The 114,541-nt window shown below is 61.9% G+C and carries 109 protein-coding genes, 1 tRNA gene, 1 rRNA gene and 2 pseudogenes (1 of these 113 only partly in view); 56 read left to right on the top strand and 57 right to left on the bottom strand.

The genetic code is table 11. From position 1 onward, the window contains the following. Positions 1-774 carry the beginning of a glycoside hydrolase family 43 protein gene (locus AR689_RS13685; RefSeq protein ID WP_231745517.1) on the bottom strand. The gene continues 816 nt to the left of window position 1, outside the view, so the window shows 774 of its 1,590 coding nt (coding positions 1-774); it begins with the start codon at positions 772-774; the stop codon falls past the left edge of the window. Continuing rightward, positions 771-1,631, bottom strand: coding sequence for a DUF6807 domain-containing protein (locus AR689_RS13680; protein ID WP_062070988.1), 861 nt, complete (start codon positions 1,629-1,631; stop codon positions 771-773). Before AR689_RS13680 ends, AR689_RS13685 begins: the two co-directional genes overlap by 4 nt. Positions 1,632-1,946: 315 nt before the next feature. On the opposite strand from AR689_RS13680, the gene AR689_RS13675 reads away from it, so the two are divergent. The 5 genes from AR689_RS13675 to AR689_RS13655 all read left to right on the top strand — a co-directional run bounded on the left by AR689_RS13675 (position 1,947) and on the right by AR689_RS13655 (position 8,669). Then, a complete protein-coding gene (locus tag AR689_RS13675; RefSeq protein WP_062070985.1) occupies positions 1,947-3,260 on the top strand; it encodes an ABC transporter substrate-binding protein in 1,314 nt (437 codons plus the stop codon). 33 nt (positions 3,261-3,293) lie between these two features. After that, a complete protein-coding gene (locus tag AR689_RS13670; RefSeq protein WP_062070983.1) occupies positions 3,294-4,241 on the top strand; it encodes a carbohydrate ABC transporter permease in 948 nt (315 codons plus the stop codon). A gap of 9 nt (positions 4,242-4,250) precedes the next feature. After that, a complete protein-coding gene (locus AR689_RS13665; RefSeq protein WP_062070981.1) occupies positions 4,251-5,147 on the top strand; it encodes a carbohydrate ABC transporter permease in 897 nt (298 codons plus the stop codon). Positions 5,148-5,221: 74 nt separating this feature from the next. Continuing rightward, positions 5,222-7,204 carry a pectinesterase family protein gene (locus AR689_RS13660; RefSeq protein ID WP_062070978.1) on the top strand — a complete coding sequence of 661 codons (1,983 nt, stop codon included), beginning with the start codon at positions 5,222-5,224 and terminating at the stop codon, positions 7,202-7,204. Position 7,205: 1 nt separating this feature from the next. Then, positions 7,206-8,669 (top strand): pectate lyase family protein, encoded by a 1,464-nt coding sequence (locus tag AR689_RS13655; protein WP_062073790.1) that lies wholly within the window; start codon positions 7,206-7,208, stop codon positions 8,667-8,669. 70 nt (positions 8,670-8,739) lie between these two features. Here the strand turns inward: AR689_RS13655 and AR689_RS13650 are convergent, their stop codons facing one another. Continuing rightward, entirely contained in the window at positions 8,740-9,171 is a 432-nt protein-coding gene (locus tag AR689_RS13650) for a universal stress protein (protein WP_062070977.1), read from the bottom strand. 160 nt (positions 9,172-9,331) lie between these two features. Between AR689_RS13650 and AR689_RS13645 the strand changes: the two genes are divergently transcribed. Both AR689_RS13645 and AR689_RS13640 read left to right on the top strand, forming a co-directional pair. Then, positions 9,332-10,138 (top strand): SDR family oxidoreductase, encoded by an 807-nt coding sequence (locus tag AR689_RS13645; protein WP_062070975.1) that lies wholly within the window; start codon positions 9,332-9,334, stop codon positions 10,136-10,138. A 113-nt stretch (positions 10,139-10,251) separates the two neighbouring features. Continuing rightward, a complete protein-coding gene (locus AR689_RS13640) occupies positions 10,252-10,461 on the top strand; it encodes a dodecin (RefSeq protein WP_062070973.1) in 210 nt (69 codons plus the stop codon). Between the two features lie 55 nt (positions 10,462-10,516). Here AR689_RS13640 and AR689_RS13635 read toward each other — a convergent pair whose 3' ends face one another. Continuing rightward, positions 10,517-11,407: a helix-turn-helix transcriptional regulator gene (locus AR689_RS13635; RefSeq protein ID WP_062070971.1), complete on the bottom strand. Its 891-nt coding sequence runs from the start codon at positions 11,405-11,407 to the stop codon at positions 10,517-10,519. Between the two features lie 201 nt (positions 11,408-11,608). Between AR689_RS13635 and AR689_RS13630 the strand changes: the two genes are divergently transcribed. The 5 genes from AR689_RS13630 to AR689_RS13610 are packed head-to-tail and all read left to right on the top strand — an operon-like array spanning position 11,609 to position 16,334. Continuing rightward, positions 11,609-12,430, top strand: coding sequence for an aldo/keto reductase (locus AR689_RS13630; RefSeq protein ID WP_062070969.1), 822 nt, complete (start codon positions 11,609-11,611; stop codon positions 12,428-12,430). Positions 12,431-12,461: 31 nt separating this feature from the next. Continuing rightward, positions 12,462-13,433, top strand: a complete 972-nt coding sequence (locus tag AR689_RS13625; RefSeq protein ID WP_062070967.1) for an aldo/keto reductase — start codon at positions 12,462-12,464, stop codon at positions 13,431-13,433. Then, a complete protein-coding gene (locus tag AR689_RS13620) occupies positions 13,430-14,470 on the top strand; it encodes an NAD-dependent epimerase/dehydratase family protein (protein ID WP_062070965.1) in 1,041 nt (346 codons plus the stop codon). The genes AR689_RS13625 and AR689_RS13620 overlap by 4 nt, the downstream gene beginning before the upstream one ends. Then, complete coding sequence (locus AR689_RS13615) at positions 14,467-15,297, top strand: aldo/keto reductase (protein ID WP_062070963.1); 831 nt, start codon at positions 14,467-14,469, stop codon at positions 15,295-15,297. The genes AR689_RS13620 and AR689_RS13615 overlap by 4 nt, the downstream gene beginning before the upstream one ends. Positions 15,298-15,311: 14 nt before the next feature. Continuing rightward, positions 15,312-16,334: a lactonase family protein gene (locus AR689_RS13610; protein WP_062073789.1), complete on the top strand. Its 1,023-nt coding sequence runs from the start codon at positions 15,312-15,314 to the stop codon at positions 16,332-16,334. A gap of 74 nt (positions 16,335-16,408) precedes the next feature. Here the strand turns inward: AR689_RS13610 and AR689_RS13605 are convergent, their stop codons facing one another. The 6 genes from AR689_RS13605 to AR689_RS13580 all read right to left on the bottom strand — a co-directional run bounded on the left by AR689_RS13605 (position 16,409) and on the right by AR689_RS13580 (position 21,795). Continuing rightward, positions 16,409-16,639 (bottom strand): hypothetical protein, encoded by a 231-nt coding sequence (locus AR689_RS13605; RefSeq protein WP_024819059.1) that lies wholly within the window; start codon positions 16,637-16,639, stop codon positions 16,409-16,411. Next, entirely contained in the window at positions 16,636-16,833 is a 198-nt protein-coding gene (locus AR689_RS13600) for a hypothetical protein (protein WP_062070961.1), read from the bottom strand. The genes AR689_RS13605 and AR689_RS13600 overlap by 4 nt, the downstream gene beginning before the upstream one ends. Before the next feature lie 214 nt (positions 16,834-17,047). Continuing rightward, positions 17,048-18,052 (bottom strand): hypothetical protein, encoded by a 1,005-nt coding sequence (locus AR689_RS13595; RefSeq protein WP_062070959.1) that lies wholly within the window; start codon positions 18,050-18,052, stop codon positions 17,048-17,050. 5 nt (positions 18,053-18,057) lie between these two features. After that, a complete protein-coding gene (locus AR689_RS13590) occupies positions 18,058-18,567 on the bottom strand; it encodes an RNA polymerase sigma factor (protein WP_062070957.1) in 510 nt (169 codons plus the stop codon). Positions 18,568-18,672: 105 nt separating this feature from the next. Then, positions 18,673-21,147: an Ig-like domain-containing protein gene (locus tag AR689_RS13585; protein WP_062070955.1), complete on the bottom strand. Its 2,475-nt coding sequence runs from the start codon at positions 21,145-21,147 to the stop codon at positions 18,673-18,675. A gap of 24 nt (positions 21,148-21,171) precedes the next feature. Then, entirely contained in the window at positions 21,172-21,795 is a 624-nt protein-coding gene (locus tag AR689_RS13580) for a hypothetical protein (RefSeq protein WP_062070953.1), read from the bottom strand. Between the two features lie 263 nt (positions 21,796-22,058). Here AR689_RS13580 and AR689_RS13575 point away from each other — a divergent pair, with 263 nt between their 5' ends. Then, positions 22,059-23,036 carry a serine hydrolase domain-containing protein gene (locus AR689_RS13575; protein WP_062070951.1) on the top strand — a complete coding sequence of 326 codons (978 nt, stop codon included), beginning with the start codon at positions 22,059-22,061 and terminating at the stop codon, positions 23,034-23,036. On the opposite strand, the gene AR689_RS13570 is transcribed toward AR689_RS13575, so the two are convergent. The 8 genes from AR689_RS13570 to AR689_RS13535 form a co-directional block, all read right to left on the bottom strand. Further along, the gene (locus AR689_RS13570) at positions 23,033-24,088 is read right to left on the bottom strand and encodes a HoxN/HupN/NixA family nickel/cobalt transporter (protein ID WP_062070949.1); all 1,056 of its coding nucleotides are present in this window, start codon (positions 24,086-24,088) and stop codon (positions 23,033-23,035) included. The two genes, AR689_RS13575 and AR689_RS13570, sit on opposite strands and share 4 nt — an antisense overlap. Beyond that, positions 24,088-24,960, bottom strand: a complete 873-nt coding sequence (locus tag AR689_RS13565) for an urease accessory protein UreD (RefSeq protein ID WP_197412956.1) — start codon at positions 24,958-24,960, stop codon at positions 24,088-24,090. Before AR689_RS13565 ends, AR689_RS13570 begins: the two co-directional genes overlap by 1 nt. 161 nt (positions 24,961-25,121) lie before the next feature. Continuing rightward, positions 25,122-25,739 carry an urease accessory protein UreG gene (ureG, locus tag AR689_RS13560; RefSeq protein WP_062070947.1) on the bottom strand — a complete coding sequence of 206 codons (618 nt, stop codon included), beginning with the start codon at positions 25,737-25,739 and terminating at the stop codon, positions 25,122-25,124. A 21-nt stretch (positions 25,740-25,760) separates the two neighbouring features. Then, positions 25,761-26,429 carry an urease accessory protein UreF gene (locus AR689_RS13555; protein WP_062070945.1) on the bottom strand — a complete coding sequence of 223 codons (669 nt, stop codon included), beginning with the start codon at positions 26,427-26,429 and terminating at the stop codon, positions 25,761-25,763. Positions 26,430-26,546: 117 nt separating this feature from the next. Beyond that, the gene (gene ureE / locus AR689_RS13550; RefSeq protein WP_062070943.1) at positions 26,547-27,020 is read right to left on the bottom strand and encodes an urease accessory protein UreE; all 474 of its coding nucleotides are present in this window, start codon (positions 27,018-27,020) and stop codon (positions 26,547-26,549) included. 8 nt (positions 27,021-27,028) lie between these two features. Further along, positions 27,029-28,759, bottom strand: a complete 1,731-nt coding sequence (gene ureC / locus AR689_RS13545; protein ID WP_062070941.1) for an urease subunit alpha — start codon at positions 28,757-28,759, stop codon at positions 27,029-27,031. Beyond that, positions 28,756-29,124, bottom strand: coding sequence for an urease subunit beta (locus tag AR689_RS13540; protein WP_062070939.1), 369 nt, complete (start codon positions 29,122-29,124; stop codon positions 28,756-28,758). Before AR689_RS13540 ends, ureC begins: the two co-directional genes overlap by 4 nt. An 8-nt stretch (positions 29,125-29,132) precedes the next feature. Next, complete coding sequence (locus tag AR689_RS13535; RefSeq protein ID WP_024819047.1) at positions 29,133-29,435, bottom strand: urease subunit gamma; 303 nt, start codon at positions 29,433-29,435, stop codon at positions 29,133-29,135. Between the two features lie 197 nt (positions 29,436-29,632). On the opposite strand from AR689_RS13535, the gene AR689_RS13530 reads away from it, so the two are divergent. Continuing rightward, positions 29,633-30,154, top strand: coding sequence for a flavin reductase family protein (locus AR689_RS13530; protein ID WP_062070937.1), 522 nt, complete (start codon positions 29,633-29,635; stop codon positions 30,152-30,154). Between the two features lie 490 nt (positions 30,155-30,644). Continuing rightward, a complete protein-coding gene (locus AR689_RS13525; RefSeq protein WP_062070935.1) occupies positions 30,645-31,400 on the top strand; it encodes an AfsR/SARP family transcriptional regulator in 756 nt (251 codons plus the stop codon). Positions 31,401-31,416: 16 nt separating this feature from the next. Here AR689_RS13525 and AR689_RS23340 read toward each other — a convergent pair whose 3' ends face one another. From AR689_RS23340 to AR689_RS13495, 5 genes are all read right to left on the bottom strand, one after another. Next, positions 31,417-32,784 (bottom strand): caspase family protein, encoded by a 1,368-nt coding sequence (locus AR689_RS23340; RefSeq protein WP_197412880.1) that lies wholly within the window; start codon positions 32,782-32,784, stop codon positions 31,417-31,419. 1 nt (position 32,785) lies between these two features. Next, positions 32,786-34,075: a hypothetical protein gene (locus tag AR689_RS13510; protein ID WP_156424602.1), complete on the bottom strand. Its 1,290-nt coding sequence runs from the start codon at positions 34,073-34,075 to the stop codon at positions 32,786-32,788. Positions 34,076-34,279: 204 nt separating this feature from the next. Next, entirely contained in the window at positions 34,280-35,380 is a 1,101-nt protein-coding gene (locus tag AR689_RS13505) for a D-TA family PLP-dependent enzyme (protein WP_062070927.1), read from the bottom strand. A 34-nt stretch (positions 35,381-35,414) separates the two neighbouring features. After that, entirely contained in the window at positions 35,415-36,419 is a 1,005-nt protein-coding gene (locus AR689_RS13500; protein WP_062070926.1) for a LacI family DNA-binding transcriptional regulator, read from the bottom strand. A 61-nt stretch (positions 36,420-36,480) separates the two neighbouring features. Beyond that, positions 36,481-36,894 carry a RidA family protein gene (locus tag AR689_RS13495; protein ID WP_062070924.1) on the bottom strand — a complete coding sequence of 138 codons (414 nt, stop codon included), beginning with the start codon at positions 36,892-36,894 and terminating at the stop codon, positions 36,481-36,483. Positions 36,895-37,046: 152 nt separating this feature from the next. Here AR689_RS13495 and AR689_RS13490 point away from each other — a divergent pair, with 152 nt between their 5' ends. After that, positions 37,047-37,424 carry a hypothetical protein gene (locus AR689_RS13490; protein WP_062070922.1) on the top strand — a complete coding sequence of 126 codons (378 nt, stop codon included), beginning with the start codon at positions 37,047-37,049 and terminating at the stop codon, positions 37,422-37,424. On the opposite strand, the gene arfA is transcribed toward AR689_RS13490, so the two are convergent. Then, complete coding sequence (gene arfA / locus AR689_RS13485) at positions 37,421-38,947, bottom strand: arabinosylfuranosidase ArfA (protein ID WP_062070919.1); 1,527 nt, start codon at positions 38,945-38,947, stop codon at positions 37,421-37,423. The genes AR689_RS13490 and arfA overlap by 4 nt on opposite strands. Positions 38,948-39,068: 121 nt before the next feature. On the opposite strand from arfA, the gene AR689_RS13480 reads away from it, so the two are divergent. Further along, entirely contained in the window at positions 39,069-39,668 is a 600-nt protein-coding gene (locus AR689_RS13480; RefSeq protein WP_062070917.1) for a class I SAM-dependent methyltransferase, read from the top strand. Between the two features lie 540 nt (positions 39,669-40,208). Here the strand turns inward: AR689_RS13480 and AR689_RS13475 are convergent. Next, positions 40,209-41,471: a choice-of-anchor P family protein gene (locus tag AR689_RS13475; protein WP_156424601.1), complete on the bottom strand. Its 1,263-nt coding sequence runs from the start codon at positions 41,469-41,471 to the stop codon at positions 40,209-40,211. Positions 41,472-42,414: 943 nt separating this feature from the next. Here AR689_RS13475 and AR689_RS23765 point away from each other — a divergent pair. Next, a pseudogene (locus AR689_RS23765) lies at positions 42,415-42,471 on the top strand (hypothetical protein); the annotation flags it as partial. Positions 42,472-42,502: 31 nt separating this feature from the next. Here the strand turns inward: AR689_RS23765 and AR689_RS23545 are convergent. After that, positions 42,503-42,685 (bottom strand): hypothetical protein, encoded by a 183-nt coding sequence (locus AR689_RS23545; protein WP_231745516.1) that lies wholly within the window; start codon positions 42,683-42,685, stop codon positions 42,503-42,505. Between the two features lie 398 nt (positions 42,686-43,083). Between AR689_RS23545 and AR689_RS13465 the strand changes: the two genes are divergently transcribed. Continuing rightward, a complete protein-coding gene (locus AR689_RS13465; protein WP_156424600.1) occupies positions 43,084-44,202 on the top strand; it encodes a hypothetical protein in 1,119 nt (372 codons plus the stop codon). A gap of 1,202 nt (positions 44,203-45,404) precedes the next feature. Here AR689_RS13465 and AR689_RS13455 read toward each other — a convergent pair. Beyond that, positions 45,405-45,477: transfer RNA gene (locus AR689_RS13455), tRNA-Lys, on the bottom strand. Between the two features lie 240 nt (positions 45,478-45,717). Here AR689_RS13455 and AR689_RS13450 point away from each other — a divergent pair. Further along, positions 45,718-46,377 (top strand): hypothetical protein, encoded by a 660-nt coding sequence (locus AR689_RS13450; RefSeq protein WP_062070907.1) that lies wholly within the window; start codon positions 45,718-45,720, stop codon positions 46,375-46,377. Positions 46,378-46,612: 235 nt separating this feature from the next. Here the strand turns inward: AR689_RS13450 and AR689_RS13445 are convergent, their stop codons facing one another. Continuing rightward, on the bottom strand, positions 46,613-47,341 hold the full coding sequence (locus AR689_RS13445) for a hypothetical protein (protein ID WP_062070905.1): 729 nt from the start codon (positions 47,339-47,341) through the stop codon (positions 46,613-46,615). A gap of 195 nt (positions 47,342-47,536) precedes the next feature. Here AR689_RS13445 and AR689_RS13440 point away from each other — a divergent pair, with 195 nt between their 5' ends. Beyond that, entirely contained in the window at positions 47,537-48,154 is a 618-nt protein-coding gene (locus AR689_RS13440) for a DUF47 domain-containing protein (protein ID WP_062070903.1), read from the top strand. Position 48,155: 1 nt separating this feature from the next. Beyond that, positions 48,156-49,172, top strand: a complete 1,017-nt coding sequence (locus AR689_RS13435) for an inorganic phosphate transporter (RefSeq protein ID WP_062070901.1) — start codon at positions 48,156-48,158, stop codon at positions 49,170-49,172. Between the two features lie 173 nt (positions 49,173-49,345). On the opposite strand, the gene pstB is transcribed toward AR689_RS13435, so the two are convergent. From pstB to pstS, 4 genes are all read right to left on the bottom strand, one after another. Continuing rightward, complete coding sequence (gene pstB, locus AR689_RS13430) at positions 49,346-50,125, bottom strand: phosphate ABC transporter ATP-binding protein PstB (RefSeq protein WP_017197024.1); 780 nt, start codon at positions 50,123-50,125, stop codon at positions 49,346-49,348. 69 nt (positions 50,126-50,194) lie between these two features. Further along, positions 50,195-51,298 (bottom strand): phosphate ABC transporter permease PstA, encoded by a 1,104-nt coding sequence (pstA, locus tag AR689_RS13425; RefSeq protein WP_062070899.1) that lies wholly within the window; start codon positions 51,296-51,298, stop codon positions 50,195-50,197. Beyond that, the gene (gene pstC / locus AR689_RS13420) at positions 51,299-52,231 is read right to left on the bottom strand and encodes a phosphate ABC transporter permease subunit PstC (protein ID WP_062070897.1); all 933 of its coding nucleotides are present in this window, start codon (positions 52,229-52,231) and stop codon (positions 51,299-51,301) included. A 137-nt stretch (positions 52,232-52,368) separates the two neighbouring features. Further along, entirely contained in the window at positions 52,369-53,490 is a 1,122-nt protein-coding gene (gene pstS / locus AR689_RS13415; RefSeq protein WP_062070895.1) for a phosphate ABC transporter substrate-binding protein PstS, read from the bottom strand. A 237-nt stretch (positions 53,491-53,727) separates the two neighbouring features. Between pstS and AR689_RS13410 the strand changes: the two genes are divergently transcribed. From AR689_RS13410 to AR689_RS13390, 5 genes are all read left to right on the top strand, one after another. Beyond that, positions 53,728-54,855 carry an FUSC family protein gene (locus AR689_RS13410; RefSeq protein WP_062070893.1) on the top strand — a complete coding sequence of 376 codons (1,128 nt, stop codon included), beginning with the start codon at positions 53,728-53,730 and terminating at the stop codon, positions 54,853-54,855. Positions 54,856-54,894: 39 nt separating this feature from the next. After that, complete coding sequence (gene radA, locus AR689_RS13405; RefSeq protein ID WP_062070891.1) at positions 54,895-56,268, top strand: DNA repair protein RadA; 1,374 nt, start codon at positions 54,895-54,897, stop codon at positions 56,266-56,268. A gap of 53 nt (positions 56,269-56,321) precedes the next feature. Beyond that, positions 56,322-56,945, top strand: coding sequence for a Pr6Pr family membrane protein (locus AR689_RS13400; protein ID WP_062070889.1), 624 nt, complete (start codon positions 56,322-56,324; stop codon positions 56,943-56,945). 132 nt (positions 56,946-57,077) lie between these two features. Then, positions 57,078-57,605, top strand: a complete 528-nt coding sequence (locus AR689_RS23335; protein WP_062070888.1) for a sigma-70 family RNA polymerase sigma factor — start codon at positions 57,078-57,080, stop codon at positions 57,603-57,605. Continuing rightward, the gene (locus AR689_RS13390) at positions 57,529-58,437 is read left to right on the top strand and encodes a zeta toxin family protein (RefSeq protein ID WP_197412879.1); all 909 of its coding nucleotides are present in this window, start codon (positions 57,529-57,531) and stop codon (positions 58,435-58,437) included. The genes AR689_RS23335 and AR689_RS13390 overlap by 77 nt, the downstream gene beginning before the upstream one ends. Here AR689_RS13390 and AR689_RS13385 read toward each other — a convergent pair. Further along, entirely contained in the window at positions 58,434-59,129 is a 696-nt protein-coding gene (locus tag AR689_RS13385; protein WP_062070884.1) for a TetR/AcrR family transcriptional regulator, read from the bottom strand. The two genes, AR689_RS13390 and AR689_RS13385, sit on opposite strands and share 4 nt — an antisense overlap. Before the next feature lie 227 nt (positions 59,130-59,356). Between AR689_RS13385 and AR689_RS13380 the strand changes: the two genes are divergently transcribed. The 7 genes from AR689_RS13380 (at position 59,357) to AR689_RS13350 (ending at position 70,516) form a co-directional block, all read left to right on the top strand. Further along, positions 59,357-60,889 (top strand): amino acid permease, encoded by a 1,533-nt coding sequence (locus AR689_RS13380; RefSeq protein ID WP_062070882.1) that lies wholly within the window; start codon positions 59,357-59,359, stop codon positions 60,887-60,889. A 66-nt stretch (positions 60,890-60,955) separates the two neighbouring features. Then, positions 60,956-61,843 (top strand): urea amidolyase associated protein UAAP1, encoded by an 888-nt coding sequence (locus tag AR689_RS13375; protein WP_062070881.1) that lies wholly within the window; start codon positions 60,956-60,958, stop codon positions 61,841-61,843. Next, positions 61,840-62,496, top strand: coding sequence for an urea amidolyase associated protein UAAP2 (locus AR689_RS13370; RefSeq protein ID WP_062070879.1), 657 nt, complete (start codon positions 61,840-61,842; stop codon positions 62,494-62,496). Before AR689_RS13375 ends, AR689_RS13370 begins: the two co-directional genes overlap by 4 nt. Continuing rightward, positions 62,493-66,191, top strand: coding sequence for an urea carboxylase (gene uca, locus AR689_RS13365; protein WP_062070877.1), 3,699 nt, complete (start codon positions 62,493-62,495; stop codon positions 66,189-66,191). Before AR689_RS13370 ends, uca begins: the two co-directional genes overlap by 4 nt. After that, the gene (gene atzF / locus AR689_RS13360; protein WP_062070875.1) at positions 66,188-68,074 is read left to right on the top strand and encodes an allophanate hydrolase; all 1,887 of its coding nucleotides are present in this window, start codon (positions 66,188-66,190) and stop codon (positions 68,072-68,074) included. The genes uca and atzF overlap by 4 nt, the downstream gene beginning before the upstream one ends. A 235-nt stretch (positions 68,075-68,309) precedes the next feature. Further along, on the top strand, positions 68,310-69,386 hold the full coding sequence (gene disA / locus AR689_RS13355; protein ID WP_011772955.1) for a DNA integrity scanning diadenylate cyclase DisA: 1,077 nt from the start codon (positions 68,310-68,312) through the stop codon (positions 69,384-69,386). A gap of 125 nt (positions 69,387-69,511) precedes the next feature. Then, a complete protein-coding gene (locus AR689_RS13350) occupies positions 69,512-70,516 on the top strand; it encodes a GNAT family N-acetyltransferase (protein ID WP_062070873.1) in 1,005 nt (334 codons plus the stop codon). Here the strand turns inward: AR689_RS13350 and AR689_RS13345 are convergent. Then, positions 70,513-71,196, bottom strand: coding sequence for a hypothetical protein (locus tag AR689_RS13345; RefSeq protein ID WP_062070871.1), 684 nt, complete (start codon positions 71,194-71,196; stop codon positions 70,513-70,515). The genes AR689_RS13350 and AR689_RS13345 overlap by 4 nt on opposite strands. A gap of 222 nt (positions 71,197-71,418) precedes the next feature. Here AR689_RS13345 and AR689_RS13340 point away from each other — a divergent pair, with 222 nt between their 5' ends. The 4 genes from AR689_RS13340 (at position 71,419) to AR689_RS13325 (ending at position 75,076) form a co-directional block, all read left to right on the top strand. After that, positions 71,419-73,026, top strand: coding sequence for a sensor histidine kinase (locus tag AR689_RS13340; protein WP_156424599.1), 1,608 nt, complete (start codon positions 71,419-71,421; stop codon positions 73,024-73,026). 78 nt (positions 73,027-73,104) lie between these two features. Beyond that, the gene (locus tag AR689_RS13335) at positions 73,105-74,055 is read left to right on the top strand and encodes an iron-sulfur binding domain-containing protein (protein ID WP_062070869.1); all 951 of its coding nucleotides are present in this window, start codon (positions 73,105-73,107) and stop codon (positions 74,053-74,055) included. A 23-nt stretch (positions 74,056-74,078) separates the two neighbouring features. Further along, positions 74,079-74,651 (top strand): site-specific integrase, encoded by a 573-nt coding sequence (locus tag AR689_RS13330; protein ID WP_197412878.1) that lies wholly within the window; start codon positions 74,079-74,081, stop codon positions 74,649-74,651. Further along, positions 74,648-75,076, top strand: coding sequence for a DUF6228 family protein (locus AR689_RS13325; RefSeq protein WP_156424598.1), 429 nt, complete (start codon positions 74,648-74,650; stop codon positions 75,074-75,076). The genes AR689_RS13330 and AR689_RS13325 overlap by 4 nt, the downstream gene beginning before the upstream one ends. Before the next feature lie 234 nt (positions 75,077-75,310). Here AR689_RS13325 and AR689_RS13320 read toward each other — a convergent pair whose 3' ends face one another. Both AR689_RS13320 and AR689_RS13315 read right to left on the bottom strand, forming a co-directional pair. Continuing rightward, positions 75,311-75,952, bottom strand: coding sequence for a hypothetical protein (locus AR689_RS13320; RefSeq protein WP_062070863.1), 642 nt, complete (start codon positions 75,950-75,952; stop codon positions 75,311-75,313). 244 nt (positions 75,953-76,196) lie between these two features. After that, positions 76,197-76,376, bottom strand: coding sequence for a hypothetical protein (locus tag AR689_RS13315; RefSeq protein ID WP_062070861.1), 180 nt, complete (start codon positions 76,374-76,376; stop codon positions 76,197-76,199). A gap of 298 nt (positions 76,377-76,674) precedes the next feature. Here AR689_RS13315 and AR689_RS23660 point away from each other — a divergent pair, with 298 nt between their 5' ends. Further along, positions 76,675-76,806, top strand: a complete 132-nt coding sequence (locus tag AR689_RS23660; RefSeq protein WP_286158883.1) for a hypothetical protein — start codon at positions 76,675-76,677, stop codon at positions 76,804-76,806. A 57-nt stretch (positions 76,807-76,863) separates the two neighbouring features. Here AR689_RS23660 and AR689_RS13305 read toward each other — a convergent pair whose 3' ends face one another. The 3 genes and pseudogenes from AR689_RS13305 to AR689_RS13295 all read right to left on the bottom strand — a co-directional run bounded on the left by AR689_RS13305 (position 76,864) and on the right by AR689_RS13295 (position 79,701). Further along, positions 76,864-77,310 carry an RHS repeat-associated core domain-containing protein gene (locus AR689_RS13305; RefSeq protein WP_062070857.1) on the bottom strand — a complete coding sequence of 149 codons (447 nt, stop codon included), beginning with the start codon at positions 77,308-77,310 and terminating at the stop codon, positions 76,864-76,866. Positions 77,311-77,537: 227 nt separating this feature from the next. After that, positions 77,538-78,125, bottom strand: a pseudogene (locus tag AR689_RS13300) (PDDEXK nuclease domain-containing protein); the annotation flags it as partial. A 142-nt stretch (positions 78,126-78,267) separates the two neighbouring features. After that, positions 78,268-79,701: an amidase gene (locus tag AR689_RS13295; RefSeq protein WP_062070855.1), complete on the bottom strand. Its 1,434-nt coding sequence runs from the start codon at positions 79,699-79,701 to the stop codon at positions 78,268-78,270. Positions 79,702-80,090: 389 nt separating this feature from the next. On the opposite strand from AR689_RS13295, the gene AR689_RS13290 reads away from it, so the two are divergent. Then, positions 80,091-80,726 (top strand): TetR/AcrR family transcriptional regulator, encoded by a 636-nt coding sequence (locus AR689_RS13290; protein ID WP_062070853.1) that lies wholly within the window; start codon positions 80,091-80,093, stop codon positions 80,724-80,726. Positions 80,727-80,742: 16 nt separating this feature from the next. Here AR689_RS13290 and AR689_RS13285 read toward each other — a convergent pair whose 3' ends face one another. Then, on the bottom strand, positions 80,743-81,429 hold the full coding sequence (locus tag AR689_RS13285) for a TetR/AcrR family transcriptional regulator (RefSeq protein WP_231745646.1): 687 nt from the start codon (positions 81,427-81,429) through the stop codon (positions 80,743-80,745). Positions 81,430-81,715: 286 nt separating this feature from the next. Between AR689_RS13285 and AR689_RS13280 the strand changes: the two genes are divergently transcribed. The 10 genes from AR689_RS13280 (at position 81,716) to AR689_RS13230 (ending at position 93,434) form a co-directional block, all read left to right on the top strand. After that, positions 81,716-82,912 (top strand): MFS transporter, encoded by a 1,197-nt coding sequence (locus AR689_RS13280; RefSeq protein ID WP_062070849.1) that lies wholly within the window; start codon positions 81,716-81,718, stop codon positions 82,910-82,912. A gap of 64 nt (positions 82,913-82,976) precedes the next feature. Then, positions 82,977-84,131 (top strand): serine hydrolase domain-containing protein, encoded by a 1,155-nt coding sequence (locus AR689_RS13275; RefSeq protein WP_197412875.1) that lies wholly within the window; start codon positions 82,977-82,979, stop codon positions 84,129-84,131. Positions 84,132-84,198: 67 nt separating this feature from the next. Further along, positions 84,199-84,684: a DUF3237 family protein gene (locus tag AR689_RS13270; RefSeq protein WP_062070847.1), complete on the top strand. Its 486-nt coding sequence runs from the start codon at positions 84,199-84,201 to the stop codon at positions 84,682-84,684. A 249-nt stretch (positions 84,685-84,933) separates the two neighbouring features. Next, positions 84,934-86,421, top strand: a complete 1,488-nt coding sequence (locus tag AR689_RS13265) for a Na+/H+ antiporter NhaC family protein (RefSeq protein WP_062070845.1) — start codon at positions 84,934-84,936, stop codon at positions 86,419-86,421. 300 nt (positions 86,422-86,721) lie between these two features. Beyond that, positions 86,722-87,438, top strand: a complete 717-nt coding sequence (locus AR689_RS13260) for an N-acyl homoserine lactonase family protein (protein WP_197412874.1) — start codon at positions 86,722-86,724, stop codon at positions 87,436-87,438. Positions 87,439-87,595: 157 nt separating this feature from the next. Beyond that, the gene (locus AR689_RS13255) at positions 87,596-88,381 is read left to right on the top strand and encodes an SDR family NAD(P)-dependent oxidoreductase (RefSeq protein ID WP_062070841.1); all 786 of its coding nucleotides are present in this window, start codon (positions 87,596-87,598) and stop codon (positions 88,379-88,381) included. Positions 88,382-88,502: 121 nt separating this feature from the next. Continuing rightward, positions 88,503-91,457 (top strand): aminotransferase, encoded by a 2,955-nt coding sequence (locus AR689_RS13250; protein ID WP_062070839.1) that lies wholly within the window; start codon positions 88,503-88,505, stop codon positions 91,455-91,457. Positions 91,458-91,910: 453 nt separating this feature from the next. Next, positions 91,911-92,270 carry a hypothetical protein gene (locus AR689_RS13240; protein ID WP_156424597.1) on the top strand — a complete coding sequence of 120 codons (360 nt, stop codon included), beginning with the start codon at positions 91,911-91,913 and terminating at the stop codon, positions 92,268-92,270. Positions 92,271-92,452: 182 nt separating this feature from the next. Further along, a complete protein-coding gene (locus tag AR689_RS13235) occupies positions 92,453-92,935 on the top strand; it encodes a hypothetical protein (protein ID WP_062070833.1) in 483 nt (160 codons plus the stop codon). A gap of 28 nt (positions 92,936-92,963) precedes the next feature. Beyond that, positions 92,964-93,434, top strand: a complete 471-nt coding sequence (locus AR689_RS13230) for a MepB family protein (protein ID WP_062070831.1) — start codon at positions 92,964-92,966, stop codon at positions 93,432-93,434. A gap of 6 nt (positions 93,435-93,440) precedes the next feature. Here AR689_RS13230 and AR689_RS13225 read toward each other — a convergent pair whose 3' ends face one another. Continuing rightward, a complete protein-coding gene (locus AR689_RS13225) occupies positions 93,441-94,253 on the bottom strand; it encodes a helix-turn-helix transcriptional regulator (protein ID WP_062070830.1) in 813 nt (270 codons plus the stop codon). A gap of 76 nt (positions 94,254-94,329) precedes the next feature. Between AR689_RS13225 and AR689_RS13220 the strand changes: the two genes are divergently transcribed. Further along, positions 94,330-94,842, top strand: a complete 513-nt coding sequence (locus AR689_RS13220; RefSeq protein ID WP_062070828.1) for a VOC family protein — start codon at positions 94,330-94,332, stop codon at positions 94,840-94,842. A 33-nt stretch (positions 94,843-94,875) separates the two neighbouring features. Here AR689_RS13220 and AR689_RS13215 read toward each other — a convergent pair whose 3' ends face one another. The 9 genes from AR689_RS13215 to AR689_RS13175 all read right to left on the bottom strand — a co-directional run bounded on the left by AR689_RS13215 (position 94,876) and on the right by AR689_RS13175 (position 100,738). Further along, complete coding sequence (locus AR689_RS13215) at positions 94,876-95,235, bottom strand: VOC family protein (RefSeq protein ID WP_062070826.1); 360 nt, start codon at positions 95,233-95,235, stop codon at positions 94,876-94,878. A gap of 3 nt (positions 95,236-95,238) precedes the next feature. Next, on the bottom strand, positions 95,239-95,499 hold the full coding sequence (locus AR689_RS13210) for a DUF4235 domain-containing protein (protein WP_024818999.1): 261 nt from the start codon (positions 95,497-95,499) through the stop codon (positions 95,239-95,241). A 108-nt stretch (positions 95,500-95,607) separates the two neighbouring features. Further along, a complete protein-coding gene (locus tag AR689_RS13205; protein ID WP_062070824.1) occupies positions 95,608-95,784 on the bottom strand; it encodes a CsbD family protein in 177 nt (58 codons plus the stop codon). A 90-nt stretch (positions 95,785-95,874) separates the two neighbouring features. Beyond that, complete coding sequence (gene dhaM, locus AR689_RS13200) at positions 95,875-96,567, bottom strand: dihydroxyacetone kinase phosphoryl donor subunit DhaM (RefSeq protein WP_062070822.1); 693 nt, start codon at positions 96,565-96,567, stop codon at positions 95,875-95,877. Next, positions 96,564-97,226 carry a dihydroxyacetone kinase subunit DhaL gene (gene dhaL, locus AR689_RS13195; protein ID WP_062070821.1) on the bottom strand — a complete coding sequence of 221 codons (663 nt, stop codon included), beginning with the start codon at positions 97,224-97,226 and terminating at the stop codon, positions 96,564-96,566. The genes dhaM and dhaL overlap by 4 nt, the downstream gene beginning before the upstream one ends. Before the next feature lie 2 nt (positions 97,227-97,228). Beyond that, positions 97,229-98,230 (bottom strand): dihydroxyacetone kinase subunit DhaK, encoded by a 1,002-nt coding sequence (gene dhaK / locus AR689_RS13190; protein ID WP_062070819.1) that lies wholly within the window; start codon positions 98,228-98,230, stop codon positions 97,229-97,231. A 174-nt stretch (positions 98,231-98,404) separates the two neighbouring features. Continuing rightward, the gene (locus AR689_RS13185) at positions 98,405-98,593 is read right to left on the bottom strand and encodes a hypothetical protein (RefSeq protein ID WP_062073785.1); all 189 of its coding nucleotides are present in this window, start codon (positions 98,591-98,593) and stop codon (positions 98,405-98,407) included. 14 nt (positions 98,594-98,607) lie between these two features. Next, entirely contained in the window at positions 98,608-100,056 is a 1,449-nt protein-coding gene (locus AR689_RS13180; protein WP_062070816.1) for an FAD-binding oxidoreductase, read from the bottom strand. Between the two features lie 172 nt (positions 100,057-100,228). Continuing rightward, on the bottom strand, positions 100,229-100,738 hold the full coding sequence (locus tag AR689_RS13175) for an amino-acid N-acetyltransferase (RefSeq protein WP_062070814.1): 510 nt from the start codon (positions 100,736-100,738) through the stop codon (positions 100,229-100,231). A gap of 147 nt (positions 100,739-100,885) precedes the next feature. Here AR689_RS13175 and AR689_RS13170 point away from each other — a divergent pair, with 147 nt between their 5' ends. Then, the gene (locus tag AR689_RS13170; protein ID WP_062070812.1) at positions 100,886-101,752 is read left to right on the top strand and encodes a hypothetical protein; all 867 of its coding nucleotides are present in this window, start codon (positions 100,886-100,888) and stop codon (positions 101,750-101,752) included. Positions 101,753-101,804: 52 nt separating this feature from the next. Here AR689_RS13170 and AR689_RS13165 read toward each other — a convergent pair whose 3' ends face one another. From AR689_RS13165 to lysS, 6 genes are all read right to left on the bottom strand, one after another. Further along, positions 101,805-103,907 carry a S9 family peptidase gene (locus AR689_RS13165; protein WP_197412873.1) on the bottom strand — a complete coding sequence of 701 codons (2,103 nt, stop codon included), beginning with the start codon at positions 103,905-103,907 and terminating at the stop codon, positions 101,805-101,807. Between the two features lie 87 nt (positions 103,908-103,994). Continuing rightward, on the bottom strand, positions 103,995-105,212 hold the full coding sequence (locus AR689_RS13160; protein ID WP_062070807.1) for a glycosyltransferase: 1,218 nt from the start codon (positions 105,210-105,212) through the stop codon (positions 103,995-103,997). 156 nt (positions 105,213-105,368) lie between these two features. Further along, the gene (locus AR689_RS13155) at positions 105,369-107,861 is read right to left on the bottom strand and encodes an ATP-dependent Clp protease ATP-binding subunit (RefSeq protein ID WP_018780101.1); all 2,493 of its coding nucleotides are present in this window, start codon (positions 107,859-107,861) and stop codon (positions 105,369-105,371) included. Positions 107,862-108,222: 361 nt separating this feature from the next. Next, a complete protein-coding gene (locus AR689_RS13150; RefSeq protein WP_062070805.1) occupies positions 108,223-108,549 on the bottom strand; it encodes a histone-like nucleoid-structuring protein Lsr2 in 327 nt (108 codons plus the stop codon). A 128-nt stretch (positions 108,550-108,677) separates the two neighbouring features. Beyond that, a complete protein-coding gene (locus tag AR689_RS23325) occupies positions 108,678-108,851 on the bottom strand; it encodes a hypothetical protein (RefSeq protein WP_011772935.1) in 174 nt (57 codons plus the stop codon). Between the two features lie 2 nt (positions 108,852-108,853). Then, positions 108,854-110,383, bottom strand: coding sequence for a lysine--tRNA ligase (gene lysS / locus AR689_RS13145; RefSeq protein WP_062070803.1), 1,530 nt, complete (start codon positions 110,381-110,383; stop codon positions 108,854-108,856). A 76-nt stretch (positions 110,384-110,459) separates the two neighbouring features. Between lysS and AR689_RS13140 the strand changes: the two genes are divergently transcribed. From AR689_RS13140 to AR689_RS13125, 4 genes are all read left to right on the top strand, one after another. Then, positions 110,460-111,362 carry an alpha/beta fold hydrolase gene (locus AR689_RS13140; RefSeq protein WP_062070801.1) on the top strand — a complete coding sequence of 301 codons (903 nt, stop codon included), beginning with the start codon at positions 110,460-110,462 and terminating at the stop codon, positions 111,360-111,362. Between the two features lie 9 nt (positions 111,363-111,371). Beyond that, positions 111,372-112,226, top strand: a complete 855-nt coding sequence (locus AR689_RS13135; RefSeq protein WP_062070799.1) for an alpha/beta fold hydrolase — start codon at positions 111,372-111,374, stop codon at positions 112,224-112,226. Between the two features lie 106 nt (positions 112,227-112,332). Next, positions 112,333-113,166 (top strand): alpha/beta fold hydrolase, encoded by an 834-nt coding sequence (locus tag AR689_RS13130; protein ID WP_062070796.1) that lies wholly within the window; start codon positions 112,333-112,335, stop codon positions 113,164-113,166. A gap of 214 nt (positions 113,167-113,380) precedes the next feature. Beyond that, positions 113,381-114,274: a glucose 1-dehydrogenase gene (locus AR689_RS13125; protein WP_062070794.1), complete on the top strand. Its 894-nt coding sequence runs from the start codon at positions 113,381-113,383 to the stop codon at positions 114,272-114,274. Between the two features lie 176 nt (positions 114,275-114,450). On the opposite strand, the gene rrf is transcribed toward AR689_RS13125, so the two are convergent. Further along, positions 114,451-114,541 (bottom strand): 5S ribosomal RNA (gene rrf, locus AR689_RS13120).

Genomic DNA, 114,541 nt, shown 5'->3' with positions numbered 1-114,541 from the left:
GTCTTCGCCGTCGGGAGTGGTGACCCAGGCGCCTTGATGCGGGCCGTTCACCGGCGAATCGCCCTGCCCCAGGACGCGCCGTTCTTCGTAGGGTCCAAAAGGCGAGCGCGAGCGGAACACCGACTGCCATCCGGTGGCAACACCGCCTGCCGGAGCAAAGATCCAGTACCAGCCGTCGCGCTTGTAGAACTTGGGACCCTCCAGGGTGGTGAACCCCGGAAGCTCCTCGCCGTTGATGACGTGGGTGCCGTGATCCAGGAGCCGGGAGGCGTCCGGGCTCATCCGATGTACCGTGAGCCGGTTCTTGACCCCGATCCTGCTCTTGGCCCAACCGTGGACCAAATATGCGGTGCCGTCCTCATCCCACAGGGGGCAGGGGTCAATGAGGCCTCGGCCGGCATAGAGGAGGTGGGGCGCGCTCCACGGTCCTTCCGCCTGCTCTGCGCTGAGCACAAAAATGCCGTGGTCCGGGTCCGGATAGAAGATCCAGAACTTGCCATCGTGGTGACGCAGCGCCGGAGCCCACACGCCACTTCCGTGCCTCACCAGCGAATAGTGGTTCGTTTGAGGCAGTTCCGGGAGTGCGTGGCCGGCGTGCTCCCAATCCACCAGGTTGCTGGAGCGAAGCACCGGGAGCCCGGGCACCCGGTTGAAGCTGGAGGCGATGAGGTAGTAGATGCCCTCAACCTGGACTGCATCCGGGTCCGGCCAGTCGCCGTTGAGGATGGGGTTGTTGTAGACGGGGATGCGGTGTCGATTTCCCATATTTGTCATGGTGTCCTGTCCGGAGAGCTGCTGAAGTGCTGGAGAAGGAGTTCTTCCACGTGGTGGCTGCTGGATATGTGGCCGTCGTGGATGACGGCGTGGAGGCTGAGTTTGAGTGGCCTGTCCCGGTCCACCAGGGCGGCCTCGCTCCACGCAACCGCGGGTCCGGCACCGACGTATCCCTCAGTGCGGACAAACCAAGGATGAAGTTCGGCGGGGTTTTGCGCGAGGACGACGCTAACGTGGCGGCCTTGCTGCCGGGTGGTCACCACGAGCCACGGGGAGAGCGAGCCGTGGGCCGTTTCCGTTCCGGTGCCCTGCGAGCACAGCACGCCCGCCGGGCCGTCCCCGGCGGGGAAGCGCCAGAAGATTCCGCCGTAACCGGCGCCTTCGCGTCCCTTGACCGCCGACGACGAGACCCACAATTGCTCCACGTCACCTGCGGGCTCAATCAAGGAGTCAAAGGCCAGGCTCCAGGAATTGGGGTCCGGGTGGTCCTGGCAGGTGTAGCTCCGCTGTTCCCTGGCCAGTTCCTGCCCACCCATGTCCATCCACGTGACAGTCCCGCTCGCCTGCCCGGGTTGGTGGCTCCACCCGGAGGTGACTTGACGGCCGTGATTGGCCAGAAGGGCAGGGCCGTGCCCGGTGTAGGTGGATCCGCCCCAGAAGTTGCTTCCGTTCACGTCCGAGAACGCGAGCGAGAGGCCCAAGTGGTGCGGGTGGTCGTCTGGACCGGCTTCCGTAAGGGGCGCGCCGGCCAAAGTGTGGACGGGGTGCAGGTAGGGCCTGGGAGCCAGCACCGTTGCCAGGTCAACGCCACTGTTGACCCGCGCCACGGTTGCGCCGTGGAGCTGGAAACTGCCCATTGGGCCTCCTTGCGGTGAGTGCGCTGGTGATGGCAGCGCGGTTGCGTGGGTTCAGCATAAACAGAACAGAAAGAACTCGGCAACTCTTTGCGAAAGTTTCTCGATAAAACTTTCCGCATAACGGCGATGATGTGTTGACAGTCACAGTGAATTATTGCTAGAAATCGTTTACTCAGTATTTTTTCTCCTCGTTTTGGCCTCAGTGGGGGCCGTTGCCTCGCCAAAAACTCGTAGAACTTCAGAAAGTTTCTGCCGGGAATGCTTGAAAACCCTGTATTTACGTCCCTAGATCGGGCACCAGAAAGGCGTCATTCAATGAAGAAGACAGCAAACACTCCCATATCGCGCAGGCTTGTCCTGGGAGCCGCGATGGTGGCGGCAGGACTGACGATCAGCGCCTGTGGAGGTGGAGGCGCAACGTCCTCCGGCAGCGGCGGCGGCAACGTGGAACTGAACTTCGTCTTCTGGGGCGACGCCAACCGGGCCAAAATGACCGAAGCTGCCCTGCGGATCTTTGAGAAGAAGAACCCGGGCATCACCGTCAAGACCGAGTACCAGGACAGCGCACCCTACGCCGATAAGCTCGCAACCCGCTTTGCCGGCGGCAACCCGCCGGACGTCCTGGCCATGGCCAACCGCAGTCTCCTTGAGTACGCACAGCGTGGCACCCTCGCGGACCTCAAGTCATTCCCGGAGCTGAACTTGGACAAGGTCCCGGAAACCACCCTCAGCCGTGGTGAGGTTGACGGCAAGCTCTACGGCCTCGCTACCGGCGTGACCACCATCGGCATGGTGGTCAACAAGACCATCACGGACCAGGCTGGCGTCACCATCCCTGACGACAAGACCTGGAGCTGGGAGGACTACGCCAAGTTCGCCACCGAAGTCACGCAGAAAACCGGCGGGAAAGTCTACGGAGCTGGCTACGACGTCGCCACGGAAACGGGACCCATCATGCTCGCGCGCCAACGCGGTGAGGATTTCTACACCAAGGACAACAAGCTCGGCGTCAGCGAGAAGACCATCGAGGACTGGTTCCAGTACAGCGTGGACCTCCGCAAAGCCGGCGGCTATCCGCCCGCAGGGTTCTTTGAGCAAATTGGCGGTTCTCCGGCGCAGTCCTACCTCGCGAAGGGCACGGTCGCTTCGCAGATCATCCCCATCAACAACTTCCGTGGGTACAACGAGGCCGTTGAGGGTGAGGTTGTCCTGCTACGCATCCCGGGGGAAACCAGCGGCGAGCGCCGTGGCTACTCCGCCGACCCCACCATGCTGTGGTCCATCGCGGCCAAGTCCAAGCACCCCAAGGAAGCGGCCAAACTGGTGGACTTCCTGACGAACGACGCTGAAGGGGCCGCGGAGGTCCTCACCCAGCGCGGCGTCCCCATCAACCCGGCGGTGGCCGATTCCATCACCCCCAAGCTGAGCGCGGATGACAAGACGTTCGTGGACCTGATGGCCGCCATCCAGGAAGACGACTTGCCGCCCGCCTACGTATATCCGAAAGGCGCAAGCGTTGTAGCCGATACCCTCAAGCAGCTCACCACTGAAGTGGAGTTCGGCCGGATCAGCCCCGCGGATGCGGCGAAGACCTTCATGGAGAAGAGCAATGCAGCAATCAACAAGTAGGCCCGCAGCTACTTCCGAGGGGGTCTTGGCGCCATGACAGTTCTGACCAAGCAGCCGCCCGGAGCTCCGGCGCCAGCCGCGGCAGGCGGCACGCCGCGCATCCGCCCGTCCCGGCGCAGGAAGCAGCGCTCTGGATACCTTTTCCTTCTCCCGTGGTTCCTGGGGATGTTGTTCACCGTCATCCCGTTCTTTGCCTCGCTGTACCTGGCCTTTACGGACTACAACCTCTTCACTGAGCCCAACTTTGTGGGTCTTGCCAACTTTCAGGCCATGTTCGAGGACCCACGGCTCATTCAGTCGCTGAAGGTCACCTTCATTTACACCTTCGTGTCAGTGCCGATCTCCCTGGCTGTTGCCCTGCTGGTTGCACTGGTTCTGAACCGGGGACTTCAGGGCCTCTCGATCTACCGCTCTGTTTACTACCTGCCCTCCCTGCTGGGTGGCAGCGTGGCAATCGTGATGCTGTGGCGCTACATCTTCGGCAACGACGGAATCGTCAACGGCTTCCTGGGCATCTTCGGAATCCAAGGCCCCGCATGGGTCACTGACCCCCAGTTCTCCCTCAGCACACTCATTGTGCTGAACGTTTGGACGTTCGGCTCCCCCATGGTGATCTTCCTTGCCGGACTGCGGCAGGTCCCCGGGATGTACTACGAAGCTGCCTCGATTGACGGGGCGTCCAGGTGGCGGCAGTTCCGCAGCATCACGCTGCCCCTCATCAGCCCCATTATTTTCTTCAACCTCATCATGCAGCTCATCGGCTCGTTTCAGACGTTCACCCAGGGCTATGTGATGAGCGGAGGTACCGGGGGCCCGGCGGATTCCACGCTGTTTTACAACCTGTACCTGTACCAGAAGGGCTTCACCGAGTTCGAGATGGGGTATGCCTCGGCCATGGCCTGGCTGCTGTTGATGATCATCGCGATTTTCACGGCCATCAATTTCATCGCATCCAAGTTCTGGGTCTTCTACGACAATTAAGGCAACCCCATGGCACTCCTTGATTTACCTCTCAAGCGCAAGCTGGCCAAGCAGGATCAACCCGAAGACGCCCTGACGGGAACCCCGGTGTCCCGCTTCTCACGGCATCTGATTCTCTGCCTGGTGGGGCTGGTGATGCTCTACCCGTTGATGTGGCTGATCTCCAGCTCAATGAAGCCCAGCAACGATATTTTCAGGCAGCTGGGGCTCTGGCCCGAAAACTGGGACTTCTCCAACTACGCCCAGGGCTGGACCGCGCTGGACCAGCCGTTCCACGTTTACCTGATCAACTCCATGATCGTGGTGATTTTCTCCATCGTCGGCAACATCTTCTCCTGTGCCCTGGCCGCGTACGCCTTCGCGCGGATGGAGTTCACCGGGCGGAAGCTGTTCTTCGCCCTCATGCTGGGAACACTCATGCTGCCGGGCCACGTTCTTCTGGTTCCGCAGTACATCATCTTCTCCCAGCTCGGCTGGCTGGACACCTACCTGCCGCTGATCGTCCCCAACTTCATGGCCACCAATGCCTTCTTTATCTTCCTCATGGTGCAATTCATGAAGTCGCTGCCCAAGGAATTGGACGACGCCGCCCAGATTGACGGCTGTGGCCCGTTCCGTACTTTCATCCGGGTCATTCTGCCCCTCTGCGTGCCGGCCATGGCCACCACGGCTATTTTCACGTTCATCTCCACATGGAACGAGTTCTTCGGTCCGCTGCTCTACATCCAGAACCAGGACCTCTACACCGTTCCCTTGGCCCTTCGCGCCTTCATGGACTCGGAAGGACAAAGCATGTGGGGGCCCATGTTCGCCATGTCAGTGGTGTCCATCGCCCCCATCATCGGCTTCTTCATTGCAGGGCAGAAGTACCTGATCAACGGCATTGCCACCACCGGACTCAAGTAGCCCCTTAACCCCAGAGCAACACCAACCAGACAAGACAAGACAAGACAAGACAAGACAAGACAAAGGAGTTTTGCATGCGCCTGCGACGCCTGCTCGGCGCGGCCACCGCCGTCGTCATTCTTGGAAGCCTTACCGCTGTGCCCGCCAGGGCGGAACCCATCCACAGCGGCACAGAATCAACGGCGGAAGCGGCGGCCCTGTGGAAACAGCGGCCGGACGGTTTCGCGTCCCTTCCCGGCAACGGGCTTGAGGGCACCACCGGAGGCCAGGCGGGGAGGCACGTGAGCGTGTCCTCGCTGGAGGAACTCACAGCCTATGCCGCGGCCGAGGAGCCGCTGGTGATCTTCCTCAAGGGCAGCATCACGGCCCAGGACTACGTCAAGATTCCGGTCGCATCGAACAAGAGCTTCATCGGCACGGGCGCGGGAGTGGAACTGGTCAACGCCGGCTTCAAACTCATCAACGTGTCCAACGTGATCTTCCGGAACTTCACCGTCCGTGATTCCTACATTCCCGGCGACTGGGACGGCAAACGCCCGGACAACGATCGTGATGGCATCCAACTCGATACCTCGCACCATGTCTGGGTGGACCACATGAAGTTCGAGCGCATGGGCGACGGCATGATCGATACCCGCAAGGACTCGGACTACCTGACCTACTCGTGGAACGTGTTCGCGGACAACAACAAAGCCCTGGGCGTTGGCTGGACCAGCAACGCAGTCACCAAAATGACCATCCATCACAACTGGATCCGCAACACCGTCCAACGAAACTTCAGCCTGGACAACACTGCTGCCGCGCACATCTACAACAACTACCTGCAGGACGTTGGCCAGTACGGAATGATGGGCCGCAACGCCGCCAAGGTGGTCCTGGAGGGCAACTACTTCACCGCGGTTGCCGATCCCGTGGTGGCCAAGGACCCTGCCACGGAAATCGTCAACCGTGACAACATTTTCGATTCCACCCGCGGCCGCAAGGACAACGTCGGCAGCGCCTTCGACCCCACACAGTTCTACGCCTATTCCAAGGACAACGCCGCCACGGTCCCTGGCGTGGTCTCCACCAGCGCCGGGCCTCGCGAAAACAAAGCACCGAACACGACGGCGGAGGTCACGGTCGCGCTGGACGGCACCGGCGAATTCGGCAGCGTACAGGCGGCCATCGGCTCGATTCCCGTGGGCAACACACAACCCCGGACCATCACCATCAAGCCCGGTTTCTACCGGGAAGCGGTGAATGTCTGGGCCGACCGGCCCAACGTGACGCTGCAGGGAGCAACAGCCAACCCGGCCGACGTCGTCATTTCCTACGACACCCCGGCCAACGGCGCCAAGTTCTTCGGCGGAACCTGGGGTGCGGCCGGAAGTGCCACCCTTAACGTCCTGGCGGAAAACACCACGGTCCGGAACCTCACAGTGGAAAACGCGTATGACGAGGCCGTTAACGGCGGTAGCCAGGCCCTCGCCGTGCGGACGGTGGCGGACAAGGTCACCTTCGACAACACCAGGTTCCTCGGCAACCAGGACACCTACCTCGCGGACACCACCGGCCGTGACGCGACCGCCCGCACCTACTTGAAAAACTGCTACATCGAAGGTGACGTGGACTTCCTCTACGGCCGCGGCACAGCGGTGTTTGACGGCTGCACCATCCATTCGCTGGACCGCGGCAGCGACACGAACAACGGTTACATCGTGGCACCCAGCACCAAGGACTCCAACCCTTACGGCTTCCTGATCGTGAACAGCACCCTGACCTCTGACGCTGCACCCGGGACCGTCAGTTTGGGACGCCCATGGTTTGCCAGCAGCGACCCCAACGCGCACCCCATGGCCGTCATCCGGGACTCGAACCTGGGCAACCACATCGCCAAGCAGGGCTGGTCAGACATGAGTGGGCATGCTTGGACGGAAGGCCGCTTCGCTGAGTACAACAACACCGGGCCCGGCGCATACATCAACGAGTTCCACCCCCAGCTCACTCCGGAAGAGGCCCTGAAATTTACCAAGGACACGTTCCTCGGTGACTGGACCCCGGCGGCAGGTGCTTGAGATGGCGGACTCACAAAAAGGTAACATCCGACGCCGGACCCTCCTGACCGCTGGACTCGCAGCTGGCACCCTGGCCTCCACCGGCCTCTTCACCCCGGCCATGGCGGCGCCGGCCACTGATGGTTCCCCATCCGGCGTCGATCCCCACGGTTGGGACGAAGCGAGGCTGCCGGTGAACCGCGGGAGCGGTGGTTCCTGGACGTCGGCACCCGAGGGTTTCGCCGGCGTCGCATCCCACGGCCGCGACGGTACCACTGGTGGAGCGGGCGGCACACTGGTCCACGCCAGAACGCCGGAACAACTCCGGGCTTTCGCGAAAAGTGCCGAGCCGCTGGTGGTGATCGTGCACGGCGAACTGGTGTTCGCGGAGTACCAGAAATTGACGGTGACCTCCAACAAGTCCTTCCTCGGCGCAGGCACAGGGGCCGCGGTAGTCAATGCGGGTTTCAAACTGGTCAATGTCGCCAACGTCGTGTTCCGAAACTTCACGCTCCGGGACTCCTATATTCCCGGGGACTTTGTGGGGAAACGGCCTGACAATGACAGGGACGGGATCCAGATGGACACCTCCACACACGTCTGGGTGGACCATATGCATTTCACCCGGCTGGGCGACGGCCTGGTGGATATCCGCAAGGACTGCGACAACGTCACGCTGTCCTGGAACGTCTTTTCAGATCACAACAAGGCCCTTGGAGAGGGCTGGACGCAGAACGTGGTCACCCGGGTGACGCTGCATCACAACTGGATCCGGAACACGCACCAGCGCAACGCCAGCCTGGACAACACAGCGGCTTCGCACGTCTACAGCAATTACCTCGAGAACGTCTCCAGTTACGGCATGCTCGGGCGGAACGCTGCCTTGCTGCTGGTGGAAGGAAACTACTTCCGGGATGTCCGGAACCCCCTTCACCACCAGGGGCCCGGCGGTGCGCTGGTGGCCCGCAATAACGTATTTGAGGAGTGCACCGGGAACACCGGCCAGGAACGGGGCATCGCGTTCGACGTCCCCTACTCCTATGACCTGACGCCCGCCAAGGCAGTTCCGGCGCTGGTACGTGCTTTCGGAGGACCGTTGGGCGGGACCGAGCCGGCGCTTCGGGACGTCATCACCGTGGCATTGGACGGAACAGGCGATTTTGCCAGCATCCGGGCGGCCATTGGCGCAATCCCTGCGAATAACCCACGTGCTGTCACAGTGCTGCTGCAACCAGGGATTTACCACGAGCCCTCGGTTATCTGGGGTGACCGCCGGAACATCACCCTGGCCGGGGCAACGGGAAATGCGGAGGATGTGATCCTGAGCAACAGCGAAGGCGTTACCTTGCTGGTGGCTGCGGACGGTTCCACCGTGCGGGACCTCACCGTCACGTCCGATGCCCCTCAGTCCGGGCATGTCCTGCTGGTCACGGGCAGCGGAGTGAGCCGTTCCAACGTGGTGGTGCTGAACGGCACGTCGGGGTAACCCAACTGAGTAGCAGCACAGGCCGTTCTGAGCCCTCATAACGGCCTGTGCTGCTACCTACATGGGTTGGTTATGCGTCCACGTCCGTGTTCACGATGTACACGTCGCACGGAGCGCCGTGCGCCACGCTGTTGGCGATGCTGCCCAGGACGCGCCCGAGGCCCTTCATGCGCTTGTTGCCCACAACGATCAGCGAGGCGTTGTTGGTCTCGGCGTAGTTGATCAGGGCGTTGGCCGGAGTACCGCGGGCGGCGAAGTACTTGATGTTGCCGGCCGGGACGTCCAGTTCTTCGGAGACCTTGCGGGCCACGTATTCAGCGGAGTCCGCCGAGGAGACGGTGATGCGGTCGCTGCCGCTGCCGAATTCCTCGACGCGGTCATCGGAGAAGCCGCTGATCACGTGCAGTTCGGCGCCGAGTGCGGTGGCAAGCTTCGCTGCTGCCACTGCTGCGCGCTTGGCCGTCTCGCTGCTGTCAACGCCGACCACAATAACTTCTGACATGTGTACTCCTGGTTGTGGGGATTCACTGGGTGCTGCTGCTAGAAATCTACACTCCATCACCATCCGCCGGGTTGATCCTTTTGGATCGGGAGTGTTTACGGCTGGATTCACTGGGTAGGGGTAAAGCATCGGAACGATCACACGACCGAAAGGCGAGACCATGAGCGACGCATCATTTTCCCCGCAGACCGCTATCGTCACAGGATCGGATTCAGGCATCGGGCGGGCTACAGCGGTGGCCTTGGCCGCAGCAGGCATGGACGTTGGCATCACGTGGCACTCGGATGAGGAGGGCGCCGGGAAAACTGCGGAGGAAGTCCGCGGGCTGGGGCGAAAGGCCGTAGTTCGCCACCTCGACACCACAGATGCGCGGGGTACGGCGTCGGCCGTGGACCGGCTCGCTGAAGAACTCGGCGGCGTGGATGTGTTCGTCAACAACTCCGGAACCGGCGACGGCACCAAATTCCTGGAACTCGACTACGACACGTGGATGTCCACCGTGAACACCAATCTCAACGGTGCTTTCGTGGCAATGCAGGCCGCTGCCAAACACATGGTGAAGGCCGGCCGTGGTGGCCGCATCATCGCCGTCACCAGTGTCCACGAATTCCAGCCCAGGGTGGGGGCGTCGGCATACGACGCATCGAAGCATGGCCTGGGTGGCCTCATCAAGACCATGGCCTTGGAACTCGCTGAGTACGGCATCACGGCCAACAGCGTGGCACCGGGCGAAATAGCCACTCCCATGACAGGCCAGGAAGACCAGGACCCCAGGCAGAAGGATCGGCCCGGCATTCCGGTGGGGCGACCCGGCGATGCCCGTGAAGTCGCAGCTGTCATCGCCTTTCTGGCATCACCGGAATCCAGCTACGTCAACGGCGCTTCATGGGCGGTTGACGGCGGAATGCTGCAGATGGGGCCGCAGGCGGGCTCACACATCACCAGTAACCACTGGCGCGAGAGCTAGGCCCGCGCAGCCTCTGGCCGCACGGTGATCCGTGGGCTAGTCTGCATGGACGGCCTGCCTGGCGGGCCTGATTTTCTTGTCCAGAGATTCGTATGACGTTGATGAGGAGCACCATGGCCGGCCACACATATAGCGTTTCCGAAATTGTAGGAACTTCCACCGTAGGCGTTGACGACGCAATCAAGAACGGCATCGCAACGGCCTCCGAGACCCTGCGGAACCTGGACTGGTTTGAGGTCAAGGAAATCCGCGGCCACCTTGAGGACGGCGCAGTAGCCGACTGGCAGGTCACCATCAAACTCGGGTTCCGCTTGGAGCGCTGATCGACCCTCTACGCGAGTTGCCAGTTAATGCCAGTGTTCCCGCGGAACATTGGCATTAACTGTCCTCTCGGCTGGCGGGTTCGGGTTCGGGGACTTGGGCGCTGACGTCGCCGAAGTTCAACAGCGTCAAAGCGTCCGACGACGGCGAGCCGGCCTTCGCGGAATAGATCCTCAGCAGCTGGTCGGGGTCGTCCGGGAGACTGAGGGTTTCAAAGTTCAGTTCAAGGTCCCCCACTACCGGATGGTGCAACCGGACGGTGCCCGCGGATCGGGTGGCAACCCTATGGCCGGCCCACCATTGACGGAAGTGTTCGCTGTGGACGGCGAGTTCACCCACCAGTTGATTGGTCTGGGGATCGTTGGGGTGGCGGCCCACGTCCATGCGCAGGGCACCCACAGCTTCCGCAGCCACGGTCTTCCAATCCCTGAACAGAGCCCCGGCCAGGGGGTCCAGGATGATCCATCGCGTCAGGTTGCGCTCCGGGGCGGGAAGCGATGCGAAATCGGTGAACAGCAGGTGGGCCATTCGGTTTCCGGCCAGCACATCCGCACGCCGCCCCAACACCATGGCCGGAACATCACCCACGGCGTCGAGCAACTGCCGGAGTGCTGGCCTCACCTTTTGAACCGCGTTTTGTGCCAGGCCGGCACTGCCTGCGGAACTGGCGCAGTGCTCCAGCAGGTCCATCATGTGTGCCTGTTCCCCCGCGTCCAGGCGTAGTGCCCGGGCCACGGAGTCGAGGACAGCCTTGGACGGGTGGATGTTGCGGCCCTGCTCCAATCGTGTGTAGTAGTCGGTGCTCACTCCGGAGAGCCGGGCTACCTCTTCGCGGCGGAGTCCGGGTACCCTGCGGGCACCACTGTTCTCCTGCGCTCCGGCGTCCTCGGGTGAGAGGCGGGCACGCATGATTTTGAGGAATTTACCGAACTCGGCGCTTTGACCCATCTGCCCATTCTGCCGTTCGAGGCGTGTGAAAGGCCACCGTTGTGGGTAGGACTACCAGACCTAGGAAAAACAGGATCACGCTGGGTTGCTGACTCTGCCGCCAAAAGTGAATAGGCTCGGTACAGAGCCTCCGAAAACGCTTTCTGAGTCACGAAAGCGTGGAGCGCCCCGGACAAAGCCATCCCGTCGAAGGAGACCGTCATGCCAGAGCTGACATTGAATAACGGTGTCACCATCCCCCAGCTTGGATTCGGTGTCTTCCAAGTACCTGCCGAGGAAACGCAGAAGGTGGTGGAAGATGCCTTGGAAGCCGGCTACCGCCACATCGATACCGCGGCTGCGTACCGCAACGAGGCCGGGGTCGGCGCTGCAATCGCGGCCTCAGGCATTCCGCGGGAAGAACTCTTCATCACCACCAAGCTCCGCAACGGTGAGCAGGGCGAGGCCCATGACGCTTTCCAGCGCAGCAGGGACGCCTTGGGCCTGGAGGTCATTGACTTGTACCTCATCCACTGGCCCGTCCCGTCACAGGGCCTTTTCACCCAGGCGTGGAAGGAGATGGAGAAGCTGCACCAGGACAAGCAGATCCGAGCCATCGGCATCTCCAACTTCCTTCAGGACCACGTGGACACGCTGCTCAAGGAAGCGGAGGTGGTGCCGGCCGTCAACCAGATCGAAGTCCACCCGACGTTCCAGCAGGCCGAGCTGGCCAACAAGTGCCGTGACCTGGGCATCGCCGTGGAGGCTTACAGCCCGTTGGGGCAGGGTAAGGATCTGAACGCGGAGCAAGTGGCCCTGGTGGCCGCCGCCCACGGCACTACTCCTGCACAAGTGATCCTGGCCTGGCACCTCGCTCAGGGGACCATCGTGATCCCCAAGTCCGCGGACTCGAAGAGGATGCGCGAGAACTTCGGCGCAGCTGACCTCACTCTCACCGAATCCGAACTGGCGGCCATCACGGCGCTCGAGGCCGGCGCCCGCATCGGTTCCGATCCCGCCGTCGCAGCTTTTACCCAGCTCTAAAGCCCCACGAACAAGCAAAGGACTCAACCACATGCAGTACACCCACCTGGGCCGTTCCGGCCTGAAAGTTTCCCGTCTTTGCCTGGGCACCATGAACTTCGGCCCGCAAACCGACGAGGCAACTGCACACTCCATCATGGATTCCGCACTGGAATCCGGCATTAATTTCTTTGACACCGCCAACGTCTATGGTGGCACCGAGCACCGCGGCTGGACCGAGGAAATCATCGGCCGCTGGTTCGCGAAGGGCGGCGAGCGCCGCGAGCGGACCGTCCTGGCCACCAAGCTGTACGGCACCATGACGGACCGTCCCAACGAGTCCAAATTGTCGGCACTGAATATCCGACGGGCACTGGATGCAAGCCTGAAGCGGCTGCAGACGGATTACATCGACATCTACCAGTTCCACCACATCGATCGCGATACGCCGTGGGATGAGATTTGGCAGGCAATCGAGGTTGGCGTCCAGCAGGGCAAGATCCTGTACTCGGGCAGCAGCAACTTTGCCGGCTGGCACATTGCCCAAGCGCAGGATGCCGCCCGCAAACGCAACTACACCGGGCTGGTCAGCGAGCAGTCCATCTACAACCTGTTCCGGCGTGAAGTGGAGCTCGAGGTCATCCCGGCCGCGCAGAACTACGGATTGGGCCTCATTCCGTGGTCTCCGCTTCAGGGCGGGCTGTTGGGTGGCGTGCTGAAGAAGGAAGAGCAGGGAGTCCGGCGCGCTGAGGGCCGCGCCTTGGAGACGCTCCGCAAGCACGAGGACCAGATCCGTCAGTATGAGGATTTCGCGGACGAACTTGGCCACAAGCCCGGCGACGTGGCACTTGCCTGGTTGCTCCACCAGCCTGCAGTGACTGCTCCGATTGTTGGGCCGCGTACCCAGGAGCAGTTGGACGCTGCCATCCGCGCACTGGACGTGTCCCTTAATGAGGATGCCCTCAAGCGGCTCGACGACATCTTCCCGGGCCACCGCCCGGCTCCCGAAGACTACGCCTGGTGAGCACCCTCCTCTCCGGCAGCTTTGGAAAAGCAGCGGACACCGTCTCGCCACGGACCATCCTGTTCATCGGCGGGACCGGGGTCATCAGTGCGGCGGCGGCTGAACGCGCCGTCGCACTGGGCCACCGGCTGACCATCCTCACCAGGGGACGGTCAGCCGGGCGGCCTGTCCCGGATGGCGCCGAGGTCCTCCATGCGGACATCCGCGACGCCGCAGCCGCGCAGGAGGTACTTCAAGGAAGAGAGTTCGACGCCGTTGCGGACTTTATCTCCTACACCCCGGATCAGGCGCGGGCCGGCGTGGAATTGTTCCGCGGGCGCACAGGTCAGTACGTCTTCATCAGTTCAGCTTCGGCGTACCAGAAGCCGCCCACAACACTGCCGATCCGGGAATCGACCCCGTTGAAGAACCCGTTCTGGCAGTACTCGCGGGACAAGATCGCCTGCGAGGAGCTTTTGTTCGGGGCTTACCGTGAGCTGGACTTCCCGGTGACCGTGGTCCGGCCGTCCCACACCTATGATCGGACCAAGATTGCGATGGTGGGCGGGTGGACGGACATCCACCGGATGCGTGCCGGGATGCCGATCATGGTGCACGGCGACGGTACCTCGTTGTGGACGTTGACTCACAGCCGGGACTTTGCCAAAGCCTTCGTTGCTCTGCTGGGCCGGCCGCAGGCTGTGGGTGAGAGCTACACCATCACCTCTGACGAGTTCCTTCCTTGGAATCAGATCTACCGCCTGTTTGCCCGGGCGGCCGGGGTGGACGAGCCTGAGTTGTTCCACGTTTCCTCGGAGACCATCGCAGCCCACAGTCCTGAGCTCGGCCCCAATCTGCTGGGCGACCGCTCGCACTCCGTGGTGTTCGACAACTCCAAAATCAAGGCGCTGGTCCCTGACTACGTGGCCACGATTCCGTTCGCGGACGGTGCGCGGGAGATCGTGGCATGGCATGATCAGCATCCTGAGCTCCAGGTGGTTAAAGAGGACTATATGGAGCTATGCGATCGGCTTTACGAAAGGAATGTGCGCCCATGACATTTGCCCCGCTCATTGAACTCAACGACGGCCATAAGATCCCGCAACTGGGACTAGGTACGTGGCCGTTGAATGATGCCCAGGTTGCCGATGCCGTGGTGGAGGCTGTGTCGCATGGTTACCGGCACGTGGACACCGCAAAGAAGTACGGCAATGAGTCGGGCGTGGGCAACGGCATCCGTACCTGCGGGGTGAATCGCGAAGAGCTCTTCATCACCACCAAGCTGGACGGCGAATTCCAGGGTTCAGGCAAGGCCGTTGCCGGACTGGATGGGTCCTTGGAGCGCTTGGGGCTGGAGTATGTTGACCTGTTGCTGATCCACTGGCCCCTCCCCCGCCGCGGTGAGTTTGTGTCCACGTGGAAGACTTTCGAGGAATTGCAGGCCTCGGGCAGGGCGCGCTCCATCGGGGTTTCCAACTTCAAGCCGGCCCACCTGGACCAACTGTTGCGCGAAACGGATGTGGTTCCGGCCATCAACCAGATTCAGGTCAGCCCGTCCATCCCGCGGTCTGCTGCCAGGGCTTTCAACGAAGCGAATGGCATCGTCACGGAGTCCTACAGTCCACTGGGTGCCAGCAGCGATCTGTTGAACGCTCCGGTACTTGCCGGCATTGGCGAGAAGTACGGAAAGACGCCGGGCCAAGTGGTGCTCCGATGGCACATCCAGCAAGGCTTGGTGGCCATACCCAAAACCGCGAATCCGCAGCGCATGAAGGAGAACCTGAATGTCTTCGACTTCGAACTGGACCAGGAGGATCTCGCCAAACTGCAAACGCTCGACGGCGGGCCTGACGCAGGCGTTGACTCCGACGTTCAGGGGCACTGACTGTGGCGGCACTGATCTGGGTTGGCTGCTACACCGCTGACAGGGATGGGAACGGCGAGGGCATCACGGCCCTTGCCGCGGACGACGACGGTCAACTGAGCTCCCTCGGCTTGGCCGTCCATGCCAATTCGCCGTCGTTCCTTGCACTGCACCCAACGCTCCCGGTGGTCTACGCCGTTGCAGAAGAAGGCAAGACCGTGCGTGCGTATCGCCAGACGGGCGACGCTGAACTGGAGGCCTTCGGCGATCCGTGGCCGGCGGGTGAGGCGACCTGCCACGTGGCCGCCGATCCGCTGGGACGATTTATTGTTGCCACGTGTTGGGGCGATGGTCAGGTCATCCTGTACGAACTGGACCACGACGGCGCCATCACCTCGCGCACCAGTGCGGCAGCCGCCGTCGATCCCCACAGTGCGACGTCTCCGGACGAGCCGCGGCCAAGCCGTGCGCACTCAAGCCTGATGCTGCCCGATGGCCGCGTCATGACCACGGACCTGGGGCATGACCTGGTCCGTGTGTGGCAGTACGCGCCGGGTGAAGGGCTGAAGCCGGATCACCACGTGATCCTCCCCGAGGGTTCCGGGCCACGGCACATGGCATGGCATCACAGCGGAACTGTCTTGGTGAACACCGAATACTCGGTGGAAGTAGCCGCGGTCCGGATGGAACCGGACGGCGCTTATGTGCTGGCATCCTTGGTTGCGGCGAGTGCCACAGGGGCCAAGGACGGCGACTCCGGTGCGGAGATTGCGTTGTCTGCGGACGGCGGTTTCGCGTATGTAGGTGTGCGTGGATCCGACCGCATCTGCGTGCTGAAGGTGTCCGCTGGCGGGACTGACGTGCAACCCGTCGGGGAGGTGCCGTGCGGCGGCGAGTGGCCGCGCCACCACTTGGTCCGCGAAGGCTGGCTGTACGTGGCGCATGAGCGGTCCAACGACGTCGTGAGTTTCAGGATTGACCCCACAACCGGTCTGCCGGAGGGCCCCGTCAGCCGGGTGGAAACGGGCTCGCCCAGCGTGCTGATTCCCGCCGTTTAATTACCGCCGAGATGGCATTTAATACGTATGATCCGCTCAGACATTGGTATTAAATGCCACCTCGGCGAGTCTTTTCAGGCGGTCCAGACCTCGACGTCGTCGGTTCCGCAGATCAGTCGGCGGCCTGTTGGTTCCAGGACCACCCAGAGCAACTCCTGGTGCTTCGACACATCATCAACGCGGCCAGTGCCGGCGCCCCATGCGACGTCGTAAATCCACACTGGATCGCCGGAGTTGAGCTCGGTCCACTCAGCAGCCGGAACGTGGCGGTAATCGGCGGGCCTGTTGAGGATGGTGCTGGTCATGCCGACACGTCAGCGGCAGTGCGGCGCCGCCATACGGTGGGCACGCCCTCGTGGGCCGGCAGGACGTGGCCTTCCGCGAAAACCTGGACGGCATCAGGATCGGTGTCCGGGCTCCACAGGCCCGATGCCGGGCAGTGGGAACCGGTAGGCATGACGCGGGTGGCTCGTTCGCGCAGGAGGGCGATGCTCTTCATCGTTGAAACTCATCCTTGGGTAGATCGGGGGCGCTATGTGAAGCAGATCTCCTCAACCCTATGAAACTCCCGCCTCAATCGTTATGGACAAGTGCATAGCGTTCACGAATTTTCCCATGCAAAAGCACAGTGAGTTCCGCCCCCCATCCCAACTAGGTAGCAGTTGAGGTCGTTCTCAGCTCTCAGAACGACCTCAACTGCTACCTAGATGGGGTTATTTGTAGCTCACGCTGAGGAGCATGGACTTCAGCTGGGCGTACTGCGTGGTGCTCATCCAGGCCTTGGCCGCTTCCGGGGTTGCGAAGGCTGGCTGCTTGTTGAGGTCAAAGATGACGCGCGCGGACATGTACCCGTTGGGCATCTTGACTTGGTTGGACCCCGAGCCCGTCTCTCCGGATTGGAGCTGGGAGGGAATCCGCAGATCCATGAAGTAGCTGGGCGGATCCAGCACGGGTGCGGTGCCTGCAGGCGCTCCGTAAGGCACATAAGTGGCTTGGTTGGCAGCGAAGCCGAACTCCACGGAGTTGCCGGACGTGTCCGTGAGACCAGGAACCACTGCGCGATCGTAGACGGTCCTGGTCACGGGCCCTCCGGTGCCGTCGCCATAGAAGCCACTGGATACGAAGGCGACCTCGGCACCGGTGCTGTCCAAAACGGTGGCTCCGTCGGAAGCCCCTTGTTCCGGGCGAACGGTCCAGCCCAAGGGGTAGGTGAAGGAGATGTGTCCGTCCGGGAACGTGAATGTCTGCGCTGTAGCCACCGGAGCAGGCGGCGGTGTTGGAGCAGTTGTTGGTGCCACAGCCGGCACTGTAGGAGCAGCGGGCGGGGTGGTGACCGGCGCAGCCACGGTGGGCGTTGCCGACGGACTGGCCGAGGGGGTCGCAGTGGGCGTGGGCGTTGGAGTGACCGAACCGCTGGGCGTGGGCGTTGAGGTTGGGAGTGTCACAGCGGGCATTGGATTGGAACTGACCGTCTCGAAGCTCGAGGCAACAAGGACGCCTGCCGTGACGGCCGCAGCGCCGAGCAACAGTCCTCCCGCAATCCGGGCTTTGCGGCGCCTCCGCTGCTCCAAGGATGTCACCGCGGCGAGCGGGCGGTTATCGCTGAACACCGTGGTGCCCGAAAGAATTTTGTGGAGCGCTTCCTCACCGTTGGGTTCCGCCACTGGTTCGATAGCGAGCGGGTCAATCGCTGATATCTGGTTCTTGATCGGATCCATTGTCTTCAGACCCCCATCTTCTGTGTAGTCGAGTTGGCCCCTGCAGGCAGATGTTTGCGGAACGCCGTGCGGGCCCGGTGAAGGCGGACTTTGGCCGCCGATTCGCTGCACTGCAGCACCTTGGCGATATCGGCGGTCCCCAACCCGTCCCAGTACGCCATCTGCAAAATGTCGCGGTCCTTCTCCCGCAAACGCTCCATCGCATCCTGAACCGCCACGTTCTCGGAGTCGCCACCAAAGCGCTGCACCGCCGTCGCCCGCAGCTTTTCCTGCAGCGCCAGCCGCCTGTCGCGGCTCCGGTATGCGTTTCCCACAAGGTTCCTTGCAACGGTCAGGAGGTACGGCAGGTCCGGGTGGGAATCGTCGGACCATTTTTGCCACACGATGCGGTAGACGTCGGCGGCGATCTCCTCAGCTACATCAACGGATTCAACACGTCGGCAAACGAACTTGAACACGGATGGGTAGCTGTCTTTGTGAATGGCGATGAACGCCAATTCGCGCTCTGAAAGCACGATTGTTCCCCCTGATGGATAGAGCCCTGAACTGCAGGATACTTGTATAGTTTCCGGCCGGGCGGCCAGGGTTACACGCGGCACAATGTTTTAGGAACCGGCCCGCTAGAAGTCGCGATCCAGCGCCCCTGGTTCACTGAGGGGTGCCAGGGAGCAGGCAACTCCAGCGGTGGAAATAACCGCCGACGTCGGTGTCCAGACCATGGTGGCCGCCGCACCTGACGTCCTTACACCGGCACCGCCACTGGCCGCTGCACCCAGGACGACGGTAACCACCGTGCGGGGCACTCCGCCCACTGTTTCGGTGGTGGCGGTCATGGTGGCGTTGAACACCACCGTCTTGCGGTTCTTGGCGTAGTTCTGCTTCAGGTTCACTGATCCAAGGTTGACGCTGCTTCCGGTGCGCTGCACATCCAGGACATCCTGGCCGTTGCCCAGGCCCAACAGGTTGCCGTCACGCAATCGAACCGTCACAGGGAGCGCCGCCCCGGCCCAACCGGGCGTAACCGTGGCCGGATTAACCTGCTGGCTGTAGACGAAACTCATGGAATCACCCGTTTCGAGTTTTCCTTGGATGGCCCCGCCATTGGTGGTCCGGATGTCCGCGGCCCGCAGTGGGCTGTTATCCACCCTTCTGGCAGCCACCGTCGCGGAGATGGTTTCCTTGCCATTCCGGTCCGTGAGTATCGCCCGGAGATCGTACGTTCCGTCCGTGTAAGCGGTGGTGTTCCAACTGCAGCTGTAGGGAGCCGTGGCAAGGGTGCAAAGCGTGCTCCACGTTGAGGTCCCGGCGGGTGCCACCTGGATCCGAACAGAAGCCACCCCCGCGGTGGAGTTCGCCGCGGCCGTCAGCGGCACAGTACCCGTGACGTAGGCGCCGGGATCGTCCACGGACACCGATGCCACCGTGTTGTCCACGGTTCTGCTGAGCGCCGCGGAGGTGGTGGTGTTTCCCGCGGCATCCACGCTGATGGACCTGAACGAGTAGCTGGCGTCAGCCACCGTAGTGGTATCGAAGCGGCAAGAATAGGGGCTCTCGGTCACTGTGCACACAGTGACCCACGTGCTGGTGCCTGTCCGGGCGTACTGGAGGCTGACCTGAGCCACACCGGAATGGGCATCCGTGGATGTCGCGGCCAGTGTGCGCACCCCGCTGAGCGGTGTCCCCGGATCCGTCATTGTCACTGCAGGAGCCTGGTTGTCCACGGTAATGTCCGTGACCACCGCCGAATACGTGGTGGTGAGGCCGGCTACGGCAACAGCCCGGAGATCGTAGGTTTCATTGGCGGTGAGCGCCGTGTTCCACGTGCAGTTATAGGGCGCAGTGACATAGAGGCACAGGGTGCTCCACTTGTTCGCCCCGGCCAAGGAGTATTCAACCCGCACGCTGTAGAGCGTGTTGCCCGCGCCCAACAAGCTGGTGGACAGGGGAATGCTGCCGCGGACTGCTTCGGCCGGACTGGCGAGGACCACCACGAGGTTGTTGGCCACGGTAGTTGTCCGAGGAGCCGTGACAGAGGCGAGCCCGGCGTTATCCGTAGCCCGCGCGCGGAGGCTGTAGCCGCCGTCGGGCACTGCTTTGGTGTTCCACTGGCAGGTGACCGTAGCGGTTGCGGCGGAACAGAGGGCGGTCCAGGTTGTTGCGCCGTCGCGGAGGTACTCGACGTCGATGCTTCGGATGCCTGACTCGGCGTCCTGCGCTGTGGCCGAGATGGCAACGGTGTCTTTGACCGAGGCTCCGGGGTCCGCGAGCGTTACGGTGGGCGGATTCCAATCCGGGGAAGCAGCCCAACTGTTCGCGGGGGTGGACGTGACTGAAGTAAAGGCAGCGGCGGACGTACCAGCCGTGGCGCCGAGGATCACCAGCACCGCGATAACCGCGGCGAGGAGAAACGCCGCGATGCCCTTGATACGTGGGTTGGCCCAGAGCGCCGGGGCGGCCGCTGACCCACGCCCGGCGGCCGGTGCCGGTTCCCGCTGTCGCTGCTCGTGGCCTTCCCGCCGGGAACGGCGTACTTGGGGTTGATCCGCTGAGCCGCCCACATAGATGGCACAGACCACAGCCAGAAGCGTTCCCACAGACCAGATGGCGATCTGCGGGAACGTCTCGTGCGTCATCCATAGACCTGGCAGGCCGATCATTGGCACCAGGACACGGGCCTTGCCGCTGATTTGTTCACGTCTCATGGGCGTGCTGTCCACGTCCACGTTGGCGTCGCCGGCGGTGACGTACGTGCCGTCATCGTTGGCGCCGACAATCCGGTGGAGCCGTGTTTTTTCTGTTCCGTCCGGCTCAGCCTCGGCTGGGCTCAGGTAAGCCACTACCCCGCCTACCGGAACAGGTTCGGCGTCGGAAAGCTTGGAGGTGAGAACAACATCGCCCGGGCTGATGTGCGGTTCCATGGAACCGCTTTGCACCACACTTCCGCTCCAACCCAACAGGGCAGGAAAGAGAGCGATGACCGCCAGGCTCAGGGAAATACCCAGATATACCCTGGCGACAATGCCCACGACGAAGGGAACCCATCCATCAGCGGAGAACAGGGCCGATCCGGCGCTGTCCTTGGTTTCCAAGCTCACGACGCAGCAGAGAGTCCAATCAGCCTACGGAGTAGGCGCGGTGTCCGACTGCAGTTCCCACACCAGGTCAATGCCCACGCGGGCGCCCTGCAATGCGTTGATCTGGTCCTGGGTCATACCGGTGGTGTTGAACCGCCATGTTCCGCGGTAGCTCTGGGTCTCTCCGGGTGTGCCAGCGGTATCCCAGGAGGAGCCGCCCGTGGCGAAGTCGCGGTTTTGAACTGCCAGCGTGGAGATGGGAAGCTCCGGAACCGTGTTTGCTATGGGTGTAAAGCCTGTGCAGTCATTGAACGAACCACCCGTACCCTGCTCCAGATCAAAGAAGATGCGGTCCTCGAGGCCGCGGTCCGAAATCAAATTCTGAGTGTAAGCACGCACTTCACCGGCAACATTTGAATTCGATGTCACCACAATGCATTTCTGGCCGGTCTGGCCCGGGACAATGTTTTCCACGGTGAATGCAGCAGCACCAAGGTCATCGTCCGTCAAGGTGACGCTGCCAGTGCTCCACGCGCTTCCTGAGTTGCGGGTTGTTGCGGTGAATGCGGCCTGCGACCCCTGCCAGACCATCGCTCCGGCAATAAGGATGGCTAACGGTCCAGCCGTAAAGGCCGCGATGGCCCTGGTCCGTGATGAGGGTGTTTTCATAATGCGAATCCTTTGCTTGAGACCGGTCCGGGGCCGCACGCAGGAAAGCAATCGAAACCAGACACCCCATTCACTGCGTCACGACAACATCAGCGTACGGTAATTACGGGCTTCTATCTACAAGACAGTCATGTAATTAACTTACTTGTCATTGACTTGTCATATCTGCGTATCAACTCTATGACTATTGCAGTTTTGCCCCTTCTTCCCGGAGCTCGCGATAGATTTGACGAAGAATCCCCGAGCGAAGGCGTGAACAAACCATGGTTGAAACAGGACCCGCTGCAGACTGGGCCCGCAAGCAGGTAGACCTCGGACGCGTGCCAGTGGGGGTGCTGGGCATCGCTTCGAGCCAAGGCATTGAGGACATTGTGGCGTTCGGGTCCGACGACGGCAGGCAAGCCACAGCCGACGATCACTTTGCGCTGTTCTCAGTCACCAAACCCATCAGCTCCCTGACCGTGATGCGGCAGGTTGAACTGGGGAAGCTCTCCTTGGGAGCCGCTCTCACTGACGCCCTCCCTGATTTTGGTGCCGGCCGCACTGACACTGTGACTCTGGAACACTTGCTCAGCCACCGCTCGGGAATTTCCGATCCAGCACTCGACGGCGGCACTCCCCTCCGCGAAGCGCTCACCGCCGCGGGTCACGCCTTCTACGCCGGCTCCCTGGTTCAGTACTGCAACATAGCTTTTGAAGGTGCCGCGGCGATGGCCGAGTGGGCTGGCGGGGCACCGTTCGAAGACCAGCTTCTGGCGTTGGCAGCTGACACCGGAGCCCACGGCCTCACCTTCGACACGGGGTCCAACCCGCACATCGTCCACGGCACGGACGCAGCGGGCCTCGACGTCCAGGCAATGTACAAGAACAGGCATCCCGGGGCTGGACTTTTCGGCACGGCCGCAGATTTGCTCAGTCTTGGCTCCGAGCTCCTACGGGGTTCCGGGAAAGCCGTCCATCCCGCAACTCTTGCCGCGATGCGCCGTCCCCGGACCACCGGGGTTTCCCACATCACCACCCGGCCCCAGCCACTACGCCACACCGGGCTCGGCTTCCAGATGCCCGCCAACGAGTCCGAGCTTTTTGCGCGGGGGATCTACGGGCACCCGGGCTGGTCCGGAACGGAGTGGTGGATGTTCCCGGAGCAGGACCGCTGCGTGGTGTTCCTGACTAATGTGCTGAACGCCCCGGATCTCGGCGTGGACACCGCTGAGCTGTTCAACGCGGTGGCGGTTTCCTAGCTGCTCCCAGCTACCCTGCCGCGTGCCCTGCCGCGCACCGCGGATACGCCCCACACGATCACGAACAGGCCAACCAGGATCAGGCCGGCATCGCCAAGGTCAATCTCGCCGAGCCAGGTGGTGATGGGGTCCTCAAGGTCAAATGCGGAATTCATGAAACCACCCAGCGTGATCACGGCGATGAACAACGCCGAGACGGCCGAAATGCCGGTGATGACGGCGTTGAAACCGAGCTTGCGCTTCGGGTTGTGGATGGCCGATTTGTACATTTTCATCATGGCGACGCCGTTGACTGAATCGCACAGGGTCATGGCGGCCGTGAACGCGAGCGGCAGGGCCATCAAGGCGAGCGGCGAGACCCCGGCGAGTGACGCCGTCGTGGTGATGACCAGCAGCCCGATGGTGGTGGCGGTATCGAACCCCAGCCCGAACAGGAAACCGATCACGTAAATGTTCCGCGGCCGCTCCACCTTGCTTAGCGGTTTGGCGAGCAGCCGGGCCACAAAGCCCTTCGCTTCAAGGTCTTCGGTACGCACTTCACCGCCGCGCTGCACCTGACGGTAAACGTTGGTGGCGCGGACGAACGCCGAGCCGTTGAACAAGCCCATGGCCAGCAGGAACACCCCGGACACTCCGCTGCCGATCAGGCCCAGCACTTTGTTTTCCGTGGTGCCGTCCTCCATGAACTGCCCAATCAACGTGGCACCGGCCACCACCAGCAGCCCGGCCAGGATCACCACGGAGCTGTGGCCCAGGCTGAAGGCAAAGCCGACGCTCACGGGGTCTTTGTGTTGCGCCACGAATTTGCGGGTGGAGTTGTCGATCGCCGCGATGTGATCCCAGTCGTAGCTGTGCTTAATCCCGGCCACGTAGGCGGTGATCACCAGCCCCAGCGCCAGCGGCTGCGCGCCACCGGCTGTACCACCAAGCAACAGCACGACGGCGGCGAGATGCAACGCGGCAACGGCACCGAAGGTGAACAGCAGCCGGGTCCGCAGGGACAACTGCTCCCGCTCCCGGTACATGGTGGCGAACTCGGTCAGCGCAGTCATCAATACTTCCTCAGGTTCAAAGGCGCCTGCCCAAACCAGCGTTCCCTCAGAACACTGGCGCAGACACCCAGTAATGTGTTGAGTTCCTCAGTGCTGTTCGACAACGATCGCAGCACAAGCCCGGTGCTCCCGGCAATCGTCCTGGTCAAAGAAACTCCGGTGTACGCGTCAAAATCACGGGTCATGTGGTGCATCTCGTCAGCGAGCGCTTGATCCACCCGCGGGTCCACCACCACCAAAGACCCCAGGTGGCTGAAGCCTTCCATGAACCCCATCCCGGTGACGTCGTTGAGGGGTGGCCGGATCAGGAGGTTGTCCAGCGCCAACAGCTTCGCACCGTCCGCGTCCTCGATCCAGATCTCGTTGCGCAGCCGCACCTCTTCGTACTTGAAGGATGCGCCGTCCGGCGACCACCCCGGCGTGATGACCTCCGCCATGACAAGGCTCGACGTCGGGTGGAGACTGATGTGCGAATTCTGCCGATAGCTCGCTTCCCGGTAGGCGATCAACTGGTCGGGCATCAGCTCCAACCGCGATCCCTCCCCCAGCCGGACGCGCATCCGCTGCTCAGCAAACGAGCCCGGAGTCCGGTACACCTTGGTGGCCGATTGCGTGGTCAACAGCAACGCGGCATTGCTTTCAACCTCCACATCAATGAGGAACAAGTCCGCCCCAAGATAGGCCCCGCCAGGATTGACCATGACGTAGCAAACCTGCCCGCTCTCATCCAGGTAATGCGGCCTGAGCACCCGCAAGGCGCCCTCATGGAACTGCCGCGAAGCAACGGACCGCCCCCCTCGCACAGAAACCCCAAGCTCCAACCGCCCCCGAACCGCCCCGTCACCGAGGGCCAACGTGGAGTCAGGCCCCAGCTTTCCCAAAGGGCTCGGTGCGGCCTGCAACGTCCGCTGCTCGCTACCGCGACGTGAGCCGACCGCTGCGGCGGCGGAGCCGGATTTTCGGGCCGCGGCGTGGCGGGCATCGCGAAGCGGGCACGGCCCAAAATCCGGCGTAGCCGCCGCAGCCCCGCCGATCACGACGCCAAGTCGAGCATTAGGACGTCGCGGCGGATCCAGTTGAGGACCTCGTCCAGGCCTTCGTCCGTCTTCAGGTTCGTGAAGCAGAACGGCTTGTTTCCGCGGAATTCTTTGGAGTCCCGTTCCATGACTGCGAGGTCCGCTCCGACGTGGGGTGCGAGGTCTGTTTTGTTGATGATGAAGAGGTCGGATTTGATCATGCCTTGGCCGGCTTTGCGGGGGATTTTTTCGCCTTGGGCGACGTCGATGATGTAGATGGAGAAGTCGACGAGTTCGGGGCTGAAGGTGGCGGAGAGGTTGTCACCGCCGGATTCGACGAAGATGACTTGCAGGTCGGGGTGCCTGGTCTTGAGTTCTTCGATGGCTGCGGTGTTCATGGAGGTGTCTTCGCGGATGGCGGTGTGGGGGCATCCGCCGGTTTCGACGCCGATGATCCGGTTTTCGGGAAGGATGCCGTTGGCGGCGAGGATTTTGGCGTCTTCGATGGTGTAGATGTCGTTGGTGATGGCGGCCATGGAGATGTCGCGGCTCATGTGCCGGGTGATGCGTTCCACGAGCTGCGTTTTGCCGGCTCCGACGGGTCCGCCGACACCGATTTTGATGGGTTCTGTCATGTTTTTTGTCCTTTGCACTTGTTAGCTCATGAACATGCGGGCGCGTTGCCGTTCGTGCCGCATTTGTGAAATTTCGAGGCCGGGGCTGACGGCCCCAAAGTCGTCCCAGCACAGCTGTGCTACATCCTTGGTGGCGGCAGCGACGGCGTCGTGCGCGTCCCGAAGTACCCGCTGCCCGGCGTTCTGCCCTAATGGAATGGCTCGCACGGCGTTCTGCGTCAGCGAAGTGACTGTGGCAAAAAGATAGGCAGAAAGCGCCTCCTCAAAAGGAACCCCCAAAGACCGGGCAATAACCCCAAAAGCCAAGGGTTGATGCCCAGCGGCACTCCCCGCCCGGACAAGTCCCCGATACGCTTCCAATTCAGCCGACGGAAACACCTCCCCACCAATCTCCAGAAGCCGTCCCCCCATTTTGAGCGAAGCCTCCCGAACCTCCCGAGCCAACAACTGCGAAGACAACACCCCATCCAACAAACCGACATCCACCCCCTCATAAAGAAAGCGAACGGCCAACCCATCAGAATAAGTCAGTTGCTGCCCCACAAACGCCCACAGCCAACCCCCAAAAGACCCCTCATCCCGGACAAGCCCCCGCTCGATGTAGCTCTCAAACCCCAGAGAATGAGCAAAAGCCCCCGTAGGCAACGCGGAGTCGGTCAACTGTTGAAGAGCAAGCTGATAGGAGGTCATGCTGCCTCACTGGTGGGCTCAACCGCGAAGCGGGCACGGCCCCTATCACCCGCCGCAGGCTCGCCGAACGCGGCGCCCCAGCCACGGTCACCCACGGTACGCGACCTTGCCGCGGTATTAGTGCGAATGCTCTGCATGGCGGAAGGGCACCGGCATGACCCGCTCTTGCCTGTCGTAGGGGACGCCGACGCTCTTCAGATAGTCCTCGACAGTGTGGTCGTACTGACAGACCATGACTTCGGCCCCGTATTCGGATGATGCGTCGAAGAATTGTGCTTGCAGGTGCCGGTTGCCGAGTGAGTGTGCCACGACGCCCATTTCGTGGATGCTCCGCGGCCCTATGACCAGGACGTCGGTGGGCAGTACGGAGATGATGATGACGTTGGTGGCATCGACGGCGAGGATGTCGCCGTCGCGGAGGTCTCCGGTGCCGGTGGGGAGTCGGATGCCGAGTTCTTTGCCGTGGTCGGTGGTGACGCGTTGGATGCGTTTGACGAGCAGGGCGCTGGGGAGGATGACTTTTTCTTTGTGGTGGCCTGTGTAGTCGGCGGGTTGTTCGTGGAGGTTGCCCAGTATTTTTTCGATGATCATGGTGGCTCCTAGAAGAGGAAGTAGCGCTGGGCCATGGGCAGCACGTCGGAGGGCTGGGAGGTGACTTCGACGCCGTCGACTGTCACTTTGTATGTTTCGGGGTCGACGGCGATGTCGGGGGTTTCGCCGTTGTATTTGAGGTCCGCTTTGCTGAGGTTGCGGATGCCGGTGACGGGTTTGATGATGCGTTCGAGGCCGAGCTCGGCGGGTACTCCGGCGTCGATGGCGGCTTGGGACAGGAAGGTGATGGACGTCTGCTGGAGTGCCTTGCCGTAGGTTGCGAACATGGGCCGCATGGTGCGGGGCTGGGGGGTGGGGATGGAGGCGTTGGAGTCTCCCATGAGCGCGTAGGCGATTTGCCCGCCTTTGATGACGAGCTCGGGTTTCACACCGAAGAAGGCGGGGTCCCAGAGGACGAGGTCAGCGAATTTTCCTTCTTCCACGGAGCCGATGACGTCTGCCATGCCTTGGGCGATGGCGGGGTTGATGGTGTATTTGGCTACGTAGCGCTTGAGCCGGAAGTTGTCGGATTCGGCGGATCCGTGGGTGGTTCCGGATGGATCCTTCAGGACGCCTCGCTGCCGTTTCATGGCGTCGGCTACCTGCCAGGTGCGGGTGACCACTTCGCCTACCCTGCCCATGGCCTGGGAGTCGGAGGAGGTGATGGCGAAGATTCCGAGGTCGTGCAGCACGTCTTCGGCGGCGATGGTTTCGGCGCGGATGCGGGAGTCGGCGAAGGCCACGTCTTCGGGGATGTCCGGGTTGAGGTGGTGGCAGACCATGAGCATGTCCAGGTGCTCTTCGATGGTGTTTTTGGTGTAGGGCAGCGTGGGGTTGGTGGATGCGGGGAGTACGTTGGGCAGCCCGGCGATTTTGATGATGTCCGGGGCGTGGCCTCCGCCTGCGCCTTCGGTGTGGAACGTGTGGATGACGCGGCCGTCGATCGCGCGGATGGTGTCTTCCACGAAGCCGCACTCGTTGAGGGTGTCCGTGTGGATGGCTACTTGGATGTCGTATTCGTCGGCAACGCGCAGGGACATGTCAATGGAGGACGTGGTGGAGCCCCAGTCCTCATGGACTTTGAGTCCGACGGCACCGGCGCGGATCTGTTCTGCGAGGGGTTCGACGGCGGATGCGTGTCCTTTGCCGAACAGTCCGATGTTGATGGGGAGCCCTTCGGCAGCTTGGAGCATCCGTGAGATGTGCCAGGCGCCGGGCGTGATGGTGGTGGCTTTGGTGCCTTCGGCTGGGCCGGTGCCGCCGCCAACCATCGTGGTGATGCCATTGCAGAGCGCCGCCGGGACCTGCTCCGGGGAGATGAAGTGGATGTGGGTATCGATGCCGCCGGCTGTGAGGATTTTCCGTTCACCCGCGATGATTTCCGTGCTGGCGCCGATCACGATGTCCACGCCGTCGGTGATCTGCGGGTTGCCTGCCTTGCCGATCTTGAAGATGTGGCCGTTCCTGAGGGCAACGTCCGCTTTGTAGATACCCGTGTAGTCCAGGACCACCACGTTGGTGATCACGGTGTCCGGGATGTCTTCCGCGCGGGTGAGTTGACCGTTTTGCCCCATGCCGTCGCGGATGACTTTGCCGCCGCCGAACACCACTTCTTCGCCGTACACCGTGTAGTCCTTCTCGATTTCGAGGAACAGCTCGGTGTCGGCAAGGCGGATGGCGTCACCGGTGGTCGGCCCGTACAGTTCGGCGTACTGCTTGCGGGGAATTTCGAAGCTCACTGGTGGTCCCTTTCCGCTGCGACGCCCGGGCGGGGTTCCCCGTCTACGGACGTTCCGCCGTCGAGCTTTCCGTTCACTGCGTTACTGAGCCCAAAGACTTCGCGCGCACCGGCAATCGCAATCAGCTGGACCGTTTTGCGGTCTCCGGGTTCGAAGCGGGCAGCTGTGCCCGCGGGAATGTCCAGGCGGCGGCCGAAGGCAGCTTCGCGATCGAATTCCAAGGCCCGGTTGGCCTCGGCAAAGTGGTAGTGCGAACCAACCTGCACGGGCCGGTCACCGCGGTTCACTACCTCGACGGCGGTTGCCTCACGGCCGCTGTTGCACGCGACGGATCCTGGCTGGAGCATGTATTCACCGGGGATCATGGGGGCTCCTATCGGATGGGGTTGTGGACGGTGACGAGCTTGGTGCCGTCAGGAAAAGTGGCCTCGATCTGGACGTCGTGGATCATCTCAGGAACGCCTTCCATCACATCTTCGCGGCGGAGGAGGGTGGTTCCGTAGCTCATGAGTTCGGCAACGGAACGGCCGTCGCGGGCACCTTCGATGAGCTCGTAGCTGATGATCGCCACAGCTTCGGGGTAGTTCAGTTTGAGCCCTCGCCCTTGACGGCGCCGGGCGAGGTCCGCGGCCACCACGATCATGAGTTTCTCCTGCTCACGGGGCAAAAGATGCATGGTTACTCCTTGGACGCCGGCACCTGGACAGATTGTGTTCAGCGTAGGGAGCGGAAGTTTCGGCTACGTTTCCAAATCATCTCAACGAGGGGTCAATTTCTCAGGAATTGACCTCAACCATTGTTGAGGTTCTAACATCGATGAGGTGTGCCCTGCCCAGGGCCGCCGTCCCTCCCCAGTCCCATGAAAGTGCGTTGATGACCTACCCCAAGCCCCTGCCACCCGAACCAGTCGGCGAGCTTTTCAGAGCCGCGTTTCGCGCCCATCCGGCAGGAGTCTCCATTGTCACCGCAGCAGGACCGGAGGGCGCGGTGGGGCTGACGGCCTCCTCAGTGGCATCGGTGGCAGTGGATCCGCCCACTCTGGCGTTCTCTGTGACCAGCGGCCGCTCGGCTTCCCACATCGCGGCCGCGCAAACAATTGTGGTCCACCTCGTCGGCGCCGATCAGCTGGATCTCGCGCGGACCTTCGCGGACCCAACAGCCGAGCGCTTCACCGCCGCCATGGACTGGGAAGTGCTGCCCACAGGCGAGCCCCTGCTGAGGGAAGCCGCTTGGGCGCTGCGCTGCGAGATCATCCACCGGGCACCGTTGGGCGGCTCAGTGCTACTGGCAGCGAGGGTATTGGACATCCGGGCCAACCCGTCCGGTTCAGCTCCGCTGGTTTACCACAACCGGGAATTTCATACGCTGCTGGAGGGCGCTCCTTTGCTGGGGTAAGCGTTGTACCGAGAGCATCGAATCGATTAATTAACTCTTGATTTTCGGTCATTCGACGGACAATATGCACTTACGAACTGTAAAGAGTCGGCCTTGAAAGCAGTTCCAATGCGGGGCTAAGCGCCATTGGAACTGCTGCAGATACCGACTTAACCGTGGATGACCTGGGGGGCCTCCGCTCCAAAGGAATGCTTCTTCGCCAATCTGGGAGGCCATTTCATAGAGGCAACCGAGCATTGGTTTCTTGGGTATCCAGGACCCTGTCATCGTTGACTTTGGCTGATCGGCGCCGGGATTGGGAGCGCGTTCAATCACAAAGGAACCGAATTAATGCTGTTCCTGGCTCCCCAGCAATGTTGAGAGTACTCACCGCTGCCCACTGAAGCCGCGGCGTGCGCAGAATCCATGACACGGTCATGGCGACGACGGTGCCAGGTTTCCGCTTCTGAAGCGATTCCGCCGGCCATGATTCAGAGGGGGCTGAACGGTTTTGGCGTTTGACGTACGCGCAAGGCTCAAACTGCGGCTTCTCGGTCACTGGGATCTGAAGGACAATAACCAATCCATCGAGTTTCCTCATCGCGTGCAACGAGTGATTGCCTTGGCGGCGATTACGGATCGGGCGCCGAGGAACTATATCGCAGAGTTACTTTGGCCCGAGGGCGGTCCGGGGCAGGCTCTAACGAACCTGCGGGTCAACATCTGCCACATCAGGAGACGCGCTCCCGATCTTTTACGTCCATCCATGGACGCAGTCATTCTTAATCCCAATCTGATCGTCGATGCAACGTTTATGGACGACGTTCTGAGGTCAGTCGAATGCAGTAACGATCTTGCTACTCTTACGGCCAATCTGGAATTCCTGACACATGCCGACTTGCTTCCGACCTGGTGCGAGACGTGGTTGGTCCGGGAGCAGGAGTCATTTCGACAAAGTAAGCTACGGGGCCTGGAAAAGCTTGCCGGAAGATTTATTGAAATCGGCGACGCGGACTTGGCTGTTGATGCGGCGCAAGCTGCAGTAGATACTGAGCCCCTCAGTGAGCGGGGCTATTGCTTGCTCATGCGTGCCCATGTGCTGGCCGGCAATCGGGCGCTGGCACTCCAGGCCTACGAGCGGGCCTACGAAACGCTCCGGCAGTCCCTGGATGTGGAACCGTCAATCCCTCTTCAGCAGATCATGCTCGATGTGCGGTCCCGCGGACCAGCAGCGCCACCCAACCGGCGCGTAGCTGGTCTCGCGTAAACCCGTCATAATCGCGTCAGGAAAACGGTGTCTTGCTCGGAAGGGTGGTTTGATCCGCGCCAAAAGCAAGGAGTTCCGGGGTTTGGGTGGGTCCCATTCGTCCACGGATTTGACGGTGAAAATCAATATACGAGCCTGTGAACAGTCCGTTGTTCCATACGGATTTCAGAGTGGTTGTGAACACTCCGTTGCCACCCACTTCCTGCGAAAGCTGGGAGTCTTGACACCCCGACATCAGTAGTCCATTTGCCTTGACTGGACCGGCACGGCCCGACCGTGCCGACGATTGAAGGCGTGAGTACAAGGCGGAGTGCTTGACCACCACAAGTTGGTTTACGGCCAACGGCATTTCCCGGGTCGTGACTATGCGGTTTTTGGCGGAGAGTGAGTCCCTCGAGTTCCCTCGTGTCCCTTGGCCTGGAAACCTGCGGGCACTCACGGATACCGGCCCGGAAACACGGTTCAGGGAGATATCCCGGCGTAGGGAAGAGCGGTTTGGGGTCCCATTCCAACCGTAGCCATACCGGAGCATCTTGGACCACGCTGCCATGGCGTTTGCAGACTTCGCTTGGTCCTTGGCGACTGCCACCGATCGTGCACCGGCAACAGCGACGGGGGTTGGGAACTCCGCGTCTCTGGCATCGCCGGAAGCAGCAACCTCGGAATAGAACAGTTGCTTTCTTTCAGCATGATCAACTTGGGATTGCGCATATAGGCCTCGAGTTACTGTCCCGCTGTGGCAACTGTCCGAGAAAACAATGATGTCGACGCCCGGGCTAAAGCCTGCAAAGGCAACCTCCAACTCATCGTCAATCAGCATCCGATCCCAAAGAACCCACGTCTCATCCTGCTGATCCTCCTCGACATCGCCGTTGACGTTGGGAACTTGTCCCCCATGCCCGGCGTAGGTTAAGAGGAAAGCATCCCCGGCCGTCAACCTTCCGGCCACTGAGGCGATCGCCGACAGAACATTGTCCGCCGTCGCGTTCCGGGTAAACAACTGCGAAGACTCGAATCCCTGCGCGTCGGCGATGTGGTTCATTGTGTTGGCGTCGTTCTCGCAGCCGTTGAGTTTCCCGTCCCATCCTTCGTATTGGTTCGGGTCCACGCCGTTGAGCCCCAAGTGGAGAGAAACCAGCCGTCGTTTCCCCGTTCCTTCTTGGCCTGGCTGGGACGCGCCATCATCAATGCCCAAAGCCGCCCGAGTCTTAGGACCGACTATTCCATCCGCTGCCAAACCGTGGTCTTGTTGAAAGCGGATGACGGCTGCACGAGTACGAGAACCAAAAATGCCATCGACCTGCACCACATAGCCGAGGGCTACGAGTCGTCGCTGCAAATCCTGGACATCCTCGCCCTTTGAGCCCCACTGTAAATCACGCATGTCAGCCCGCGAACCAATAGAAGTGCAAACGCTGGCCGGCGAACTGAGCCAATTCGCTTCCAGAGATCTTGTAAGCCCCATCAGCTTTGGAAAGAACCACGTTTCCGGCCGCCGCCAATTGCTGGGACGACAGCCTTATTGTTGCCGTGCGGTTGTCTCCGCCGACCTCAATGCTGCTGACCAAACTGTCGTCTCCGGCGCGTACTTCCAGCCCTTTCCACCAACTCTTGTGCGGAGGAATCTCCAGGACGAGCTCGAAGCTATTCGAATCCTCAATAGCTGTCGGTTCGAGCAAGGCGATGCAATCACCACCTGGCAGCCGTTGGGAACTCAGGAAATCGTCCAGAGGAATGGCGCCGTCCGGTGACGGATCACCCCGTTTCGATCCGGCATCCAGAGCCGCAAAAATCTCTGGCAGGGCAGATTGCACGGAGGTAACTACCGCAGCAATTGCTGGTCCCCAGAATCGCCGTGAGGTCTCCGGATCGACCATGATGGGGTTGATGGTGCCAGAGTCGGCGTCACGGTCGAAAGTATCCAGATATTGAGTTGCCTTCTTGATCGCCCACGGAAGCTCGTTGGCCGCAACGCTGACGACCTTGCCGATCACGTTTCCCCAGAAACGTTCCATTGCTTCATCGTCAGCTGGTCCTGAGATCCCGCGCCCTTGGCGCTCCTGGATATCGGTAGCGAGAGCGTCCACCAGGACAGGCACACTTTCATTGAGAACGTGGGCGACGATTTCTTCCAGTTGGGCCTGATCGGTTTCAATCTGCTGGGCCAATTGCACTGCTCCGAGGTAGCCACTCTCAGTATCGACTTCGCGTATCTGCCCGCCCACGAAAGACCCGGCTTTAGCACCAAGTGCTCCACCGACGGGTCCGCCCAGCCAACCGCCCAGAGCGCCCCCAGCCGCAGGCAACGCCACCTGCGCACCTGCTTTGAGCACCGAAGTGGCCTTCTGCGTCACGAACTTTTTGACTGAAGAGAACCAACTCCGGTACTGCTCCTCTGAGAGTTCAACGAACGAACCCTCTGCACCGGCGCCTTCATCCTGATCGTCCCCTTGTCCGGCTGAGTCCTCGGCCTCCATCGTGGGTTCTGCGGGCACAGGTTCGGCCGGCTTGGCTTCGGCGGGGCCGCGGGTACCCTGACCGCCGGTTTTGGGAGAGTTCGATCTCTCCCCTCCAGGACGGGCTTCAACAGCTTCCGCTGTCATCTCGTCGCTCGCTTCGGCAGGAACCGACTCGGCCCCTCCCCGGGTCGCGTCTTCTGTTCGACTTGCAGTCATGCGCGGTGGCGTTCGCCGCGGAGCATTGGCATTGAGAACCACGATAACTCCTAGATTCATGACGAATATGCCGGTCCAGAGCCGGCTATTCGTGCCCTTCTGGTCTGCCACCTCGGCAGAGGCGGTCCACCCAATAGACACCTCGAAGGGTTAAAGCACCGCTAAGCAATCGCTAAGAAATCGTTCATCCCCGGCTGCCCACGGTCAGCTATTCCGGCCCCGAGCCGCAACGCTCCACTGCTCCACCACTGCCCCGCCACGCACCGCAGTGACTTCGTCCACGAGGTTCATAGTGAGGCACACATGGTTGGGTATGACCCGGAGTCGGGTGCCCAAGGGCGGCAACTCCGAGGCTTCCGGCCAAACAACAGTGGCGTGGTGTTCGGACAGCGCAGTCACCGTGGCTTCGGGGTACTCGGGAAGCCTTCCGTATCCGGTGGCCCAGTCAGGGCGGTCGCTGCCCAGGATCTTGCTGCCGGCGTCCACAACTACCCGGCGCACGTTACCACCACGGGCTTCGTGCCTGCTGACCACTGTGGCTGCCACGCTTAATGCGATGTCGTCCCAGCTGCAGCGTTCGAGTTCCAGTTGCTGGGCGTCGCCGAACACGTAGACGCCGGGACGCAGCTCGGTTGCCACCGTTTCGCCGTCAATCAGTGCCGTCGGCGTGGAGCCTCCGCTGATGGTGGTGACTTCGAAGCCTGCCGATGTCAGCGCCGTGGCAGCGAGGCCAAGTGCCTCATTCTCGTTGCTCGCCGCGCCAGTGGGCATGCCGGGCTTGTAGCTGTGGCCGGGGAACGTGAAGACACCCTGCACGCTCAGTCCGGCGGCAGCCGCTGCTTCGGCAACATCCACCACCTCGTCCGGCAGCACGCCACTACGGTGGTGTCCGCTGTCCACTTCGATCAGTACCTCAATACTTCCGGCATCCGCACCGAGTTGGCCACCCATCGCCGTCGCACTTTCCACCGAGTCCACTCCGACCGCGAGCCGGCACTGTGCCGCCAAGGCGCGAAGACGTTTCGCGTGCGGCGCTTCCACCCAGAGCGGGTAGGCGACAAATATGTCTTTCACGCCGTCCGCGGCGAACACCTCGGCCTCGCCGATGGTGGCCACAGTGATGCCCACGGCCCCCGCCGCGAGCTGTTTGCGCGCAATCTCCAGCGTCTTGTGGGTCTTCACATGCGGTCGGATCCGAAGCCCTCGCCCCTGCATGCTGGACGCCATCCGTTCGATGTTCCCATCCAGGACATCGACGTCGATCAGGACGGCAGGGGTGATGACTTCAGCGGGGATCACGTTCATTCATAGAAGACTAACGTCCAGGACACTGAAGGCCCTATGGCGCTGACTGCCTGACCCGCAGTTCGAACGCCGCCTCGGGCCGCTGGACAGTAGGCACCGCGTCTTTGCTTTCAATCCGTTGGATCAGAAGTTCGACGGCGCGCTCCGCAATTTCCGCCCGTCCCGGTGCCACCGTGGTCAACGACGGCGAAGCAAACCGCGACTCATCAAGGTCGTCGAATCCGGCAACGGCGATCTCCTCCGGCACTTTCCGGCCACGGAGCAGGAGTTCGTGCATCGCCCCCAACGCCAGGGCATCATTGAGCCCGAAAACAGCGTCGAACTCCACGCCGCTGTCCAGCAACCTCGCGGTTGCGTCAGCACCGCCGTCGCGCCGCCAATCGCACGGAATCACCAACGCGGGGTCATACGCCATGCCAGCGGCAGCGAGCGCAGCCTTGTACCCCTCAAGGCGCAGTCCGTTGCTGCCTGTAGTGTCGCCGTCGTGCGCGCCCAAAACTGCTATTCGACGGCGGCCGCCAGCCAGCAAGTGCGCGGTAACGGCTGCGGCGGCTTCCTTGTTTTGGATGAGGACCATGTCCAGGCGGGGGTCCTGCACAAACTCGCCGAGGAGGACCAGCGGTTTCCTCCCGGCAGCGGCGATGATCTGCTCGGCGTCGATCGCCAGCGGGATGAACAAGAGGCCGTCGGTGAGGCTGCGGAACTGTCCCTGGAGTACAGCCTTCTCGTGCTCGGCCTCGTTGCCGGACTGCTCCACCAGGACCCTGTAACCGCGGGACAACGCTGCCTTCATGATGTCCGACGCCAGCTCGGCGTAATAGGGGATGGAGAGATCGGCCAGGACCAACCCGAGCATGCTGGTCTTCCCGGACCGGAGGCTGCGGGCCGTCAGGTTGGTTTCGTAGCCCAGCTCGTCAATGGCATCAAGAACGCGCTGCTTGGTGGCTGGCCGAATGAACTCGTAATTGTTGATGACGTTGGAGACTGTCTTCAAGGACACTCCTGCCGCGCGTGCGACGTCGTTCATGGTCACGGCCATGCAGATGCTCCTTTACCTTGTAATGCGTCCGGGCTGGGTACATCGTTGCAGATGTGGCCGTTTATGCCGGGTCCATCACGGCGGCGACGGCCTCGATTTCCACCAGCTGGTGGTCGTAACCGAGGACGGTGACGCCCATGAGGGTACTCGGCACATCGTGCTCCCCAAATGCGGCACGGACCACCTCCCACGCTGTGACCAGGTCTGCCTGCCGGGCCGAGGCCACAAGAACGCGCGTGGAAACCACGTCCCCAATGCCAGCTCCGGCGGCGTCCAGGGCAAGCAGCATGTTTTCAACGGACTTTTCCGCCTGGGCTTTGTAGTCGCCGATGCCCGCGGTGGTCCCATCGTGGTTCAGCGGACAGGATCCCGCCAGGAAGATCAACCGGGCTTCGGCTGGAGCGGTCGCCGCATAAGCGTACTGAGCTGCTGAGCTGAGCCGGTCGGAGCGAATAAGGGTCACTGCACTGGGCATGGGCTTCCTTCGTTTGTCGGGTTGAGTACATCCCATCACGGGCAGCTGCCCTGCCACCCGTCACATGGCGCTCATCCCCGTGCAACGCGCCCGCAACAAACATGCGAAATGCTGGGTCCCATGGACGAAACAACCAGCGGAGGGGAGCAGACATGAGCATTGCAAACAGGGATCTTTTCCAGGCGCTGAAGACACAGGCCAGCTTGGCGCAGGCGTTCGGCACCCTGCCCGGCAGCCAGGACGAGCCACACGCGCTGAAGCCAGGCGAATACATCGAGGCATGGCACAACGGCCGCCTCTACCACCGGGGCACGGTGGTCAAGACCGTGGCGGGTACCGACCTCTTTTGGCTCCAGGACGAAACCGGCAGCCGGCGCCTGCTGGATATGGAATCGATGGAAATTGTCACAGGCGAGGCGGAACCGGCCCCGGCACCCGCAACACAGGCACCGGAGCCAACCCTGTCAGCCACTGTCACACCGATTTCTGCGTACCCCATGTTCCACGACGGTTCGCAGGCAATCGCCTAGGAGTTCAGTTCAAGGCGGATCATGCTCCAGCTCACGGCCGGAAGTTCGGCGGTGAGCCGGCCGCCGTCGAGCTTTACACTGACGTTCTCGGCGGGCAGGACCGACGTCGAATCGTCAGCCGTGGCTTGCCAGTATGGATCCTTGTTCGTGTAGGTCACGGCCTCGATGACTTTGCTTGCGTTGAGGCTTCCGACGGCGGCATCCAGCGTCAGGGCGTCCGTCGCCGCACGGTTAACGGCGAAGACCACGGCCTGGTTGGCTTCGGCGTCGATCGTCGCCACAGCTGACAGTGCCATGAAGCCTGGCGTCTTTTCACCGTCCAGTAGCGGGGACTCCACTGCGAGGTTCAGCACCGCGCCTGAGGCATGCTGCGAGGTGAGCGCGAACGGGTGGAACGTGGTCTGCTTCCAGGCCCGGCCACCCGGCTCCGTCATGATCGGCGCTATGACGTTGACCAGCTGTGCCAGGCTCGCGGAGTGGACGCGGTCCGTGTTGCGCAGCAGCGTAATGAGGAGATCTCCCACCACCACTGCGTCCGCCACCGTGTAGCGGTCCTCCAGCAGCACCGGGGCCACGGGCCAGTCGTCCCCCGTGGGCGCCTTGGACTCGTCGCGGGACATGTGCCATACGTTCCACTCATCAAAGGAAATGTTGACCTGCTTCCCGGACTTGGTGGCCGACTTCACGTGATCGATATGTGAAACCAGATCCTTGATGAAGGCCTCCATCCGGTGCCCGGCGGACAAGTGCTCCTGCAGGTCCCCGAAATCCTCGAAGTACTGATGCGCAGAAATCAGGTCCACCAGTTCATAGGTCTCAGTGAGGACCACCCGCTCCCATTCGCCAAAGGTGGGCATGGTGGGGGCCGAGCTCCCGCAGGCAACGAGCTCCAGATCCGGGTTGACCATCCGCATGGCTCGGGCCGTCTCCGCCGCGACCCTCGCGTATTCGCCCGCCTTCTTGTGGCCGATCTGCCAGAAGCCGTCCATCTCGTTCCCGAGGCACCACATTTTGATGTTGTGAGGCTCGACGGCGCCATTCGCCTTGCGCTGTTCGGACAGGGCCGTTCCACCCTTGATGTTGGAGTATTCCAGAAGGTCCAAGGCCTCCTGCGTGCCCCTGGTGCCCAGGTTGACGGCCATCATGGGTTCGACGCCGGCCTTCTCGGACCACTTGGCGAACTCGTCCACACCCACCAGGTTGGGGTCGCTGGAGTGCCAGGCGAGGTCGAGCCGGGTGGGGCGGTCTTCCTTGGGTCCCACTCCATCTTCCCAGCGGTAACCCGAGACGAAGTTGCCGCCCGGGTAACGGACCGTGGAGACGCCGAGTTCCTTGGTGAGCTCAAGGACGTCGGTGCGGAACCCGTCCTCGTCTGCTTTGGGGTGCTCAGGCTCGAAGATGCCCGTGTACACGCAGCGGCCGAGGTGCTCCACGAAGGCGCCGAAGGTCTTTCTCCTAAAGGGGCCCACGACGAACGCGGGGTCAATGGTGATTTTGGCCGTGGGGTTTTCTTGGTTTCCCAAAGGGTGGGTCCTTGTCTGCTGGTTATTGCGGGTTTCTACAACGTTATAGAAACCATGCTGACGTTACGCAGGGGTGGGAGTCAAGGGTTTTCTTTCCAAGGCAGCCTCTAGGCTGAATCCCATGTCATCCGAAGTTGTGCGAGCCGCGTATTCCGCGCGTGCAGCCGAGTACACCTCGCTGTTCGGAGCCATCAGCAGCACCCATCCGGCAGATCAGCAGCTCGTTCTTGAGTGGGCCGGCGGCCTGTCCGGCAAAGTGTTGGACGCTGGCTGCGGGCCCGGGCAGTGGACTAACTTCCTGCACTCCGCCGGGATTGACGCCCAAGGAGTGGATGTAGTTCCGGAGTTCATCGAGACTGCCAGGCAGCACTACCCCGAGGTTCAGTTCTCTGTCGAGTCCCTTGAAACGCTGCCCACAGCGAGCCAATCGCTTGCGGGAATCCTCGCGTGGTACTCGGTGATCCACACTCCCCCGGCCACCATCGGCGGGGTTATGGACGAGTTTGCCCGATGCCTCAAACCCGGCGGCAGCCTCCTGATTGGTTTCTTCGATGGCCCGGCGGGTGAGTCATTCCCGCATGCAGTGACTCCCGCCTACTTTTGGTCAGTGGAGGAAATGTCGGCCCGGCTTCTGAAAGCCGGTTTCGTGGTGGTGAGCACGCACTCTCGTGTCGACCCCGGAGCCCGCCCCCACGCGGCAATCGTCGCCCGGCGCAGCTAACTATGAGGGTGGGGCCCGTGGGAAACTCTCATTCTTCCCCTACCAGTCAGGTCAGTCCGGCAGCCGGGCATGGGGGTGGTGCTGGCGTACCGATCCGTCCACCGCGCTATGCGGTTTTCCTTTTTTGCTCATGTCAGTGTCCCAGTAAGTTTCTGTAGAGCATTGGTGCTATTTTCTTTGTCGCGGACACCGAGCGCAGGGCCTCAGCCTACCCAGTACCATTCGAACTTGAAGATTTCACACTTTCCGCCCAGAGAGCAGCTCCGCCTCTTTTCGTGTCCATTTTGGGGGACTCTGTTTTGATATTTTCAGGCAAGAGGTGTGCTCCATGGTCGTAAATCATGGCTTTCGCTCCCACGGCGGCGCAGACTTCAAATCATTGTTCTGGCAATTGACCTGACTAGCGACGCGGAATATTCCAACGGGCGTTGGCGTCCTCTCTCATCCATAAGGAGACAGACAGCCCGTCACCGCGATATGGTGACGGGCTGTCTGATGCTGTTATCGGGTGGCGGGAGCCCAGTAGTTAGATTCTGGTAGCTACTGGGTGACTCCTGAGCTGGAGTGTCCGATCAGGATCCTTGATCCGGTGGGTAGTGCGCCGAGGGGCTGGCTAAGCACCACGTCAATCATGGTCACGATGATTGAACTGGATGATTTGCTTACCTTGTGTAGAGTCACTTGTCCGAGCCCTGCCACCTGCACCACGGTGTTGGGGGCGACCGACGCGTTGATTGCCGGAAGCCCTGCAATCCTCAGGTTTGTGAAGGTGGAGGTGTCGGTCAGGGTTGCCGTGGTGGCGCCAGATGCCCGGGTGGCGCTTGTCTCAGCTTTGATGGCGTCCGCTTGGATTAGCCCATTGAGCACGTTAAGTCCTGCAAGAGTGTCGGTCACCGTGACCTTCGCTTGGGGGCTCAGGACCCCGGTGATCTTCGTTGCGGCTGCTCCGGATGTGGCAATACCCGGGATGCTAATTCCGGCCACGTTTGCGGATGTGGTTCCACCGCCGCACCCGGCGTAGGCCAGCGCTATTGGACCCGAGTTAATGATGCCATTAGCAAGGACGGCTTTAGTAGCGAAGCCTGTACCGGACAAGTAGCCCGACTGGGCTGCTGGGAGGTTGGCGGTGCTGACACCGAGACGGATGTCTGTCCCGATATTGAGCCCTGGCAGCCCGGCCTTGAGAACTTCGACGCGAAGCGCCGTTGTCGATACTTTGTACACCCCGTTGACCAAGCCCTTTTGCTGGCCGTTTAGGGTCACTTTGCCTACCGTTCCAACCAAGGGTACCGTGAGGTCGAGTACGGTGTTCGCTCCTGGGTTGGCCCCTACTGAGACGCCCAAGACCTTCAAATCAGCGATGGTCGTTTTGTTTGCGCCGGAGAAGGCGCCTGCGGTGTCTTTGTCAGCAGAGCTTTCGGACGTGATGGCACCGGCAGTGACCAGCCCGCCCAAGAGGTTGGTGCTCGCAATCGTCGATTTACTTTCAATTCGCTTGCCCGTGGTGGTTAGCAGGGTTTTGACACTAGTTGTTGCCGCGCCAACGTTGCCAACCGCCGGAACGGTCAATGCCGCTGCCGTGTTCGTTGAAGTCTTTCCTGTGGCGCCCGTGCAGCTGATGCTGGAATTCGCGGTGGGGCCAGATGTCAAAGTTTTGTCGGCGTTGAAAATGTAAGAACCGTATGCAGAACCAGAGAACCCTGTAGTTACCTGCGCTGGTGTGGTGGCGGCGAGGGCCGGTGTTGCCGTCCCTGCAAGCGCGAGCGTTATTGCACCTATTAACGCGACATACGAGCGTTTCATGAAATTCTCCCCAGAATGTGATGCGAGGTCGTAAGAATTCTCACGACGGTGTGCTTACCGTACAGTCCGCAACGGCCTGCAAACAATAGATGTGCCACGGCCGCCATTAGTTATTCAGGGTCTGGTGGGGACAGTTACACGGTTCCCATGTCACCTCCGTTTACGCTCCACCGCGTGGATGTCTTCGTTTGCCGTTTACGGACCCAGACGATGACCTTGTGGCATCAGGCAAGACGTTCAGCGATGGATGGAGCACGACATCCCAGAGCTATTTAGCTCACGTCGCTCAGCACTCAAATGGCACCCTGCGCGGCCTTCGGTCTCGAGCCGGAAGAAGGCGACTTCGGGCCGCCCGGAGACAAAAAACAGGCCGGAGACTTAACGTCTCCGGCCTGTCCAGGAGGGTGGGCCCTGTGGGGATCGAACCCACGACCCATGGATTAAAAGTCTGGTCATGCAAAGAACCAGGTCAGAACGGGTCATTCGCATCCGCGCAATCTAGGGTTTTTTGCACCTCACAACGGCCCCGGTCGGAACGGGTCAGCCGGGAGATAGGCCCTCAAATGGGCCCTCAATTCCACTGTAGAGACTCACGCAATCGCGCGTTTGCCAGCTCTTCCAGTTCGTCCACTGACGGACCACCTGAAGTGTAGGCTGCCTCGGATATCTGGCGAGCGCTCATCCTGTTCATGCGAGCCGTCGTCTCGGCAAGGACTCGTCCCGCAGCCGCGATGTGTGGCTGCGCTTCGGGTGATAACTGACGAATGCTAGGGGAAGTCCGGGTGGGGTCGGTGATCATGGGAGCAGCCTAGCCCCTCGCTGTCAGTGCCAGTTGGCAAGCTCTCCCAATGCTTAATGACCAGCAGAAGGCCATGCTCGACTTGGCCGGCGAACACTTCAAACATGCAGGTTCTCTCGACTCGTCCGCGATGGATCGTTTGGTATGACACTCACCCGCTACTGGCAGAAAATGAACCGACTCCCCCAGACAGAAGCCGCCGTTGCGTACCGCCCCGCGACTGTCGCACAGCTCAGGGCCAGGCTCCGGTCAACGCTGCGGACAGCCAGCAGACTACTCCGTTACGAACCCGGGGAATCTCTTCCCACCGCACTACGCGAAGCCACCCCGGGCAGCGGTTGTACTCATCGATATCCCCCTCCGAGTCAGTGACCGGCCGGACGTCGTCCTTCGGCAGCCAAGCGTTCAGGCTCACCTTGTCATCGTCGTACGACTGCACACTGATCTGAGTCCGGCTCCAGTCCTTCGCCTCCGCAAAGACAGCGACCGCCCCACCGACCCTCAGCGGCAAAGCGCATGCACTTTGGGGTTAATTGCCCCTCTCCCACGATTTGACCTGCACCACAGGCCCCACACGCTCGGGGTGAGCAAACTCATACGTGACGCCCTCAAGGTCAAACGACGTCGGGGGATAAGGTCGGCATCCCACCATCATGCCAGCGTCCATGGGTACGACCACGCACGCGCAGGGACAAGGCATTAGGATTCGAACTTGAAGGTGCAAGCTCTACTCTGCCGTTCTGGAAGCCTTCTCTTACTCACGCACCATATGGGGGTATTCTCTTGAGATTTTCAGGCAAGAGGCGGTTGGGCTTGTCCCTGATAGTTGCCGCCATGCTAGTTGTGGCGGGGATTTCGCCGGCCGTCGCTGACACGGACGTGGCAGCACCTACGATTGTCAGTAGTTCAGTCAACGCGACCTCGTTGGACGTGTCAGCAGCGCCTGCTCGGCTGCTGTTCAATGTCCGGTTAGCGGACGACACTGCGGTGGGAAGCTTCCATGCACGCTTCATCCACCCAGGATCCGGTCAGTACTACTACTTTCCAAACTTCATCAAGACATCTGGCACACTACAAAATGGGGTGTGGCGCAGCGAAATAAACCTACCCCAAGGTGTTGCAAGCGGAGACTGGGCTATCGAGATTTTCGGACTTGAAGACTCCTTGAAAAACGCTGCCTGCTGTTTCCTGAACGTCCGATCCATCAAAGTGGCCTCCGGCAGCGCAGACGTCGCTCCTCCCGTTCTCGTAAGCAACGCCGTTTCGAGCACGACCTTTGACGTCACGAACGCTCCGGCGCGTCTACTGCTCAATATCCGGGTGTCGGATGCCACCGCCGTGGGCAGCTTTCATGTGCGCTTTATCCACCCAGGAACTGGCCAGTACTACTTCATGCCCAACCCCGTCCTGACGTCGGGTACGTTACAGAACGGGGTCTGGCGGACCGAGCGAGAGGTACCTCAGGGGATCGCCTCCGGGCAGTGGATGATCCAAGTGTTCGGCCTTGAGGACACCCTCAAAAATGCGGCATGTTGCTTCTTGGACGTTCGACCAATCACTGTCGTATCCGGGGCCACTACCGACACCGCCCCACCTCAGATCGTAAGCAGTGCCGTATCGAGCACGAGCCTTGATGTCGCGACTGCGCCAGCCAAACTAACCGTAAGCATCCGCGTGACGGACGAGACGGCCGTGCAAGGGTTCCACGTCAGGTTCATCCACCTTCCAACGGGCCAGTACTACTACTTCCCTAACCCGACCCTAGTTAGTGGAAACGCGCAAAACGGCGTTTGGCGCACTGCTCTGACTCTCCCGCAGGGGGTCGCCAACGGAGCCTGGACCATCCAAGCATTCGGGCTCGAAGACGTCGTCAAGAACGCAGCCTGCTGCTTCCTCGATGTTCGAAACATCAACGTAAACTCCAGCGCCTAGATAGGAGCAACACTGCCCAATGACTGACTACATGCCTGCTTTGATAGGCCTCTTAGGTGTTGCTTTGGGCGGCTTCATCCAGGTCATTTCCAGAGCCGCTAAGGCTAAGAGCGACGCAGCCTTCTTAACTCGGCAGAGGGCTGCCATGTTCCTTGATGAGGTCCACGGCTACCTTCACTTTATTGAAGGAGCAAAGGCCTCACGGCAGGGCGGACCAGTGCATGCAGCATACTTAGGAGGTAAAGCAAGCCGACGCTGTGGCATCTCGGGAGGCTGGCTACGCCTTCGTAGGGTCATGCCGCGATCGTCGCTTGTTTAAGCAAGGTCGAGCCGCCTTGGATGCGCTCGAGCGATATGCGTTGGGTCACCGGAACCTGCATAAGTGGGATCCTGAGAAGGATTTTCCTAATAGGGACGAAGTGGATAAGGCAATGGGTGCACTGGACAGAATGGCGCGCCAGGCCGGTTCTCCGTCGACTACCTGCGCTTCGGCGCCGCTAAGCCAGACAGCAAACGATGACCGGTTGATCTATAAACGACAGAAGACCCCCACCCTGTGAGGGTGGGGGTCTCTCGTTTTAATCGCGGTCCCGTTCCCGGGAGTCGTCAACAATCTGGCCAGTGTCGCCACAGTGATGTTTCCTGTGATGGTCGCGCCAGCCTCATGCTTGCCATACTCCGGAGTTTTGGCAGAGCCAAGGAAAGCACGGGTAAGCCAGTCCGGGATACGAGGTTCCAGCCAACGCCAGAAAACGTACCAGGCGGCGATTAGGACCGCAGCAATGATGGCCAAGAGGGGCGTGCCGTACTCCAGCAGATCCTCCCGGTGCGGTTCCAGTACGGGAAGGAGTCCAATGGCCCACGTTATGAAAGACCCCACAGCGCCCTCGCCCTTGCTGTGCAGTTACAAACATTTGAGACCTACCTTGGACAGCGTTGACGGCTCAGTCATAGTGCTCATTATTTTGCGCTCCCCTCGCCCATACGAACCGCTTTTATGGTGTCGCGCGGTGGACCCCGCGCGGGCCATTCGTGACCAACGCGGCGCACCATGGTCTGTACTGAACGTTGCCCTTGTCATTCGAGACCCCCCGGCTCAGGAGACCCGGCAGCGGATAGGCCCTCAAATAGGCCCTCAAGCCCCAATAGCCGGGCACATAAAAAATCCCCCGGAACCGTATGGTTCCGGGGGATTCGGAGGGTGGGCCCTGTGGGGATCGAACCCACGACCCACGGATTAAAAGTCCGATGCTCTACCAACTGAGCTAAAGGCCCCTCCAGCTGTTGAAACAGCCATGAATACTGTACCCCAAGGTCAAGGCCAGCGAGGAACTCGAGGCGAGGTGCGCCGTCGTCACCCTCTTCGGACGAAAGTTCGACGGCGGCGCGCGGCGGCAGCGGCGTGTCGCGCCGGGCGCGGCGGCAAAGTGGGTGGTGACGGTACACCCGCCGGGGAAAGCACGCCCCCCGCAAGCGTTACTCGACCCCACCAGAGCACAGGAGTACGGTGAACTCATGAGCGAACAGCCAGGATCACGTGCGTACGGCGGAGCAAACAGGCACCACAAGCCCAAGCCCTTCGCGCCCATCGATTTCGAACCGTTCGCAGGTGGCGCCGACCCCGCCCGGGTCTCGGAGGCAGCCCACCTCGCCGCCCAGGCGCTGGTGAGACGCGGCCGCGACAGCGACGACCCCACAGTCACCAGCCGCCTGGTGAAGCTGGCTGATGAACAGGGCCTCGAAGCGATCGCGGAGATGTGGGCTGAAAGTCCCGCACGCTCCCTGCCCGGCGCGCTCTGGAGGCTCTACGCCCTCCGCGCCGCCACCATCCAGAATCCCGAGCGGATCTCCGTCTACTTCAGGGCCGGCCGCGACACCGCGCAGGTTTCCAATGTGGTGGCAGGTGCTGCCGAGCCGCCGGGAGCCGATGAAATGAAGACCATGGCTGACGCTATTCTGTCCGGCGCTTTCGACGGCGAGTTCGACGTCGCGCTGGAACGTTCCGCCGCTTTCTGCCGTGTGGTGGCGCTCGGCCAGGCGACCCTTGCCGACGGCGCGGAGCACAGCAACGAAGGCCACGCCAGCAAGCTCACACGCAATTCGCACCAACTCGTGAAGACCGCTGAAGACCTTGAGCACGCGGCTAATGCATGGCGTCTGGGCGAGCTGGACTAGCCAACAAAAAGGGCCAAACCTACCCACGTCGGGCCCGGGCTGTCAATGTTGACTTAGCCCGCCGGACGGTGAAAACTAAAACTGGTGTCGAACCGCGAAACCCCCGGGCTTCAACATATAGCCGCTTCGAGCGGCCTACCGCCGAGAGGCGTATCCGGTTCGGCACCATTTTTATGCCCAACCAACGAAGGCCCGGACTGGCATCGATGCCGGTCCGGGCCTTCGTTGTAAGAAATTACTTCAGTGTGACCGTGGTTTCGGCCGTTTCCTTCTTGTCGTGATCGAGGTCGCCGTCAGCACCCTGAGGCGTCATGGTCACCTTGATTTCCGTTTCCTTGCCAGCGGTGTAAGCGAAGTTCTCCGCAATGTTGAAGGACTCACCCGGCTTCAGCACGAACGGGTCCTTCTCCTTCAGCTTCACGCCGGAGCTGGAAAGTCCGTGCTTCTTGTAGCCATCGCTGCTGGAGTCCGAGGGCATACCGCCGAGGTACTTCCAGTCCGTGTACTTCGCGTTGGGCGTGATCAGCGAGTGGCTCAAGGGGATCTCAGCGGATGAAGTGTTGGTCACCACGTAGTTCATGTACACCACGGGGTCACCCTTCTTGAGCAGGTTTTCCTTGGTGTCCTTGTCCACGAACATGCTGTCCTTGGACGCCACATCGGTGGCCACCTGGTAGACATCCACGCTGAAGCTCTCGCCCTTGATGGTGCCCAGCTTGTCCCCGGCTTCGGAAATCGGCAAAGCCCACGCTGCGGTCTTGTACGAGCCCGACGAAGTACCAGCGCCTTCGGATGAGGCAGCCGACGGGGACGCCGAGGCTGACGGCGAAGCAGCCACGGAGGAGGACGACGACGGTTCCGAACCACCCGTCGTCGGGCTGGCAGTTGCCCCGCCACAGGCGGTCAGGGCCAGCAGGCCGGCAGCAGCGATGCCGGAAATTTTCATGACATGGTTCAGTCGCATGGTTCCCCCATTGAGTGGATTTACTAGGTGCTAACCCAGTGTCGCACGGTTGCAGGAGTTGCATCGATGGGGAGAAGTGCCCGCAACGCTCCGCGAACTTCGCAGACCCCGTGGCTGTGCCGGTAAAGTTGGGACCGAAACGGGCGCCGTCAAGTCACACTGCCCGTGCCCATCCGTCCCCGGCCCGGAAGCGACATGAAGCTGCGCCTTTTTCCCCAGGAACCTGCCGGGCTCGTACTGCTCGCGCAGATGGCCGGCGTCATTGTTGCCGCTACTGGAACGCTCTCCGAAATACTCGGCGCGCCGGCCAGTGAACACCAGCGCCTCGCCGAACAGTTGCACGAGCACGAGTCCAAGTCCTTGGACCTTCATTTCGCGCTGCTGACGCACATGCGCACCAGTTTCGTGAACCCGCTCCCCCGCGAGGACATGTACACCCTCTCCCGCCACCTCAATGAGGCCATGGAGAAGCTCGACGCCGCGGGAGACCTCGTGGCGCTCTACAAACTGGATCGCCTGCCTAAACGTGCCGCGGACCAGTTGGAGATCATCAGCCGGCAAGCCGAGCTCACTGTGGATGCGATGCGGAAGCTCGAGGATCTGGACGAGCTGGAGGACTACTGGATCGAGATCCTTCGGCTGGCCAAACGCGCAGAACGCTCGCACCGGATTTGGGTGGCCGAGATGCTCAAGGACATGAAGTCCACGCAGTACGCACGGCACCGTGACATCGCAAACCAGTTGGTGGAAGTTACCAAGGACATGCGGAAGGTCGCCACCCAGGTAGGCAGCATCATCGTCAAGGAATCATGACGTGACCATCGCCTTCCTGGTCCTCGTCGTTGCTTTGGCCTCCGGGTTCGCGTTCCTCAACGGCTTCCGCGATGTCTCCAACGCCGTCGCACTTTCCACCCGGACCCGCGCCCTCACGCCGTCAATTGCCGTGCTGCTGGCCGCCATTTTCAACTTTGTGGGTGCCATGCTCAGCGGCACTTTCATCCTGGCGTTCACCCAGTCCTGGATCACGTTGCCGGAAGGCACCAGCGGCCTCACCATGTTGTCGTCGGCCCTCACGGCAGCCATCCTGTGGGGCGTTTACGCCTGGTGGCGCGGCATCCCGCTGTCCTCAACCAACTCTTTGGTCGGTGGCCTGATTGGTGCCGGTGCGGCGAGCGTTCTTGTGGGCGGCAACGCCGTGGGCGGCATGGACAACGTCATGCTGACCCAAGTGGCGCTCCCCCTGGTGCTCTCCCCCATCATTGCTTTCGTAGCCGCGTACCTGCTGGTGTGGCCAGTGACCTGGGCTGCGCGTTACACGCAACCCAACGTGGTGAACCGGCGGTTCCGCCGGGCACAGGCCGTCTCCACCGCGGCCGTGGCGTTCGGCCACGGACTCCAGGATGGTCAGCGCACGGCAGCTGTGATGGTGCTCGCCGTCGTGGCCGCGGGCCTGTCCAGTGGCAGCGATGTGCCCCTCTGGACCCTCCTGCTCACCGCCGGCATGCTCACCGCCGGCACCATGTTTGGCGGCTGGCGGATCTCCCACACTCTTGGCCACAAACTCATCCGGGTGGATCCGCTGCGGGGTTTCGTGGCGCAAACCTTGACGTCCGTGATGCTGTTCATCGGCGCCATTGGATTCCACCTACCGCTCTCCACCACGCACACGTTCACCGCGTCCGTGCTGGGTGCGGGCGTGAACCAGCGGTTCCATACGGTCAACAGGCGCTTGGTCCGGAAAATCCTGGTGTTCTGGGTTGCCACGCCGTTGATCACGGCCGCCGTAGCCTTCATCCTGGAGCTGGCGTTCTCGCCCCTCGCGGACCTGTAACCCCCACGCACGCACCCAACTAAGTAGCAGATCAGGTCGTTCCCAGCGCTCAGAACGGCCTGATCTGCTACCTACTTGGGCAAGAAAAAACGACGGCGGCCGCACCCCCAAGGCGACGGCCGCCGTCGTTCTGTGCCGACTCCCCCCAGAGGAGCCGGAACCTGCAGAACCCCTTATCCGAAGCGGCCGGAGACGTAGTCTTCCGTTGCCTTCTGGGCAGGGTTGTTGAAGATGCTGGTGGTGTCCGCGAACTCGATCAGCTTGCCGGGCTTGCCGGTGCCTGCGATGTTGAAGAACGCGGTCTTGTCAGACACACGAGCGGCCTGCTGCATGTTGTGGGTCACGATCACCACGGTGTACTGGTCCTTGAGCTCGTTGATGAGGTCCTCAACGGCCAGGGTGGAGATGGGGTCCAGGGCGGAGCACGGCTCGTCCATGAGGATCACCTGGGGCTCAACGGCAATGGCGCGGGCGATGCAGAGGCGCTGCTGCTGGCCACCGGAAAGACCGGAGCCGGGCTTGTCCAGGCGGTCCTTGACCTCGTTCCAGAGGTTGGCGCCCACCAGGGACTTCTCCACCAGGGCGTCCGCTGCGCCCTTGGAGATCTTCTTGTTGTTCAGCTTCACGCCGGCCAGCACATTGTCCCGGATGGACATGGTGGGGAACGGGTTGGGGCGCTGGAAAACCATACCCACCTGGGTGCGGACGGTCACGGGGTCCACGCCGGGGCCGTAAAGGTTGTCGCCGTCCAAGAGGACCTCACCTTCGACGCGCGCGCCGGGAAGGACCTCGTGCATGCGGTTCAGGGTGCGGAGGAAGGTGGACTTGCCGCAGCCGGACGGGCCGATGAAAGCCGTCACGGACTTGGCCTGGATGTTGATGTTGACGTCCTCGACGGCCAGGAAGTTGCCGTAGTAGACATTCAGGTCTTTGACGTCGATGCGCTTGGACATGGTGTTCCTTTGTTCCTTGGGGGTGTGGAAGTTTGAAGGTGCCGCCGTCACAACCGGCGGCGGGCCCGGCTAGCGTCCCGTTTTGGGTGCGAACAGACGGGCGATGAGGCGGGCTCCGAGGTTCAGGAGCATCACCAGGATGATCAGCACCAGCGCCGCGCCCCAAGCACGCTGATCCGAGGGCTCAGGGTTGGACGGCGACGTCGGGTTGAGGATCTGCGTGTAAATGAACGTGGGCAGCGAGGCCATCCAGCCGCCGAAGACGTTGTTGTTGATAGTGGTGGCGAAGCCTGCCGTCACCAGGATCGGCGCGGTTTCGCCAATAACGCGGGCGATCGCCAAGGTGACGCCGGACGCGATGCCGGAGATCGCCGTCGGAATAACCACCTTGGTGATGGTCCGCCATTTACGCACGCCCAGCGCATACGAGGCCTCGCGGAGCTCGTTGGGGACGATCTTGAGCATTTCCTCGCTGGAGCGGACAACAACAGGGATCATCAGGACTGAAAGCGCGACGGCGGCTACCGCGCCGGTCTTGGTGCCGGGGCCAACGATGGCGAAGAAGAACGCTGCCGCGAAGAGGCCGGCCACGATCGAGGGGATGCCGGTCATGACATCCACGAAGAACGTGATGGCGCGGGCCAGCGGACGGTCGTTGCCGTATTCCACCAAGTAGATGGAGGTCAGGAGGCCCACGGGTACGGAGATGACCGTGGCAAGGAGCGTGATCTGGATGGTGCCCAGCAGGGCGTGGTAGATGCCGCCAAGTACCGGCGCGCCTTCCTCCACTGCCTTGTTGTCGTACGCGCCGGTGACCCCGTTCATGGAGGTGCCCAGGAAGCCGGGAGTGATGAGGCCGGGGATGCCGTTGACCAGCACGGTGAAGATCACTGAGATCAGGGGCAGCAGTGCAACCAGGAAGGCACCCACCACCAGGCACGTGGCCAGCTTGTCCTTGGCCTTTCGCGCGCCTTCAACAGCGCCACTCCAGGAAACCAGGCCCACAGCAAACAGGATGGCGGAGACGATGCCCCAGCCGAAGGCGTTGAAGCCGATGAGCGCCAGGATGGCCGCACCAACAATGAGCGCGACAGCAAGGACGATGTAGGGCGCGAACTTGGGCAGCTGGCCCTTGGTGAGCGCTGAGCGCTTGCGGACTACTGTGGCGGACATTTAGTTGGCTCCCGAGAATTCTTTGTGCCGGGTGATGATCCAGCGGGCGATCATGTTCACGCCCAGGGTGATGACGAACAGCACCAGGCCGGCGGCGATCAACGTGTTGACCTTGAGACCGCTGGCTTCGGGGAAGTTCAGGGCAATTTCCGCGGCGATGGTCTGGTTGCCGGACTGGATGAGGCTCGCGGTGAGGACACCGGAGGAGAGCACCAGGGCAACGGCCATGGTCTCGCCGAGTGCCCGGCCAAGGCCCAGCATGATGGCGCTGATGATGCCGGGGCGACCGAAGGGCAGCACGGCCATTTTGATCATTTCCCAGCGGGTGGCTCCCAGTGCGAGCGCTGCTTCTTCGTGCAGCTTGGGGGTCTGCAGGAAGATTTCGCGGGACAGGGAGGTGATGATGGGCAGGACCATGACGGACAGGACGATGCCGGCGGTCAGGATGGTCTTGCCGGTGGCCGATGCCGGTCCTTCGAAGATGGGGATCCAGCCGAGGTAGGTGGCCAACCAGTCGTAGGCAGGTGAGATTTCCTTGGCCAGGAAAGCCGCACCCCAGGCGCCATAAACAACGGAGGGAATGGCTGCGAGCAGGTCCACCACATAGCCCAGGCCGGCAGCGAGCCGGCGGGGAGCGTAGTGCGAGATGAACAGTGCCACGCCGATTGCCACGGGGGTGGCGATGACGAGGGCGATCACGGCGGCAATCAGGGTTCCCACCACGATCGGGGCGATGTAGGCGAAGAAGCCGTTGCCGCCCTGGATGTCTTCAGCGGGGGCCGTCAGGGCAGGAATTGCCTGCACCACGAGGAACAGCGCGACTCCGAAGAGGACCGCAAGAATCAGGCACCCTGCGGCCATGGCGGCCCCGGAGAAAACCTTGTCCCCGGCGCGTCCTGCGCCTTGGGAGGTTGTCAGGGAGTTGGTGGTCACTTCACGTTCCTTCAGTCTGGAGTGAACTGGTCATACATGGCTAAGTTCCCTGCCCCGCTCCAGCGGCTCTGCGGCCACTCGGCGCGGGACAGGGAACTTCAGTGTTCAGCCGGGTTCAGAAAACCCGCCGGGAAACCTTAGGACTTGGCCTTGATGGTTTCGATAGCGGCCTTGGCCTTGTCCTGCAGCGTCTTGGAGAGCGGTGCGGACTTCGCGGCGTCAGCTGCGGTCTTCTGCCCTTCGTCGGAAACGACGTACGTTTCGAAGCCCTTGACCAGGTCAGCAACTTCCTTGGTCTCGTAGGTGGTGCACACAACGTGGTACGAGACGAGGACTACGGGGTAGGCGCCCGATGCGGTGGTCTTGCGGTCCAGCTTGATGGCAACATCGTTGGCGGCGCGGCCGTCAACGGGCTTGCCGGCTTCAACGGCCTTGGCAGCGGCTTCTGCGGAGATCTTGACGAACTCGTCGCCCACCTTGATGGAGGCGGTGCCCAGCTTGCCGGAAACGGCGGAGTCATCAGCGTAGGTCACAGCACCCGGGGTGTCGGTGACGGTCTTGACCACACCGGAGGTGCCCTTGGAGTTTTCGCCCGGAAGCGTTGCGGGCCAGATGCCGGCGGCCTTGTCCGTCCAGACCTCGGGTGCAGCAGATGCGAGGTAGTCGGTGAAGTTGGTGGTGGTGCCGGAGTCATCGGAGCGGTTCACCGGGGTGACCTTGAGGTCCGGGAGGGTGACGCCTTCGTTGAGGGCGGCGATTGCGGGATCGTTCCACTTGGCGATTTCGCCGCGGAAGATCTTGGCGACGGTCGCGGCGTCGAGCTTCAGCTCGGTGACGCCGGGGACGTTGAAGGCAACAGCGATCGGGGAGATGTACACCGGGATGTTGATGGCGCCGTCGGGGCCGCACTTGGCCTTGGAGCTTTCGAGCTCTTCGTCCTTCAGGTAAGCGTCGGAGCCGGCGAACTGTGCCGAGCCGTCGATGATGGCCTTGCGGCCTGCGCCGGAACCGTCCGGGGAGTACTGCACAGTTGCGCCGGAGTTGGCGGCGGAGAAGCCGGCCTTCCAAGCGTCCATGGCTGCGCCGGTGGAGGAGGCGCCGATGCCGGTCAGGGTGCCGGTGACCTTGGGGCCGGTGGCTGCCGACTGGGTGCCGCCAGTGGTGCCCGTTGCGTTGTCTGAACCGCAAGCAGTGAGCGCGAGAGCGCCGGCTGCGATGACCGCGATTGCCGCGTTGCGGCCGAAGTGAGTTGCCTTCACTTGGATGTGCCCCTTCCAGGGATTCTTCGATGCGGGCCGAACGGAGATTTCGGCGTGCGCGAGCTGTGGACCAAATGTGTTCCTTTACTGAAGGTAGGGAGCGCAGGTAACGGGATCTGCGGTGCAAGGTGAACGGAAGATGAACGACGGCGGACCATTGGGTTATGTGGCGCGTGCCACCTTGAGGGGCTCCTGGCTTGGGGTAGTTGAGGGGGTTGGGCAAATAGACTGGAAGGCATGGCTGCCGCAAAGGGATTTTCTGCAAGCAAGAGGTTCCTGCGCGCCAGAGTCAGGACCGGATTGGTCCGCAGCCGGAATTCGTTGACGCCTGCTGTTCAGATGACGGTATGCGCCGTGGGAGCCTACGCTTTCGCTGAATACGTGCTGGGCCACCAGGGTCCCCTGTTCGCGGCTACGTCTTCCCTGATTGCCTTGGGTTTTTCCCGTGATCCGCGCCTGCGCCGGGTCATAGAGGTGGGCCTTGGCTGCACCTTGGGCATCGTGGTGGGTGACCTGCTGCTCCACTGGCTGGGCGCTGGTATCTGGCAGGCCGCCGTCGTTCTCCTGTTTTCCATCCTCCTGGCCAGGTTCCTGGACAGCGGAACCATCTTCACCACGCAGCTGGGCCTTCAATCGCTGTTGGTGGTGCTGCTGCCTGCACCGGCCGGCGGTCCCTTTACGCGCAGTCTGGACGCCGTGGTGGGTGGCGTTTTTGCACTGTTGGTGACATTCCTGGTGCCGAAGGATCCGCGCCGGGAGCCTCGTAAGGATGTCCAGAAGATCCTTCATGAGCTTTCGGAAGTGCTGCGGGAGTGCGCCAAAGCCATGATCGACAGCGATTCCACCCAGGCATGGCATGCCTTGATCCGCGGCCGGAACTGCCAGCCTTTGGTGGATCGGATGCGGCAGACGCTGCGTGCTTCGGGTGAAGTTGCCACCTTGGCTCCGGCATACCGGAGGCACCGTGATGAGCTCGCCGATTTGGAGCATTCCCTCGAGTACATCGACCTTGCGCTTCGTAACAGCCGGGTGTTTGCCCGGCGCCTCACCAGCGCCATCAACCATGCAGCGTTGTCCGACGAAGCGATCGAGAGCATCTCCGAAGTCCTGCAGGAAACCGCTGCGGCGATCGACGAGATGACCATTGGTTTGTCGGAGCAGAGCGAAGGAACCCGGCGCGTGCATCTGCGGCGGGCCCGGAATGAGCTCTCCGATATCGCCGCGCGCCTGCACCCCAAGATGCTGGACGTGCAAAGGCTCGAAGGCGAAACCGTGGTGATGTTGTTCCGGCCACTCATGGTGGACCTGTTGGAGGCGAGCGGGATGGAGCCGGAGGAAGCGCGGGCAGTGCTCCCGGCGCTGTAGCGGCTAATACTGTCAGTCCCCGCAACTACGCTTGAACCCATGGCTTCCAAGACGTCCCGCGCATCCAAAACACCCGCCTACAAGTGCGCCGAATGTGGTTGGACTGCCATCAAATGGGTGGGCCGGTGCGGTGAGTGCCAGGCGTGGGGAACCGTTGAGGAGTACGGCGCCACGGTAGCGCGCACGACGGCGGCCACTACAGTTTTGGAGCCGGCCCGCCGTATCGCTGACGTGGACGGGACAACAGCGGCGTTCCTGCCCACTGGCGTGGACGAACTCGACCGCGTCCTCGGAGGAGGGCTCGTCCCCGGTGCCGTCATCCTGCTGGCGGGGGAACCCGGCGTCGGGAAGTCCACGCTCCTGCTGGACGTCGCTGCGAAGTTCGCGCGCACGGGGCAGGATGTCCTGTACATCACGGGCGAGGAGTCCGCAGCGCAGGTGAAGCTGCGCGCCGAGCGGATCGATGCCGTGGCCCATACTCTTTATCTGTCCGCCGAAACCGACCTGGGGCAGGCCCTGGGCCAAGTGGAGAAGCTTGAGCCCAAATTGCTGATTGTGGACTCCGTGCAGACACTGAGCAGTGCCGACGTCGAAGGCAGCGCCGGCGGCGTCTCGCAGGTCCGTGAGGTGGCCGCCTCCATCATCTCTGCGGCTAAACGGCGCAACATGACCACGCTGTTGGTGGGCCACGTGACCAAGGAAGGCACCATCGCAGGGCCTCGCCTGCTGGAGCACTTGGTGGATGTTGTGTGCCAGTTCGAAGGGGAGCGCCACTCCCGTCTGCGTCTGCTGAGGGCCGTCAAGAACCGCTATGGCGCCACGGATGACGTCGGATGCTTTGATCTTAATGAGACCGGCATTGAGGGCTTGGCGGATCCCAGCGGTTTGTTTGTTTCACGGACACGTGAGCCCGTCTCGGGCACCTGCATCACCGTGACCATGGAGGGTCGCAGGCCGCTGCTGGCGGAAGTTCAGTCCCTTCTTGCCGAGAGCGCCAATTCGCAGCCCCGCCGTGCCACCAGCGGGCTGGAAAGCTCCAGGGTTGCCATGTTGCTCGCGGTGCTTCAACAGCGTGCCGGCTGCATGCTTCACAAGGACGACTCCTATGTGGCGACCGTGGGTGGCGTGAAGCTGACGGAACCTGCCACTGACCTGGCAGTTGCCTTGGCCGTCGCGTCCGCCAAGTCGCGGAAGGCACTCCCCCAGCGTCTGATTGCGTTCGGGGAGGTGGGTCTGGCAGGTGAGGTCCGTCCGGTTCCCGGGATCAACCAGCGCATCCAGGAAGCCCACCGTCTTGGCTTCACGCACGCCATTGTTCCGGCGAGTCCGGCAGGTGCGGGCGTTATCCCGGAAGGCTTCTCGGTGCGCGAGGTGGGCCACTTGGCTGAAGCGCTGGAACTGCTGATCACTTAACCCTTACGGGGTGTCGAGTGCTTGCTCAACGGGAATTCGGTAAGGATTGGGGCATGACCAAACGGAATGTGCTTATCGGGGGACGCTTTTTCTTTGGCCTTCTGACGCTGGTGGCGGTGGGGACGCAACTGGCTGTCCACATCAGCTTGGGGTTCGACGTCTGGAACTTCTTCAGTTACTTCACCAACCTTTCGAATCTTTTTGCCGCCGCCGTACTCCTCATCAGTGGCTACAGGGTTCTCATCCGCAAGCGACCCACCGAGGCGGACGATGTTACCCGTGGCACGGCCACCATTGCCATGGCCATTGTGGGCATCGTCTTCGGCGCACTCCTCACGGGGCAGGACCTGGGATCCATGGTTCCGTGGGTCAACTTCGTGGTCCACTATCTGATCCCGGTGGTGATGGTGGCCGACTGGCTGTTCCAACCACCACGGGCCCGCCTTGAAGTCCGGCACATCTGGTACTGGCTCATCTACCCCGTGTTTTACCTGACCTACAGCCTGATCCGGGGCGCTTTCGTCAACTGGTACCCGTACTGGTTCATTGATCCTGCCCGCGCCGGCGGTTGGGGCGGCGTGGTGGTCTTCGCTTTGGCCATCACTGTGGGTTTCGTCGTGGTGAGCTTTGCGATGCTGTGGCTCGGGAACAAACTCAAGCGGCAGGTGGACTACTGAACAACGAGGCAAGACTCCGCTCCCGGGACGAGCAAAGTGACGTAGCTCGTGTTGACAGTGCGCAGCCGCAGGACAAGACTGAGGTACAGCTATACATTTGGTATAGCCTTCGGCGGAAGGAGAAACCCAATCATGCCGACGACCCTGAGGCCTCTTCAGATCGCCTACGCGCAGAAGGAACTGGCGCGCTTGGATCACATTCGCGCGGTGATGGCAGCCCACAAGGACGGCGCCTCCCAGACGGCAATAGCCAACGATGCCGGGATTTCGCAGGCAGAAGTTTCCAGAATACTGCGGCGTGTTGAGGCAGTGCCTGCCGCGATCGCCAGGTCTCCTCGTGAGGTGATCCTGCGGCACGCTGCTGGCCAGTTGGATCACGCGTCCATGCTGACCGAGCTTGTAAGCTGGAACTACAGTTTCGCGCAGGATGCCCAGCCGGAAAATCCGCTGAGCGTTCGAACCTCAGGCTCTTGGGAGCAAGTCACAGATGCGCTTCACAGAGGCCTGCTGAGTGACGACGACTTCGACTACCTCTTGGAGCATGTTCGCAGGTCCTCCGCGGACACTACCAAGGGGGACCTGGATGACGGCAATGGACGCGCGGTTGCGCACCGAGCGCGAGTTGATTCGTCTGTCACAGCCTGGGTCCTTACTTCATAAGGACTCCCACCGATCAACAGCGGTCTTTTATGACGCACGGGATAGGTTGCGCCGCAAATTCCATTCTGAGCTGATCGAGAGCTACACATCAGACGCCGCAGACCTTGGTAAGGATGGGTCTGCGGCTCTCATCACTGCTGGTCCACCCGGTGCCGGGAAGTCAACCGAGGTGAAAAAGCTTGGGCTTACGGGATATCGGGTCATCGACCCGGATGTCATCAAGGAGCATCTTCTTGAAACAGCTCGCACCGACGGTATATTTGACGATCTCCTTGATCTGCAGCTGCCGGACGGGCGCGCGCTATTGCTCAATGAGTTGGCCTCGCTTGTCCACACGGAATCTGCCGATCTAGCGAACGCGGTTTTGCGGCGATCGATTGAAGACGGCGTGAACGTTGCCATTGAGGGCACCTTTTCGTGGCCAAACCTCAAAGACCGCTACCTCAAATGGCTCCTGACCGGCGACTACAGCCATCTCACTGTCGTCGACGTAGAAGTGAGCCGCGAGACTGCTAAAGCGCAGGCCCGCGAACGCTGGTGGGTTGGTCGCGAGCAAGCGTTTGCGGGCACGGGTTCGCATCTTGGCGGACGATTTACACCTCCGGAGGCGATCGACGGTCTCTATGTGGCTGGCGCGACGACAGCCAGCACATGCAATGCCAATGCCGTGGCCCTATTCAACGACCCCCTCGCCGACCTCTTCGACGAAGTAACGCTGTACGTCTATGACAGGACGGGCATCAGTGATGAACGCAGTACTTACGTCGCAAGAAACGGAGTCAGAGAGGGAGACGCGCCCGCCCCTCTGAATGTGGCACCGAGAATGACTTAGCCGGCGAAAGATTCGGCTGGTGCTCCAAACCGGCTGATGAGCTCGCTACTGGCGGCCCTCACCGCCGGAAGCTCCCGCTCGAGGCCGGCGAGGATCAAGACCGTATCCGCCGTGGTGGACGCCGAGTCTGCTGAGAGCAGTCCGTCCGCGCGGAGGTTGATCAAGGACTCCACCAATCTGAAGGCAGTATCGCCGAGGCTGGCGTCCGAATCGTAGCTGGCCGCCAGTTCCCGCCCCAACTCTCCATAAATGGTCCGAAGTTCCTTCCGTGCTTCCATGAACGGCTGGAAGACTTCTGCCCTGGCCTCCGGCAGGTGGTAAAGCACCCCGAGGTTCCATCGGGAATTGCAGAGCTGCGAGCCGTCGAACAGCACCATCGCGTGTAACCGCGCAGCTGCGGCCAGTACATCCCTGTCGTCGCCCTCGTGGTCGTTTATTGTCCGGGCAAAGGCGAGGCTTGTGGACACTGTCCCGCCGAGCAGCTCACCCAGAAGCTCATCCTTGGTGGAGAAGTGGTGATACAGCGACGACTGCCGAATCCCGACGGCGTCGGCGATGGCCCGTGTGGACGTGTTGGCGAAACCTTGGCTGGTGAAGAGCTCGGCAGCAGCGTCCAATATCTCGTCGCGGGCGGTGGCCCCCGGGCGTACTGCCTGCTGTTTGCGTGGGCGTCCCGGTCCGGCTGTAGTCACCCTTCATTCTTGCATCGCAGTCCCTTCAAACAGGCCGTTCACGGCGCGCTCCCCGAGCGGTGAGTTTTCATTTACATCCTGGAAATACGCGGTAACCAAGGCTTTACATCGGCGAAACGCAGCGGGGACACCGCGCTGAAAAACTATCACTTGACCGATATTCCGGACGGGTGATCAGAAACCGCTCCGGGCTGGTTCCACATCCCGTTCCAGACACGGAGTAACCGATGACTTCCACCCTTTCGACGGCGGCCAGCCGCACCGACGATGCAGACCTGACAGCACTCGGCTACCAGCCCACGCTGCACCGCAAACTGGGCCGCTACGCGTCGTTCGCAGCAGGTTTTTCGTTCGTCTCCATCCTCACCACCATTTTCCAGCTCTTCGCCTTCGGCTACTCCTTCGCCGGTCCTGCCTTCTTCTGGACGTGGCCGGTGGTGCTGGTGGGCCAGCTCCTTGTGGCATTGAACTTCGCTGAACTCGCCGCCCGGTACCCGTTGTCCGGCGCCGTCTATCAATGGTCGCGCCGCATGGGTGGCGAAGTGGTGGGTTGGTTCGCCGGCTGGTTCATGTCCATCGCCCAGGTCATCACGGCTGCCGCCGCAGCCATCGCCCTCCAAGTGGTCCTCCCCCAATTGTGGGATGGTTTCCAAGTAGTTGGCGGCGACCCCGCTCTGACGTCCCCCACTGGTGCAGCGAATGCTGTCATCCTCGGCGCCGTACTCTTGGTGATTACCACTGTGATCAACTGCCTGGGCGTCAAGCTCATGTCGCACGTCAACTCCATTGGAGTCACGTGCGAGATTGTGGGCGTCGCCGCGGTGATCCTGGCCCTGTTCGCAGCCGCGCAGCGCGGCCCCGAGGTAGTAGCGGACGTCAGTGTTGTCGCAACCTCGGACCTGGGCGCCGTCGGCGCCTTCCTGGTGTCCGGGTTGATGGCCGCGTACGTCATGGTGGGCTTCAACTCCGCCGGGGAGCTCTCGGAGGAAACCAAGAACCCCCGCAAGACGGCCCCGCGCACCATCCTCTCAGCACTGATCATCTCCGGTATTGGCGGCGGACTCATGATCATCGCCGCTCTGATGGCAGCGCCAAGTCTCGACGACGGCAGGCTCGCCACCGAGGGACTGCCCTATGTGCTCACTGCCGTGCTGGGTACGTTCTGGGGCAAAGTGCTGCTGGTTGACGTGGCAATCGCCATCTTCGTGTGCACTTTGGCCATCCAAACGGCGGGTTCGCGGCTGGTCTTCTCCATGGCACGCGATGGCAAACTTCCGGCCTCGGCCCTGCTCTCCAAGGTCCACCCGCAGCGTGGAACCCCCATGTGGCCATCCATCGCGATTGGCGCCCTGGCGGTGGGCATCCTTGCCATCAACATCGGCAACTCCGCACTCTTCACCACCCTTTGCAGTGTGTGCATCGTGATGGTGTACCTGGCGTACCTGATGGTCACGGTTCCGCAGCTGCTCAGTCGTTTCCGCGGCGATTGGAACCGGGTGGGTCAGACCATGCCGGCAGGGCTTTTCTCCCTGGGCCGCTGGGGCTTGCCGGTCAACATCCTCGCCGTCCTGTATGGCGCACTGATGGTCATCAACCTGTCCTGGCCCCGTCCCGAAGTGTACGACCCCTCCGGTGAACACGGAATCCTGCTCTTCTCCGCCCCCATCATGGTGGGCGCCGTTCTGCTCCTGGGCATCTGGGTCCGGAGGAACATCCGGGTTCGGGAAAACAAGGCTGCGGAAACCGCCCACGCCGGCTGACCCGCCCACAGGTTAGACCAGTTCACGTTCGAACACGGACAAAGTTCAAGCACAGAAATGATTGCCATGACACAGACTCTTGAAACACGGACCCCTGAAAACGGGACCGCCACAACTGCCGGCGCCAAACTGCACGCACGGGCCCAGCACGGGCGGACAGCCGAGACCATGATCCATGTCCCACCTGCTGCGGCGCCGGAACGTTTGACCCGGAACCTTCCCGGAGAAGCACAGGACTCCCTCACCTGGGCGGAGACACTGGCCTTCGGCCGCTACACCCATCTGGAACTGGCCCGCGGGACGCGCCTGAGGCTCACGGACCTCGACGGCGATGCTTGCGTTCACGCTGCCATCCTCCGAAGCGGAGCCCAGCATGAGCGGCTCAACGTTGCGGACACTGTGAAAGTCCCCTGGCAGGCCTACATCACCACAGGCCACCCGCTTCTCTCCGACGCCGGCCGTTTGATGGCAACCGTGGTGGCTGATTCCTCCGGTCAGCACGATGCCCTCACCGGCACCACCAGCCTGGCCGGTAACACCGCCAAGTACGGTGCCGGATCAGCCCACAGCCCGTCACCGGCAGGCCGCGAACTTCTCACCCTCGGCGGCATGAAGCACGGGGTCAGCCAAAGGCAACTGCCGCCGTCGTTGTCCTTCTTCAAAGGCATCACCGTGGAACGGGACGGCAGCATCCAGTTCGCCGGCAGCGCTGGTGCCGGGGCCGCCGTCGAACTTCTCCTCCACATGGACGCGGTGCTGGTACTGGCCAATACCGCCCACCCGCTGGACCCGCGCCCCGACTTCACCGGCAGCGCCGTGGACATCGTCGCGTGGCGGGCTCCTCAGGACCTCGCCGCCCTGGTGGAAGGAACCTCCACTGTTCACCTGGGCCCGGAAGGGCGACTGGCCCTTAACAACACAGAACTCGACTACAACGCAAGGACTTCCGCATGAACACGATCGCAGATATCGGCCCCGCGCTGATCGCCGGGCAAGTGGTCCTGGACGAACTGGTGGAAGCCCGCGGCCCATGGTCGGCCGTAGTGGCTGCCGGCGACGTCCTCACCATCGTGGACCTGGACGGTAACCAGGCTGTGGACTGCATCCTCTACGCAGCACAAGACACCAGCACCCGGTACTCGGCCGCCGCGACCATCGCGACCCAAGGCAACATCTTCCTCACCACCGGCTCAGTCCTGCGCGCAGACAGCGGACAGGAACTCATGACCGTGGTGGCGGACGAGGTGGGCGTCCACGACACCATCGGAGGCGCCTGCTCGCAGGAATCCAACACCCTCCGCTACGGCCAGCACACCCATGAACAGCACGCCTGCGTGGAGAACTTCCTCATTGAAGGCGCCAAATGGGACCTGGGCAAGAAAGACCTGGTGTCCAACATCAACTGGTTCATGAACGTGCCGGTAGACCCGGATGGCGCCTTGGGCATCGTGGACGGATTGTCCGCTCCCGGCAAACGCGTGGCACTCCGCGCCGAGGTGGACACCCTGGTGCTGGTGTCCAATTGCCCCCAAATCAACAACCCTTGCAACGGTTTCAACCCCACGCCGGTGCGCATGATCGTCACACGTCCGGAGGCCCGCGCATGAACCGTTTCCACACCCTTCTCATTGCCAACCGCGGAGAGATCGCCTGCCGGATCATCGAATCCGCCCGCAAAGCCGGGCTGCGCACCGTCGCCGTCTTCTCCGAGGCAGACCGCGGCGCCAAGCATGTGAAGCTCGCAGACGAGGCCGTCCTGTTGGGACCCGCACCCGCCAAGGAGTCCTATCTCAAAGTTGAGGCCATCCTTAACGCGGCGGCGGCCACCGGGGCCGGCGCCATTCACCCCGGCTACGGGTTCCTGTCCGAGGACGCTGCGTTCGCGGAAGCCGTGGAGGCAGCAGGGTTGGTCTTTGTGGGGCCCACCCCCGAGCAGCTCCGGATCTTCGGGACCAAGCACACCGCGCGGGATGCAGCTCAACGCGCCGGGGTTCCCATGATCGCGGGCTCCGGTCTGCTTGACGACGTGGACCAGGCAGTAGCAGCAGCGGACACCATCGGCTACCCGCTCATGCTCAAGGCAACCGGCGGTGGCGGCGGCATCGGCATGGCAGTTTGCCGGGAAGAAGCCGAACTCCGCAACAACTACTCCCGGGTGGCCCGTTTGGCCAGCTCCAGCTTCGGAACCGCCGGGGTCTTCGCTGAACGCTACATCGAACATGCCCGCCACGTGGAAGTCCAGGTGTTCGGCGACGGTGAGGGCCGTGTGGTGAGTCTCGGTGATCGCGACTGCTCACTGCAACGCCGCCACCAGAAGGTACTTGAAGAGGCGCCCGCGCCGGATCTGCCGGAGGCTTTGCGGGAGGAACTGCACCGAAGCTCCCGTGCGCTCTGTGCCTCCGTGGGCTACCGCTCTGCGGGCACAGTGGAGTTCGTCTACGACCCCGTCCGTCAAGAGGCTTCCTTCCTGGAAGTCAACGCCCGGCTGCAGGTTGAGCACCCCGTCACCGAAGCCATCACCGGAGTGGACCTGGTGGAGTGGATGCTGAATCTGGCCCAGCAGGAGCCCGTGCTTCAGGGCGTGCCGGACAGTGTGCCCGTCTCAGGCCATGCCGTGGAAGCGCGCATCTACGCAGAAGACCCCGCCCGGAATTTCCAGCCCAGCGCCGGAACCGTCACCAACGCGCAGTACCCGGCCTCCGACGTCGTACGCATTGACGCCTGGGTGGAGACCGGCAGCGAAGTCTCCACCAGCTACGATCCCCTGTTGGGCAAGGTCATCACGTCCGGTACCACCCGCGACGCCGCGTTCGACGCCCTGGCCGCTGCGCTGGCAGAGACCCGGATCGACGGTATCGAAACGAATCTGGGCATGCTGCGTGCCGTGGCCGGGATGGAGGTAGTCCGTGCAGCAGAACATTCCACTGGAACTCTGAACACCGTTGGCGATCCTGAGCCCCGGATCACCGTTGAAAGGCCCGGCCTCCAAACCAGCGTGCAGGACTGGCCGGGCAGGACCGGGCTGTGGCAGATCGGCGTGCCGCCCAGTGGTCCCATGGATGATTTGTCGTTCCGGCTGGGCAATACCGCACTGGGTAATCCGGAGGGCGCGCCCGGGTTGGAGTTCACCATGGCCGGGCCGGCGCTCCGCTTCACCCACGCCACCACCGTCTGCGTCACCGGCGCTGACGTCGCCGTCACCGTCAACGGCAACGCGGCCGCCACGTGGGAGCCCGTCACCGTCCCTGCCAACGGACTCCTGGACGTCGGCTCTGCGGACGGATCCGGCCTGAGGGGCTACGTCCTGTTCGAGGGTGGGCTTGATGTTCCCCAATACCTTGGCAGCGCTTCAACCTTCACCTTGGGCCAGTTCGGCGGCCACGGCGGCCGTGTGCTGCGGGCCAGCGATGTGCTCCGCACGGTCACCGGGCACCTGCCTGAAACCGTCCCTGGCGCAGTCCCCGCGGAGAGCCGCCCGGCGCTGACCTCGCAATGGGAGCTGAAAGTGGTGGAAGGACCGCATGGCGCCCCGGAATTCTTCCAACGCGAAGACATTGAAGAACTCTATGCCGCAGAATACGAGGTCCACTTCAACTCAGCCCGCACAGGAGTCCGCCTGATCGGGCCCAAACCGCGCTGGGCACGCACCGATGGCGGCGAAGCAGGCCTGCACCCTTCCAACATTCACGACACCGCGTATTCGGTGGGCGCACTGGACTTCACCGGTGACACGCCCATCCTGCTGGGCCCGGACGGTCCCAGCCTGGGCGGCTTCGTCTGCCCCGTTACCGTGGTGACCGGCGAGCGCTGGAAGCTGGGGCAGCTCCGTCCCGGGGACAAGGTCCGTTTTGCGCCGATCCGCTCGGTTGAGGCACCTTCGGTCAAGGAACTCGGCGCCGCAAGGCAGCTGCTCCTGCCGGGCGGCGCGGGCTTCAGCAGCAGCACGGTGTCCGGCACCGCTTCCGGCACCGCCGGAGTGCTGCGCGGGGACGGCGACGACGGCGTGCTGGGCCGGGTGCCCGAAGGCGAGGGCCGTCCTGCGGTCACCTTCCGCCGTTCGGGTGATGACAACCTTCTGGTGGAGTACGGGGACATGGTGTTGGACCTGGGCCTCCGCGCCCGCGTCCACGCCCTGCATCAGGAACTCGAACGCCTTGGTGTCCCGGGCATCGTGGATCTGACCCCTGGCATCCGGTCCTTGCAGATCAAAGCCGATCCGTCGGTCCTGCCCACGTCCAAACTGCTGGGCCTGGTGCGCGAGGTGGATGCTTCACTGCCTGCCAGTTCGGAGTTGGTGGTGCCCAGCCGCAGCGTCCGGCTCCCATTGTCCTGGGATGATCCCGCCACCCGTGAAGCAATTGAGCGGTACATGGCCGGTGTCCGCGACGACGCCCCCTGGTGCCCGTGGAACATCGAGTTCATCCGCCGTATCAACGGTTTGGACTCCGTCAACGACGTTTTCGATACCGTCTTCAACGCGGAATACCTCGTGCTGGGCCTGGGCGACGTGTACTTAGGGGCTCCGGTGGCCACGCCCTTGGATCCGCGGCACCGGTTGGTCACCACCAAGTACAACCCGGCCCGCACCTGGACTCCGGAGAACGCCGTGGGCATTGGCGGTGCCTACATGTGCATTTACGGCATGGAAGGTCCCGGCGGTTACCAGTTTGTTGGAAGGACCACGCAGGTATGGTCTCGTTACGCGGATGCCGAGCCTTTTGAGCCGGGTTCCCCGTGGCTGCTCAGGTTCTTCGACCGTATTTCCTGGTACCCCGTCAGCCCTGAGGAACTGTTGGACCTCCGCGCGGACATGGCTGCCGGCAGAGGCCGGGGTGTGGAGATTACGGAAGGCACTTTCTCGCTGGCCGAGCATGAGGAATTCCTGGAACGCAACAGCGTCTCCATTGCGGAGTTCCGTGAAACACAGTCGGCCGCATTCGCCGTTGAACGTCAGGCGTGGGAGGATGCCGGCGAGTTTGATCGCGCAGAGCAGGCTGTTTCCTTGGCCCCGCCGGCGGACGACGTGGTAATTCCCGACGGCGGCACCTTGGTCACGTCCCCGTTCGCCGCAAGTGTGTGGAAAGTGGACGTGGAACCTGGCGACGTAGTGACGGCTGGCCAGTCGTTGGTTTCCCTGGAGGCCATGAAGATGGAGACCGTCATCCAGGCTCCGGTGGATGGTGTGGTCCAACGAGTCCTGCCCACGGCCGGCGCGCAGGTGGTAGCAGGCGAGGCTTTGGTGGTGCTTGAACCGGTGGATGTCCGGCAACCGGCACTTGTGCTGGAAGGAAGCGCACTATGACCAGCCCCAAAGCCACCACAGTGGCACGCGTGCTTGCCGCGCTTGAGGCGATTGACGCCGTCGACCGTCCCGAAATCTGGATCCACCTGCGCGGGCGGGATGAACTGCTCGCTGAGGCGGCCCGGATCGACGCCGCTGCTGCCGCCGGGGAGGACCTGCCGCTAGCCGGGCTCCTGCTCGCCGTGAAGAACAATGTGGACGTTGCCGGTGTGATGACGACGGCGGCGTGCCCCGGTTTTGGCGAGGTGCCCGCCCGGGATGCGGTGCCGGTCGCGAGGCTTCGCGCAGCGGGTGCCCTGGTGCTGGGGGCCACCAACCTGGACCAGTTCGCCACGGGACTGGTGGGTGCCCGTAGTCCTTACGGTGCTGTGCGTGACGCGCGCCGCCCTGAGCGGATTTCCGGCGGCTCAAGTTCAGGTTCTGCCGTGGCGGTGGCCTTGGGGCTCGTGGACCTTGCCATCGGGACGGACACCGCCGGTTCGGGGCGGATTCCCGCTGCCCTGCAGGGGATTGTGGGGATCAAACCGACTCTCGGCGTGGTGTCCACCGAAGGTGTGGTCCCTGCATGCCGTTCCTGGGATACCGCCACGATCTTCGCGCGCCACCTCGCCACGGCCGAGCTCGCCATGGGCATCATGGCCGGGGAGGGCCGCAGTTGGCCCGCGGACGTGAGGATCGCTGCGCCGGCCACACCGCGGGTGGCCTATCCCGCTGCCCTGCCGGCGCTCCCGGAGGCATGGGCGCTCGAGTTCGAGGCACAGATCGAGCGGCTGCGCTCCACCGGGGTGGCGGCCGAACCCATCGAACTGGACGTTTTCCTTGAGGCAGCACGGCTGCTGTACGACGGCGGATTGGTGGCCGAGCGCTATGCCGCCGTTGGGAACTTTGTTGACAGGGTGCAAGCCGGAGGGGTTTCCGCCACGCTCGACCCCACCGTGGCGGGGATCATCACCGCCGCCGGCAAGGTCCCTGCTCACCAGTACGTGACGGACACCGCTTCCTTGGAACGGTTCAGGACCGAAGCGATGCTGCGGCTGGATGGCTTCGATGCCCTGATCGTGCCCACAGCACCTTTCCACCCGACGCTGGCCGAGGTTGCGGCCGATCCCGTGGGGGTCAATTCCCGGATGGGTACGTATACCAATTTCTGCAACCTCTTTGATCTCAGCGCTGTGGCAGTGCCGGCCGGGACTGTCGCTGACACCGCCGGAACCGGGGAAGCAGGCGGCGTCTCCCAGTTCGGCCTCACTGTGGTGGCCCGAACTTTCGAGGACGGCGTGGCCGCGGACATTGCCCGGCGAATTGAACGCACCCCGGAGAAGCCGGGACTGTTCGCCGCCGGCGCCGCGCCTGCAAGGTCCGGCGCGGCGGGTGCTGCCAGCGCTGCCGCGCCAAAGGTTCCCTGGCCGGTTGCCGCGGGCGCCGCCGTCGTACCTCTTGTGGTGGTGGGCGCCCACCGGAAAGGCCAGCCGTTGGCAGCGGAACTTGAGCGGCGTGGAGCTTTTTGGGATGGCCGGGTAATCACTGCGGCGAGGTACCGCATGGTGGCTCTGGACACCACTCCGCCCAAGCCTGGCGTGGTTCGATCTGAACAAGGAACCGGGCTGGTTGCAGAACGGTGGTTGCTTTCCGAGTCCGCCCTGGGGTCTTTCCTCGCTGACTTGCCCGAACCCATGCTTCTGGGGTCCATCACCTTGGACGATGGGAGCACGGCAGTGGGATTCGCATGCGATGCCGTAGCTGCGGCAAGCGCGCGGGACATCAGCGAATACGGCGACTGGATTAAATACCTGGAAGAAAATACCGCCGTACCAGGCAGCCAAGGACTGTGGCGGGAAGCGGGCAGCGCCTTGCTGACAGGTCTTGGCCGCGGCCAGCGCTAGCACTTTGGCGGCCGAGTGGCGGAAATAGGGTTCCCATCATTCGGTCGCCAAACCACTTTCGAGGCAACGCCGAACATCGCGTAATGACCCACTTTGGGGCTTGCTGGTGCGGTTAACGGTGTTCGGAAGCCCTATCATTGTGCTTGTCGTCATGTGGGCATTTTTTCCTAGTGCGCACTGACGCCGGATTCAGCTTGTCTGTGAGCCATGGCTTGCACCTTCGAAGGGAAACCCTATGGCCCGGAGCCCGGAAGAGTCGCTCAAGGCGACCCTTGCCAGAGTCGCACCCGGAACTCCGCTGCGTGACGGCCTGGAACGCATTCTTCGTGGACGGACTGGCGCGTTGATCGTTTTGGGCTACGACCGCACCATCGACTCCATCTGTTCGGGCGGGTTCGACATCGGCATCGATTTCTCCCCGACGCGTCTGCGTGAGCTGGCCAAGATGGACGGCGCCATCATCTGTGACAAGGATGCCAGCAACATTGTCCGGGCCGCCGTCCAGTTGGTGCCCGATTCCAGCATCGAAACCCAGGAATCAGGCACCAGGCACCGCACCGCGGAACGTGTAGCCATCCAGACCGGCGTTCCCGTTATATCCGTCAGCCAATCCATGCAGATCATCGCGCTCTACGTGAACGGTTTGCGCCACGTCCTGGAAGGCTCCGAAAAGGTCCTCGCCCGCGCCAACCAGGCCCTGGCAACCCTGGAACGGTACAGCGCCAGGCTGGACCAGGTCACCAGCTCGCTTTCGGCCCTGGAGATCGAGGCACTGGTCACGGTCAGGGACGTTGCCGTCACGCTGCAGCGCCAGGAAATGGTTCGCCGTATCTCCGAGGAAATAGCCCAGTACGTGCTGGAACTCGGTGAAGATGGCCGCCTGCTCTCCCTCCAGGTGGAGGAACTCACGGTAGGCCGCGGCCCGGGGAGCGAAGTCATCATCCGCGACTACTCCGACCCCGACGCCACTCCTGAGCAGATCGAGGAAGCCGTCCAGGCCCTCCTCAACCTTGGACCCACAGAATTGATCGACCTCAGCCGCATTGCCCACATCATTGGCTTCGCCGGCGGAGTAGAGCAGTTGGATGCCGTGGTTCAACCGCGTGGTTACCGTCTGCTGTCCGGCCTGAAATCCGTTCCCAAGGCAGTGGCCGACCGTTTGGTGGACTACTTCGGCGGACTCCAGAACCTCATGGCAGCCACCATTGACGACCTCATGACCGTGGACGGAATCGGCGATCAGCGAGCCCGCACAGTCCGTGAAGGCTTGAGTCGCATGGCTGAAGCGAGCCTGCTGGACCGTTTCCTTTAGACCTGGCTTAGAATGGTTCGGTTGGACTCAGCCGACACTTGTTCCATCCCCAGAACTCAGTCTGCCCACAAATTTTGTTGGGCTCAAACGTGATGCCCTCCGGGGCTGTTCAGGGGTAATTCAGTATGGACTTCTACGCTTCCGACGCCTTCCTCACGGCACTTGCCCGTGACTTCTACCAGGCAAAAACCATTGAGCTGAAAACATACGGAATTCGGGGAAGTAAAGCGCACGTCCGGCTTGCCGAAATTGACGGGAAAAGGGCGGTCCACAGCGGGCCCTTCTACGACTACGTGAAACCCTTGCCCGCCCGCGGCGTCACCACGTCACCGTCCGAAACCCTGCGCTACGTTCCCAAAATGGTGACGTCCCTGATCGCTTTGCCGGATGAGGACCCCACCTCGGTGGTGCCTGACACTCCTTTGGAGCCGGCACCTTTGGTTATCTGGGCTGCTTTTGATACCTGGGAGGAGTACTTGGCCCTCATCCGGAAAAGGAGCAAGACTTTACTGAGAACTCAGCGGCAGCGGCTCCGGAAGCTGAGCGAACAATATGGCGAGCCTGAGTTCATGTTCGATAATCCGGATATCGCAGCCTTTGATACCTGCATTCAATGGAAGACCCAGCAGTACAGGGGCGGGCACGAGACACTGGAGAATGCGGAATCAGTGGCAATGCTCAGACGGCTCTTTGAGGATGGGCACCTGATTCTCTCCACACTGAAAGTGGCGGATGAATACGTCGCTTTCCATGCCGGCTTCATCTGGCAGGAGGACGAATACCTGGCACTCATTCCGGCGTATAGCCCGGCTTTCGCCAAGCATGGGATCGGCACGGAAATGCTGTTGCGGGTCATGAAACATAGCTTTGACCTGGGTCATAGCAGTTTCGATTTCCTGCAGGGCGCCGAAACCTACAAATGGGAGTTTGCCACTCACGTCCAGATCATCGAAAGCCTCGGCACTGCGCCACTGCTGACGCGCGTGAAGGCCGTGGCGGCAAAAACCGTCAAACAGGGACTGCTTTCAACGTCGCCGGAGGTCTTTTACCGGGTCAAGCGCGTGGTTCTGGATGGGCGCCGGGCCGCAGCGAAAGTCCGCGACTTCAGCCGCGCCTCCAGCATGGGCTAGCTCAACTGGAAGGCGACCTTGGGGCTCGCCTTGTTTCCTAGCCGCGCTTCGAACGTGTAGTAGGCGCCACCCGCGCCCGGCGTGGCGGCAATGCTGGCGCAGCCTTCCAACGTCCGGTTGCGCTGCCACGGGAAGTTTGCGGTCTCGCTCTTGCCGGGCTGGATGGTCTTGATGAGATCCTCCCCGCCCGTCTGGCAGTCTTTTGACGAGAAGATGCGGTCCGAGCCGCTCATGAGCAGGTACTCCATTTGGGAGGTGCCCACGTTGACCTCGCACGGAGCGGTGCCGCCGTTGGTGATGGTCATGGTCAGCAGCGGCTTTTCCTCCGGACCATAGGCGGGCTTGTCGGTCTTGGCGGCCACGGTCATCAGGTTGAAGTCGCACACGGGCGTGGGCGACGGTGAGGGTGCCGCTGTTCCTGTGGGGGCACTCCCCTGCGTGGGTGACGTTGAAGCGTCGGCTGTGCTGACAGCCTGAGGTTGCGGATTCCCGGCCAGGGCGCCTGTGAGCGCCACGACGCCGCCGATCACCAGGACGATGACCAGCAGCAGGGCGCCGAAGACCACCTGCCGACGACGGCGGTACACTGCGGGGCTCGGCCGCCGCTTTTTGGTTGGGGCCGCACCCTTCGCCGGCGCTGATGTGCGCACGGTCGAATCCTGCTTACCCTTGTTGGCCATGGTTCTAGGCTAGGCTCGCAGCCGTGTGGGCACCTAACCTCCACGCCGCAAGTGCCACATCCCGGCCTGTGTGACGTCGGCCATGACCACTCCCGGACGGTGTGGACGAGGACGGTCCCGTAAATAGCGCCAAACCCCGCGGCCGCAGGATCTGGTGAGTATGCTGTGGCTAATGGCATCAAGCCTGTCATTTGGCGGCTTCCGGGGAGAGGGCTGGCGATCATGCAGGACACATCCGTTTTCATGCCATTGGATGATTTCTTCGGCACTATCGGTAGACGTAAAGCCATTGTTTTGTGCCAGCTGCCCCTGACGTTGGCCATGGGTTTGATCATCCTTTTTGTTGTCCTCTTCAGCCCGGAAACGATGGGCGATACGGCCTTCCAGCTGATGCTGGTGGTCCACGCGCTGATGCTTGTAGCCTGCGCCGCTCTGCCCTGGAGCAAGCTTCCTCCTTGGGGCTTTGTGCTCATTCCTATGGCGGACTTCTTTGTTCTTGGACTTACCCGGGAACTCGGCGGTCCCGTCCTGAGCGTGGTCACGCTTCTGATGGTTTTCCCGGTGATCTGGCTTGCCTTAAGCGCTAGTGTCACGCGCTTGGTTTTGGCCATCCTGGGCCCCTTCTGCGGGATCATCGCCTCCCCGTACCTTTTGGGGCATGAGGTGGCGCAAGCTGAGCTCATTCGGATGATTGTTGTTCCGGTCATCCTGGCCGGTTTTTCCCTGACAGCCCATCTGGTGGCAGGTGTGGTGGTCAGGCACAGGGACATCCAGCGCGAGAAAGACAGGGAGCTCCTTCGCCTGCACAAGGCCACGCAGGACCATCAGCAGCTTCTGGACGCTGTCCTGGAAACGGTGAACGTGGGGGTCTGGGCAATGGATGCCGCCGGTGATGACATTCTGACCAACCACCGTTTCCGAACGGACAGGAAAGCCGCCCAGCAGATGCCCGGCAGCAACCCCTTTCTCGCCGCAGCGGCCCATGGCGCCGTGGAGCTGTTAGAGAGCCCGGCAGGACTTGCCATGTCCGGGCGTAGCTTCACCAACAAACTGATACGCGTGGGCGGTGAGAGCCGGCAGATGATTTTCTCTGTCGCTGCGAGGCAATTTCACGACGACGCCGGCCGGGCGAAAGGTTCCGTGCTGGCCTTCACGGATGTCACAGCGTTGGTTACCGCGCTCGAAGCAAAGGATAAGTTTGTGGGCACCATCTCGCACGAGCTTCGAACTCCATTGACGTCCATGCTCGGCTACCTGCAACTCATGGGCGATGAACCGAATCCGGCGTATCTGCAGGTGATAGAGCGTAACGCGCACCGCTTGCTGACCCTGATCAACGATCTCCTGCTGGTGGCCTCGGAGCACCTGGAGGTGAGGCGGAAACCGGCCAACCTCTCCCACCTGCTGGACAAAGCCACCCGGGCTGCCGAGCAGGACGCGGCTGCCAAGGGGATCGTCATCAAGAACCGAATCGAGGCAGGGGTTGGGGCGGAGGTGGATGCGGGTCAGTTCACCCGGGCTGTTGATCAACTTCTCTCCAATGCCATCAAGTTCTCACCCCGGGGCAGTGAAGTCACCGTTGCGCTGAGAAAACAGGAAGGCGGATTCATCTGTTCCATCAGCGATCAAGGTATTGGCATGACCACGGAAGAACAGGAGCAAGCGTTTACGAAGTTCTTCCGATCCGACCATGCCATGAAGGCCGCCATCCCGGGCGCCGGCTTGGGGCTGTCCATCAGCAAAGCGATCGTTGAGGCTCACGGCGGACAGATAGACCTTGTGAGCAGCCCGGAGAAGGGCACCACGGTTACCGTAAAGGTTTCCCAGTAGCTTTTGGTCGAAAAACCACACCCGTGGTCCGGACCGCCGACTCCTCACCGCCCGGATTCCACTACAGTGGATGGCAGCATGACACTTCCCGATTCAGGCCAATTGGCAGGCCTCCACCAAGCCCTCGATCAGTGGTTCGCCGAGACTGCCCGCGACCTCCCGTGGCGCGAGCCCGATTGCAGCCCGTGGGGCATCCTGGTCAGCGAAGTGATGCTTCAGCAAACACCCGTTGTCCGGGTCCTGCCAGTGTGGCTCGACTGGATGGAACGCTGGCCCACACCCGCCCACCTAGCCGACGAACCATCGGGCGCAGCCGTCCGCCATTGGGGCCGGCTCGGCTATCCACGCCGGGCCCTGCGACTGCACGCGGCCGCCGTCGCCATCCGTGAGCAGCACGGCGGCAAGGTTCCCGACACTTATGGTGAGCTCCTGGAGTTGCCGGGCGTCGGCAACTACACAGCGGCCGCCGTCGCAGCTTTTGCTTTTGGCCGCCGGGAAACCGTGGTGGACACCAACATCCGGCGCGTCCACGCACGGCTGATCTCCGGCAGCGCGCTCCCCGCTCCTGCGCTGACCGCCGCGGAGATGCGCTTGGCCGAGGCCCTCCTGCCTCTCGATCAGGACCTTTCAGTCCGCTGGAACGCGTCCGTCATGGAGCTCGGTGCCATGGTGTGCACCGCCCGCAGTCCTAAGTGCGCTGACTGCCCCGTCCGCTCGAGTTGTGCCTGGCTCGCAGCCGGTGAGCCGCCGCCGTCGTACACTCCAAAGGGTCAGTCCTGGCACGGCACGGACCGCCAGGTGCGCGGCGCCGTGATGGCCGTCCTCCGCGAAGCTGCCACCCCCGTGCCCCGCGAGATGTTCGAGCAAGCGCCGGCCGATCTCGGATTCGCGCCATCCGGCGTCGGGATTCCCCTCGCCGCCCTGCACCGGCTTAACTCGGCGCCCGAACAACTCGAGCGGGCCCTCGAAGGTCTGTTGATGGACGGCTTAGCGGAAATGTACGACGGCGGTTTGCGGCTTCCGGCGTAGCTTTGGCCGAGTGCGAACTTGTCATGTCCACAACGCGTTCGCCATCCGCGGCCCCCGCTAGCAATGGCATCCGTACATATTCGATTTCAAACTATTCTGACCAAGCACTCCAACAGGTCATCCACGCCAAGGAACTGGAGACCCGCGACCGGGCCGCGGCGATCCTTGTGCTCGCCTTCGGACAACAAGCCGAAAACATCGCACGGCTCACCTGGGACGACGTCATCGTCACCGATGAACTAGTCACCGTCCAACTCGGAACCATACAGATCGCGCTGCCGGACCCTCAGGCACAGCCATGGCGGGAGCTCGCCGCAAACACGGGCCACGAACTGACCGCCGCGCACCCCAACACCGAATGGGTTTTCCGCGGAACATCACCCGGACGCCACATCCACCCAGGACACCTCACAACCCGCCTCAGCAAACTCTTCAGCACCCCTTCCGCACGCCTGGGAACACTCCACGAACTCACCAAACTCGCACCCGCGGCCATCATCGCCGAAACCCTCGGCTACTCCCCCACCACCATCGAACGCCACGCCACAGACTCAGCAGCCGCCTACGCCAAATACATCGCGGCACGGCGCTCATGACAGAGAATGAAGCAATGAATGAGGTGACTATTGGACATCAAGGCACACTCATTTTCCGTGTCGAGAACACCCGCGGCAGTCGAAACGGGCAAATCGAGAACCTGACAGTTACCGCACATCTGCCCGGTCTCAACGCCACAAAGGACGTCTGGGATTTCGACGGTTGGTCGGGGTTGCTGTCCTTCTTTGAGGATCTCGCAAGCAATTGGCGGGGCTGGGACGGGGATAAAAACTTCGACTCCATCGAAGGCGATTTTCGGCTGGCCGCTAAGCACGACGGTCATATCCACCTAGCTCTCGAACTCAGAGAATCAGGTCGCTCAACTCCGTGGACGGCCATGGGAGAACTCATCTTGGATCCAGGCGAAGAACTGACTGCCGCAGCTGAGTCACTCCGAGAAATGCTGGTTGCCCAGAGCCCTTAGGCATCTAGAAATCGCCCACCAACGGGTTCAAGCTGACTCCAGCCATCCTTCGAAAACCGTCTACTCCCGCCTCACGAATACCCGCGCATGCCAGTTAAAATTGTCCGGGGGAGAGGCCCACAAAGGGCCGGTTTCGCTTGCGGATCAGGTCCTGTGTGACGGGTGGCGCGCGTATCGCAGTCAGTACTGGACCCTGTTTGCTGCCCTTCGGGCCTGGTTGCAAGGGATTTGAAGTTAGAGCGCACCGAACCTTTTACGCAGCCCCTTGAGCTTTTCATCGAGCGTGATCAGGCTCAGGTCTAAGATCATGATGTCGCTGTTGAGTGGCTCGAATCCGATTTCACTCCAAACGCTTCTGAGTTTGGACTCGGCTCTCCTTCTCGCCAGCCCTTCTGAATCGTCCATGGGAGCCGGGTATGTCGCAACGAAGCCGGCTCCCGGGCTTAGGGTATTGATGACTTCAGCGGCGAACCAGCGGCCAATACCTCTCCCCCTGAACCCTTTTGCAATCTGAACCCTGTTGAGGATAAGAAAATCCTGGCCGAAGCCTTCGATCGTGTCCTCGACTTCGTCGGTTGGATATCCGGAGCGGGGATCAATGACGGCTGCACTTACAGTGTGCAAATCAGACTCCAGGGAATCCAGGATGTCGAAGACCGCCGGCGCGCCCAGACGACACTTCACTACATGGGCATGACCAACAACTTGCCCGCCGTCGTAGTCGTCTTCTAGGTCAGAGTCTTCGTCGGTGAAGTAGACAGCAGCATGCCACTGCTCCACCATGCGCTGCTCTGGAAAGCTAAGCTCTCTGCGGAGATTCAATTCGATCTGGAGCTGGCTGCCGATCTCATCATTCACAATCCCTGGAAGTCCCATGTGGGAATGCTAACCGTGAACGATGCCCTACCCTTTATTGGAGTAGAAGTAGCCGCGAGAACTACCGGGGCTGCGTCCTATGACACTTTGTCCGCGGGTGCTGGTGGATGCTGGCAACGGAGAATCCGGCATGCCATACAAACAGCGCCCTGTCACAAGTCAACTTATTCCCGCCAATCTACGTGCAGCGCTAAGCTCCCATCCGTTTTGTGGAGATCCGACCTGCCATGGGCGTTTTGAGCATCTAGAAGCCCCGGATGCGTTCCTCATCCAGCTCCGAGTCTGCTTCAAGTGAGTCTGACTTGGAGAAGGCGGAGTTCCGATCGAGTATCTCTGATGAGACCAAGTACTGTCGGCGGGCGATCCCCTCCCGGAACGGCAGCCACACCAAGCCGATCGCCATGAAGACGAATCCAAGCGCCATGGTCTGCCAGCAGAGTGACTACGGTCCATTGTTGCGCGGTCCTGACGCCGGCGGTTCCTCATCCTTGTCAAGGGGCAGCCCCTGCGCAAGTCGCCTGCGATCGTCCCGCGCGGACTCGCGAAGTCGCTTCAATCGCGATCCACCACCCACGGCCACCAGTACGCCCGCTGTCACTATGAGAACGGCCACCAGGGCAATTGACCAGTGGGTTGCGGAATCACCAATGTTTGGCCTGAAAATCACCAACGCAAGGATGGCCAAAAGCATCAAGATGTTGGCTAGTTGAAATGGTCCGAATATGGCAAAGAACGCATCCCATGTTGCCTTGCTGGACCTGTCCTTCATCCAAGCTCCCATCCGCTTTGTGGAGATCCGACCGGCGCAGGGCAATATGGGAACCCGGGCCCTTCCCCCGACAGCCACTCTGTGAAGTCCTTGGTGACGCCGCCCAGCCCTGCAGCGCCGCCGGAAAAATTGACACCTGCGATCAGCATTTTTCGGTTGTACCGGTCCATTTTGCAAGCCTATAGGCAGCGTTTACCCCTTGCTCAGCGCCCATTGTGGCAACAGAAAACGTGTCCAATGCGATTATGTCGAGTTCGTATCGATTGCGGAGAATCATTCGACCGGCGTCTGCACCCAGCGTCACACTAATGAACTGTGCAGTGGTCGAGTCGAAGTATCGATTACGGAGGTAGTAGAGGCCCGTATCCGAATCCTGACATTGCCCGTTCCACTTCAGAACCGTGTCACCGGTACCGGTCTTTGACGTCAGCTTGCCGTAGGCATCGAAAGTAAACGTCGCTGTTGGGATGCCTGTCGAATCGGTCAAGTGTCGCGTGGATCCGTACTGGTCGTGTTGGTAGTAGGTCACTGTTCCGGTGGGGTCAATGTGCTCGACCGGGTTGCCGGCGGCGTCATAGATGTAGCTCAAAGCACCGTGGATGTACCAGTGGCCGGGGACGGGCCGGTAAGTCGGTTGCCTTGGTTGTCATAAGTGATCGCTGTCGAGGTCCCGCCAAGGGTGTACTGAGTGGCTTGGTTGGCTGCGTCGTAGGTCAACGTTGCCCCGTTGGCCAAGGTCGTGGGGTTTCCTGCCGCATCGTATCCGTAGGTGGTGGTGTTGATGCTGGCGAGTTGGTCGCGGTCGGGACCGCCCCGGCTTTCGTTAGTCAGGGCGACTTTTTCATCTGCGGGCAGTTTGTCGTAGGTATAGGCGGCGACAGCCATGGGCCGGGTTGAGCGGCCGAGGCTGTATCGGACGCTGCGGTCGTTCTTGATGCCACAAATAAGGATGCCGATGGTTTCGTTGTGGTGCTCACGGCGGAGCATGTCATCGACAAGAGCGACATAGAAGCTCAGCTTGCCGGCATACTCGGGCTGGAACTTTCCTGTTTTGAGCTCGATGACCACATACCGGTTCTGGTCCATGTGAAAGAAGAGCGTGTCGACGTAGTAGTCATCGCCGTCAACATCGAAGTGCACCTGCCGGCCAACGAACGAAAAACCGGGGCCCAACTCCCGCAGGGTTTCGGTGATCCTGCTGGTCAGCGCCAGTTCAAGTTCCCCGTTCGGCAACTTCCCCCGACAGGCCTAGAAATTCGAAATTGTAGGGGTTTTGGCGACTTGCTGGGCCAGCTCGGAATCCTGTCCAACAAGCCGTTGGACAAAGTTCGACGGCGCCGCGCCAGGTCTCTCCAAGGTCCGGTTCACGATCATGTTCAGCAGGACGTTGCGAGACCATCCATGTGCCCAGTCAGTCCTCCGGCGATTCGCTGGATCGCAAGGGAACCGTGCCCCGCCCCCACTAACCACGGCGTGGCCGGTATAAGCGATGGCGGCGGGTCACTCAGCTTCCGTTTGGAACCAAGGCGAGCCGTTGAGTGAGGCGTCAGACCCTTTCTGCCAGTTCTGGCCGCCACGAGGGATCACTCCAGAAACCCAGACGTTCCTCCACAGCTGCCCCCAGGCGGAATGCCGTGAGGTCATCGAACGGCCGGGCTACGATTTGAACGCCAGTCGGTAGTCCGTTGGATGCCCGCCCTGAGGGCACATTGAGAACAGGGTGCCGGCTGGCGATATTGAAGATCTGGGTAAGGCACTGGCTCACCAAATTGTCGAATAAGACCCCTCCGCCGAGTTCGACGAGCTCCACCCGCGTGGCATCGGCAGCGTATCCGGCAGTTGCCATGGTGGGGCAGATGAGGGCATCGTGCTGTTCGAAGCTGCCGGCGAGCAGGGACTGAATGCGTGCTTCCTCCTCCGCTACATGCAAAGAACCCACTGCCTTCAGGGCTGCTTGGCTGGTTTGCATGACGTTCATGACATCGGGAGACCAGCGGGGATCGTCAACCGGCGCCACTTGCAGCAGCGAGGGTGCGAGTATCAATCCGTAATGGGCCATTGCAGTTGTCATGATGGCTTGCCTGGTGATGGGTATTTCCACCGGAGTGACTATGGCGCCGGCATCCCGCAACGCGTTCGCGAATACCTCAAGGTTGGCTGCGGCCTCCGGTACCACGGGGTAGTCACCAATGGTGACAGCGAGTGCGACCTTCAGCCCGGCGCACGAACCGAAATCAAGCGGAAGCGGCGGCACCGAAGAAACTGATGCGTGGTCTGCCAGGTCCGGTCCAGCAATGACGTTGTTGAAGAGAGCGCAGTCGGTGACTGTGCGGGCCATGGGCCCATTCTGGCAATAAGTGTCCAGGTTCAGGGGTGGAAGCGACGGTACCCTCCCGTAGGGTGGCCGGAAACCGACGACTCCGCAAAGTGCCGACGGTACGCGAATGGAACCTGCTATGTCCGAGCCGGTGGCAAGCGGAGTCAACCCCGCAGCCAGCGCCGCCCCGGAGCCGCCAGAAGAACCACCGGGGCTGAGTTCCAGGTTCCAAGGATTGCGTGTGACGCCCCACAGTTCCGAGTGGGTAGTGACTGCCACCGAAAACTCCGGCGTCGTGGTCCGCAAATGCAAGACGGCTCCAGCGTCGGCCAGTCGACTGACCATGGGTTCGGTGTGGTCCGCGACGTTTCCATCGGTGAGCAGGGAACCGAAGCGCCACGGCCTTCCGGCCATTGGCATTTCTTCCTTGACTGCTACCGGAACCCCTTCGAGGGCGCGAGGTTCCGGTCCTTTCCCGGCATACCGCGCCTCTGCGTTTCGCGCTGTGTCGTAGGCGGTGTCGAACATTTCCTCGGCGACGGCGTTAACGTGGCTCGACTCGGCCACACGGGCCACTAGTGAGTCCAACACTTCCACCGGAGACAGAGTGCGTTCCCGGAAGGCTGCGAGCATGTTTTCGGCGGAGAGGTAGTTCAGGTCCATTGTTTGCTCCTGGACGAAGTGATGTTGATGATCCCGACAGGCCGGAGGCAGGAAGGATAGGTTCCATGTACGCTCTCGAATCCGGAGGTCTGGATAATTCTGAGTTGAACGTCCAAAGATTATCAACTCGATCTGGCGGCTTCAAGACTTGAGGCATAACACGAGTATTTAGCTCTCAAACGCAGGACTTTGGGACATAGTCAGTTTTGGCATGTCCTCAGTAGGCGTGAAAACTTGAACGATTGTCTCAGTTACTTAGCCTCAAGGTGCTGATCATGACGCCAAGTGCTCGGCTCGCCTCGTTTGCTAGCGTTGCTACTGTGCAGTCATCTGCACTGCCGCATAGTGTGCGGCGGGCCGCTGCCATCGGATGAAAGGGCACTACAGATATGAGCCGGCAAGCGGAAACCGCCCAGCCGCGTGAGACACCTGCGCTTACGGACCGCGGGAATGCGCGCAAGGAAGCCATACGCGAGGCTGCCCTGCGGGTGGTTGGCAACAAAGGTCTGGCCGGACTGTCCATGCGTGCCATTGCTACCGAGGCAGAACTGCCACTTGGGGCGCTTGGCTACTATTTCAAAACCAAGGACGACCTGATACTTGCAGCCTTCGAGCTCCACACTCGTCGCGAGGCCGACCGGATGCTGAAGGCTGTGATGGGGGTCGGCGTCAACGCGGATGCGGCAGAGGTGGCCGAGAAGTTGGCGACGTTTGTTCAGCGCGGCCTGACTGAGGAACGTACCAGCTTGGTGGCCGAATACGAGTTCCTGATCGAGTCCACCCGCAATCCGGAGCTGGCGCGCATCTCTCGTGCTTGGCGTCAGGCGCTGCAGATGCAGATCAGCCACATTGCGGCCCGGTTGGGTTCGGATGACCCCGAAACGGATGCCGAAATCATTCTGTCAATCGTCGCCGGCTTGGAAATCGATCATCTGTCCACCCCGCCGGACCCTGCCACCCGCCAGGCTATCCGCAGCGCGCTCAGCCGCACCATCAGCAAGCTCTGGCTTCGCGACGAGGGCTAGGCCCGGCGGCCTAGGTTCACTTTCCTGCGATCGCGTCGCCCACAGGAGCATCGCCGCTGAACATCCCGCCTGACTTAATCTGGTTCAAGAGTGCGTTAAGGCCCACCTCGAACGCGACTTTCATAGTTCCCGGCCTTCGATTCCAAGCTCCTACGGCGTCATCCAGAGCCGATCCGGGCTCCGTATCTCCCCAGGAATCAGCCGGTCGAACATGCCCCAAACCGTTTCCCAGCGCAAAACCGTCGAGTACTTCCAAAGCAATCGCCGTCGAATAGTCGTCCAGTCCAGCCTTTCGCAGGGCCTTCGCAATCCGGTCGTATATGGCCGTGGCGGCAGTTGATGACAGCGGTGAATCCATCAGAAGCACAACGAGCCGTGGATGGGACGAATAGGCTTCCCAGATGCTCGTGACCAAGGCGCGAACTTCCTCCATCCAGTCTTCCATGGGCGAGGGAGGTATCGACTGCCGGGATATGAGCAGGTTTCGGATGAGGTTGGCGAGCTCGTTCTTGTTCTGCACGTGGTAGTAGAGCGAGGGAGTGCTGACCCCCAGCGACCTGGCCAGTGACCGCATACTGAAGTCCCTGCCGCCGTCGATCATCTCCAAAGCGGCTTCCGCGATTCGCTCTGTCGACAAGACGGCGACGACGGGTCGGCCCACCGCATTTCTGCCGGAGGGCGCTGTTTCCGGGAGGTCAGTCATGTTCTTCACGATATAGCCCTTGTCTAATTCCCTGGAGTCTGCAACTATATCTAACACCGTTAGATATGTGATGTAGATCATTAGTGATCCACGCCGTCCAAACTTCATTCACACCAGTGGCCGCTGATTGCCTCAGAGTCCCTCCAGCCGGAGTTCGGATCCCCAACATCCGAAGCCAACCCGAAACCGTTACAACGGAACGGCTGGTCTGATGACACACCCGGCGCCTTTGGTGCACAAGCCCTGTTGACATACGCCCGCTCCGGGCCCGCTATGGAGATACAAAATGACCGAGTCATCATCACCAGTGCGTCTTTCAAGCGCCGCCGTCTACCTGTTCGTCCCAATCGTGAGTGCACCACTTTTCATGACGCTCATGATCGCCCCCATTCTCGCCGTCAAGATCGCCACCGAGTTCGATCTCAGTGCCACCCAGGTAGGGCTTCTGTTTTCGCTCGAACTGGGCGCTTTCAGCCTGGCGACGTTGCCGGCCTACTTCTGGCTGGGCAAACTTGACGCCCGCCGAGCCACTTATCTCTTTGGTGGGCTGGCCCTTCTGGGTAACCTGGCCTCAACCTTGGCAACAAACTTTGCCCTTCTTCTGGCCGCCCGAACGATAACTGCGCTGGCCGCGGGTTCCGTAGCCGTCATAGCGCTTGCTCTCGCAGGCAAGGCCGCCAACCCGGGGCGCGCTTTCGGATTGTTCATCTTCATGCAGGTAGTGCTGGGAGCGGTGGTTCTCTCCGTCTTTCCGGCCGTTTTTGAACCTCTTCCGGTCTCCGCGATCTACCTGACCATGGCAATCCTTATCGCCGTGGCACTGCCAATCACACAGATGTTGCCGGCCAAGCTTTCTGTTGCGGAACACGGGCAATCAATCAAGGGCACATCCAAGGCGTCGCCAGCGCGGTACCTGATCGCCCTGGCCTCGGTATTGCTCTTCTACATCGGTGCCGCAGCGGCATGGACCTTCATTGCGGTTCCCGCCACCGAGGCCGGACTTAGCCTCGATACCATCACCACCACATTGGCAATCGCTACATTCGTTGGCTTGATCCCGTCGCTGTTTGCCTCGGTTTTGGGTGATACCAAATACAACGCTCTGATTATCGTGGTCAGTTTCGTCGGTATCCTTGCCGGCATCTATCTCCTGATCGGACTCACGGCCGCGATCGCCTACATCGTGTCCTCTATCCTCTTCCAATTCGCATGGAACCTCCTGCTGCCCTACCTGTTCTCCATGGTCGCGGCCACCAATTCCTCCCCTCGGGTAACCAGCACCATCAACCTGATGGCTGGTGGCGGCTTGGCCATTGGTCCAATCGCTGCGGGAGCCCTCCTTGAATCAACAGGGAGTACGCAGGCTCTGCTGTGGGCATCCATGGCATTCATCGCGGCAGGATTGGGCTGCGCTGCCTACGTTCTGGCTCGACGGGCACCGGCGCCTTCTCTCCAGGCTGACCCGATTGCCGTCAAGCCCTGACCAGTACCCCGCCCTCCCCAAGCCCACCCATCAGCTCCAAACGATACGGAACCAAGAAATGACAATGAGTCTCAACGAACTGAAACTCTTCACCGGCGCTCCCCAACACGAAAACTTCCCCCGCATGGCCGAGTTGCTTGAAACCCGCCGGATGGAACCCTCCAGCCAGCCGCGCCAATGGCAGACAGGCCCACAAGTCACATTGCCGGAAACGTATCGCCACGAGGGCAGGGAAAGGTCCATTGAAGGGTACCTTGATGCCGCGGAAGTGGGGGCGCTCCTGATTGTTCAGCGCGGTCAGATCAGGTACGAACGGTACATGCTCACCGCCGCCCTCGAACGGCCATGGATTTCCATGTCCGTGGCCAAAAGTGTGGTCTCGGCGCTGGTCGGCATCGCGGTCCAAGAGGGCCACATCGACAGCATCGAGAGGCCCATCAGCGATTTCATTACCGTTGAGCCGGGATCGGCCTATGACGGTACGTCCATCCGCAGTGTGCTGCAGATGTCATCTGGCGCGCGTTGGAACGAAGACTACAGCTTTCCCGACTGCGACCCCCTGCGCATTGCGGATGCTACCTCGGGCCAACACGGCGGTCACGAAGGCATCGTCGCCACCATGGCCCGGGAATTTCCGGCAGATACTATTTGCCGGTACAACAGCTGTGAAACCCAGGCGCTGGCCAACCTTATCCGGGCGGCCACCGGTGAGCACCTGGCGGACTACATGCATAGCCGCCTGGCGGAGCCTTTGGGCTTCAACCATCCCGGCCACTGGATCGTCGATCCGAACGGGGTAGAGATGGGGTATGCCGGATTGAACCTGACGGCGCGGGACTACGCTGCAGTCGGTGAGCTATACCGCAATGGGGGCCAGTGGAACGGCCGCCAGATACTCGACAGCTCCTGGGTCACTGATTCCCTGACCGCCTCGGCACCGCATCTGCACCCCGGCGCGGTGATCGTAGGCGGCGAGCCATTTCCCTGGGGATATGGCTACCAGTGGTGGCTGATGCCCGGCGACCGTGGCGACTTCTCAGCCAATGGTGTCTACAACCAGTACATCTATGTTGACCCGGGTACCGAAACCACCATCGTGATGCATTCCGCCACACGTTTGTACGGTTCCACCAACGACCCGGAGCTGAACAAAGACATCGAGACTCTCGATATGTTCCGCGCTATCGCGGACTGGACAAGCCAGCAGCCTGCCGGCTGAGGTGCATTGCGCAGTTGGCACCTTCACTACCTACCCACCCACACACACTCTGACAAGGACAACCCAGATGACGTCGTCAAGCACAGAAACAGCCACCCCCCTACAGGCAACACCCCCCGCTTTCCGCTACAGCTTCACCATCAAGGCCGAGACATCCCCACCTGTCCTCATCTCTTCCAGGACGGCCGAACAGCTGGAATACATCCCCATCACAGGTGGCCAGGTGAGCGGAGAGATCACCGGGCAGGTTACTGCCGGCGGCGGGGACTGGTGCCTGCAACGGGCCGATGACGTGTTCCAGGTGGAGGCTCGATACGGATTTGCCAGCGACTCGGGAGACTACGTTGACGTCCTGAACACCGGTCTTTTGCGGCATCTGGACGGCGAGTCGGGCGAAGGCACCGAGATGCGCTACTTCGTGACCTCGCCTGTGTTTCGTACAACGTCACCAGGTCTCCAGTGGCTGACCCGCTCAATGTTCATTGGTCAAGCGACTCTCCTCGAGGACAACACCACGATCGACTTCTACGAAGTCCTCACCTTTTCGCAATAGCCGCCCGGCATCGCGGGCTTCCTCCGGTCCACGGAACGACGACGCGGGTCACCACGCAACAGGTCCCACGTGCAACACGAGTTCGGCCCTTGTGCCCGGGGTGGTAAATATGCAATCTTAGTATCCAAGCGCGCCACTCGGCGCGTGATCATTCTGACACCAGCACGGTGCACGGTCCGCTCGCCATCGCTTCTCGATGCGCTTGAGCGGGGGCCCGCCAGGCATAATTCTTCTTCAGGAGTTTCTGCGATGGCGCATGACGCACCCTCTATTCCCCTGTCCCCGTTGACACCCCACGACATGCCCCCGGCCGCACGGGCCAGCCGATTCACGCCGCGCCTGCGCACGATTGTTGGGTACACCGGCGTCCTCGCCGCGTTCCTCTTCACAATGCTTGCTCCGTCGGGCGAGGACGCGGCGTACCAGTGGTGGAGCCTTCTGCCAGCGGTGACGCTCTTCGGGTTTGTCCTTATTACGCACCGCATTATCGAAGGTTTCTTGTGGGCTGGGTTCCTCGCTCCGCTGATGGTGCACCGGGCCGACGCCCCCACTGCGTGGCTCGACCTGATCTATTCCCAGGTTTCCGACCTCGGCAACCTCGGTCTGCTCGCACTCCTCGTGCTCATCGGAGGGCTCCTCGGGGTCTTTGAGCAGTTGGGTCTTGCCGACTCATTCGCCCGCGCCGCCTCACGCTTGGCCCGCGGACCCCGCGCATCGGGCGCGGTCACCGCAGCATCATCGCTGTTGCTGTCGAACGACAACTATCTCTCTGCCTCGGGCGTCGGAGTGAGCATGGCTCCCGTCAACCGCCGCTACGGGCTTCCGCGCACCTTCACAGCCGCGGTGCTACGGTCCACCGGCGAGGCCGGCACCACACTCAACCCGATTGGCTCGACGTCGGTCCTCTACGTCAGTCTCCTGCTCGCCGCCGGCTACGGCTCGAGCGAGATGGGCGTGTACCTCGAGATCCTGCCGTTCCTCTTCTACTCCATCGCCGGGGCCCTCATCGGATTCCTTCTCGCAGTGCAGGTGATCCCGATCTTCGGTCCACTCAAGCGCGATCTCGACGGAATCCACAACGAAGCGGCCGCGACCGAAGACGACGGCCGGAAACTCCCACACTTCCTGAACTTCCTTGCGCCGATCGTCACCGTGATTTTCGTGAGCTTTGTGTTCGGGCAGCTGCAGCTTGGCTTCGTTCTCGCCCTGTTCGTCACTGGCGCTCTTCTCGTCGTGCAACGCCACGCTTCGATCACGGGTTACGTCGATGCGGTGCTTACCGGCATGAAGGAGATGTTCTCGCTCGTGCTGCTGCTGGCCTTGGCGTTCGTACTCGTCGGCGGCATTAAGTCGCTCGGTTTCACAGAGTTCGTCATTGATGGCGTCTCGGGCTTTATCGCTCCGCAGTGGCTGCCGCTGATCATCTTCGCGATCTTCGCCGCTACCGAGATGCTCGTGACCCTCAACTGGTCGCTCTATATCCTGCTGATCCCGGTGCTCGTGGAGTTGTCGCTCCGCATCGACGCGAGTGTGCCCGTCACGGTTGCCGCCTTGATATCGGCGGGCACATTCGGCCTCGCGTCATCCATCTCGTCCGACGTGGGACTGCTGACATCGAGTTCCACCAGGGTGCCACTTTACCGGCACTGGATTACAAGCCTGCCGTACCAGTTGCTCGCCGTCAGCGTCGCTCTTATCGGCTACACAGTGGTGGGGTTCGCCGGAATCACAGGCTGACTCAGGCAACCAGCGAACAGGTGCCTCCGATCCCCCGGTCGACGGTGAGGAGCGCCCGCTACCGGAAGTGGTCCGGCTCCAACTCTGCTGAGGCTGTTCGGATGCCCCATTCAGAACGTGAAACCACGGGCCAGTTGCGCTACCGCACGCCGCGATCTGGCTAACCCCGTGACAGGGAAGCTCCCTGACAGAAAGAACCCAATGAACTCAAATGAAAGCAGTGACGTTTCACTGTCAGCTGTTTGTCACCGTCTCCACTGCCTCACCCTGGCCTGGGATCCAATCCCGGAGTCTGTGTCCATGGAAGGCGGATCGGAGCGAATATTGCGCGAGCCCGTCCCCGCCATGCTGGTAAAGACCTCCATCGGATGGGTCCTGCTGGACACCGGCACGGACGCGCGGAGATTCCGGGGCCCCGACCCAGACGATTTGTACGCTCCCGCGGGGATTCCCGAATTCTTGTCGGATGGTGACCCATTGCTCAGCGCGCTTGCCGATCACGGATTGAACCCATCGGATCTTGCCTTGGCCGCGGTCTCACATCTGCATTTCGATCACTCTGGAGGACTACGCCACTTAGCGGAAGCCGGCGTCGAAGTCTGCATCCAGCGGCGGGAGTTGGAGTTCGCAATGAATGTTGCCGGCCGAGCCGATGCGTATCTGCGGGAGGACTACGCCAACCCCGACATCAAATGGCGCATCCTCGACGACGAAGCAGTGATCGCGCCCGGCATTGAAGCCATTTCCACGCCCGGCCATACTCCGGGGCACATGTCCTACCGGGTCCGGATGGCTGAATCGGGAACCTGGCTCTTCGCAATGGATGCCATCGATCTTCAGGCGGGGATCGACTTGAATCAGGTTGTCGGGACGTATGCCGTCGCCGAGGACGCTCCACTCCGTCGAAGGTCCCATGATCGACTTGTCGAGCTGGCAGCCATGGAGGGTGCAAGGCTCGTGGCGGGTCACTGTCCCGAGACGTGGGCCCCGCTCACAATCGCCGAGGGGCATGCATGATCAGGCGCCGCAGTCACGGCGGCGTTGGTCAGGGGCGGAGGCCCCTCACACACCATTCTCAATTTCTAATGAGACACATTTGTTTCCCAAGCAGGAACTTGGACGGTATGGAAATGCTGCCCGGAGACCTCGTATCCAGCAACAAGGAGTATCTAAAGTGAGTGTTGAAGTCGGCTCAGGGCAGCGTGTGGCCTTGGTAACCGGGGCAGGTAGCCCTGAAGGAATTGGGTTCGCGGCGGCGCGTGCATTAGCGAGCCAGGGCGTCCGTTTGGTTGTCACGTCGACGACCGAGCGCATTGAAGCTCGCGCTGAGGAGCTCCGTGCGCTCGGCGCCGATGTGCGGGCAGTTGTGGCAGATCTGACAGATTCTGCCCAGGCCACTGCGCTGGTCGCGCGCACAGTGGCGGAGTTTGGGCGCCTTGATGTTCTTGTAAACAACGCCGGGCTTGCGGCTGTGAACGATGCCGAAGCTCAAGCAGGGATAACGTCCATCACAGACGACGAGTGGCACATGGCGTTGCGGCGCAATCTAGACACCATGCTGTTCACCACCAGGGCAGCCATCCCGGAGATGATAATCGGTGGATCCGGGAGGGTGATCAATATTTCCTCGCTATCGGGTCCCGTCACGGCGTATAAGGGCGACGTCGCTTATCACGCCGCCAAAGCAGGCGTCGTCGGCCTGACCAGGTCAGCTGCCCTGGACGTGGCGGAATACGGGGTAACGGTAAATGCCGTCGCCCCCGGGTGGATTGCCACGGCATCCGCTACCGAGCACGAGATCCTCATGGGTAAGGCGACTCCAATTGGACGTTCAGGAAACCCCGACGAGGTGGCCAGCCTCATTGCGTTCCTAGCCAGCCCCGGGGCCTCCTACATGACGGGCCAAGTCATTGTCGTCGATGGTGGGAATTCGATTATCGAGGAACACGGTGCTGCGTGATGAACACGTCCAGCCATCCCCAGCGTTTGTTGGTCACACAATGCCAGACAGCCACAAACGGCACCGTCGCCACGAGTGCCTGGATCGTCAGTGCCACACCTGAACATGGAGAACAACCCAAGTGAGCAATTCGAGTAATTCCTTTGATTTCTTTGAGCTCGGTGCTCTTCCGGTACCCGTAGTGAACGAACGGGAGGCGGCCGATATCGCCAGCAGTTTACTCTCCCGCGAGACTGTTGCTGCCGTCCTAGGCAGCCAGCAGGACGCAAACTTTCTACTGCGGAGCCCGGACGGTGGAGAGCCGATCGGCATTCTTAAGATCAGCAACGCCGCCTTTGACAACGAGGAGATCGCTGCCCAGACGGAGGCGGCGGATCATCTTGCCAGGTCGGTGCCGGGACTGCGGGTTCCTGTGTCTTTGCCCCTAAAGTCAGGCCAAGGGACATCCCAGGCTGTAACTGTGGAACTCCCATCGGGCGGGCATTCCATAGTTCGGATCATGCAGTGGCTGCCAGGGGGAACCCTGAGTGGGTCACAGCATATGGAAGAACGGGTGGTTAGCGCTATTGGAGCACTGGCGGGACGGGTTTCCCGGGGGTTCGCCAGCTTCAGCCACGCCAGACTGCAGCGGGTGCTGCAGTGGGACCTCCAACACGCCGAAAGGGTGGTGACGTTGCTTTCGGGGTTCGTTACTGACCCTGGACAGCTTCAGCAGATCAGCAGCGTCTCCGAGGATGCAGCCAACGCGGTCCGTTCGCTTGCCGACCAGCTGCCACGTCAGGCCGTACACGGCGATCTGGTTGACGACAACGTCGTATGCGTGGAGAAGGACGGTTTGCGACTTCCCGACGGCGTGATTGACTTCGGCGACCTTACCGAAAGCTGGGCTGTGTCTGAACTGGCAGTCACCGTCACATCGCTGCTGCATCACGACGGCGCAGACATCTTCAGCGTCATCCCTGCCATTCGGGCGTTCAACGCAGAACGGCCTTTGTCGGAAGCCGAAATTGACGCGGTGTGGCCCCTGGTTGTGCTCAGGGCGTGTGTCCTGGCAGTCAGTACATATCAGCAGGTCTCCCTGGACGCTGACAACGAATACGCGCGTGAGAACATGCCATCTGAACGCCGCATGCTTGACCAGGTCTCGGCACTCCCGCTGCCCGTCGCAACAGCCCTTGTCCGCGAGGCACTGGGGCTGGCACCCATCGTCGCTGAACTCCCGCCCAGGCACCAGCCCATGTGCGCTCCCGCAACTGATGCCGTCGCGCTGGATCTGACCACCGGGTCACACATTTTCGATGGGGGAACCTGGCTTGAGGACGACATCGAACATCATGCGGCCATTACCGCGCTGGATTCGGGAAACGCATTTGTGGAGACAGCCTTCGGCGAAGCAAGGCTCTCTCAGAGCCCGCCATTGAACAGGCGCGCTCCTCTTAACACAGCCACTGGAATCGACGCATGGTGGCGCACGCCGATAACCCTGTCGACGCCGTGGGCAGGCACAATCAGCGGCTCCGGATCTGCACTGGTCGGCGTGGATGGTTGTGTAGTTGCCGTGACGGGGCCCGGGGCGAAAGCCCTGCACCCAGATGGCTTTTCCCTACTACCAGGCGAGCCCGCCTGGGCAGTTGAACCACGCCAGAGAGTCCGGGTCACCGCATATCGGGAGGAAGCCCGGAACAGTGTGCCGCCCTACGTATCTGCCGCTGAATTTAGTGGGTGGCGGGCTTGGCTTGCCGACCCGACGTCCCTGATTTCAGCGAACGATAGCTCTTCCCCGATTTCACCTCCATCAGCTTCGCAACTGCTGCGTCGCCGGCGAGAGCACTTCGCCGGTGTACAGCAGCACTACTACAACGATCCGCCTCAAATCGATCGCGGCTGGCGGGAGTTCCTTACGGACGCGACCGGTCGGACATATGTCGACATGGTCAATAACGTGGCATTGCTGGGGCACGGTCACCTGGGCCTGGCAGACGCGGTGAACAGCCAGATGCGTCTCCTCAACACGAACTCACGTTTCCACTACGAAGCTGTTGTGAAATTCTCGGAGCGTCTAGCCGCCATGACACCCGACCCTCTGGACACCGTCCTGCTGGTCAATTCCGGGTCAGAGGCGAACGATTTGGCACTTCGCATGGCCCAGATAGTGACCGGCCGCAAGCAGCTCGTGGCCGTCCAAGAGGCCTATCACGGCTGGACCTACATGAGCGACGCTGTATCGACGTCAACTGTCGATAACCCTGTGGGTAAAGAAACCCTCCCGTGGGTCAAGACCCTGATCTCTCCCAATGCGTACCGCGGTCAACACCGGGGGCAGGACGCACTCCGGTATACCAAGGAGGCAGTCTCAGAGATTGAAGCACTATCCGCCCAAGGCACGCCCCCGGCGGCCTTTATAGCGGAAGCCGTGTACGGGAACGCAGGTGGGGTTCTTCTGCCTGAGGGCTACCTGAAGGGCGTTTACGAGACGGTCCGAGCTCACGGCGGACTGGCCATTGCTGATGAGGTTCAGGTGGGATACGGACGGCTCGGCACCTGGTTCTGGGGTTTCGAACAACAAGATGTCGTACCGGACATAGTGACAGTGGCTAAAGGCATGGGAAACGGGCACCCTCTTGGCGCCGTGATAACTACCCGGGCCATTGCGGATGCTTACCGTGAACGGGGCTATTTCTTCTCCTCAGCTGCCGGAAGCCCTGTGTCATCCGTAGTGGGGCTGACAGTACTGGACGCACTACGCGATGAACACCTGCAACAAAACGCGCGCGAGGTTGGGGAACATCTGCGCCAGAGGCTGGAAATACTCGCTGGCAAGCATCCCATTATCGGTGCCGTTCATGGCTCCGGCCTGTATATGGGGATTGAGTTGGTGCAGGACCCGGCGACACTTGAGCCAGCAGGCAATGAGGCGGATGCTATCTGCCGCCGTTTGCTTGACCTGGGTGTGATCATTCAGCCGACCAGTGACCGAATGAACGTACTCAAGGTCAAGCCGCCGCTGTGTATCTCGCGTGAGTCCGCGGACTTCTTCGTGGATGCGCTCGAGTGGGTTCTCCACAACGGATGGTAATCCGGACTGAACCGTTGTCGGGTGGTGTACGTCCGCTGATAAGCCGCCTTGTTGGCGCAGCAGGTTAGGACACATTCGATGTTCGAGCGGTCACGGTGCCGGCCGCATCAGGCTTTCAATCCGATGCGGCCGGCACCGTGGCCTCGAATCAACTAACTGCAGCAGCAACCCCTGAACTGGCGGAATCAATCTGATGGACCAAACCACAAGGAAAAATGAGACACGCCCTCCCACGGAATTGGCTTCGCAGCCCAAAACCGGACAGCGCATCCTCCTCCGTTGGCCTGACGGCCTGCAATGCGAAGGCACAGTAGAGGACGTCATGGACCAGCACGATATTTTCTGGATTACTGACCATTCGACGGGTACACGGCGGATCGTGTTCGCTTCTGATCTGTCGTCAATCACCGTAATTTGAACATGCTCGCCCTAACCAGCGAGAAGGGAAGCCGCGTGACTTACATCTCCATCCTCCCCAAGAACGAGAACGCCCAGTCGCGCATGACTGACAACCGCGATGAAGTCATGGACCTACTATTCGCAGCCGCTAAAGACATTCTGCAGATTCCCGACACCGACATCATCGTGGAGTTGAACAGGTGCACTACCGTCTCCTTCAACCGGGCGGCAGTACACGCGGGAGCAGCCCCCGACGTCGTCCTTAAGTTCGCTACCAGTGACCAGTACCTTCAGCCGCGATTTCAAACGCTTTGCGATCGTGTGGTGGACGGCTGGAACAGCCAGTTCGGTGACATCAAGCTGGAAGTATGGGTAAGTCTGATCGACACTTGGGGAACCAACGCCGACTTATGACGAGTTCCTCAGATCAACCATCCCGCTACTACACCGTGGGGCCACGTGGCTTCTTTGCGGAGGTCTGCCGGGCCGGTCTCGCCGAGGCAACGGGCATCCGGATCCATAACAATGCAGGCGTCGTTTGCTCCGTGGCAACCGCATTTCGGCGACGACGGCGGCCCGAAGTCCTACTCTGAAGCATGGGCAGAATCGGGTTGGCTCTCACCCTTGCAGGCACTGCAGCGCTTCTTCCTGGCTGCTTCCCCGAACCTGTCGGCTGCCCGGCAATTGGACACGTGCCCGGTGTTTCCCTGACCGTGGCAGCGGACTATGCCCCGGACGTCGCTTCGCTTCGGTTGAAGGCATGCCAGGATGGCGTGTGCACTGAGGAGGAATTGATGCTGAACCCCGGGGCGACGTCCGTGGACCAAGGCTGCACACCCGACGGCGTGTGCTCAGCGACGTCGTCGCCGGACGGGACCCTCCAGGGTTTCCTTGAGCTTCCTGCCCTCAGCGAGAATCCCCTTGAGGCCACCGTGACCGGAACTTCCCCGGCCGGTATCGCGCTGCCCGAGCATACCGTGACCTTCACTGCCCGAGGTGAGTACCCTTACGGTGAACAGTGCGGGCGGGTGATTTCTGCTGGCCTGACGCTGGACGGAGCAGGTCTGCGGCAGCGGTAGTGCTGTGGCTGCGCCCTAGGATGGGAGCGTGCTTGATGATGATGTCCACCCCGACGTAGCCGATGCCCTGCGTGTTCTGAACCAGTCCTTTGCGAAGTGTTCATTGCCGGTGCCGGAGGCCGACAACCGCGACTACGGGGCTGCAATCGCCACGTATGGTTCAGGGGTTATAAGGCTCCGGGTCGGCAAGCTCACCCCCACGAAAGTGGGCCTCTTCGTTGCAGTGTGGCGGCGGGCAATCGACGGCTCTACGGAACCTTTTCCCGTGGAAGAGAACATTGGGATGCTGGTGGTGACGGCGCGGGAAGGAAACAACGCGGGCCAGTTCGCTTTCCCTAAGTCCGCGCTGGTCAAGCACGGAATAGTCTCGGTAGGCGGAGTAGGTGGAAAGCGCGGCTTCCGGGTCTATCCACCGTGGTCGGCAGTGAGCAACCGGCAGGCAAAACAAACCCAGCAATGGCAGGGCGCTTACTTCTCTTCGACAGCAACGGCAAACTGAGCGAAGCTAGCCCGGGTTTCCACCCACCGACCTCCGGTACGAGCTTGGAGTGAACCCCAGGTACTTCCGGAAGTCGTTCGTCAGGTGCGCATGATCCGCATAGCCGAGTTCGACGGCGATCGCGGCAAGGTCCGCTGTTGGGTTGGACCGGGCGAGCTCGGCGGCATCCTGCAGTCTTCGGCGCCGAATAAGGGCGGAGGGACTCAAACCGACGTACTTTCCGGCGATTCTCTGGAGAGTTCTCGGTGACACTGCGAGACGGGACGCCACATCCTCAATCATGAGCACGTCGGGCTCGGAAGCGATGATGTCCATCATGCGATTGGCCAGCAGGGCCTCCTCGGACGCAGCACATTCCAGGGAAACCAGCCACGCAACAAAGGCTTCCACTGCCCGCTCGCGGCGAGCGCCGTCGTCGTGCGTGTTGCCACCTGGAATTGCCGTCATGGCTGCTGACACAGCGCTGAGCAACTCCGGCAAAGGAATCGCCACTTCCTGATCGCGGAGGGCTGCCGGGTTGTCAGTGAACAGGGGCACTGCGGCGGGCCGGAGTAACGCGCCCACGGCCCATCCCTGGCCCATCAGGTCACGGTAAGCGGCCCGGGTTGTTGGCCCGGAGAACTCCACCGCGTCTCCCTGAACCACCAGGTTGGACGTTGGGTAGGCGATCACGTGTTGCCGGGATGACCGGCCGGGTTCGATGTTCCACTCCGGAATCCAGAACCACTGCACCAGGTGGGCTACGGAAGCAGAGGCGGGAAATCGGTGGAAGGTGGGCAGCCTCGCCGGATAGAGGATGCCCTTGAACGAACCTTCCATGGGAGCCTTCCCTGAGGATTAAAGCTGTCGTGAATCTCCAAGCGCCTCGGGGCATGGAGCCCGTAGCGTCATAACCATGACAGATACTACAAGCACAGAGTCCTTCACAGCGGCCAACGGTGAACACACCACTTACGGCATACCGAACGGCCTGACCAGCCTCACGCCGTTCCTTGCGGTACCCAACGCAAAGGAGGCCATTGCGTTCTACCGCGATGTGTTCGGCGCCCGGGTTGTTGGCGAGACGGAGATGGGCGGAGTGGTGGTCCACGCGGAGCTCGACTTCGGCAATGGCCACCTGCAACTTGGCGAGCCCAACCCGGAATACCACCTGGTCCCTGCGCCGAGTGGCGAGGATGATTGCTACTCCCTTGGCCTGTACTGCCAGAACGCGGACGGGCTGGTCAAGAAGGCGGAACAAGCCGGGGCCACCATCCGCGAGCCGCTGTCCACGTTTGTCTCGGGCGACCGTTACGCAAGCATTCGCGATCCGTTCGGCGTCCGTTGGTCCATCATGACGCGCGTCGAGGACCTCTCCGAAGAAGAGAGCAACCGCCGCGTTGATGAGTGGGCCGCCCAGCAGGGCTGAACTCACGAGGAGGCCAGGCCCGGCGGGCTTCCGTTACGTAAGGCAGAGGCAGAATGGATGCCCGGCCGGGTCAAGGAGCACCCTGAACGTTTCTCCTGGCTGGTGGTCAGCCTTGCTCGCGCCAAGGGACAGGGCAACTTCCTCACCCTTGTCCAGGTCCTCCACGATCATGTCCAGGTGCATTTGCTGCGGAATGGTCTGGCCAGGCCACTTGGGCGCTTGGTACACCTCCACTTGTTGGAAGGAGATGCAGTTGCTGCCGTCGGCGGGCCGGATATCAAACCAGCCATCTTTGTCTTCGACTTCCCAGCCGAAGAGCTCGCCGTAGAAGGCGGCCAGGGCAGCAGCGTCAGGGCAGTCGATAACCACGCTCGGGTATTTTGCTATAGCCATGTGTTAGACCTCGTCTGCAGTCTTCTTCATACGGGCCAGGGCACTCTTGGTTCCCCGCTGGGTGAGGACGTGAACAATGGCGCCTACACCTGCGGAAACCACCGCGAAGACCAGCACGCCTGGCAGTGAGTCGCTGAGGTCCGTGCTGTCCTTCGGGGCTGGCTTGCCGGTCTTCTTCTCCCAGAGGCCTTCCAGGGTCTTGTTTGCGAGCGCGCCGGCGCCGAGGCCAATTGCCAGGCCAAACACTTTTACCAGTATGTTCATGGGAAAAATCCTCCATCAGTTAGCGCGCCGCGGGAATGGCGCCTCGCACAACATTCGCCTCAGAGACAAAGCGGGGCCGCTGCACTTGCAGCGGCCCCGCTTGGATTCTTAGTCCTTCTTGAAGGCGTCCTTCAGCTTCTCGCCGGCGCCCTTGAGGTCGGCTTTCGTCTGGTCGCCCTTGCCTTCGGCTTCCAAGCGCTCGTTGTCCGTCAGCTTGCCTGCAGCTTCCTTAGCCTTGCCGCCCAGCTTCTCGCCAGCGTTCTCCAGCTTGTCGTCAGCACCCATGCTTCGTACCTCTTCCTCGTAGTGAACCTGTACCTCTACAACATCACTAATCAGTGTACTTAGCAATATTTCGGAGAAAGTTGCCCTGAACTAAAGCTCTCCAAACCCTTCCTTCACAAGCCGGCCCACGTACTCCACTGCTTTAGTCGCGTCCTTGCCGCGTGCTTCAACACGCAGGATGGAACCCTTGCCGGCAGCCAGGGCCATGAGCGCCATGATGGACATGCCATCGACGCCGTTGACGGTCACCTCAGCGTCCAGCCCGGACAGTCCACCGGCGATCTTTGCGGCAGGCCTGGCATGCATACCCAACGGATTGATGAGCTCGAAGTCGGCACTGGCGTCCGGCTCGTCCCTACCCTCGGGGATCTCCGGGCCTCCCCCACCTGAGGGCCCGTTCCCGAAAGCCACAGCTTCCGCTGCCTTGCGGACATCCTCGACGCCGGCACCCCCTTGCGCTGCGACGGCTGCAGCCACGAGTCCTTCAACCAACGGCGCATCGGCCAGGAGAACGGCGTCAGGATCGCTGGCGAACTCCACCGCCGATTCGGCTGTCATCACGGCCGAACCAAGATCAGTCAGGACCACCACGCCATCACCCCCGGAATCAACCAAGGACTGCTCGACGGCGGCCAGCACCTTCTCGAGGCTGGTTCCGATTCGCTCGTCGTCAGTTCCCCCGGCGGCGACGAGTTCGACGTCGGGCGCCATCTGCGCGGCGAGTTCCACCGCACCCTCAGCGATCTTGCTGCTGTGCGACACCACCACAATCCCCACGGTCATACGGCGTCGGTTCCCGTATCACCGGTGGAACCGGCGGCAGCTGCTGCGGCCGCCCTCAGAAGCAACGCGGTTGAGGCAGCTCCGGGGTCGCGGTGGCCTGCACTGCGCTCTCCCAAGTAGCTGGCCCTGCCCTTCCGTGCCACCAAGGGATCCGTGGCCATGGCCCCTGTCTCGGCAGCTTCCGCAGCTGCTTCGAGGACGGCCAGGGCATCAGCGCCGCTCGCGGCCGCCTTTTCGGCCGCTTCGACTGCCGGCGTCCATGCGTCGATCATGGTTTTGTCGCCGAGTTCGGCTTTGCCCCGGGCCACCACGCCATCACGGGCGGCAGCGAGGGCAGCGGCCAACGCCGCCGCGTCAATATGGCTTGCGTCCCCCAAGGAAGTTGCTGCCCGCAGATACGCCGTGCCATACAGCGGTCCGGCAGCGCCGCCCACCTTGGACATGAGCGTCATCGCTGCAGACTTCAATGCTGCTCCCGGAGTCTCCGGCGGGGTCTCATCGAGCTTCTGCAGCACTGCCTGGAACCCACGGTCCATGTTCTCGCCATGATCAGAGTCGCCGATGGCCCGGTCCAGCTCAATGAGTTCCACCCGGTGCTCGTCCATGGCTTTTGCGGAGAGCTTCAACCAGTCCAAGGCCCAATTGACGTCCAACCCCATGCTCACGCTCCCCACCGCAAGGCTGCTGTGTGGACAGGTGCGTCCCAGAGCCTGGTCAGCTCGTCATCGAGGCGCAGCACGGACACGGAACACCCTTGCATCTCAAGGGATGTCACGTAGTTTCCCACCAGCGAGCGCTCCACGGTGGCGCCGCGTTCGGCCAGCACTTGGGCCGCGCGCCGGTACACGATGTACAGCTCACTCTGCGGGGTGCCACCCATGCCGTTGACGAACAGGAGCACCTTCTCACCGGATGCGAGGGCCAGATCTTCCAGCACCGGCTCAAGGAGGCGGTCCGTGATGGCATCGGCGCCTTCCATCGGGATCTTGTGCCGGCCGGGTTCGCCGTGAATGCCAATGCCGATCTCGATCTCATTTTCCGCGAGTTCAAAGCTCGGTGTACCGGCGTGCGGAACCGTGCAGCCGGACAGGGCCACACCCATGGTCCGCACATTGGCCACTACACGTTCGGCGATGGCGGTGACGGCGTCAAGGTCATCGCCGCGCTGGGCAGATGCACCGGCGATCTTTTCCACGAGGACAGTTCCGCCAACGCCGCGCCTGCCCGCGGTGTACAGCGAGTCCTCCACCGCGACGTCGTCGTTGACCAACACCGAACGCACGTGCACGCCTTCAGCTTGCGCCATTTCGGCGGCCGTCTCGAAGTTCAGGACGTCGCCGGTGTAGTTCTTCACAATATGGACGACGCCGGCGCCTGAGTCCACTGCGACGGTCGCCGGAATGATTTGGTCCGGTGTGGGCGAGGTGAAGACTGCGCCGGGGACCGCGGCATCCAACATGCCGAGGCCCACGAAGCCCGCGTGCAGGGGCTCGTGACCGCTGCCGCCACCGGAGACCAGGGCTACTTTGCCCGCTACGGGAGCGCCTTTCCGGACGACGTATTTGGGCTCGGGATGGACGTCCACGATGTCGGCATGGGCCATGCCGAAACCTTCAACGGACTCGTCCACCACGGCGCGTGGATCATTAATGAGCTTTTTCATGTGATGCTCCTGGGCGTGCTGTGGCTGGTGCTCTGACCCTACTACCGGCGGCTGTGGGCACGGTAGGCCCTGGGGAGCGGTTGTGCATAAATAGCGTCGTCAGCCCTTACCAAAAACAACAGAAAGGGACAGCCCCCAATGACTGTCCCTTTCTGTCGTTGCTGTTACGCCCCGCTAATCCTCGGCGGCCTGCGCTGTCACCGCCTCGGGTTCATTTCTGGCGTGATACTCGGGCCAAAAGGCCGAGTACAGATCCGGGTTCGAGTGCCCTGCGTCCTGCCAAGAGGCCTCGTGCGGCCATGATCCATAGGGAATGTCGATCTGGAAGGCGGAGAAATCGGGGAAGGTGGTCCTGTGGTCCATTGTCCGCATCCCCGTCAGCTGTTCAGGACGGCGTCGCCGCCGGCCGTGACAACGTCCTCCAGCAGCACGGTCTGATCAATGACCGGGAGCCCCACAACGTGCCCGAAGCTGAACATATTCTTCGGGTCCAGCTCCGCTTTGGCCTTCCTGAGCCGTTCGCGTGCGCCGGGAAGCCATGGCTTCTCCCTGTCCTCGGCATCCGCAAAATGGCCGTGTAGATTCACGAACGTCCCCGCATTCGCGGCAGGACGGAGGTCTTCGTGGACCGAGCTAAAGACCGTTGGCAGTATGTCCAGCACCGGAGGGACAGCAATGGCGCCCATGAAGAAGCTGAATGCTGCGTCGCGGCCCCCCACAAGGTCTTCCCCGTCCGCGCTCTTTGCCAACGCGCCGCCCAGGAGACGAAGTTCCGCCAACAACACAGGGCTTTCCACCCCAGGCCCAAAGTGCCGCAAGAGTGCATCCTCGGCTTCGTCATCCAGGCGGTCCAGCAGGAAACCGTGCTCCCGCACTGGCACCGGCTGGTCCGGGTCTTGGTGGATCGTGTCGAATTGGGTGGGACTCAGAGGTCCCGTGGCATCCATCATGAACGGAGCGCAGGTGCGCATCGGCTGGAGCACTTCTGACGCGGTTACCGGATCGCCCTGATAGGCGTAGCGGAGATGGATGACGAACTTCCCGCGCAGGGGCTCGGGAATCATGTCCATGTCCGGAAGGCGAAGGAACGCCATGGATGCTGATGCCTCCACTGGCAGCGACGGCACCCATTCCCTGAATGCCCGCAGGACTTCAGGGGCGTATCCGCCGTCGAAGTACATCCCGCCTGCATAGAGATCGCCTGCCGGGAAGAGATGGAATTCCATGGCCGTGACGATGCCCAGGTTTCCCTTGCCGCCACGGAGGAGGTAGAACAATTCCGGATTCTCGTCCTTGCTCACCCTGCGCTGGGTGCCGTCGGCGGTGACGAGTTCAAAGGCAATGACGTGGTCTGAAGCGAAACCATACTTGCGCCCCAGGATGGGCAGGCCGCCGCCCAGGGTGTAGCCCACCACCCCGACGTCGGTAGTGGAACCGCAGAGTCCCATCAAACCGAAGGTCGCGGCGAGATCCACCACGGCCTTCCACCGAACGCCGGCACCAACGCGGGCCGTCTTCTCGATGGGATCGATGCTCAGTTCAAGCATCCGGCGGGTGCTGATGAGCACACCGCCTTCGATGGCATTGGTGGCGCCGTGTCCGGTGGACTGGACGGAGACGGGCATGCCGCGCTCGGCGGCCCAGCGAACAGCCGCGGAAACGTCCTCTGCATCGAGGGCGCCGAAGGCGAGTTCAGGTTGGTGCTGTGTGGAGAGGTTGAAGGCCGCAACTTCGGGAGCGAATCCCGGATCGGCAGGCGTGAACACGGGGCCGTGCACGCTGAGTTGGAGTTCTGAAACATCTGAAAACGACGCGTGGGACTGCATGATCTTCTCTCAATTGACCGATGTGGTGGAAGCTTCCCCAGCAAGCCTCCATCATTTTATCCATCAAGTGGATATAAGTGAAGATCTAATAAATCACCCATAATCGGGCAGGCTTGATAAACCCACCCCTTAGGCGGGAGATCACACATCTCGGAGCTCTGCGGGAGGGTTGCTAGAGCTGTTTGATCATGCGGGTGTTGCCCAGGGTGTTGGGCTTCACGCGGGCGAGATCCAGGAACTCGGCCACGCCTTCGTCATGCGAGCGCAACAGCTCGGAGTACACCTGGGGATCCACGGCCGACTGGTCCGCCATGACTTCGAAGCCGTGACGCCGGAAGAAGTCCACTTCAAAGGTCAGGCAGAACACACGGCTCACGCCAAGCGCCCGCGCTTCTTCCAGCAGGTTCTCCACGAGGACATGCCCCACTCCCCGGCCACGCCAGGAGTCGGCTGCGGCGAGGGTGCGAATTTCGGCCAGGTCTTCCCACATGACATGCAAGGCCCCGCAGCCAATAACTTCGCCGCCGTCAGACTCGGCGATCCGGAACTCCTGGAGGCTCTCGTAGTACGCCACGGTTTCCTTGGCCATGAGGATCCGTTCCTCGGCCAAGGGGGCCACAAGCCTCTTGATCGCCGCCACGTCGCTGGTGCGGGCAGGGCGGAGGCTGAAGGTCGGGTTCACTCCCCCATCCTAACGAGGCAAACAGGTCCCGGCCGCGCCCACAGAACCACATGGTTCGTGAACGGATGATCCGGAGTCCGGTCGTCGGACAGAACGCCAGGGAGGAACTAGTCTCAAGTGGTGCCACCCAACTGGAAAGGTATTGAGATGAAGAAGGCCGTTCTCACTCTGGAGGGCACCCTCAGCGATGTTGTCGCCGTCTCGGAAGCGGCAGCGAAGGCCATTGCCGTAAATGACAGGGTCAGGCGGCCGCTGTACCGCGAGTTGCATAGGCTGCACGAGCGTCGCGGCGCACTGGCAAAAGCCCCCGACATTACGAGGGGACGAAAGCGAATCCTGTGGCAGGCAACGTGGGGCTTCCTCATCAGCGCCGGCTTGTCAGCCGCATTGACAGCAGCCGTGATGTTCGGTCCCTCAGATCGCAAGAGCACCTATATCACCGCGGAGCAGGCAGCTTCAGTGGCCTCCCCTGCCGCGGTGATCGGAATCGTTCTCCTGGCAGTTGCGCTCTTCCTCCCGGTGCCCGCAAGGCCGGCAGCACGATACGGAACCGTGTGCACACTGATTGTGGGACTCTTCGTCGTCGGCCTCGTGACCTTCAGGGCTGTCACGGGCGTCGCCGATGATCGAGGATTTGATACCGGGCAGGTCGCACCGTGGCTCATCAAGATGACGCTGACACTTGCACTCCTGGCCCTCCTCGCTTGGCGCCTGAACCGCAAACGATTGCTGGAACTCCAGCGGGACCTCAGTCCCGCAGCTGGCAAAGAGGCGATGCGAAACTTACAGACGGCGGCTGAACACCTTGCGGCAACGTCGGTTGAACATTGGGACCAAGGAGCGAGCGGCTCGGTATCAGCGGCATGGAATGCTCAACTGAAGCAGCTGGAGCGACAAGGGACACCCTCGCATGTCATCGCTCAGGCACAAGCGATCGGGCCGATCGCATGGCTTGCCCGGTTTGTCTACGGCGGCGATTTCAACGGGGACCTGCGCAGAATCCTGTCCCGATAACACCAAGACAAACGGTAGCGGGCGGCCAATGAGGGTTCCCGTGTCACCGGATCTACACTCCCAGCTCCTCCGGCAAAGGAACGTCCTCGCCCAGCACCTGCTTCGCCAGGAAGTGCTCCACCACGCCGTACCAAACCTTGGCATGCTGCGGTTGCAGGATCCAGTGGTTCTCGTCCGGGAAGTAGAGGAAACGGTGCGGGCTTTGGCCGTTCTCGTCAGCCGGCAGTTGGGATGAGGACAGGAGCTCGTACCAAAGGCGCAGGCCTTCGCCGATCGGCACCCGGTAGTCCTTGTCGCCGTGGATCACCAGCATGGGCGTCTTGATGTTGCCTATGTTCAGGTGCGGCGAGTTCTCCATGGCCATCTCCACCGTCATTTCCTTCAGCCAATACTGGGCCGCGTCGGTGGTGGGACCGAATTGGTCCAGCGCCCAGAGGCTGGCGTGGGTGACGATCGCCTTGAAGCGGTCAGTCTGGCCAGCCACCCAGTTGGCCATGTAGCCGCCGAAGGATCCGCCCATCGCCGCGGTCCGGGTCTGGTCAATGTCCGACCGCTCCACCACGGCATCAGTGATGGCCATGAGGTCCGTGTAGGGCTTCTTGCCCCACTCGCCCCATCCGCGCTGGATGAACTCCTGACCGTAACCGGTGGAAAGTGCAGGATCGGGAAGGAGGACGGCGTAGCCCCTGGCCACCAGCAGCCACGGGTTCCAGCGCCACGTCCAGGCGTTCCACGAGCCCAGCGGTCCACCGTGGATCCAGAGCAGCAGCGGAGCAGGAGCATCAGCTGAGGCGCCTTCCGGGAGCGCGAGGTACGCAGGGACCCGCGACCCATCCTCCGCCGTGGTCTCCACCCGCTCCAACCGGCCCTTGTACGCTGGCCGCTCCGCCGGCGCTGGCAAACGGAGGACTTCACCGGTGGAGAGATCGATTCGTACGGCTTCGGCAGGGAACTCGTAGGAGCTTCGCAGAGCATACGCCGTGGCTCCGTCAGGAGAAACCACGACGTCGGAATAGGCGGCGGCGTCCTTCGTCACCCGCGTGACACCGCCGTCAGCGACGTCAATCCGGAAAACCGGCGACGCGCCGTCGTCGTCCGCTTTTGCCAGGACCGCGCTGCTGTCGGGGAGCCAGGCGAGCACTGTAGCCCAGCGATCCCACTGGTGCGCGAGCGGCTCCAGGTCTGCCGTCTCGCCGCCTGCGACGTTGAGGAGGTGCAGCTTCACTTGCGGAGCCTGGGTGGGCGTCGTATCGCTTTCGCTTTCAACAACCAGCGTGCTGTTGTCCGGGCTTACGGGTCCCGGGAAGTAGCTCATGCCCTCGTGGTCCAGCAGCACTTTGACGGTCCCGCTGGCCACGTCGACGGCGGCGAGCACCTCCCGGCTGTCAGCCTTCGCGAGCGCTTTGGTCATGCTGGTGTAGATGGTCTTGCCGTCCGGACTCACCACGGTTTTGGCCTCGCGCAGCGAACCGCCGACGCCGGGCGTCAGGTTGCGGAGCTTGAGCGGCGCAGCGGCGTCCACGGTGGAAGGCTTGCCGGGCTCCTTGTCATCGCCCTGCTCCACGGCGAAGAGCCGCGGTTCGGCAGGACCAAGGTCGGCGTCCCAGTACCGGACGGGATAGCCGCTGTGCAGGATGGCGGAAACCTTGTTGTCCTTGCGTGCCTTGCGGCGCTCCTCATCGCTGTCCTCATCCGTGGACCCGGCCAGGACCTCTGCGTTGATGAATGCCGCGTCGGCGTCCTTCGCGGTCATCACCGAAGCGATGCCGCCGGAACGCGAGTGCACCACGCGGGCTTCGCCCCCATCAGCGGGAAGCAGCCACAGTGCATTCACGGGGTCGGCGTCTGGACTGTCCGGATCAGGGCGGGCCGAGGTGAAGTAAAGGTCGCCGTTGCCAGCGAAGACGGCGCCGGCCTCACCCTTGGAACTGCGAGTGATCCGGCGTGCATGGTTCCGGCCCGTGGGATCAAGTTGCCACAGCGCGGTGGCAAACCCGGTTCCCTTTCCGTTAAGCGTGGTCACGGTGGTGACCAGGCGCTTACCGTCCGGGCTGAGGGTGAGGCCACCAACCCGCGGGATGGCGAGGTAGTGGTCGACATCGTGAAAAGGAGTTTCGGGCTGCTCGCCCTGGGTGTGAGTGTCAGCAGAGTCCATGCTCCGATTCAACACGTAATGTGCCGACGATCACAGAGTGGTTCACTCACAGTGAAACAGTACTTTCACATATTCCGTGCTCTACTGCTACGTGGAGGAATGATTTCGCAGGGCCTCGACCACCGGCACGGTACCGTCCTCAGCAGCGATCGCAGCCGCCACTTCCGCGGCCCGCTTCGCGTACGACGCCGTGCTGACAGTTTCCTTGATCGCGTCACCGAGGCGTTCCGGACTCAGCTTCTTGTAGGGAACCGGCTGAGGCCCCGCCCCGAGCGACGCAATCCGGGAAGCCCAGAGCGGCTGGTCCGTGTATACGGGGACGCCAATGGCCGGGACCCCCGAACGGAAGCCGGCCGCCGTCGTTCCCGCTCCAGCGTGATGAACCACGGCCGCCATCTGCGGGAAAAGCCACTCATGGGGAACGCTGCCGATGCCGATTGCATCCTCCCCCAGTACACCCTCGGTTCCCTGAACAACCGCCCGCACCCCGGCGCGTCGGCTGGCCTCGAGAATGAAGGCGGGATCGATGTGGGCGCTGCTTCCAAAGCCTACAAAAACGGGCGGTGGGCCTGCGGCAAGGAACGCCACGAGTTCCGCCGAAGGCTGCCAATCCGCCTTCACGGCCGGCCACCAATATCCAGCCATCACCAGGCCCGGGTGCCAATCCGCAGGCCTTGGCAAAACTGAAGGACTGATGCCGTGAAGAATAGTCGCGTGCGCTTGACGACGACGGCGCTCACCGGCCGAGCGACTCTGCTTGCCGAGCCCCAGCTCCTTGCGCAGGCGTGCACTGGGGGCGTCATAGGGAGCAGGACCCGCAGCCGCGCGTTCACCGATGATCTTGTTACCCAGTGGGCCAAGGCTTCGGGCCGAATTCATGAGAACCGGCGGATATGCCGCGCTCGGCTCCGTGGGCTGCAAATGTGCGCCAATCGCCGGAATGCCCAATGCTTCTGCGATGTCGTAAGCATAGGGCGCCACCGAATTGGCCAGGATCACGTCAGCGCCGGCCTCAGCCGCAGCCAGGGTTCCGGTGGCGGCATCGTCCATGTATTCGGTGAGCTTCCGCCAGAAAGTGAGCACGCCCGCGGATGACGCCTTGGCGCCGGGGGCCGGTTGCCTGATCAACCCGGCCAGATCCCCGGGCAACGGCCTGAATTCGCAGCCGGACTCAACAACCAGAGGGGCATAGGCAGGGTTGGCCGCGACGGCCACCTCATACCCCAGGCCCTGCAAGCGACTCCCGAGACCGGCCATGGGCGCAACATCGCCCCGCGTGCCTGGAGCCACCATGAGTACGCGCATGCGGTCCCACTTCCCTTCTTCGGAGTTTTGTACAGATGAAGCCACCTTATGGGCATTACCTGGACAAGAACCCGGCACGCGTCAACGCAAAAGCCCCGCCTGCTTCATTGCTGGAGCGGGCGGGGCCTTCTGCTGCTGCGCTTTGTGCTGCTGCGCTTACGCGGTGGGAGCGATCTCCGGGATACGCGGCTTGGCGTTGCCTTCGAACGTGAACTTGGCGTCGTCACCTTCGCCGTCAACGTCCACCACAACGATGTCGCCGGAGTGGATCTCGCCGAACAGGATCTTCTCGGACAGCTGGTCCTCGATCTCGCGCTGGATGGTGCGGCGCAGCGGCCGGGCACCCATGGCAGGATCGTAACCACGCGTGGCCAGGAGAACCTTGGCAGCGGGGGTGAGCTCGATGCCCATGTCCTTATCCTTAAGGCGACGCTCCAGGCGGGTCACGAACAGGTCCACGATCTCGATGATCTCGTCCTGCGTCAGCTGCGGGAACACCACGACGTCGTCAACACGGTTGAGGAACTCGGGACGGAAGTGCTGCTTGAGCTCTTCGGTAACCCGGGCCCGCATCCGGTTGTAACCGGTCTGGGTGTCCGTGCCGGACTGGAAGCCCGTTGCCACGCTCTTGGAAATATCGCGGGTACCAAGGTTGGTGGTCATGATGATCACGGTGTTCTTGAAGTCCACCACACGGCCCTGGGAGTCGGTCAGTCGGCCGTCTTCCAGGATCTGCAGCAGCGAGTTGAAGAGGTCCGCGTGGGCCTTTTCCACTTCGTCGAACAGAACTACGGAGAACGGACGCCGGCGGACCTTCTCGGTCAGCTGGCCGCCTTCTTCGTAGCCGACGTAGCCCGGAGGTGCACCGAAGAGACGCGAAACCGTGTGCTTCTCGGAGTACTCGGACATGTCCAGCGTGATGAGGGCGTCCTCTTCACCGAACAGGAACTCGGCAAGCGCCTTGGCGAGCTCAGTCTTGCCGACGCCGGTGGGACCGGCGAAGATGAACGAGCCACCCGGACGCTTGGGGTCCTTCAGGCCTGCACGGGTACGGCGGATGGCCTGGGACAGTGCCTTGATGGCCTCGTCCTGGCCGACAACGCGCTTGTGCAGTTCGTCTTCCATCTTGAGCAGGCGCGAGGACTCTTCCTCCGTGAGCTTGAAGACCGGGATGCCGGTGGAGTTCGCAAGAACTTCAGCAATCAGGTCCTCGTCAACCTCGGAGATGTCGTCCATGCCGCCGGACTTCCAGTTGCGTTCCTTCTCTGCGCGTTCGGCAATGAGCTTCTGCTCCTTGTCGCGCAGTGAGGCAGCACCCTCAAAGTCCTGGGCGTCGATGGCGGATTCCTTCTCCATCTTCACTTCGGCAATTCGCTCATCCATGGCCTTGAGCTCCGGCGGAGCGGTCATGCGGCGGATGCGCAGGCGGGCGCCAGCTTCATCGATGAGGTCGATCGCCTTGTCCGGCAGGAAGCGGTCCGAGATGTAGCGTTCGGCCAGCTGCGCGGCTGAGGCGAGGGCGCCGTCGGTAATCGTTACGCGGTGGTGTGCCTCGTAACGGTCACGCAGGCCCTTGAGGATCTCGATCGCGTGAGCGACAGAGGGCTCCTTGACCTGGATCGGCTGGAAGCGGCGCTCAAGGGCGGCGTCCTTCTCAATGTGCTTGCGGTACTCATCCAGCGTGGTGGCACCGATGGTCTGGAGTTCACCACGGGCAAGCATCGGCTTGAGGATGGACGCAGCATCAATGGCGCCTTCAGCAGCACCTGCACCAACGAGGGTGTGGATCTCGTCGATAAAGAGGATGATGTCGCCGCGGGTGCGGATCTCCTTGAGGACCTTCTTCAGGCGCTCTTCGAAGTCACCACGGTAGCGGGAACCGGCAACCAGGGAACCGAGGTCAAGCGTGTACAGCTGCTTGTCCTTGATGGTCTCCGGGACGTCACCGCGGACGATCGCCTGGGCGAGGCCTTCGACGACGGCAGTCTTACCCACGCCGGGCTCACCAATCAGGACCGGGTTGTTCTTGGTACGGCGGGAGAGGACCTGCATGACGCGTTCCATCTCCTGCTCGCGGCCGATCACAGGATCGAGCTTGTTCTCGCGGGCAGCCTGGGTCAGGTTGCGGCCGAACTGGTCAAGCACCACCGAACCGGCGGGAGTACCTTCCGGCTGGCCCTGGCCGGAGCCGCTGCCTGCGGTCTCCTTGCCCTGGTAGCCGGAGAGCAACTGGATAACCTGCTGACGGACCCTGTTCAGGTCTGCCCCAAGCTTCACCAGCACCTGGGCGGCCACACCTTCGCCTTCGCGAATGAGGCCGAGCAGGATGTGCTCAGTACCGATGTAATTGTGGCCGAGCTGCAGTGCTTCGCGGAGGGAAAGCTCGAGCACCTTCTTGGCGCGCGGCGTGAAGGGGATGTGACCGGACGGGGCTTGCTGGCCCTGACCGATGATCTCCTGCACCTGCTCACGAACGCCATCGAGCGAAATGCTCAGGGACTCGAGCGCCTTGGCAGCAACGCCTTCACCCTCGTGGATCAAACCCAAGAGGATGTGCTCGGTACCGATGTAATTGTGGTTGAGCATCCGTGCCTCTTCTTGGGCAAGGACGACCACGCGACGGGCACGGTCCGTAAATCTCTCAAACATTTCGCCACACTCCTAGCTACGACGTACTTTGATGCTACGTGTCCGAGAAGCACTTTTGGGGCGTGTTCGCCACAGGGGAAACATGACGTGATTGCGGAATAAATCCTGCTCCAGCCCTTGACCCAGCCAGCCCGCAGTGTCACCCTGTTGCCCTGCCCGAGAGCACATGGCTACCGCCGGCGGGAGGCATTTCTCCTCCGCCCCTGGCCGAGCCTTTGTTGGGGCCCATTAGTGCCGGTATTCGAACCGTGCCGGCGCTAGCGATTCACAGGATATTCCATGCCCATGGGCGGCCACCCATAAACTTCCGGCTTAAACGCCAATGCCCCGGCAGTGACTGCCGGGGCATTGCAGCGGTGAATCAGGAATTAGCCTTTTGGTACGCTTCCTGAATTTCAGCCTGAATACGTCCGCGACTGTTGACGGTGTAGCCGTTGTCACGGGCCCACTGCCGGATTTGCGCGGAATCCTGGTTACGTGCGGCTGTGGCACGGCCCCGGGTTGCACGGCCGGAAGAAGTCTTCCTGGCCTTTGCGACGTAGGGCTCCAATGCCTTGCGCAGCGAGACTGCGTTGGCAGTGGACAGGTCCATCTCGTAACTCACGCCATCGAGGCCAAAGCGAACAGTTTCGTCCGCGGCCCCTTCATCCAAGTCATCGACGAGGATGATTTTTACTTTCTGTGCCATGAGGTGCCTCTCATTGGGAGGGTCGGATAATCAGAAATTCCCCGGATTCCTTTGATGATTATCGTTCACGGCAAGCATGCACGTCAAAGCGTAATTGGATTCTCTTCCGTTAGCTGAACCCAATTGAGCTATTTAGCGGCCGGGCCCTCGGACGCCGGTCCTGAATTTTTCAAATTAGCTTCGGCCTGCGCCTTGGCTTCGGCCTGCCGTTCTGATTTGTCCGCATTGAAGATCGACTTCATGGCAAACCAGAAGATCAATCCCACCACAATGGATGGCGCCAGGACTGCGATGTACTCCATAATCAGTGACCTTCAGGCTTCAATAACGGGAACAGGATGGTTTCGCGGATACCGGCACCGGTGAACAACATCACCAGACGGTCAATACCCAGCCCGATGCCGCCCATGGGCGGTGCACCGTATTCAAGGGCGCGGAGGAAGTCCTCGTCCAACTGCATGGCCTCCTCATCGCCCGCAGCGGAGCGGCGGGACTGCTCTGTGAGACGTTCACGCTGGATCACGGGATCGATGAGCTCGGAGAACGCCGTACCGCGCTCCATGCCGCCAATAATCAGGTCCCAGGCCTCGATGAGCCGGCCGTCCTCACGGTGCGGGCGTGCCAGCGGCTGGGCGGAGGGCGGGTAGTCGTAGACGAACGTGGGGTTCAGCAGGGTGGGTTCCACGATCTCGCCGAACAGTTCCACAACGATCTTCTCGGCGTCCCACTTGGGGTCCACCTTGACCTCGTGCTTGGCAGCAATTGCCAACAACTCCTCCACCGTGGTGTCCGGAGTAATTTCACTTCCCACAGCTTCGGAAATACCCGGGTATACCGAAATCCAAGCCCATTCGCCGTCGAGGTTAATTTCCCCCGCATCCGTCTGGATGGTGCGTGTACCTACGACGTCGGCCACATTCAGGATGATTTCCTTCATACGCTCAGCCATGACGAACTGGTCCGCCCACGCTTCGTAGCATTCGAGGGTGGTGAATTCGGGGCTGTGCGTGGAGTCCACACCTTCGTTGCGGAAGACCCGGCCCATGTCGTACACACGATCAATGCCACCAACAACAGCGCGCTTAAGGAAGAGCTCAGTGGCGATGCGCAAGGTCATCTTCTGGTCGAACGCGTTCATGTGCGTCTCAAAAGGACGGGCCGTAGCGCCGCCGTGAACCAGCTGCAGGATGGGAGTTTCCACCTCCACATAGCCGTGGCGGTCAAGGGTGTCCCGGACCGAGCGGGTGATAGCCGCGCGCTTGTACACCATCTCGCGGGCTTCGTCGCGGACCATGAGGTCCACATAGCGCTGCCGCACGCGGGTCTCTTCATTCAGTTCCGCGTGCAGGACCGGCAGCGGACGCAGGGCCTTGGACGCCATGGACCACGACTCAGCCATGACCGACAGCTCGCCGCGACGGGAAGAGATGACCTCACCCTTGATAAAGACGTGGTCGCCAAGGTCAACAAGGGCCTTCCAGTCAGCCAGGGCCTCCTCGCCAACATTGGCCAGGCTTAGCATCGCCTGCAGGCGCACCCCCTTGCCGTCCACGCCGCCCTCCTGAAGGGTTGCGAAGCACAGCTTGCCGGTGTTGCGGACGAAGACGACGCGTCCGGTGACGCCCACTATCTCGCCGGTGGTTTCATCGGCTTCCAGATGAGCGTATTTCTCGCGGATTTCGCTCAGGGAATGAGTCCGTTCAACACCCACCGGGTAGGCCTCGGTGCCGCGCTCGATCAGCTTGGCGCGCTTCTCCATACGGATGCGCATTTGCTCGCTGGCGTCGACGGGCTCTGCGGAGGTGTTCAGGGCGGGGGTGTTTGCGGAAGTCACAGTCCTTAAGTTTACCGGTGATTACCGACCTTTACGTCCGGGCGCCAAGATCAAGGAAACGCATAGACTCGGGCTTGTGGAAACGTGGACGGTTGAAACGGACGACGGCGGCGGGCAGCTTGAGGTGCACACCTTCCGGCCGACTGGTTCATTGGGTACTGCCCTTCCGGGTTCCACAGCACCCGCTGAACCAACCGGCGTCGTGCTTGTTCACGGCACCTTGGTGACCGACTCCCTGTACTGGCCGTTCGCGCGGACGCTGAGCGTCATGCTGGGGCGTCCGGTGCACAGCTACAACCGGCGCGGCCGGGGCCATTCCGCGCCGCAACCACCGGGCTACTCTGTGGGCACCGAGATCGCGGACCTTCAAACGGTCATGGAGCGGAGCGGCTCCACGGATGTGGTGGCCCACAGCTATGGCGGTTTCGTAGCTCTGCAAGCCGCCCGCCAGGCCAGGATCAACAAATTGGTGACCTACGACGCCGCCGTGTCGCTCTCCGGCAACCTCAGCAGCCGCTGGCGGCCCGAGCTCGAGGAAGCTGTTACCTCCGGGCAGCTGGATCATGCGTGGGCCCACCTGGTGCAAGGGCTGGGGACTGCGGGGCCCATTTCCTATCTGCCCATGGGTGCGCTGCGGGCGCTGAGTGTCCTCTCGGCCCGGACCCGGCTCGGTTTGGAGATGCGATCCCTGCTGCCCACCGCGGTCACCGAAATGCGCGCTGTCCTGGACGCCGACGCCCACCTTCAGGACTTCATGAAACTTTCTACTCCCACGCTGATGCTCAGTGGCGGATGGAGCCCGTCCTACTTCGCAGAGACCGGCCGGATGCTGGCCGGCGCCGTGCCTGCCATCACTTTCGCGGTGGTCCCTCTGCAGTTCCACGAAGGTCCGCTGCGGCCCGGGAAGCGGCTCGCTTCCCGGATCGCCCGGTTCCTGTCGGGCAATGTGGTGGGGGAGGAAACCCACAGTGCCCCCTAGGATGTTCCGGTGAGGGAACAGGACATCAGAACGCACGACGGCGGCAATCTCGCCTTGTATAGCTACGGCACCGAAGACGCACCCGGGGAACGCCGGGTGGTGCTCATTGGCGGGGCATTCCTGACTGCGCTGATCTACCGCCCTTTCTCCATAGCCCTGTCCAAGGGGCTGGGTGAAGGCTGGGCCGTGGATGTGTACGACCGCCGCGGCCGGGGCAAATCCAGCGAGCAGCCGTCCGACTACTCCATGGCTACCGAGATCGCCGATGTCCGAACCATCATGGACGCCACGGGTGCCCGCAACATCATGGGCCACAGCCTTGGCGGTTCGGTGGCCCTGAACGCCGCTCAGGAGTTCGTGGGCAGCTCCCACCAGCCGGACAAACTTGCCGTCTACGACGCCGCGGTGAATATCGACGGCAGCATGGATACCGGGTGGATCAAAGGGTTCGAGGACTCCGTCAATGCCGGTGACATCAACAAGGCCATGGCAAAGATGAAGCGGGGCATGGAGACTGGTACAGCACTTGCCCGCGTACCTGAACCCATTCTGGCCGGGCTCATGGCCGTGGTGTCGCGAACCAAAGTCAACAAGCTCTTCCGCGACTTGCTGCCCACTGGCGTGGGGGAACTCAAAGCAGCCTTCGATGAGTCCGATACTCCGCGGGATTTCTCCGCCCTTCCTTCCAGCACGCACTTCATGGTGGGTAAGAAGAGCCCCCGGTTCTACAAGGTGGCAGCCGCACGCCTGAACAGGGCCGTTCCCGGAAGCACCTTGGAAGTCTCACCCAAGGGTTTTCACGGCTCCGTTCCAGCCGCGGTCAACGAACTGGTCTCCGACATCTCGGACTACTTCAAGGGTTGAGGGGTTTCACACTTTCCCAGTGGATGGCTTTTCCACGCGGATCGCTTTTTTCCACATAAGGGCCGGGATGGTGCCTGCATTCAGGTCGCTCGGTTAGGCTCAATTCATGACGCGCGACATCATCATGACCCACGACGGCGGACACCTCGAACTACTCACCACCGGCGGTGAGCTGGCAGCGGCAGGCTCCGGCGTCGTCGTCGTTCCTGCCTCCATGGTGACGGCCACTGACTACGCACGCTTTGCTCAAAAACTCAGCGAGGCCCTCGGCCGCCCAGTCCACACCTTCAACCGGCGTGGGCGCGGTGATTCGTCCCCGCAGTCAGAGGACTACACCCTTGAAGCGGACATTAGGGACCTTGACGCTGTCATGAAGCACACGTCCAGCACGGACGTGTTCGGGCACAGCTTCGGAGGTGCCGTTGCACTGCACGCGGCGCGGACACTGCCGGTGGAACGCCTGGCGGTTTACGATCCCGCAGTTTCGGTCAACCACAGCGTCAAAGCCGACTGGACACCGGATTATGAACGCGCGACGGCGGCGGGAGACTACGATCGCGCCCTCGCCATCCTGATCAAGGGAGTAGAGACCGGCGGCGCCTTCGCCCGGATGCCCCTGTCCATGTTGACCCTGGCCAACAGGCTGGCCGCTGGCACACCACTGGGCAAGCAAATGCGCGAACTGATGACCTGCGGTGTCCGCGAGATCAAGGCGGTCATCGCTGCGGACATGCCTCCTGAGCCGTTCCTTGAGCTGCCCTTGGAGACCCTGATTGTGGTGGGCGAAAAGAGCCCCGCATACTTCGGTGTTGCGTGCGGGCAGATCCACGACATCCTGTCCGGATCCAGCTACACCATCCTCCCCGGATTCGGGCATGACGGACCCAACAAGGCACCGGACAAGCTGATCGCGGAGTTGTCGGAGTTCTTCTCTGGTTAGCAGCTCCGGCAGCGTTTGGGGCGTATTGACGTCCACTGAGCGTGGCTTGGCATGCCCGAGGCTTGGCAGAGCCCCGCGGCTTGGCAGACCGCTCTTCCCACCCATAGGCTGTAATTCATAAGTCCCCTTATCTTTTTAGGGGACGGGCGCTGACCGGCTTCGTTTCCCGGCAGCTGCCTGATGTGTCTCAGCACCCGGCAACAGGAGGAGAACCATGACTGATCAGTACACATTCCGAAACCCTGTGACCGCCTACGAACAGATCTCACCGCCCATACAGCACCAGCCCGAACCCGGCCTTGATGCCGAGCTGACACCCAAAGCCGACCTCGGTGAAGAGAGCTACCGCGGGACAGGGCGCTTGGAAGGCCGCAAAGCAATCGTCACCGGGGCGGACTCGGGAATCGGCGCCGCCACGGCCATCGCCTTTGCCCGGGAAGGGGCAGACGTTGTTCTTTCCTATTTGCCCGAAGAGGAAGAAGACGCCTCGCGAATTGCCGGCATCATCGAGGCCGCCGGCCGCAAGGCCGTAAAAGTTCCGGGAGACCTGAAGGACTCCGCCACGTGCCAGGAAGTGGTGGATACCGCCGTTGCGGTCCTCGGAGGAGTGGACATCCTGGTCAACAACGCCGGCAAGCAGGTGGCTCAGGAAAACCTGGCCGACATCACGGATGAACAGTTCGACCATACGCAGAAGACCAACGTGTACGCCATGTTCTGGCTGACCAAGGCGGCGCTTCCCCACCTCCCTGCCGGATCCACCATTATCAACACCACATCCATTCAGGCGTACAACCCGTCGCCAACGCTGGTGGACTACGCCACCACCAAGGCAAGCATTAACAACTTCACCAAGGGGCTCGCGCAGCAGCTCGCACCCAAGGGCATCCGGGTTAACGCCGTCGCGCCTGGTCCTATCTGGACGCCCCTGCAGGTCAGCAGCGGCCAGCCCAAGGAAGAGCTGCCGGAGTTCGGGCAGTCAACGCCTCTGGGCCGCGCGGGGCAGCCGGCAGAACTGGCACCGGCCTACGTGTTCCTGGCCTCGCCCGAATCAAGCTACGTGATCGGCGAAACGCTCAACGTCAACGGCGGTACCCCCACGCCCTAGCTCTGGGGCGGTGAAGTCGTCGGCCTCGCCTTCTAAGGGGCGGGCTTGTTCCCTCATACACGGGGAAGATCGCCCCCTAGGCTGGCGACGTTCTCGGTTTGTTGGTTGTTTTGTTGTTAAATGCGGGGAGCCCCGACCTGGTGGTCGGGGCTCCCCGTGAATGGTTGTCCGGCGGTGTCCTACTCTCCCACACCCTCCCGGGTGCAGTACCATCGGCGCTGTGGGTCTTAGCTTCCGGGTTCGGAATGGGACCGGGCGTTTCCCCCA

It is taken from the genome of Arthrobacter sp. EpRS71 (assembly GCF_001512285.1).
In the GTDB taxonomy this organism is placed as follows: domain Bacteria; phylum Actinomycetota; class Actinomycetes; order Actinomycetales; family Micrococcaceae; genus Arthrobacter.
The sequence above is the reverse complement of the archived record's forward strand: the minus strand, read 5'-3'. Positions and strand labels throughout refer to the sequence as shown.

Coding starts and splice junctions, on each gene's coding strand:
- dhaK (WP_062070819.1), bottom strand. CDS start 98,230: ATGAAAAAGCTCATTAATGATCCACGCGCCGTGGTGGACGAGTCCGTT.
- AR689_RS13315 (WP_062070861.1), bottom strand. CDS start 76,376: ATGGCGCTTGGATTCGTCTTCATGGCGATCGGCTTGGTGTGGCTGCCG.
- AR689_RS13345 (WP_062070871.1), bottom strand. CDS start 71,196: ATGGCCAACAAGGGTAAGCAGGATTCGACCGTGCGCACATCAGCGCCG.
- AR689_RS13490 (WP_062070922.1), top strand. CDS start 37,047: ATGAGCATTGCAAACAGGGATCTTTTCCAGGCGCTGAAGACACAGGCC.
- AR689_RS23335 (WP_062070888.1), top strand. CDS start 57,078: ATGCCGACGACCCTGAGGCCTCTTCAGATCGCCTACGCGCAGAAGGAA.
- AR689_RS13650 (WP_062070977.1), bottom strand. CDS start 9,171: ATGTCAGAAGTTATTGTGGTCGGCGTTGACAGCAGCGAGACGGCCAAG.
- AR689_RS13625 (WP_062070967.1), top strand. CDS start 12,462: ATGCAGTACACCCACCTGGGCCGTTCCGGCCTGAAAGTTTCCCGTCTT.
- AR689_RS13280 (WP_062070849.1), top strand. CDS start 81,716: ATGACCGAGTCATCATCACCAGTGCGTCTTTCAAGCGCCGCCGTCTAC.
- AR689_RS13205 (WP_062070824.1), bottom strand. CDS start 95,784: ATGGGTGCTGACGACAAGCTGGAGAACGCTGGCGAGAAGCTGGGCGGC.
- AR689_RS13335 (WP_062070869.1), top strand. CDS start 73,105: ATGACACTTCCCGATTCAGGCCAATTGGCAGGCCTCCACCAAGCCCTC.
- AR689_RS13675 (WP_062070985.1), top strand. CDS start 1,947: ATGAAGAAGACAGCAAACACTCCCATATCGCGCAGGCTTGTCCTGGGA.
- AR689_RS13215 (WP_062070826.1), bottom strand. CDS start 95,235: ATGGCTATAGCAAAATACCCGAGCGTGGTTATCGACTGCCCTGACGCT.
- ureG (WP_062070947.1), bottom strand. CDS start 25,739: ATGACAGAACCCATCAAAATCGGTGTCGGCGGACCCGTCGGAGCCGGC.
- AR689_RS13235 (WP_062070833.1), top strand. CDS start 92,453: ATGGGCAGAATCGGGTTGGCTCTCACCCTTGCAGGCACTGCAGCGCTT.
- AR689_RS23660 (WP_286158883.1), top strand. CDS start 76,675: ATGGCAAAGAACGCATCCCATGTTGCCTTGCTGGACCTGTCCTTCATC.
- AR689_RS13155 (WP_018780101.1), bottom strand. CDS start 107,861: ATGTTTGAGAGATTTACGGACCGTGCCCGTCGCGTGGTCGTCCTTGCC.
- AR689_RS13350 (WP_062070873.1), top strand. CDS start 69,512: ATGGACTTCTACGCTTCCGACGCCTTCCTCACGGCACTTGCCCGTGAC.
- AR689_RS13660 (WP_062070978.1), top strand. CDS start 5,222: ATGCGCCTGCGACGCCTGCTCGGCGCGGCCACCGCCGTCGTCATTCTT.
- AR689_RS13635 (WP_062070971.1), bottom strand. CDS start 11,407: ATGGGTCAAAGCGCCGAGTTCGGTAAATTCCTCAAAATCATGCGTGCC.
- AR689_RS13595 (WP_062070959.1), bottom strand. CDS start 18,052: ATGGATCCGATCAAGAACCAGATATCAGCGATTGACCCGCTCGCTATC.
- AR689_RS23325 (WP_011772935.1), bottom strand. CDS start 108,851: ATGGAGTACATCGCAGTCCTGGCGCCATCCATTGTGGTGGGATTGATC.
- AR689_RS13325 (WP_156424598.1), top strand. CDS start 74,648: ATGACAGAGAATGAAGCAATGAATGAGGTGACTATTGGACATCAAGGC.
- AR689_RS13320 (WP_062070863.1), bottom strand. CDS start 75,952: ATGGGACTTCCAGGGATTGTGAATGATGAGATCGGCAGCCAGCTCCAG.
- AR689_RS13400 (WP_062070889.1), top strand. CDS start 56,322: ATGACCAAACGGAATGTGCTTATCGGGGGACGCTTTTTCTTTGGCCTT.
- AR689_RS13680 (WP_062070988.1), bottom strand. CDS start 1,631: ATGGGCAGTTTCCAGCTCCACGGCGCAACCGTGGCGCGGGTCAACAGT.
- AR689_RS13600 (WP_062070961.1), bottom strand. CDS start 16,833: ATGAAGAGCATCGCCCTCCTGCGCGAACGAGCCACCCGCGTCATGCCT.
- AR689_RS13640 (WP_062070973.1), top strand. CDS start 10,252: ATGGCCGGCCACACATATAGCGTTTCCGAAATTGTAGGAACTTCCACC.
- AR689_RS13580 (WP_062070953.1), bottom strand. CDS start 21,795: ATGAAAACACCCTCATCACGGACCAGGGCCATCGCGGCCTTTACGGCT.
- AR689_RS13260 (WP_197412874.1), top strand. CDS start 86,722: ATGGAAGGCGGATCGGAGCGAATATTGCGCGAGCCCGTCCCCGCCATG.
- AR689_RS13165 (WP_197412873.1), bottom strand. CDS start 103,907: ATGGACTCTGCTGACACTCACACCCAGGGCGAGCAGCCCGAAACTCCT.
- AR689_RS13555 (WP_062070945.1), bottom strand. CDS start 26,429: ATGACCTCCTATCAGCTTGCTCTTCAACAGTTGACCGACTCCGCGTTG.
- AR689_RS13450 (WP_062070907.1), top strand. CDS start 45,718: ATGAGCGAACAGCCAGGATCACGTGCGTACGGCGGAGCAAACAGGCAC.
- AR689_RS13440 (WP_062070903.1), top strand. CDS start 47,537: ATGAAGCTGCGCCTTTTTCCCCAGGAACCTGCCGGGCTCGTACTGCTC.
- AR689_RS13655 (WP_062073790.1), top strand. CDS start 7,206: ATGGCGGACTCACAAAAAGGTAACATCCGACGCCGGACCCTCCTGACC.
- AR689_RS13665 (WP_062070981.1), top strand. CDS start 4,251: ATGGCACTCCTTGATTTACCTCTCAAGCGCAAGCTGGCCAAGCAGGAT.
- AR689_RS13210 (WP_024818999.1), bottom strand. CDS start 95,499: ATGAACATACTGGTAAAAGTGTTTGGCCTGGCAATTGGCCTCGGCGCC.
- AR689_RS13390 (WP_197412879.1), top strand. CDS start 57,529: ATGACGGCAATGGACGCGCGGTTGCGCACCGAGCGCGAGTTGATTCGT.
- AR689_RS13500 (WP_062070926.1), bottom strand. CDS start 36,419: ATGGCCGTGACCATGAACGACGTCGCACGCGCGGCAGGAGTGTCCTTG.
- disA (WP_011772955.1), top strand. CDS start 68,310: ATGGCCCGGAGCCCGGAAGAGTCGCTCAAGGCGACCCTTGCCAGAGTC.
- dhaM (WP_062070822.1), bottom strand. CDS start 96,567: ATGACCGTGGGGATTGTGGTGGTGTCGCACAGCAGCAAGATCGCTGAG.
- AR689_RS13410 (WP_062070893.1), top strand. CDS start 53,728: ATGGCTGCCGCAAAGGGATTTTCTGCAAGCAAGAGGTTCCTGCGCGCC.
- AR689_RS13130 (WP_062070796.1), top strand. CDS start 112,333: ATGACGCGCGACATCATCATGACCCACGACGGCGGACACCTCGAACTA.
- AR689_RS13375 (WP_062070881.1), top strand. CDS start 60,956: ATGACACAGACTCTTGAAACACGGACCCCTGAAAACGGGACCGCCACA.
- AR689_RS13170 (WP_062070812.1), top strand. CDS start 100,886: ATGAAGAAGGCCGTTCTCACTCTGGAGGGCACCCTCAGCGATGTTGTC.
- AR689_RS13160 (WP_062070807.1), bottom strand. CDS start 105,212: ATGCGCGTACTCATGGTGGCTCCAGGCACGCGGGGCGATGTTGCGCCC.
- AR689_RS13445 (WP_062070905.1), bottom strand. CDS start 47,341: ATGCGACTGAACCATGTCATGAAAATTTCCGGCATCGCTGCTGCCGGC.
- AR689_RS13505 (WP_062070927.1), bottom strand. CDS start 35,380: ATGAACGTGATCCCCGCTGAAGTCATCACCCCTGCCGTCCTGATCGAC.
- AR689_RS13265 (WP_062070845.1), top strand. CDS start 84,934: ATGGCGCATGACGCACCCTCTATTCCCCTGTCCCCGTTGACACCCCAC.
- ureE (WP_062070943.1), bottom strand. CDS start 27,020: ATGATCATCGAAAAAATACTGGGCAACCTCCACGAACAACCCGCCGAC.
- pstA (WP_062070899.1), bottom strand. CDS start 51,298: ATGTCCGCCACAGTAGTCCGCAAGCGCTCAGCGCTCACCAAGGGCCAG.
- AR689_RS13180 (WP_062070816.1), bottom strand. CDS start 100,056: ATGCAGTCCCACGCGTCGTTTTCAGATGTTTCAGAACTCCAACTCAGC.
- AR689_RS13340 (WP_156424599.1), top strand. CDS start 71,419: ATGCAGGACACATCCGTTTTCATGCCATTGGATGATTTCTTCGGCACT.
- atzF (WP_062070875.1), top strand. CDS start 66,188: ATGACCAGCCCCAAAGCCACCACAGTGGCACGCGTGCTTGCCGCGCTT.
- AR689_RS13605 (WP_024819059.1), bottom strand. CDS start 16,639: ATGACCAGCACCATCCTCAACAGGCCCGCCGATTACCGCCACGTTCCG.
- radA (WP_062070891.1), top strand. CDS start 54,895: ATGGCTTCCAAGACGTCCCGCGCATCCAAAACACCCGCCTACAAGTGC.
- AR689_RS13225 (WP_062070830.1), bottom strand. CDS start 94,253: ATGGAAGGTTCGTTCAAGGGCATCCTCTATCCGGCGAGGCTGCCCACC.
- pstB (WP_017197024.1), bottom strand. CDS start 50,125: ATGTCCAAGCGCATCGACGTCAAAGACCTGAATGTCTACTACGGCAAC.
- AR689_RS13670 (WP_062070983.1), top strand. CDS start 3,294: ATGACAGTTCTGACCAAGCAGCCGCCCGGAGCTCCGGCGCCAGCCGCG.
- AR689_RS13530 (WP_062070937.1), top strand. CDS start 29,633: ATGACCTACCCCAAGCCCCTGCCACCCGAACCAGTCGGCGAGCTTTTC.
- AR689_RS13150 (WP_062070805.1), bottom strand. CDS start 108,549: ATGGCACAGAAAGTAAAAATCATCCTCGTCGATGACTTGGATGAAGGG.
- AR689_RS13330 (WP_197412878.1), top strand. CDS start 74,079: ATGTCCACAACGCGTTCGCCATCCGCGGCCCCCGCTAGCAATGGCATC.
- AR689_RS13480 (WP_062070917.1), top strand. CDS start 39,069: ATGTCATCCGAAGTTGTGCGAGCCGCGTATTCCGCGCGTGCAGCCGAG.
- AR689_RS13630 (WP_062070969.1), top strand. CDS start 11,609: ATGCCAGAGCTGACATTGAATAACGGTGTCACCATCCCCCAGCTTGGA.
- AR689_RS13275 (WP_197412875.1), top strand. CDS start 82,977: ATGAGTCTCAACGAACTGAAACTCTTCACCGGCGCTCCCCAACACGAA.
- dhaL (WP_062070821.1), bottom strand. CDS start 97,226: ATGGGGTTGGACGTCAATTGGGCCTTGGACTGGTTGAAGCTCTCCGCA.
- AR689_RS13575 (WP_062070951.1), top strand. CDS start 22,059: ATGGTTGAAACAGGACCCGCTGCAGACTGGGCCCGCAAGCAGGTAGAC.
- AR689_RS13570 (WP_062070949.1), bottom strand. CDS start 24,088: ATGACTGCGCTGACCGAGTTCGCCACCATGTACCGGGAGCGGGAGCAG.
- AR689_RS13125 (WP_062070794.1), top strand. CDS start 113,381: ATGACTGATCAGTACACATTCCGAAACCCTGTGACCGCCTACGAACAG.
- AR689_RS13380 (WP_062070882.1), top strand. CDS start 59,357: ATGACTTCCACCCTTTCGACGGCGGCCAGCCGCACCGACGATGCAGAC.
- AR689_RS13270 (WP_062070847.1), top strand. CDS start 84,199: ATGACGTCGTCAAGCACAGAAACAGCCACCCCCCTACAGGCAACACCC.
- AR689_RS13540 (WP_062070939.1), bottom strand. CDS start 29,124: ATGATCCCCGGTGAATACATGCTCCAGCCAGGATCCGTCGCGTGCAAC.
- uca (WP_062070877.1), top strand. CDS start 62,493: ATGAACCGTTTCCACACCCTTCTCATTGCCAACCGCGGAGAGATCGCC.
- AR689_RS13290 (WP_062070853.1), top strand. CDS start 80,091: ATGAGCCGGCAAGCGGAAACCGCCCAGCCGCGTGAGACACCTGCGCTT.
- AR689_RS13510 (WP_156424602.1), bottom strand. CDS start 34,075: ATGACTGCAAGTCGAACAGAAGACGCGACCCGGGGAGGGGCCGAGTCG.
- AR689_RS13645 (WP_062070975.1), top strand. CDS start 9,332: ATGAGCGACGCATCATTTTCCCCGCAGACCGCTATCGTCACAGGATCG.
- AR689_RS13285 (WP_231745646.1), bottom strand. CDS start 81,429: ATGACTGACCTCCCGGAAACAGCGCCCTCCGGCAGAAATGCGGTGGGC.
- AR689_RS13220 (WP_062070828.1), top strand. CDS start 94,330: ATGACAGATACTACAAGCACAGAGTCCTTCACAGCGGCCAACGGTGAA.
- AR689_RS23340 (WP_197412880.1), bottom strand. CDS start 32,784: ATGCGTGATTTACAGTGGGGCTCAAAGGGCGAGGATGTCCAGGATTTG.
- AR689_RS13615 (WP_062070963.1), top strand. CDS start 14,467: ATGACATTTGCCCCGCTCATTGAACTCAACGACGGCCATAAGATCCCG.
- AR689_RS13475 (WP_156424601.1), bottom strand. CDS start 41,471: ATGAAACGCTCGTATGTCGCGTTAATAGGTGCAATAACGCTCGCGCTT.
- AR689_RS13370 (WP_062070879.1), top strand. CDS start 61,840: ATGAACACGATCGCAGATATCGGCCCCGCGCTGATCGCCGGGCAAGTG.
- AR689_RS13535 (WP_024819047.1), bottom strand. CDS start 29,435: ATGCATCTTTTGCCCCGTGAGCAGGAGAAACTCATGATCGTGGTGGCC.
- AR689_RS13185 (WP_062073785.1), bottom strand. CDS start 98,593: ATGGACCACAGGACCACCTTCCCCGATTTCTCCGCCTTCCAGATCGAC.
- AR689_RS13295 (WP_062070855.1), bottom strand. CDS start 79,701: ATGGACCTGAACTACCTCTCCGCCGAAAACATGCTCGCAGCCTTCCGG.
- AR689_RS13495 (WP_062070924.1), bottom strand. CDS start 36,894: ATGCCCAGTGCAGTGACCCTTATTCGCTCCGACCGGCTCAGCTCAGCA.